The following is a 115,343-nucleotide window of genomic DNA, read 5'->3' as shown; positions in this document are numbered from 1 at the left end:
TCCCAGTCCTGATGGAGCTCTCGCATCTCGGGTTCCAGGAATGCGGCGAGTATGCCGTTGTGGCCGGGGGCGTTGAATGGCGAGAGCGCGACAGCGAGGTCGTTGGCGGCAAGTATGTCCATGTACTTGCCGTGGACGTATGCCGGCGTGAGCGGCCAGGAGTCGATGAGGGTGCGAATGCCGTCGCTGACCTTCTCGGGCCTGCGGGGCCGCTTGCGCTGCGGGCCCTTCGGTGCGGCGATCTGCAGCAGGTAGGCCGTGGCCTCCTCGTCCAGCCGCAGGGCGCGAGCGATGCTGCGCAGGACCTGCTCGGAGGGATTCTTGTCGCGGCCCTGCTCCAGGCGGTTGTAGTAGTCGGAACTGATGCCCGCGAGAAAGGCGACCTCCTCGCGGCGCAGCCCCGGGACGCGCCGGTTGCCTTGATCGGGAACGCCGGCCTCATCTGGTGAGATGAGCTCCCTGCGGGCGCGCAGGTAGCGACCCAGTGCGTTGGCGTCTTCGGTGGCTGGCATGTCTCCAGCGTACGAAGGCATTCCGGTTCCCTGGGTGGCCCTGCCGGTCCCAGTCTCAGCCCGTCCTGGTCCGCCTGGCGGCATCCGGTGCAGCCTGGCGGCACAGTCCGCGAACCAGGAGGAATGCATCGTATGTCCCAGCTCTTCACCACCTCGTTCGACCGCGACAGCACCGCCTCCGAGGTGATCGGGGGCGTCGACCTGTCCGGCAAGCGCGTGGTCGTCACGGGGGCCAATTCGGGCATCGGCGTCGAGACCGCCCGCGCTCTGGCCGCCGGGGGGGCCGAGGTCACGCTCGCGGTGCGCCGTCCCGAGGCCGGCGAGCAGGCCGCAGCGGACCTGCGCAAGGCGACCGGGAACGACGCGATCCACGTCGCCCGCCTGGATGTGTCCGACCTGGAGTCGGTACGCGCCTTCACCGCCGCCTGGCAGGGCCCGCTGCATGTCCTGATCAACAACGCCGGAATCATGATGCCGCCGGAGCTCGAGCGCGGCATCGCCGGACACGAACAGCAGTTCGCCACCAACTACCTGGGGCACTTCGCCCTGACCCTGGGGCTGCACCGCGCGCTCGCCGACGCGGACGGGGCGCGCCTGGTCTCGGTGTCCTCCGGTGGCCACCTGTTCTCCCCTGTCGTCTTCGACGACATCGACTTCCGTTTCCGCCCGTACGACGCGCTCACCGCCTACGGGCAGTCCAAGACCGCGGAGGTCCTTCTGGCCGTCGAGGCGCAGCGCCGCTGGGCCGGTGAGGGCATCACGGCCAACGCCCTGCACCCGGGTGCGATCGCGACCAACCTGCAGCGGCACACCGGCGGCCTGCGGACACCCGAGCCGTACCGCAAGACGGTCGAGCAGGGTGCCGCGACCACTGTTTTCCTCGCCGCGTCGCCCCTGGTCGAAGGGGTCGGCGGCCGCTACTTCGAGGATGTCAACCAGGCACCGGTGGTAGACGCCCGTCCCACGAAGCTCGGTGTTCCCGGCGTGGCCCGCTATGCGCTGGACCCGGCGAACGCCGAGCGTCTGTGGGAGCTCGCCGGCGACATCGTCCGCTGAGCGTGAGTCCAGATCCCATGCCTCACCCGCTCCAACGAAAGAACTCTGCGATGAAGGTGACAATCGAGAAGATCGGCTTCATCGGTCTCGGTGACCAGGGCGGCCCCATGGCGGAAGCCATCGGTGAGCACGGCTTCGAGCTGCACGTATGGGCCCGGCGCCCCGCCTCGCTGTCCGCGGTGGAGAAGGTCCCGCACACGGTTCACGGCACCGTGGCCGCACTCGGGGCGTCCGTCCAGTGATCGGGTTGTGCCTGCGCGACGACGCCGACCTCTGGGACGTTCTGGACGGCCAGGGCCTGCTGGCCGCTGTCGCTCCCGGGACGATCATCGTCAACCACGGCACCGGCGACCCCACCGAGGCCGTACGCATCGCCGAACACGTCGCCCGGGCCGGAGGGGTCTACCTCGACGCACCCGTCAGCGGCGGCAGCCCCGGCGCCCGCGCCCGCACCCTGACCACCTTCACCGGCGGGTCGCGGGACGCCTTCGAGGCGGCTCGGCCGGTGTTCGCCACCTTCAGTGACATGGTCAAGCTGATGGGGCCGGTCGGCGCGGGCCAGTTCACCAAGCTGTTCAACAACGCGCTGACCATCACCAACATGAAGAACGCCGAGGACGTCCTCGGTCTGGCCGCCCAGGTCGGTCTGGACATTCCGGCCCTCATCGACGTGGTCTCCGCCAGCAGTGGCGCCAGTGCGGCGCTCCGCGCCCTCGGCGGAGACATCACGCCGGAACTGGCCGAACACGTCCACACTCTCATGCACAAGGACATGCACCACTTCGCCGACGCCGTGCGCGCAGGTGGTGGTGACCCGTCCGAGGTGCTGGCACGCGGCCTCGCCGGCGCCGCGGGCCTGGTCGAAGCGGCCCGCATGGTGGCGCGTACCCGGGAGAAGGCCACAGCGCAGGGGGGTGACCGGTGACCGCCGAGATCCCGGCGACCAGCCGCGCGGCCGCACTGACCGCCACCGGCGAAGCACTGCAGGTACTGGACGTGGAGATCCCCGCGGTCATCGAGCGGGACGCGCTGCCGGTCCGCATGACCGCCGCGACCCTGTGCGGCACCGACGTACACGTCGCAGACGGCTCCGCGGGTGATGTCGGCGGCGCACTTCCCCTGGTCCTCGGGCATGAGATGGTGGGCCGGATCGCGGCCTTCGGCGACGGTCCGCGAACCGACTCGCTCGGCCCACCCCTCGCGGAGGGCGATCGGATCGTCTGGACCCACGGCATGTGCGGCCGCTGCCGCGCCTGCGTCATCGACGGCGAGCCGAGCCTGTGCGAGAACCGGCGCCGTTACATGACCGAGAGCGCCCACACGTACCCGTTCTTGCACGGCGGCTTCTCCGCATACAGGTACGTGTACCCGACCGCGGGCAGGGTCCGCGTCCCGGACGATGTCCCGGACGCGGTGCGCAGGCGGGAACAGAGGATCCCACGCGGTCCCGTCGCAAAGTGACACACACGCCTTGGTTCCCCTGAGACCGCCGCGAACTCAGAGGGGGGCGGTTCAGAACTCCAGGACGAGGCGACCGCGTACGCCGCCGGCCTCCAACAGGCGGTGGGCCTCGGAGGCCTGTTCGGGAAGGAAGGTACGAGCCACGCGCAGGGTCAGCTTTCCAGCTTCGGTCTGTTCACGCAGGTCATCGAGCCGGCTGCGGTCGCCCAGGTACTCCGGGACGAAGGCCATGCGCACCCGCAGAGACCGCCGCCGCATCTCGTTGGGGCTGAGGGCGCGGGTTCCTTCGCCGAGCACGGTGACGATGACGCCGCCGTCATGGACCGCCGGGGCCACCGCCGCCGAACCGATGACTGCCGCGTCGATCAGCCCTGCCACTCCCGCCGGCACGGCCCGCAGGATGTGCTGAGCAACATCGGGCCCCCGGGGTACGACGATGTCGGCGCCGAACGAGCGCACACTCTCCTCATCGGCTGCCGAGGCGTCCGCGACCACGGTGAGTCCGCCCGCTTTGGCCATCTGGGTCACGTAGCCGCCGACGGCTCCCGCTGCGCCGGTGACCGCGAGCGTCTGCCCCGGTGAGAGCCCGGTCAGGTCGAGAGCGAGCCGCGCGGTCAGCCCGTTCATGGGCAGGGTGGCCGCCTCGGCATGGGTCGTGCCCTGCGGCGCGCGGGCGACCTGCTCCGCGGGCAGGACGATGTATTGCGCGTAGGCGCCGCCCAGGGCACTGGTTGGGTCGGCCATGGCCATGACCCGGTCCCCCAGGCGCAGATCGGTCTCCGTACCGGTGCCGATCTCGTCCAGCACCCCGGCTGCTTCCATGCCAGGGACATACGGGGGTGCGGGGGATGTGGGGCCCAGCGCCCCGATACGCAGGTAGCGGTCACCGGGGTTCACTGTGGCGGCGTGGACCCGGATGCGTACCTGCCCGGGACCGGCATGAGGCTCGTGCACCTCGAAGACGCGCAGGGCTTCCGGCCCTCCGAATCGGGATACTCCCACTGTTTTCATTTTTCCTCTTCATACGGGCCGAAGTTGCGTGTGCGTAGCGGGGAGGTGTCGCGCCCGGCCGGGGCGTCCGGCCGGGTCAGCCGAAGATGTGTACAGCCCGTTCGACCGAGGCGCTCTCGACGGCGTTCATCAGGCGGTGGCGTGTGTAGGCGTAGGTGAAGTCGGAGAAGTGGGAATGGCACTTCGTCCAGACCAAGCCGGTCCATCGCGGCGCCGACGAGTCTTCCGGAAGGCGTTCATCGCCATGCGCACGACTCCTCCTTGTCGATGTCTCTGACGCATCCCACGGGGTGGAGCATACGTCCCATTTGAACGAACGATACAGATCATACTTGGTCGGACGATACAGATTCGCGCGAGGAGGTGTCCGACTTGCAGGGGGGTACGCGTCGCGAGCGATCTGCTCGGCGAACGGACCTGCGGTGTCCATGATCGTTCAGTCCTGATCTTTCATGGCTCGCGGCGCTGCATCATCCGCACCTGTTCCCCTGTCGGTCCTCGAGCTCGCCACAGTGGGATAGGGCACGTCGGCCACTCAGGCCCTCCACACCAGCGTGCGCCTCGCCCGACAGGCGGAGGCCCGCGGTTGCCAGGGGAAACTCGATGTCGGGCACGCGCGGGCCTCTGCGGCCGACAGCTGACGGGCACCTCGATGTCGGTCACCGCAGTGGGTCAGCAACGGAGAACGGCGGCTCGGTAGCCGCGCGCACCGTGTCGACAGTGGCGCCGTGGCCGAGTTCCACCAGATGCAGGCCGTCGGCGGTCACGTCGAAGACCGCCAGCTCGGTGATGATCCGGTCGACGACACCGCGGCCGGTGAGCGGCAGGGTGCATTCCTGAACGATCTTCGGGGAGCCGTCGCGGGCAGTGTGTTCCATGACCACGACAACCCTGTGGGCGCCGTGGACGAGATCCATGGCGCCGCCCATGCCTTTGACGATTTTCCCGGGAACCGTCCAGTTGGCCAGGTCTCCGCCGGCGGACACCTGCATGGCGCCGAGGATCGTCGTGTCGATGCGGCCGGAACGGACCATGCCGAAGGACGCCGCCGAGTCGAAGTAGGCGGCGCCGGGCAGGACGGTGACGGTTTCCTTCCCGGCATTGATCAGGTCCGGGTCTACCTCCTCCTCGTATGGGTAGGGGCCGACGCCGAGGATTCCGTTCTCGGCGTGCAGCACTACGTGCACGCCGGGGGGAAGGTGATTGGGGATCAGGGTGGGCAGGCCGATGCCGAGGTTCACGTACTGGCCATCGGTCAGTTCCCTGGCCGCACGTGCGGCCAGCGCGTCGCGCAGTTCGCCGCTGTGGGTCCTGGTCGTCATCACTGTTCCTCCTGCGTCGTGTTTGTGGCGGGTGTGGCGTGTCGAGGGTCGAGTCGGACGTCGCCCGGCTCGCGCACTGTGCGGCGCTCGATGCGCTTGTCCGCGACGTCGGCGGCCACCACGCGGTCGACGTAGATGCCCGGCAGGTGGACGGCGTCGGGCGGAATCTCACCGGGCTCGACGATCTGGTCGGCCTCCACCACGGTCGTCCGGCCGGCCATGGCGCACAGTGGATTGAAGTTGCGGGCGGCGGCGTGGAAGACGAGGTTGCCATGCCGGTCTGCGACCGCCGCCCGGACGAGCGCGAAGTCGGTGGTGATGGCCTCTTCCAGCAGGTACCGGCGGCCGCCGAACTCTCGCGCCTCCTTGGGCGGGGAGGCGACCGCCGTGCTGCCGTCCGGCGCGTAACGCCAAGGCAGTCCGCCCGCTTCCACGAGGGTTCCTGCGCCGGCAGGGGTGTAGAAGGCCGGGATGCCCGTGCCGCCGGCGCGCAGCCGTTCGGCGAGGGTGCCCTGGGGCACCAGCTCTACCTCGAGCTCGCCTTCCAGGTACTGGCGGGCGAACTCCTTGTTCTCGCCGACGTAGGACGAGGTCATGCGGGCGATGCGGCCGGCCCGCAGCAGAAGTCCCAGGCCGTCGTCGTCGACACCGCAGTTGTTGGACACCACGGCCAAACCGGAAGTACCTGCGGCGACGAGGGCCGAGATAAGGGTGGAGGGGATGCCCGAGAGCCCGAAGCCGCCGACCGCGAGGGTGGCGCCACCGGGGATGTCGGCCACCGCGTCGTGTGCCGAGCCGACCACCTTGTCCATCTGATTTTCCTTCACTTCGAATTGGGCGCACGCGCGGGATCACACGCCGTGTTGGCCATGGCTGGAGCGCGTCTGCTGCCGGGCACATGGCCGGCGGCAGAGGTACTGTCTAGTTGGGGGCCGTGGGAGCCATGCGCACGGGGTTGCGGAGCCGGCCCAGCCCCTCGATCTCCACGGTGACCACGTCACCGGAGCGCAGGTATCCGCCGCTCGCCAGGGCGACGCCGCCGGGCGTCCCGGTCAGCACCACGTCGCCGGGCAGCAGGGGCGTCGTGGCCGAGACGTGGGAGATGATTTCCGGAACAGAGAAGATCATCTCGCTGGTACGGGAGTCCTGGCGCACCTCGCCGTTGACATACGTGCGGATCGCCAGGTCCAGGTCGGTCCCGGTCTCGTCCACGGTGACCACTGCCGGACCCATGGGCTTGAAGTGTGGGAAGGACTTCCCCCTCCGAACTCCGTCGATGTCGGTGACGACGCCGTTGGTCATCGCCGCCAACTGCACGTCACGAGCGGAGACGTCGTTGACCGCGATCAGCCCCGCGACGTGGTCCCACGCCCGTCCCACCGGGATGTCCCGCCCCGGCCGGCTGATCACCACGGCGAGTTCTGCCTCGTAGTCGACCTGCGCGGGGGCCTCGGCGGGCAGCCAGATGGGGTCGTGCGGCCCGGTCGCACTCATGCCCGTCACAGTGATGAACGCCGGGGCGTTGGGGGTCGGCATGCCGGCCTCCGCCACGTGATCGCGGTAGTTGGCACCGGCGATCACCACCGTGCCCGGAACCGCCACCGGTGACAGGAGCACCGCGTCCTGGAACGGTATTTTGCTGCGGACACGGGCGCATCGGGCCCGTTCGATGCCGTCCGACAGCAGATCGGCGACATCGAGGTGGGGGAGGTCCAGTAGGGCGAGTTCATCGCCCTCGCAACGGGCCAGCCCCGCGGGTGTGCGGTACAGGCGCATGGTCATTCACCTCCCGCAACGATGTCGACGACTCGCCGGGCGATACGCCAGCGGCCGTCGTCGCCCTTCATGAACCGGTCCGTGAGCAGCGTCACCGCACGGGGCACCGGAGCAGTGCCCGCCCGCTGGTCGGCCTGCCGATACAGATGCAGGTACGTCTGGACCTCCGCCTCAGCCGGCGACAGCAGGTGGAAGGCGGAGGCGGCCGGAACGTGGACGCCCTGCTTTCCGCTGTCCTCCTGCCGGGCCCGCATGGCCGCGGCCAGCCCGGCTCCCGAGAAGGACGACGAGCCCATCACCAGTTCGCCGTCCGAGGTGAACAGTTCCACAGTGCGCGCGGCCTCGCCGCCGTCGACCCGTCGGAAGAACGCGTCGATCACGTCCAGGCACGCCACCCGGGCCTGCAAGGCCGCCAGGTCGGGTTCGGTACCAGGCTGCCGCTCCGCAGCGGTGGTTGGTTCAGCCATCACTGAGCCTCGTATTCGGGTAAAGGGGGGTGTGCGTCATTCAGTGAGCCTGGTCAGTGGCCACTTAGGAGGGTGACGTCCCGGGTGCGGCTGATACGCCCCGCCATCTGCCGCGTGGGGGTGCCACCCTCCTGAATGCCGGCTCACCGGATGGGTGACCGTTCCGAATGGGCTCAGTGACCGAGGGTCCAGGCGCCCTCGGTCAGGCCGAGCTTGTCCGTGTACATGTCCACGAGCAGGTGGTCGCCCTTGAGCTGCGCCACCGAGGCATCGTCGAGCAGATCCTCCTGGTGGACCAGCCAGCCGGTTCCCTTGCCGGGACCGAAGGGCACGACGAGGTGCGGGAAGGGGTCCGCGAACACGGCGTCCTCGCCCTCCTCCTCACCGACGATGTGCCGCCGGATGTTCTTTGCGGCCACCTCCGCCTGAATGTCGGCGAGGAACGCGGTCGGCAGGCCGAGATCGGCGATGTCGCCCACCGCGTACACGGTCTCGTGCCTCTCGACCCGCATGTCGTCGCCCACCCGCACGGTCCCCGAGGTGTTTCGCGCCCCGGTCAGGCTCCCGGCGAGATAATCGGAGGGCACCGACCCGCCGAAACAGCGCAGCCACAGGTCCGCCTCAATCGTTCGGCCCGTGGTGGTCTGCGCCGTGAACGGCGCCACCACCCCGGCCGGCGCCTCGGGCAGTTCCGTCAAGCCCTCGTCCAGGCGCAGGTCCACTCCGGCCTCGGTGATCATCTTCCGCAGTGCCGTCCGCAGCTTTTCCGGGTAGGTGCCGCCGAGCACGTCCGAGGAAGGATCGAGAAGAGTGACCCTCTTGCCCGGCCACTGCGCCAGGATCTCACCGACCATCTCGATACCGACCGCACCCGCACCCAGGATCACCGCGTGGTTCGCCCGCTCCAGCTCCTTGGCGGTCCTGGCGTAGTTGTCCTTGGACCTTTCGCTGCTCTCCTCCCCGTCCTTGGCCGGGAAGGGGTACCGCGATCCGGTGGCCAGCACCAGGAAGTCCGGACGCAGGACCTGACCCGAAGCCAGCTCGACGTGGCCGGGCTCGACCCGTACGGCCCGCTCGTGCACCACTTTGCCCCGGGTGAGCAGACGTTCGTAGGACATGAAGATGTTGTGCGCCCAGTCCGGCTGCACCGTCGCGCGCAGTGCACCGATGTTGTGGCGGAAGGAGTCGCGCGGCTCGACAAGGATGACGTCGGCGATGTCGTCCAGCTCCCGGGCCGCACGGGTGCCGGCATAGCCGCCTCCGATCACAACGACGCTGGGGCGGTTTTCGGATTCCTGGGGCATGAGCTGCTTCTCCAATTCGGGCATTGCGAGCAGGAGTTGGTTTCCTCGCTGCGGCAGCGGGCACGACCGAGAGCCACCGCGTGATGTCGCGTTGCACAGCTCCACGAGCTGCGGCGACAGTCGTCGACACACGACATTCCGCTGGGGCCATCGGTGACAGGGGAGGGGGAGGCTGGTGCGGCGGGCGGCTGTCCGTCCGGATCGTCCGCCACACCAGCCAGGGCCCGCGCGAGGGTCGCCGCGGGCAACCTGCCGCTCGTGTACCCGCACGAAGACGAGAGGCAGGTGCTTTCAGGAGGTCACCAGGTCGGCTTGACCAGGTCCTCGAAGGACTCGCCTGCCCGGAAGCGCTTTACCAGGCCGTCGAGGTCGATGGGGGCACCGCCGGGGCGGCGGAGCCAGACCTCGCCCTGCATGAAGTCCTCGGCCTCTTCTGCCGTGGCGAAGTTGTCGATCTGCAGTTCCACCAGGTTGTCCTCGGGGTCCCGGTAGTACATCGAGGTGGTCACGCCGTGGTTCATCGCCAGGACCGGCCAGATCTCGGCGGCGGCCAGCCGCTCGTAGGTGCCCAGCAGTTCCAGGATCGTGTCGTAGGTGAAGGCGATGTGGAACAGCCCCGTGGCAGGACCGGCGAGCGCCTGGAAGATGTCGGTGTCCGCGGTGACGGGGGCGGGTTTCTCCCGCTTCACGATGGGCCGGACCGGCTCGGCCTGATCGGGGTTCTCCAGGTCGGCCATGTTGGCCAGCGCGATTCGGTGGTGCTCGTCGTCGTAGGTGATGAAGGCCGAAGCCGGGTCCTCGTGCATGACCTTGCCGTCGAGCACGGTCACATACCATTCCCGCATTTCCTTCAGGTGCTGCGTCCGAAGGACCACATGTGCGAGCTTGGCAGGAGACGCCATCGTCTTTCCTCCTTGTGTTGGGACGGCCATGGGGCCGTACCGACGTTGACCGCATGCTTGGGCGCGGCCGCGCCCGGGATGAAACTGCCGCAGGGGCCACGATCGGGCCTTGTCAGCGACGACCGGCACCCCGGCGGTGCCACACGGCAGAAGTGCGGTGGGCACGTGAGATGGCTTGCGCAGACCGAGCCGTCACCGGGACCTGGATGCGTTCACCGTCGGCCCGTCCCCCGCCGTCATGCGGACGGCAGCCACGACGACCAGCCGTTGCGTCAGCGACGGCGGACGGGCTGTCGGCCGGTGAGGGCCGGATGTGCTCGGTCATGCGTTCCATGGTGCGGCCGTCGCCTTTGGTGGCCAAGAGGAACATTAGTCACTAATGAAAAGTAAGTAACGGACGGCTGAGGGGCTGGGCGCCGCGTATCTGCGCCGGGTCGACGACTCCTGGCGGGGCAAGCTGTGCGCCGCCGCCCTGGCGGCCGGTGACGATCCCTGCGAACAACTGGTGCAGGGCTCCCTCGCCGAGTACGCGGCGGTGGACGCCCGTCGTCTGGCCCGTAAACCTCCGGCGCTGACGAGGCGTCAGGCCGCGGCACTTCCCGTGGTGTTACACGTCCACGTCGGCCGAGGCGTACGTCGCCGAGCACACCGGCAGGCAGGGCTTCGACATCGTCTACGACACCGTCGGCGGAGAAACGCTCGACGCGTCCTTCACCGCCGCGCGCATCTACACCGGGCACGTGGTGAGCGCCCTCGGCTGGGCACCCACGGTCTCGCGCCGCTGTCGTTCCGAGGTGTCCAAGGCTTATCTTGCAGCAGTCGGCGATGACCAGCGGCTTCGCAGGACCCCCACATTTATTTGCCGATCGTTCCATCAATAGGTACGGTCGGGTATATGGCACGCACCCGCGAGTTCGACACCGAGGCCGCCGTCACCGCGGCGATGCAGGAGTTCCGGCGTTCCGGGTACGGTGGCACCTCCGTGCGTGATCTGGCGAAGGCCATGGAGATCGGCAGTGGTTCGATCTATGCGGCCTTCGGCAGCAAGGAAGGTCTCTACCTGGCTGCACTGGACTTGTACCGGCGGCGCTACGCGCTGCCGTTCATCGAGATGCTGCGCGCCGGCGGTGACGCGCGGGAGACGATCCGAGCGGCTTTCGCAGCAGTGATCGACGAAGTGACCTGCGGTCCCGGCCAGGCGTCATGCCTGATCGTGGGGGCGGCGATGGAGCGTGCGCACAGCGATGCGCAGGTGGCCGAGCGGCTTCGCGCAACGACGCAGTTGCTTGAGCTCACACTCTTCGAGGCCATTGCCGAGGCCCAGGGACGGGGCGAGATCCCGGCCGACCAGAGCGCCGCAGACCTCGCCGGATTTTTCGCCATGACCTTCCAGGGCCTGCGGGTCATGGGTGCCATAAATCCGGATCGGGCCGCGCTTACGCGGGCCGCGGAGGTCGCCCTGAACTGCCTTCGCTGAGCGCGCAGCGCCAGGTTCCGACCGGTCCTGGCGCCGCATGACAGCAAAGCTTCTTTATGGGTGCTTAATTTAACGATCGTTCGAGTTAGAATGGAGGGGGCATGACCCGGTTCGGCGGAGGGGCCCGTACCAGGCCTCCATCTACACATCCCGGCGATCAAGGCGTCGCCGGCGTTCGAACTCCGCGACGTCAGCACATCGCGACAGGGTTCGGCGCGGGCCGCCGCAGCCGCGTACAACGACCGTGAGGGCCCCTGATGCAAGTCGCCAATTGCCTCCTGGCCGGCGGCTGGGGCGCGGACACCGCTGTCCGCACCCTCCGGGTACCGGAGTCGTGCGGGGGTGACGACGTGCCCGCCGACCTCGGTCACGCCATGGGCGGCAACGGCGCCCGCCTGTCCTCCCGGCTCGCCCGGGACCTGGGCCGCTGGCGCCAGCATGGCGCCCGACGCCGTGGTCCCGGCGCGCCTGACCGACGCCATCGAGCGCGCCCGCACCACCGGCACGCGCAAACCTTCCATTGACGTAGCCCGGCCGAATAAGGCCTGGCCGACAACCGACACCTCCAAGGAATGCCAGTCATGTCCCAAGACGTCCACCATCCCGACCCCCGGCGCTGGTTGGCCCTGCTGTTCATCGCCATCGCCCAGCTGATGGTCTTCCTCGACGGGGCGATCATGAACATCGCTCTGCCGTCTGCTCAGCATGACCTGCACTTCACCGACGGCGGCCGGCAATGGGTCATCACCGCCTATGGCCTGGCTTTCGGTGGTCTGCTCATCCTGGGCGGGCGCCTGGGCGACCTCTGGGGCCGCAAGCGGGTGTTCGTCCTCGGACTGGTCGGCTTCGCCGTGGCCTCAGGCATCGGCGGCGCGGCGCAGAACCTGCCTACGCTCCTCATGGCCCGTGCTCTCCAGGGCGTATTCGGCGCGCTCCTCGCTCCCGCCGCCCTGGCGCTCATCTCGCTGGCGTTCACTGATGCCAGGGAGCGTGCCAAGGCCTTCGGCATCTACGGCGCCATTGCCACCGCGGGCGGTGCCCTCGGCCTGCTGCTCGGTGGAGTGTTCACCGAGTACACCGACTGGCGCTGGGGCTTCTACATCAACCTCCCCATCGCTGCCATCGGCATCGTCGGTGTCCTTGTCGTCGTCCGTGACTCCGGCGCGCACGCGGGCCGCGGCCGGCTGGACGCACCGGGGGCCATCCTCGCCAGCGGCGGCGCTGTCGCCCTGGTGTTCGGCTTCGCCAAAGCGGAGAGCGACGGCTGGGACGCCCGTGTGACCATCGGCATGTTCGTCCTGTCCGTCCTCCTGCTGGCGGCCTTCGTCCTGCTGGAGGCCAAGGTGAAGTCGCCGCTGCTGCCGCTGCGCGTCCTCACCGAACGCAACCGCGCGGGTTCCTATCTCTCCCTCGCCCTGTCCGTCATGTCCATGTTCGGCATGTTCCTCTTCCTCAGCTACTACTTCCAGCTGGTCAAGGGATACACGCCGGTGCAGAGCGGCGCGGCCTTCATCCCGATGGCCGCCGCGCAGGCCATCGGCTCCACGCAGATCGGCGCCCGCCTCTCGCACCGAGTGCGCCCCGGCCTGTTGATGGGCGCCGGCTACGCGGTGTCCGGTGCCGGTGTGCTGATGCTCGCCCTGCTTGACGTCGACTCCTCGTTCGGCTTCATCGCGGTTGCCGAGGTCGTCGTGGGCGTCGGCATCGGCACGGCGTTCATGCCCGCCTTCAGCCTGGGCGCCCACGGTGTCGAACCGCGCGATATCGGAGTCGCCTCCGCCATGACCAACACCGCGCAGCAGATGGGCGGCTCCATCGGCACCGCGCTGCTGAACACCATCGCCGCAAGCGCCACCACCGGATACGTCGCCTCCCACCACGGCTCCGCCTCCCTCACCAACCTGCCGCTGGTGCACGGCTATTCCGTGGCCTACTGGTGGGGCACCGGATTCCTCGCCGCCGCGGCACTGGTCGCGTTCCTCGCCGTCAATGCCGGCAATCCGAAGCACCAGTCGAAGGTCGCGGCCAGGAGCGCGGATACCTCGGAACTGCAGCACGCGGGGTGACGAGAGCTGGGCCCGGGACGCGCCGGACCCCCGGCCCTGCCGAACTGTGCGGGCGGTGTCGCGGGTTCCCGCGCCTGCGGGGATGGTCCTATCGGCGTCCCCTACGTGTGGTGAGGCGAATGCTGCTCCCGCGCCCGCGCCGGTGGTCCCTGGCTCAAGGCCGGCGCCGAGGACCGGTAGACCCGCGCCCGCGGGGATGGTCCCACCTCGGTACACAGACCCCCAGAGACTGCCGACGTCCATCGCATCGAGCAGGCCCGCCGTGAGCAGACCCGCGGAGACCGTATGAAGTGCAACTCGTGGGCCAGATACTGCGACCCGTTCATCTCGGTCAACCCGTGCCGGCGGGCCTGCACACGCTTCCGGCGGTCGGTGCCCACGCGGATCGGGCCGGGGTTCCACCAATAGGTGCGCCAGTGCACGACGCGCAGGCCGTCGCCCTCGAGGTAGGCCACCTTGACCCGGACCGCGTGCCGTCCCAGTAATGAATCTTGTGCCAGACCCACGCGGCATCCCCCTAACCGTCCACCCGCACGCGGGAGCGCCGGCCGGGCTCAAGGCTCTCCTACGGCATCTGGTGGTGTATGACGTCGTGCCAGGCGGGTAAGGGTGAGGTCACGCGACGGAACGGTCAGCCGGACTCCTGGCAGCGCTCGCCCGGCGTCCCGTGGACCGCCGTCAGACGTCCAGGCCCCCCAGGGCCGCGCGGACCAGCGGCACCAGATCGTCCAGGTCGGCGGCCGCGAGCTCGTCGAGCGTTCCCGCGCCACGGGCCAGCAGCACCCCGATGAAGGCCGCGGCCGCAACCTCGGCCCGCAGTTGGGGCCGGTCCAGTCCGTCGCGCGTGAACCGCTCGCGCAGTGGGTCGACCACGCGCAGGTACAGCTGGGCGCGGGCGGCGTCCTGCACGGCGTCGTCGTCGTGGGCGTGGACGGCCGACCGGAAGACGGGGCCGGTGCCGCGCTGGTCCCCGCGGTCGAACAGTGCGCGCAGACGCTCGGGTGCGAGCAGGTCCGGTGGGGTCGCGTCGCCCAGCTCGGCGCGCAGCACCGCGGTGTACAGGCCGCTCTTGTTGTTGAAGTACCGGGCGATCAGCGCCGGGTCGACGCCCGCCCGCTCCCCGATGTCGCGGATGGTGGTGCGGTCGAAGCCCCGCTCGCTGAAGAGCTCGCTCGCCGCCTGGAACAGCCTCTCGCGGCTGCGCGTGGAGTCGCGTTTGCGCGACGGGGTGCCCTCGTTCACCGTGTCGCCTCCTGCCGCGCCGATTCTCCACCCTGCGGCACGGCGGCCGCGCCCGGTGCGGGAACCGCGACCGCAGCGCGCCGGTGCCGCGGCGGCAGGACGGCGGTGACCAGGATCATGGCGACCCACACCCCGCAGGCCAGGAGCGCGGCCGTCCGGTAGCCGTCACCCGTGGGCAGCGCGCTGCCGGCGGCGGTGTGGGCCTGCAGGATCGTGGCGCTCAGCACGCTTCCGGTGGAGTAGCCGACGTAGCGCAGCACCTGGTTGAAGCTCATCGCACTGCCCGTCTCGTGTGCGGGTACGGAACCCACGATCATGCCGGGCATGACGGCGAACATCCAGCCGACCCCGAAGCCGGCCACCGTCATGACGACGAACAGCTCCCACAACTGTCCGCGCGCCAGGGCGAAGGCCAGCACGGCGGCCAGGGAGACCGCGCCCCCGAGCGACAGCACCACTGCGGTGGACGCCCGCCGGGCCAGCAGCGGCACCACCCGGCCGGCGGCCACGCTGGCGAGGGAGAAGGGCAGCAGTACCAGCCCGGTGACGGCCACCGAGGCGCCGAACCCGTAACCGGCCTCGCGCGGCGTCTGCACGAACCGGGTGACCAGCGACAGCAGCAGGTACATCCCGAGGCCGGCCACCAGCGCGGTCACGTTCGCGGTGAGCACCGTGCGGTCCTTGGTCAGCCGCAGGTCGACCAGCGGCCGTGCGGTCCGCAGCTCGTGCACGACCCACAGTGCGAGCAGCAGGACGCTGCCCACGACCAGGGCGAGCAGCCGCGCCGAGTCCCAGCCCCAGAGCTCGGCCTCGCTCAGGGCGAGCAGCAGTCCCGCGAGTCCGGTGCCCAGCAGCACCGCACCCGGAACGTCCAGTCTCGGGGCGGCGCGGCGCGGGGACGCGGGCAGGACGACGGCGGCCGCCACCAGCGCGGCGGCGCTGACCGCCGCCCCGAACCAGAACCCGGCGTACAGCCCGTAGGACTGCGCGATCAACCCGGTCACCGGGTATCCCAGGCCGACGCCGGCGACGGTGGTGATCGACAGCAGGGCCACCGCGGGGCGCGACCGTTCCGGCGGCAGGGCGTCGCGGGCGGTGGCGATCGCCAGCGGGGTGAGGCCCAGCCCGAGGCCCTGCAGCGCGCGCCCGGTCACCAGACAGCCGATGCCCAGCGGCAGCGCCGCCAGGACGCAGCCGGTGAGCACCGCGACCAGGGCCCCGAGGATCACCGGGCGTCGGCGTGGACCGTCCCCCAGCCGTCCCATCACCGGTGTGACCACGGCACCCACGAGCAGCGTGACGGTCAGCGACCACTGGGCGTCGTTCAGGGAGACGTGCTCCTCGGCGGCGATGGTCGGCACCAGCGGCGCCCCGAGGCTGCTGACTACGGCGACCAGCATCCCGAGCGAGACCAGCACGGGAACCAGCGCTCGCTGCCGCGCGGCCCGCGGCTCCGCTATCGCGGGATTCTCCACGACTCTCCTCGATGTCCTCATGCGATGTCTTCAGCTGAAGTCATCGCATGATGACATTATTCCCGGCACCTCCCCGGCGGCGTCCTCCCTGGCCGGGGAGGGGCGGGCCACGTCTCCGTCGAGGAGCTGCGGCGCAAGCACGCCGACGCGTGCTGCAGCCGATCTGCGACAAACCCGTCAATCAGGAATGCGTGCGGCCTGAGATTCCCCCGGATCGCCCCTGCAAGCTGATGACGGGTCAGTAAAGGGGATTGGTGGAAGCCGCCACCCAAGTTGCGGTCCGCAATTCCACCGGACGCTGGGAAGGCGGCATTGGGACGTGCCGCAGGCGGGCTCTGCGGATGCGGCGGGTCACGTCAGGACATATCCGGCGGACGAACCTATCGCGCCGACGAGTTGTCAGCGAATGGGCTGCTGACCAGTGCAAATGCCGTCCGGGAACCTTGATCCATTCTCCGGGGTGCTGGCGGCTTTCCGTCGCGTGTCGTATTCACGCCCTAGATACGTGCAGTGACCACTCACGAGTAACAGAAGCCCAACGTTCACTCAGCGAACACGCTACAACACCAATTCCCCTCCAAAACGCCCAACAATCGCAGCCATCGTGCACGTGCAGCATTCGTGCGATGACGTTCGGTCACCATCGGTGTCGATTCTTCCTTGTTGACATGAACAGAGCGGAACTCGCTAATGGGCTCCGGTGAACGCTCGGACGTTCGCCGTCGCCCGGGAGCCGTAGACGGCTCCATCCCTGCACGCACGCATGGGAGTCACGTTGCGCAGACCAGCGAGAACCTCCAACCCCCTCCGCCGGACGGTGACCAGAGGACTGGCCGTGCTCGGCGCCGCCGCCATGGCGGTGCTCGGAGTACAAGCACCGGCATTAGCCACAGGGGCCGCAGGCGCGAAGTCCGCCGCCTCGGCCTCCGACGGCCGCCCCTCCTTCGAACCCACCTGTGACGACGCCAAGCCCGGCCACTTCAGCTGCTTCGCCCTGCGCCGCACCGACGTGAAGCCGGTCAAGGGCCTGCTGCGGGCGGCCGACACCCCGGCCGGCTACGGTGCCGCCGATCTGCAGAGCGCCTACGACCTGCCCGCCGACGGGGGCGCCGGACAGACCGTCGCCATCGTGGACGCCTTCGACGACCCGACCGCCGAAGCGGACCTGGCCGTCTACCGGGCGCAGTTCGGGCTGCCGGCCTGCACCACGGACAACGGATGCTTCCGCAAGGTCGACCAGCGCGGCGGCACCGACTACCCCGTGCCGGACCCCGGCTGGGCCGGTGAGATCTCGCTCGACGTCGACATGGTCTCCGCGATCGCGCCCAACGCGCACATCCTGCTGGTCGAGGCCGACGACAACAGCTTCGAGAGCCTGTCCGCCGCCGTCGACCAGGCGGTCGCGCTCGGTGCGAAGTACGTCTCCAACTCCTACGGCACCGACTACCGTGGCGGGAACGGCGAGGACCCGTCCGAGACCACGGAGCTGGACGCCCACTACAACCACCCCGGCGTCGCGATCACCGCTTCCACCGGCGACTACGGCTACGGCGTGAGCTACCCGGCCGCCTCGCAGTACGTGACCGCGGTCGGCGGCACCACGCTGACCCGCGCGCCGTCCACCCCCCGCGGATGGACCGAGGACGCCTGGAGCCTGGCCGGTTCCGGCTGCTCGCTGTACGAGCCCAAGCCCGCCTTCCAGCACGACACCGGCTGCGACAACCGCGCCCTCGCCGACGTCTCGGCCGTCGCGGAGGACGTGGCGGTCTACCAGACCTACGGTCACAACGGCTGGGCGGTCTACGGCGGCACCAGCGTCTCGTCGCCCATCATCGCCTCGGTGTACGCCGCCGCCGGCACCCCCGTCGCCGGCTCGTACCCGAACGCGTACCCGTACGAGGCCGGCACCGGACTCAACGACATCACCACCGGTAGCAACGGCAGTTGCTCCCCGTCGTACCTGTGCAACGGAGCCACCGGCTTCGACGGCCCGACCGGCCTCGGCACGCCCGCCGGTCTGAACGCGTTCCGCACCGGCGCGCACGGCGTGATCGCCGGAACCGTGACCGACACCGCCACCGGCAAGGCGGTCAGCGGTGCCACCGTCACGGCGGGCACCGGCATCGCCCACACCGACGCCTCCGGCGCCTACTCCCTGACCGTGCCCACCGGCACCTACGACGTCTCCGTCGAGGCGTTCGGCTACGCCGACGGCTCGGCCGACGGGATCGTGGTCGACGAGGACGCCACGGTCACCAAGAACTTCAGCCTCTCCCCGGTGCCCAGCCAGACGGTCGCCGGCAAGGTCACCGACGGCTCCGGCCACGGCTGGCCGCTCTACGCCAAGATCACCGCGGACGGCGTCCCCGGCATGGTGTGGACCGATCCCGCCACCGGTGCGTACAGCCTGGACCTGCCCCAGGGGCACTCCTACACCCTGCACGTCGCGTCGGCCACGCCCGGCTACAAGACCGTCAGCAAGACGATCACCGTCGGCGACTCGGCGCAGACGGTGGGCATCGCGGTCCCGGTCGACTCCTGGACGGCGAACCCGCCCGGATACCGGGTCGACGTGACCGGCACCACCGAACCGTTCGACGCCACCGACGCCCCGCCCGCCGACTGGACGGTGGACAACGCCAAGGACACCACGGGCGGCTGGCAGTTCGACGACCCGGGCGACCGCGGCAACCACACCGGCGGTGACGGCGCGTTCGCCGTCATCGACAGCGACCACTTCGGCGGCGGCGTCACCCAGGACACCTCGCTGGTCAGCCCGGTCTACGACTTCACCGGGAAGAACGACCCCGAGGTCGCCTTCGACACCGAGTACAAGCAGTACGGCGGCCAGTCCGCGGCCGTCGAGGCGACCGCGGACGGCGGCAAGACCTGGTCCAAGATCTGGTCGCCCGGCTCGGACGTCACCGGCGACCACATCGAGGCCTCGCTGTCCGACTTCGCCGGCAAGTCCGAGGTGCAGCTGCGCTTCCACTTCACCGGGAGCTTCGGCTGGTGGTGGGCCGTCGACAACGTTTTCATCGGCAACCGGCAGCTCACCCCCGTCCCCGCCGGCCTCGTCGTGGGCACCGTGACCGACGCCAACACCGGTAGCGGCGTCGTCGGTGCCACCGTCACCAGCCAGGACAAGCCCACCGAGAAGACCACCACCGGGGCCACCCCCGACGACCCCAACCTCCCCGACGGTTACTACTCGTTCGTCTCGACCGCCTTCGGCAGCCACCCCTACACGGCGGCCAAGGCGAAGTACACCTCGCTGACCAAGACCGCCAAGGCCGGGGCCGACAGCGCCGTCCAGGCGAACTTCAAGCTCAAGGCCGGTCAGGTCGCGATCACCCCGGCCTCGGTCTCCGCCTCCGTCGCCTGGGGCGGGGCCAAGGCGCAGAAGCTGACCGTCAGGAACACCGGCGGCGCCGCCGCCACGGTCAAGCTCGGCGAACAGGCCGGCGGCTTCACCCAACAGGCCAAGGGCGCCCCGCTGCAGACCGTCAAGGGCAACTTCAACCCGCTGTCCAGCAACGCCCGGGCACCGGCCGACACGGCCAAGCCCGCCGCTGCGGCCCCGGCCGATGACACCTGGCAGACCGCCCCGGACCTGCCGACCGCCCTCATGGACAACGCGGTCGACACCCTGGACGGCAAGGTCTACTCGGCCTTCGGGTACAACGGATCGGCCGACGTCAAGGACCTGTACGTCCTCGACCCGGTCGAAGGCAGCTGGACCAAGCTGGCGAGCGCGTCCGACACCCGTGAGGACCCCGCCCACGGGTTCATCGACGGCAAGCTCTACGCCGTCGGCGGCTGGGGCCCGACCGGCACCCCGGACGCCAAACTGGAGATCTACGACCCCGCCTCGGACAGCTGGACCACCGGCGCGTCCGCGCCCAAGCCGTACGCCGGCTCCGGCACCGCCGTCCTGGACGGCAAGCTCTACATGATCGGCGGGTGCACCTCCGACTCCTGCGGCACCACGGACGCCAGCGTCTACGACGCGGGCACCGACAGCTGGTCCCAGATCGCGGCCTACCCCGAGCCCATCTCGTGGGAGGCGTGCGGCGCCATCGACGGACAGATCTACTGCGCCGGTGGTCTGGGCGCCAGCGAGAACGACGTCATCCACACCTACGCCTACGACCCGGGTGCCGACAGCTGGTCGCAGCTGGCGGACGTCCCGGCCCCGCAGTGGGGTACCCACTACTCCGCGGCCAACGGGCGCCTGCTGCTGGTCGGCGGAATCGGCAACAACGCCCTCACCAACCGGAGCCAGGCCTTCGACCCGAAGTCCGGCACCTGGGGCGCCCTCCCCAACGCGAACGTCGCCACGTACCGCGGCGGCGGCGCACCCGGCTTCTACAAGGTCGGCGGCGGCAACGCCCCGGGCAGGCCGATCAGCAAGGTCGAGCTGCTTCCCGGCTACGACCAGGGCGGGGCGAGCGACGTCGACTGGCTGAGCACCAGCGTCCAGGAGCTCACCCTGCAGCCCGGGGCCAGCACGACCGTCACCGTCTCGCTGGACGCCACGGCTCCCTCCGTGACCCAGCCCGGTGACCTCACCGCCGGCCTGAGCGTGGGCACCGACACACCGTATGCGGTGCCGCGCATCCCGGTCAGCCTGCACGTCGACCCGCCCAAGACCTGGGGGAAGATCACCGGTCTCGTCCTGGGCAACAAGGCCACCGGCGGCACCGCACCCCTGGCCGGCGCGACCGTGCAGATCGACAGCTGGGCCTCGTCCTACACGCTCACCACGTCCGCCGACGGTACGTACGGACTGTGGCTCGACGTCCGCAACAACCCGCTCACCGTCATCGTCGCCAAGGACGGCTACCAGCCGACCGTCACGACGGTGAAGCTGAAGAAGGGAGCGACGGTCACCGCCAACTTCACCCTCAAGCGCAAGTAACCGGCGGAAGCGCCGGGAACGGCGCCGACGGCCCGCGCAATGGGCCGTCGGCGCACCCCGGACGTGACCTCGGAGCACGGGCGAGGCCGGCCCCCTCCAGCGGCCGGCCTCGCCCGTGCTCCGAGGGCTCCCCGGTGGTGGGGCGCGGCGGCCCCGACTCCACCGACCGCCGGGCGCGGAACCGCGGGACGCACGAGTACGGCCCCTGCCACATGATGTGGCAGGGGCCGGATGTCGTAGCGGGGGCGGGATTTGAACCACGCGACCTCTGGGTTATGAGCCCAGCGAGCTACCGAGCTGCTCCACCCCGCGTCGGTGAGTCCACTATACGTCACTCGGGTGGGCGGGACGGACATTTACCGGCGCGGGCCCGGGAGGCGTCCGTACGGCTCGCATAATGTGGCGGCCGCGCCGACGACCGGGGGGTGGGATGGTCGCGGCGCGGCCGTACTGAGTCGGCTGCCCCGAACGGCCGCAGCCATGCATCCGTCGCCTGACCGCACCGATGGCCGGGCGCCGTGCTCGGGGATACGGCGCCCGGCCTGTCGACGGGAGGAACCCGTCGCGGCTACGGCGAGCGTCCCGCCACGGCCCTCGGGGCGATGGCGCGGCGCGCCCAAGGGATCGGACGGATCGTCCGGGTGGACCATGGCGGCGGCCGTACGCAGCCCACATTGGACTCCGTACGGCCGCCGCCGTCCCGGGGAGGCCGTGGCCGCTATACCCGTTTCAACGTGACGTCGTGGGTGACGGTGGCTCCCTTCTTGAGCCGCACGGTGGCCACGGTCGGCCGGTAGCCGTCCTTGGCGACGATGACGGTCAGTGGATTGTTACGGCTGTCGAGCCACAGCCCGAAGGTGCCGTCCGCGCGCGTCGTCAGCGTGTAGGAGCCGGCCCAGCTGTCGATCTGCACGGTCGCGCCCGCCAGGGGAGCCGTGCCTCCTGCCGGGGTCGCCCCGAGGATCGTTCCGCTGATGTCGCCCCATGTCCTGGGCGGGTCGACGTGCAGGGACACGGGGATGTCGGGCAGCGCGTAGGGGGTGTCGGTGAACAGTGCCAGCCGGGCGCCGTAGTCGCCGGGCTGCGCGACCTCCAGTTTCGCGGTGTCGAAGGTGAGCGTGAGGACCGTCTTCTGACCGGGGGACAGCGTGATCTTCTTGGCGGACTCGCCGAGCCAGGTGACCTCCGACAGTCCCGCCTGGTCGTAGCCGGGCAGGAGCTCGACGGTGGCGGTGGGGGAGAGCTCGTAGGCTTCGACGGTGCCGCCGACCTTGTAGAAGCCCGTCGCGCCGCCGCTTCTGAACGTGCTGGTGTTGGCGTTGGGCAGGACGCTCCACGTGCCGGTCGCGGGGTCGAGGGCGAAGCCCTGGTTCGTCAGCTGACTGTCGTCGGTCACTCCGCTGGAGATCAGCAGCAGTCCGTTCGCCGCGGTGTACGCCGCCCCCCACAGCGGGCTCGGCATGTCGGGCAGGTCCGACCACTTGTCGGTGGCAGGGTTGTAGACGTACGCGGAGGAGACGGCGACGGCGCCTCCGCTCTCCCCGCCGGCGCAGTAGATCCTGGTTCCGATGGCGGCGCAGGACTGCCAGGCGATGGGCTCCGGATACGGGGCGATCTCGGACCAGCGGTCGTCCTGGGGATCGTAGACGGAGGCGTCGGTCGTGCCGCAGCTCGTGGCCGCGCAACCGCCGATCGTGTACAGCTTTCCGTCCAGGACGGTGCTGCCCGATCCGGCGTAGGCCTTGGGCGCCTTCGCGCCGCTGGTCCAGGTGTTGCGGACCGGGTCGTAGATGTCCAGGCCCGGGTCGATACCGCCCGTGCTGCTGCCCCAGCCGCCCGCGGCGTAGAACTTGCCGTCGATGAAGCCGTGCGCGGGAGCGCGGCGCGGGTGCGGGGACGAGGTGAGCTTGGTCCAGGTTCTTGTGTCCGGGGTGAGACGGTACAGGTCGCCGGTGTCGTCCTCCCCGTCGTACCCGTAGGCCGAGTAGACCTTGCCGTCGTAGGTGTCGACGACGTTGTCCATGATGGCCGTGGGCAGGTCGGCGACGGGCCTCCAGGCGTCACCCGAGGGCCCGGCCGCGGTGGAGGCGGCCGCGCGCCCGGCGGTCCGCGTGGTGCGGCCGTCGATCTGCGCGGAGTGCCCGTCGGCGCCGGATGACGGGAGCAGACGCCGGTTGACGCGATGGAGGGGTGCGCCCTGGTCGGTGCCGCCGGAGCCCGCCCGTTCCGCCAGCGTCAAGGTGGCCTGCGCGCCACCGGTGTTGGTGATGGTCAGTTTGTGCGTCGCGCTCTTGCCCAGGACCGCAGTCGCCTCGATCGGGCCGGTCGTCAGGGACAGTTGACCCGCCGCGAGCTTCCACGACGAGGTGACGACGGTGTCGGCGCGTGCCGCGACCGTCTTGGTCCGCTCGGTGTAGCGCGGCGTCGATGCCGTGAGGGCGTGCTTGCCCGGCGGCGCGGTGAGCGTGAAGAAGCCGTCGCCGCGGTTCGGGTCGTCGGGTGTCGCCGCCGTGATCGCGCTCAGGCCGGGCCGGTCCCGATCGGTGACGGTGGCGGATGCCAGCCCCGTGCCGGTGTTGGCGTCGGTGACGGTTCCGGTGATCAGGCCGGACGGGGTGGGGGTGAGTTCCCGGCCGCCGATGAAGACGTTGTCCACGGCCCACCACAGGGCGTAGGAGGCGGTGTAGTGGAACCGCAGCCGGACCGAGGGCTTGCCCGCGTACGCGGCCAGGGGCACCTCGAGGTGTGTCGGGCCGGCCGCGTCGTTGGTGAGGGACCGGATGTTCTTCCAGGTCAGGCCGTTGTCGATGCTGGCGTCGAGGTCGGCGGTCTGACCGAAGAAGGGCATGAGGTCGGTGTCGAAGGCCAGCTCGGGGACCGCGACGTCGGTGAAGTCGAACCGCGGACTGACCAGGCTGGAGTCCTGGGTGGCCGGGTAGCCGTAGTGGTCGCTGTCGACCACCGCGAAACCGCCGTCGCCGCCGGTGGTGTTGGAACGCGATCCGGGATCGTCGAACGCCCAGCCGCCCTGCGTTCCCTCGGCGTTGACCACCGACCAGCCCTCGGGCGCGGAGTCCGACGAGGTGAACTCCTGCGTCGGGCCGGTCAGCTTCGGCGCATAGGCGGGGGCGCCGGCCGACCAGACGTCGGCGGGTACCGGGATGTCGAGCTTCTGCGCCGTCGTGCCTGCCGCGAGGCGCCGGGTGACTTCCTCGTAGCCGGGGAGGGAGGCCGCGATCCGCAGGGTGTGCGCACGGTTCTGGGGGAGCTTGACGCTGTACGCGCCGGTCGCGGGGTTGGTCCACACCGGGCCGCCGGGCGAGCCGTCCACCACGATCTTGGCGTAGAGCGGCCAGCCGTGACCGGAACCGTCGGTGACCCTCCCCGTGACCGTGCGGCTGGGCACCGTCTGGAGTGCGTAGTCCCTCGTCAGGGCGGCCCCGTCGTCGATCGTGACGTCAGGTGTGGACACGGTCGCGTACCCGAAGGCCTCGACGCCGATGTCGTAGGTCCCGGCCGGCAGGGACAGCGTGTAGGCCCCCGAGGCGTCGGAGTGGACCACGACGTCACCGCCCGAGATCGCCGCCCCGGCCACCGGCTTGCCGGTCCCGGAGTCGGTGACCGTCCCGGAGACCTCCCCGCGCGGCCCGCCGCGGAACGCGCCGAGGCCCCGGGGCGTGCCCAGTCCGGTGGGTCCGTCGTATCCCTGCCCCGCGGTGCACAGGTAGGCAGGGTCGCACTCGCCGTTGGACCCGCTGGTCACGTCGTTGAGGCCGCCGGCGGCGGCGTAGGGGTAGGAGTTGGGGTAGCTGTCGGCCGCCGGCGTTCCGGCGGCCGCGTAGACCCCGGCGATGATCGGCGTGGCCGCGCTGGTCCCTCCGTAGACCTGCCAGCCGGTCTGCCCGTAGGTCTGGTAGACCGCCACCCCGGTGGCGGGGTCGGCGACGGCCGAGACGTCCGCGACGGTGCGCCGCGGGCAGCCGGTGTCCTTCTGGAAGGCCGGTTTCGCCTGGTAGGCGGAGCAGCCCGAGCCGGTGCCGCTGTTGCCGTTGCTCCAGACCGACTCCGACCATCCGCGGGGACTGTTCGGGTCACGGGCCAGGGAGGTGCCGCCGACCGAGGTGACGTAGGGGGAGGCGGCGGGATAGGGGACCCCGTAGTTCAGGTCTCCCGAGGCGACGACCATGGCGACGCCGGGGTGGTCGTAGTGCGTGTCGGTGGTCTCGGCGGGGTCCTCACCGCCCCCGGGGTAACTGTCGTAGTAGGAGCCGTAGGAGTTGGAGACGAACTTGGCGCCGAGCGCGACGGCCTGGTCGACGGCTGCGCCGAGGTTTTCGCGGTCGGCGCTGTCGGCTTCGACGAGCAGGATGTGCGCGTTCGGGGCCACGGCCGAGACCATGTCCAGGTCCAGCGAGATCTCCCCGGCCCACTCGGGATCGGGCTGCGGGTAGTCGGTGCCGCCGCGCTGGTCGACCTTGCGGAAGCAGCCGTTGCCGGTGGTGCAGGCCGGCAGCCCGTACTGCTGCCGGTACACCGCTAAGTCCTGCTCGGCGGTCGGGTCGTCGTACGCGGCGACCACGGCGACGGTCTGGCCGGCGCCGCCGTTGGACGGGAGGTCGTAGGCGCCTCGCAGATCGCTGGGGCCGTACCCGGCCGGTTCCGACGACCGCCTGGCGGTCGCGAGGTCCGTGCGGCGCAGGGCGAAGCACGCGAACTCGTTCTTCTTGGGTGTGGAGCAGGAGGGCTCCATGGACAGCCCGTTGTCCTTGCCGGTGCCCGCGACCTCTCGTGTCGTACCCGTCGGCGTCTGTGCGGCGGCTGATGCCTGCGTCCCCAGCAGGGTGAGCAGCGACAGGCTCAGTACCGTCAGGCCCGCGGTGAGTCTGTGCCGTCCGAAGCGCATGAGCTTTCTTGATATGTGCAAGTAATTGATCCCATCTGGACGGTGATGCGCCATCAACTCCCGGCGATGGCGAATGAATCCATTCACTGCGGGGCCATTAGACATCGCTTCTGCTGGCCGGGTGGCTGGTTGAGCGGATCTTGGCGGAGCGGCCCCGGGGTGGTGCGCGGCCCCGGGCGCCGGCCGTCGCGCATTCGCACGCCGGTCCCGCCGTGGGTCTGGATGGGGGAGAGCGCGTGGCGGGGCCGACGTCGCGCCGCACCGGCCCGAAATCCCCCGTACAGGGCCGATTCGGTGCTTATGCCCGAATGAATCGCGTGAGAACTCGAAAAATTCTCGGCGGGATGTGCATCCCTTTGCGCCCCTCGGGAGTCCTATGGGCTGGCGGCTTCGTCATGCCGTCAACCCATAGGAACATTTGGGGTATACACTTTGAAAAACGGCATAAAGATCACATCCCGCGTGTCTGCGGTGACCATCACTGCGGGAGCAGTGTTGTCCGCCGCAGCACTCACCGTCCCGGCCCAGGCCGCGACGCTTACGGTGCCCACGATCACCGCCAAGGGCGGCTTCGTGATGAACAACGGGACGGGTAAGGCCCTCTACTCGAAGGCCGCCGACACCCGCCGTTCCACCGGCTCCACCACCAAGATCATGACCGCTCGTGTCGTGCTGGCCCAGCCGAATCTGAACCTTGACGCCAAGGTCACGATTCAGAAGGCGTACAGCGACTACATCGTCTCCAAGGGCGCCTCCTCGGCGCACCTGATCGTCGGCGACAAGGTGACGGTCCGTCAGCTTCTGTACGGGTTGATGCTCCCGTCCGGGTGCGACGCGGCCTACGCTCTCGCCGACAAGTTCGGCAGCGGCTCCACGCGGGCCGCACGGGTCAAGTCGTTCATCGGCAAGATGAACTCGACTGCCAAGAGCCTGGGTCTGAAGAACACCCACTTCGACTCGTTCGACGGCATCGGGAACGGGGGGAACTACTCGACTCCCCGCGACCTGACCAAGCTCGCCAGCAGCGCGATGAAGTACTCCACCTTCCGGTCCGTCGTGAAGACGACGTCCACCAAGCAGAAGGTGACCACGAAGAGCGGTGGCTACCGCTACATGTCGTGGACCAACACCAACACGCTGTTGAAGAGCTACTCCGGAACCATCGGTGTCAAGACCGGTTCCGGCGCGGTTGCCAAGTACTGCCTGGTCTTCGCCGCGACCCGGAACGGCAAGACGGTCATCGGGACCGTTCTCGCCTCCACCTCGGCGACCAGCCGTGCCACGGACGCGACGAAGCTGATGAACTACGGCTTCAAGAAGTAGGCAAGCCCACCATGGCGAAGGGTGTGCCCACGACCGCACGGTCGTGGGCACACCCTTCGTCGTTCCCCGGCGGAAACCTCTCCCAATGGTGATGGCCGGCCGTCAACCGGCCGCACTCTACGAGGCGTTCGACGAGACGAGGTGAGCGCGGTGCCGTCTACCAGCGGTGCCAGACCGTTTTGGGTGCGTTGTCGCGCGTGTTGGAGTGGTCGTCTCCCGAGACGAAGAACAGGGCCCAGGACACGACGCGGTCGCCGACGCGCTGGGCTCCGAGTTCGAGTTGGAAGCCGTCGCAGGAGAAGTCTCCTGTGGGGCTGTAGCGCACGCCGATGTCGTGCCTGGTCGCGTGAGCTTCCATCTCCTGCGCGAGCTGCGACGGGACACGGCCGATGAGCCGGATTCCCTCGCAGGTCACCTGCGGACCGACGCGTCCGTCGACCTGGACGTAGGCCAGCTCTCCGTCCGCGTAGAAGTAGCACTCCACCGCTGCCTGGCCCAGGGGGGCGCTTTCCTTGGCGAAGCGCACGGGGTCCCACCCCGGGCTGTATCCGTCGGACTTGGCGGTGAAGCTGTGCGCGGCCAGAGCCGCGATGACATCTTCCCGGTGCATGTCCATGCGCAGTGGCCCCAGGATCCGCCCGGGGAGGTAGTTCCACTGATCCCGTTCCGTGTCCGGGAGCACCGGCCACATGTCCGTATCTCCATCGCACGATGATCGCTCACCCGGCTCGCGCCCGCGGATCAGGGATCGGTGAGACGGCCGGCCGCAATTCCGGTCCCGTTGTGCGGGGCGGTCACCCGCAGGTGAATTAAACATCACGGGTGCAGAATTGACGCGATTTTGCCCAGCGGTAACAACCGAGCCCGGCCGCGCACGGAAACCGGGAAGGGTGGGATATTGGCGAATACCCCGGTACGTCGCGCCATTGGGGCCAGTCAGGCGCAAGCAGGGCAGACGGGCTCCGCGGCGGCATAAGGGCGGCAGACCGGGAATCGGGCGATGCGTGCGTCAACCACCCTCATGGTGCGACCTGTCACGCATGGCGCCATTGATCCACGCCCGCTCTCCGGAATCCGGACACATTCGCGTCGAGCGCACCGGAGAACGCGAAATGGCGGCCCGTTTCTGCCTTTTCGGCGTTGACACGGATACGTGATCTCTCCGCTAATGGACTCCCGGCGACCGCAGAAGTTCGCTGTCGAACCTTCATATGTCGGCGTTTCATGGGATCACTGGGGAGTCGGACGTTGCACGTAGCACACATATCCGGTCCACCGCTCCGGCGGCGGATGTCCACCTGGTCGGCGGTGATCGTCACCGCCGCGCTGGCCGTCCTGGGCATCCAGACACCGTCCCAGGCTGCGGCGCCCTCTGCCGCGACCGCCACAGCGTCCGCTGCCGCGGGCGGTGACGCGCCCTACGAAGCGGCGTGCGGCGCCGCCAAGAAGGGCGAGGCCACCTGCTACGCCCTGCGCCGCACCGATGTGAAGCCGTCCAAGGGCCTGCGGACCACCGCGGCGCCGGGCGGGTTCGGTCCGGCCGACCTGCGTTCGGCCTACAACCTCCCGGCGGGCGGCGGAGCGGGGCAGACGATCGCCATCGTCGACGCCTTCGACGACCCGACCGCCGAGGACGACCTGGCGGTCTACCGCGAGCAGTACGGCCTGCCCGCCTGCACCGCCGACAACGGCTGCTTCACGAAGGTCGACCAGCGCGGCGGCACCGACTACCCGCAGCCCGACCCGGACTGGGCCGGGGAGATCTCCCTCGACCTCGACATGGTCTCGGCGATCGCCCCCGAGGCCCACATCCTGCTCGTCGAGGCCGACACCCCGAGCTTCGAGGACCTCGGCGCCGCCGTCGACACGGCGGTCGAGCTCGGCGCCAAGTTCGTCTCCAACTCCTACGGCACCGACTACCGCTTCGGCAGCGGTGAGGACCCCTACCAAACGACGGTGCTGGACGCCCACTACAACCACCCCGGCGTCGCGATGGTCGCCTCCTCGGGCGACTTCGGTTACGGCGTCTCCTACCCGGCCGCGTCGTCCTACGTGACCGCGGTGGGCGGCACCTCCCTGACCGCCGACAGCGGGAGCAGTCGCGGCTGGTCCGAGACCGTCTGGGACGGCGCGGGGTCCGGGTGCTCGCTCTACATGCCCAAGCCCGCCTTCCAGCAGGACAGCGGCTGTGCCAACCGTGCCGTCGCCGACGTCGCCGCGGTGGCCGACCCCGCCACCCCGGTCGCGGTGTACCAGACCTACGGTGGCGGCGGCTGGGCGCAGTTCGGCGGCACCAGCGCCGGCTCGCCGATCATCGCCGCCGTCTACGCCAACGCCGGCACCCCCGTAGCGGGCACGTACCCCAACTCCTACCCCTACGCGGCGGACGCGGGGTTCCACGACGTCACCGCCGGCAGCAACGGCACCTGCTCCCCGGCTTACCTGTGCTCCGGCGCCGCCGGATACGACGGCCCGACGGGCCTCGGCACCCCCGACGGCCTGCGGGCCTTCCGCACCGGCCCGCACGGGACGCTGGCCGGCACCGTGACCGACCAGGTCACCGGCAAGCCCCTCGCCGGTGCCACCGTCAGCGCGGGAACCGACAACGTCACGCGCACCGGGGCCGACGGCGGTTACTCCCTCGGCCTCCCGGTGGGCGGTTACGACGTCACCGTCGACGCCTACGGCTACGCCGGCAGCACCGCCAAGGACGTCGACGTCACCGAAGGCGGCACCGTCACCCGGGACTTCGCGCTGAAGCCGGTCCCCAGTCAGACCGTCTCCGGCAAGGTCACCGACGGCTCCGGTCACGGCTGGCCGCTGTACGCCAAGATCACCGTGGACGGTGTCCCCGGCGGCCCGGTGTGGACCGACCCGGCCACCGGTGCCTTCACCCTCAGCCTTCCCGAGGGCCACGACTACACCCTCCACGCCGACGCTTCCCTGCCCGGCTACACGACGGCGACCAGGTCCCTCACCGTCACCGACGCGCCGCACTCCCTCGACCTGTCCCTGCGGGCCGACTCCTGGAAGGCCACCGCACCCGGCTACGCCGTGCACCTGGACGGCGCCACCGAGCACTTCGCGTCCACCGACTCCGCCCCGCAGGGCTGGCGCGTCGTCAACGCCGACGGCAGCGCGGGCGGCTGGACCTTCGACGACCCCGGCGGCCGTGGCAACCAGACCGGCGGCGACGGAGCCTTCGCCATCGCCGACAACCCCACCATCGGATCGCCCTACGACACACAGCTGATCAGCCCCGCCTACGACCTGACCGACGCGTCCGATCCCGAACTGGCCTTCGACGCGATGTACTGGGTGTCCGACGGCAGCGCGGTCTCGGTCGACGCCAGCTCCGACGACGGCGCCACATGGAAGTCCCTGTGGTCGGCGACGGCAGGCTTCGCGGACCACGCCAAGGTCGAGATCCCGCTCGACGACTTCGCCGGCAAGCGGGACGTCCGCGTGCGCTTCCACTTCGTCACCGAGTTCGCCTGGTGGTGGGGCGTCGACGACGTCTTCGTCGGCGATCGCGGTTACACGGCCACCCCCGGCGGCCTGGTCACCGGGACCGTGACGGACGCCAACACCGGCGAGGGCCTGGTCGGCGCCGGCGTCACCGTCAAGGGCGAGCCGGGGGCGACCGCGACGAGCGTGGCCACCCCCGAGGACCCCGCGCTCGGTGACGGGCTCTACCTCATGTTCTCGCCAGGCCTCGGAAAGCACGAGGTCAGCGCGGCAAGGCCGCGCTACACGGAGCTGACCAAGACCGTCAACATCGCGGCTGACAGCGCCGTCACGGCCTCCTACAAGCTCAAGGCCGGGCAACTGACCGTGACCCCGGACTCCGTCGGCGCCACCCTCGCCTGGGGCAAGTCCGCCACGCGGAACATGACGGTCAAGAACACCGGGGGCGCACCCGTCACCGTGACGGTGGGCGAACGAGCCGGCGGCTTCCAGTCCCAGGCCCTCGGCAGCGGCGCACCCCTCCAGACCGTCAAGGGGCACTTCTCCCCGCATGCGAGCAAGAAGGGTTCGGCCCCGACCGGGGCGAAGCGCGCCGCGGCGCCGTCCGGCGGCGCCTGGCAGACCGGCCCCAACCTCCCGGAGACCGTCCTCGGCAACGCGGTCGGCACCTACGAGGGCAAGGTCTACTCCGCCTTCGGCTACACCGGCTTCGACGTCACCAACGCGATGTACGTCCTGGACCCCGTCGTCGGCAGCTGGAGCCAGGTGGCCAGCGCGGCGGACCGCCGGGAGGCGCCCTCGGGGCAGTTCGTCGACGGCAAGTTCTACACCGTCGGGGGCTGGCTCCCGGACAACACCACCGACCCCAAGCTGGAGATCTACGACCCCGTCGCCGACCGCTGGAGCACCGGCGCACCGACACCCGCGGCCTACGCGGGACAGGGCAACGCGGCTCTCGACGGCAAGATCTACACCGTCGGCGGCTGCGACGACCGCTGCGGCACCGCCGAGGCGTACGCCTACGACCCCGACACCGACACCTGGTCCCGGATCGCCGACTACCCGGAGCGGGTCGCCTGGGAATCGTGCGGCGGCGTCAACGGCAAGCTCTACTGCGCCGGCGGCAACGCGGACGGCCTCGGCGAGAGCAAGCACGCCTACGTCTACGACCCGGCCGCCGACACCTGGACCTCGCTTCCCGACCTGCCGATCCCGCTGTGGAGTTCCTCGTCCACCGCGGCGAACGACCAGCTCGTGATCTCCAGCGGCATCAGCCACGAGGCCCTCACCAACCAGGGCTTCGCCTACGACCCGCAGGCCGGCGCCTGGACCGCCCTGCCCAACGCCAACGTGGCCACCTACCGCGGCGGGGCCGCCCTGGGGGTGTACAAGATCGGCGGCGGCAGCGAGCCGTACACCCCGAGCAACACCGTGGAGCTCCTGCCCGGATACGACCAGGGCGGCACGAGCGACGTCCCGTGGCTGAGGACGAGCACCCAGCACTTCACCCTGCAGCCCGGTGCGAGCACGACCGTCACCGTCACACTGGACGCCTCGGTGCCCGAGGTCGCGCAGCCGGGTGACTTCACGGCGCAGCTGGCGCTGGACAACGACAGCCCGTACGGGATGCGGAAGGTTCCGGTGTCCCTGCACGTCGACCCGCCGAAGACCTGGGGCAAGATCACCGGAACCGTCCGCGGCATCCAGAGCGACGGCACCACCAAGCCGCTGGCCGGCGCCACCGTCGAGATCGGCAGCTGGGCGGCGGACTACTCGCTCAGGACGGCCGCCGACGGCACCTACTCCCTGTGGCTGGACTCCCGCAACAACCCGCTGGAGGTCATCGTGGCCAAGGACGGCTACCGGCCGGTGGCCACCACGGTGAAGATCAAGAAGGGGGCGACGGTCACCAGCGACTTCACGCTGAAGAAGCAGTAACCGCCGATCCGGCGGAAGCGGAAGCGGGCCGGCCCCTCGGGACCGGCCCGCGCCCGTCCGGTGGGTCAGAGCCGCCAGCGGCGGATCTGGTCGGCGCAGGCGTAGACGTCCGCGCGCCCGGCACGGACCTGCTTCGCCAGGTCGCTGAGCGCCCCGTACGGTGCATCGACCGCCTGGCCGCACGCCGCCATGTAGGCCACCGCGACGAGCGCCCCGTACATGGCGTTGCGGGCGGGCAGCGGGCGGACCGAAACGATCTCGTGGAAGAGGGCTGCCGCACGCCAGGCTGCGTCCACGGTGTAGTCCAGCTTCGGGGCGTTGACCCGGTGCCGGGCGACCGCCGCGACCAGGCCGGAGAAGTCGTGGACCGACGGCTCCTTCGGCAGCACCTCGGCCTGGCGTTCCAGCAGCCAGCGGATGTCGACCTGCAGCTCCACCTCAGGCGGCCCGTCCGGTGGCGCTGTCCGGCTCCTCTTCCGGGAACGCCTCGGCGAACTCCGCGGCATGCCTGGCCAGGAACGCGGCGGCCGTGGCGGCCCCGTCGTCGAGGCGGGGGTCGCGCTCGGCAGCCTGCGTGATCAGAGCGGTCACCGTCGTGCCCTCGGCCTCGGCGCGTGCGACGAGACGGGCATGAACGGCGTCATCGAGCCGGATGTTGATCTGCTTCGCCATGCGCTCAGTGTATAGCAGACTGCTATACGCTGGGATGCCGCGCCAGGCGCTACCCCGATCGCGAGGTTCGTGAGAAGCCCGAGGCCGAAGCGACGACGAATGCTGGTGCCGACGCCGGCTCGCCCGGGTGCGCCGCACGGCGCGCGGGACTCGTTCTCAGGGGCCCAGGGCGAGGCCGACGATGTCGAGGGCGCGACGTACGGAGCGGTTCCAGACCACGGCCGCCACCGCGATGGCGGTGCACGCCATGACGATCGGCTCAGCGCCGTCGGACAACCCCAGCCGGGAGACGCCGATCACGCCACCGATCGTGAGGACGGCCCACACGACGGTACGGATCCACTCCCGGTCAGGACCCGCCACGGCGCCCTGTAACTGGCTCTCGTCCAGAAGCGCGCCCACCCGGGCTTGGCAGTAGCGATCCGCGATGGTCAAAAGGAGTCCGCCGAGCTCCTCCAGCGCCGGGCGCGGATCGCTGTCGAGACGGGCTTCGCAGGCGCGTAGCGCGGCAATCACCCGGCGCTCGTGCGCCTTGAGCGTCCTGCGGCGGTGCGAGAGCAAGGAGACGGAGCGCCGTTGCCTGTGAGCGGCGGATATGCCACGACTGACGGCTCCGATCCGGCGGGAGACCTTGCGTAGTTTCGGTGCCAGCCTTTCGCCGCCCGCCCTGTGCGCCTCCGCGCAGGCCGTGATGGCCTCGGCGATCTCCATGACCAGTGCGTACCGGCGTGCGCCGAAGACCACCCCTGCCTGTCGGAAGGACAAGCGGGCCTGCGGTGCCTCGCGTCCGCCGAGGGAACTGCGAAGGGTCATCACCGGAATCGCGACAGCACCGAAGACCAGCGCGACCACTGCCCAGGGGGTCTGTGCCATGGATACGCCGTCAGCGGTCATGTAGTCGACGGTCACGAAGACCGCGCCTGTCGCTGCGCAAAGGAGGATGCAGGTCAACAAGATGCGAAGGTGACGCCTGCGACGGATGGCAACGCGGACCCGGGCCGGAACGCGGCCAGGAATCGCCAGACGCTTCAGGGAATCCTCGAGTTCGGCCAGATTCTCGTCACCCCACACAAGCCTGGATCATGGCACGGGACGGGTCGCCCGGGAGCCCTTTTCCCGTGCCAGGTGCGGCTCGCGATGTCACCGCCCCGAGGGCCCCGAGGTCGACCGGGCCGAGTGGTTCCCACCCGGCCCGGTCGCCGACGGTCGGTCAGCGCAGGCCGGTGGCCCGGATGACCGTCTGCGTCACGGTGTTGCCCCGCGTGTCCGAGGCGTGGACCCGCAGCGATACGAACGCGGCCTTCCGCGGGGCGTCCAAGGTCACGCGCACGGCGCCGTCCCGCAGCTCCCGCGGCTTGACGCGGTGCCAGGTCCTGCCGTCGTCGTAGGACACCTCCACCTTGTCGGTGCGGACCCGGGCCGTGGAGGCGCCGCGGATGTGTGACGGCTCCACGACGAGCTCGGCGTTACGCCGGGCCGATCCGTCGGTCGAGGTCGGGATGGTGTAGTCCAGCTGCACCAGGGGGAGCAGCGGCGCCTTGCCGTTCCGCGGTGCTCCGGACGTGAAGCCCCACTCGGTGCGGGTGGAGGTGGAGTACGGGTGCCCTTCGGTGCGCTTCGTGGTGGTCACCAGCCGGTAGCGGCTCGTGGCGCTCGGAACCGGGAAGTCGAAATAGGAGCCTTCGGTGCTGCCGAGCAGCTTGTTGCTCCGGCGGAGTTCGACGGACTGCGTCGTGGTGCCGGGCCCATTGGTGCCGGCGTGATTGCGGCCGCCGTCGCCGAAGCCGGGAATCTGCCCGAGGACGGAGTCGCCCGTGCGCCGCGGGGTGTCCAGGTACTCGACGACCCGGGGTCGTTCGACCGGACCGAACCACTGGACGTTCGTGGCACGTCCTGCCGGATAGGCGACCTGGCCGGAGTATTGGTCGGAGTACTGGTTGCCGCTCTGATGGGCCTCCTCCCTCCAGATGGCGCCGGGGGCGGCGGTCACCCAGTCGGTGCGGCGCGCCCCGGAGGTCGACAGCCGGGTCGAGTCCAGCAGGAAGAGCTGGTACGGCTGGATGTCGAACCGGTTCTCGTACACCTTGTCCGTCGTGCGGAAATCGACGTCGACCCGGGCGAGTTCCCTCTTGCCCGGCGCGTAGCGCAGGGTCTTCGGGATGCCGCCGCGCCAGGTGCGCACCAGGTCGTAGAGGTACGCGGTCGTGGAGCGGCCGACGATGTGCATGGGCACCGAGCCGGCACCGCTTTGGATGCGGTCGATCAGGATCTCGCCCTCGGTTCGCGAGATGCCCGCGACGACGATCTTGCTGCGGCTGCCGCTCGGCCAGTAGCGTCCGCTGTCGCCGTTGACGATGACGAGGACCGCCACGCCGGCCTTCTCGGCCGCGGCGATCTGGTCGTGGGAGGCGGTCCGGGAATCGCCGTCATCGTCGTCGTCCGGCGGGGGTACGTAGCGGACTACCGCCACCTTGCCCCGGGCCCCGGCCGCGGCGTAGTCCTGCTCCCGGCCGTCACCGGCGAAAACGGCCGGGAGGGTGTGCGTCCGGTCGGCCGGCCGGGCCGAACCGGGCTCCAGCGCAAGGTCATCGAAGTTCTGGGAGCCCGAGGAGAGGCTGAGCAGAGGCTGCTCCATCCGTGCCCGGACGGTGTACAGCAGGTCGCCGTCGGCGGGCTTGCTCGTCGGCAGTGCCCACATGCTGTCGTGCTGGGGAGCGAGGGTCGAGGTCTCGCCGATGGCGGGAGAGCCGTCGGTGAACGACCGGAGGAAATCGGCGCGGACGACGCCGGCCGTGGTCACCTGCGGTGTGACGACCTCGGTCAGTCGCAGTTGCCTGCCGTCGACGGTCGCCGACGTGTCGGCGTCGCGGACCTTGATGCCGGTCTTGAGCAGGAGTGCCTGCCCGAGCGAGGAGGCCCCGTGGGTGCCTCGGACGTCGCCCCACGACCAGGCCGTGTAGACGCCGTTCGGCACGACCAGGTCGATGTCGCCGTGTGTGTTGGTCACCCCTTCGAAGCGGGACCCGTCACCATGGCGCTGGACCCGCACCACGTTGGCCAGCGGTTCGCCGTCCCGGCCCTGGAAGTGCAGCCGCAGATGGTGGTGCTCCTCGCGGGTGCTGACGGCGACCAGGGTGCGCGTGACCGGCTTGCCGTCCACCAGGCCCGTGAGGTGTCCGCTGAAGCGGGAACCCGCCGGCGCGCGGTCGAGGACGGTGGTGAGCGTGGTGGCGGCGGTGCCCCCGGCCGGTACGGTCACCTGACGGTCCGCCACGCTGAACAGGCCCTGCGGTGCGTCGGGCGCGTCGACCCGTAGCGTGACGGTGACCGCCTTGTCGCCGGAGTTGAGCCACTCGATCCGGCGGTCCACGGTCTGCCCGGGCTTTCCGCCCAGGGAGTGGATGCCCGCGTCGGCGGTGCCGGTGGCCACCAGGCGGGCCGCGGAGGCCGCCGCGGCGTCGACGCGCCCGTTGCCACCGTCGTCGGCCGTGTTGGCGGGCGTCTCGTGGGCCGTGCTCACGAGGGCGTCCTTGATGCGGGCCCCGGTCCACTCCGGGTGGCCGGCCGCCACGAGGGCGGCGGCGCCGGCCACGTGCGGGGTCGCCATGGACGTGCCGTTCAGGGAGGCGTAGGAGCCACTGCCGAACGTGGCGTACTGCGAGCGCGCCGCGAGGATGCCGACGCCGGGTGCGGTGATCTCGGGCTTGATCGCGTCGTCACGGAATCGGGGGCCGCGGCTGGAGAACCAGGCCACCGTGTCCGTGGGGTCGACGGCGCCGACGGTCAGGGCGGCGTCCGCGGAGCCCGGGCTCGTGACGGTGGACGGGCCGTTCTCACCGTTGTTGCCCGCCGCGATGGTGAACAGGGCGCCCGTCTCGGCACTGAGTGCGTTCACGGCCTGGCTGAGCGGGTCCGTGCCGTCGTCGGGGGCGAAACCGCCGAGGCTCATGCTGATCACGCGTGCCTTGGTCTCGCGTGCCGCCCACTCCATGCCGGCGATGACCCAGGAGTCGGATCCGGAGCCGGAGTTGTCGAGGACCTTGCCGACGTGAAGCGCGGCTCCGGGCGCGACGCCCTTCTCCTTGCCCCCGGACGCCGCGCCGTTGCCGGCGATGGTGGAGGCGACGTGTGTGCCGTGGCCGTTGCGGTCCACGACGTCCTCGTACGGGATGAAGCTCCGGGACGAGGCGACGACGCCTGCGAGATCCGGGTGCTCGGTGTCGTATCCGGTGTCGAGGACGGCCACGTCGACGCCCTTGCCGGTGTTGCCGCGCGCCCAGGCGTCGGGGGCGCCGATCTGTGCGACGCTCGACTCGAGCGTCGCCTTGACCTTGCCGTCCAGCCAGACCTTGCGGACGCCGCCGTTCAGCGCCGGCTCGCCCGCGGTGGTGCCGCGTGCCGCGGGCGTCGCCTGGGTGAGCTCGGCCCAGAAGTCCGCCGCCCGGCTGTGGCTCTGGGTGACAGCGGTGCTGTCGATGCTGGTCAACGTCCGTGCGCCGGTGGCGCCCTCCGGCAGGGACGTCAGGTCCTGCTTGCGGAGCGAGTCCGAGGAATAGCTCAGGATGAGGGGCAGCCCACGGGAGCGCGCGTCGTCGTACCCGTCGGCGACGAGTCGGGTGACGTTGAACAGGCTCTCGTCGAGGAGACCGGCGGCCACGTACCGATCCGCCGCGGCGGGCACGACGTAGACGTCCCCGGCCTTGCTGCTGACGCGTACGTCCGCCCGGTCTCCGTTCGGTGCGGCCACGGTGACGGTGGCGGGGCCGGAGCCGTCGGGGGTGACGGTGACACGGTCACCGGAGATGAGGGTGACGGTCCGCGCAGTGGATCCGAGTGAACCGCCATTGGCTATGGTGACGCCCTTGGTCGCGGCCGGGGCGTGGTCGGCGGCTGTCGCCGGGGGGACCACCGTCAGCAGCGCGGTGACCGCCGCCAGGATGGGCAGGCCCTGCCGGGCCGGAATATGTGGTCGCACACGAGTCCTTGGTCGAGTCTCCGTTGGATGTGCAACGCATGGTGTCACAACATGTGATGTGTTTGTTGTCTACCTCCCGTTCAACCACCCCGACCCACCCGACCCACCCGACCCGCCCACCAGCAGTGCCGCCCTTGACGCGGCTCCCAGCGAAGTGCGGGCGCACCAACGGAACAACGGGCTCTCGTTGTGATCGGCAGTCAGGAGCGTGGCACCGGTCTTCTCGCGATACCCCCTCGACGACGGGGACGAGCGCAGCGGTCATCGACGTGTGGAGCATCGAGGTCATCTCGTCGCACACCGGCCGGCGCGGACGCAGCGTGAGAGCGCCGGCCAGGCGGGCGCGTCGCAACCCGTCGCTGACCCCGCGCGGATGTCGGCTCCGCCCGGCACCGGCCCGGGCCGACCGCGCTGCAGGCTCGACCGGGTGTCGCGGCGGGGGGGCCGCGGTGGGGTACGGTCCGCCGACTGGGCGACGGACCGCGGAAAGGCGGGGTCAGGCGCAGGTGGCGCCGGAGATGAGCAGCGTCTCGTCCTTGCCTGGCGCCACGGCGTCAAGATCGGTCATGCGGCACCGGCGCAGTTCGGCCCGGTCGGAACGGAGACTTCGGCAGACTGATCCATACCGGGGATGGTCTCGCAGGCGAGGTGAGGCCGACACGCATCATCGGCTGCGGCAGGGCGCGTCAGCCGAGAACGCATCCGCGCAGGGCCGACTTTGGCCGCGCCGGAAATCCGGTCGCCGAAGCCCTCCGCGACGATCTCGACGCGGAGGGGGCGGGTGACCGGGTTGGTCATACGGGCACGACGTACGGGAAGCGGTCGTTCCGCAGGTGCTGGGCGACGGACGGCTTGAGTCCGGCCGGCACGGCCGTGTTGGTCACGAGTGAGAGCATCGCCTCAGGCGCGTTGTCGGCCAGGGTGCGGCCGTTGCGGGCGGCGAAGCCGTACGTGGCGGGCGTTCCGACGACGTAGGGCAGCACGTCGGGGAACAGCTGCCCGGCCACGGTCCGGCCGTAGCCCTCCGGGTCGGCGCACGTCCCGGTGGCCGCGACGACAGCCGCGACCTGGCCCGCGATGAATTCGCCGACGGCGGCACGGTCCTGAGAGGGGTGCCGGGTGTTGGCCGGGTTGCTGAAGTCGGTGTCGCCGGGCCAGAAGATCGGCCACATCATCGGGTGCCCGCCGCGGTTGATCTGCCGCCATCCGCCGGCGTCGGTGGCCAGCTTGGTCGCGCACCAGACGCCCGTGCGGGCCCCGGGGCGCAGCTGCGCGTGCTCGTGCGGAACCTCCAGCACGATCGATTCCACGGTGGTGCCGGCGAAGCTGTTCTGCGCCTCCTGTGGGCGCCAGTCCGAGAGGTCCACCGCCGTCCCCTTGGCCACCGCCCCGTTGACGACGGCCAGCAGGGACAGGTCGATGTAGAAGGAGTCGGAGATGCGCCCGGCCCAGACGCGGGTGCCATCCGCGTCGGCCGTCTCACCGGTGCGGCCTTCCAGCACCAGGTCGCCGTCAGCGGAGTCCTCGCGCGCCTCGTTTCCGGTCAGGACGTGCAGACGCAGGGCTTGCCTGCCGTCGGGGCCGGGTTCGTCGAAGGAGACCCGATAGGTCAAGGTCTCGAATTCGGCGCCGTCGAAGTGAACCTTGAATTCGTAGCGTGCTTCCGGGTGGAACCCGGGCTCGGCGTAGACGCCGGTGATGTCGGAGTTGACGTCCATGACAAACACCGTGCTGCGCTCACCGGGAAAGACGAACAGGTCGTCGATGAACAGCTGACCGTTCTGGGCCGCCAGCGGAGTGTCGAGATGGTGCGACATGGTCGGTCCTCAATTCTCTCGGCTTTTCTTCGAGGAAAGGGTGCCGGGCGTTTTTCCGGACTGTTTCATCCTCGCCGAGCGGGCGGCAGCCTGGTACCGCCACATCGGGAATGCCGTCATACACTGTGGTTATGAGCAGGTCGCCTCCCGATCTCAGCAGTCTCCTGTTGCTGACATTGGTGGCCGAGCTCGGCAGCCTGGGGCAGGCCGCCGAGCGGATGGGGATCAGCCAGCCCGCCGCGAGCAAGCGCCTGACCCAGCTCGAGCGGCGCCTGGGGCTGAGGCTGGTGAACCGCGACACCCGCGGCTCTGCCCTGACCGTCGAGGGCAAGGCGGTGTGCCAATGGGCGGGGCGGGTGCTGGCCGAAGTGGACTCTCTGATGGTGGGCGTCGCGGCGCTGCGCGGTGACCACGCCCTCGACCTGCACCTGGCGGCCAGCATGACGCTGGCCGAACACTTCGTGCCGCGGTGGATCGGCACGCTGCAGCGGGGGTCGCCCGACGTATACGTCAGCCTCAAAGTGACCAATTCCGAACAGGTCGCCACGCTCGCGGCGAATGGCCGGATCAGTCTGGGGTTCATCGAGGCGCCCACCGTTCCGTCCGGCCTCAACTCACGACAGGTGGGTACCGACCGGCTGGTCGTCGTGGTCGCGCCGCAGCATGCCTGGGCACGACGGCGAGAGCCGGTGGACCTGACCGAGCTGGCCCGAACCCGCCTGATCGTCCGCGAACCGGGTTCAGGCACGCGGGAGACCATCGAGCGTGTGCTCGCCGGCGCGGGAGCCGAGCCGGCCAGACCTCTGATGGTGCTGGACGCCAACGTCGCGGTACGAAAGGCCGTCGCCGAAGGCGCGGGCCCGGCGGTGCTCAGCGCGGTCAGTGTCCGGGACGACCTGGCCGAGGGGCGCATCGTGGAGGTCCCGGTGACTGGGGCCGACCTGCGCCGCCGGCTGCGCGCCGTGTGGCCGAAGGACCGCCCGTTGACCGGCGCGGTCGAGGAACTGCTCCGGATCGCGGCACGTACCCACCGCGAGGATCGCTGACGGCCGCCACGCGGCCATGAGTCCTGCTGCTCGATGTTGACCGTGAAAGCACAGACCTGTCCGTCAGCCGAGGTCAGCGTGACCGGTCCGAAGGTGATGATCGGAAAGGCGGTGCCATTGCCGCCGTGATGGAACCCGGTCGCACCCGTGATCCGGAGGGCCACTGCGGCGAGTGTGCCCGCGGTCTCCTCGCCGACTTCGACACGCGGGCGTGCAAGACCAGTGCGACTGCCGGCTGATGCCCAGTCACGGACCTTCTCGGAGTCCCGGCTCATTGCCCGCACGACGCGGGTGCGTGAGCACGTGGGCGCCGTCATGTGCGTTGGATGACCAGTACGGCCACGTCGTCGGCGTGGTCTACCGCGACTGCGGCGTCGAGGATGCGGTCGGCGGTCTCCTCGGTGTTCAGTCCGTCGTGGAGGGCTGCGCCGGCCAGCGTTCCGGCTCGCTCGAGTCCGGCTTCCAAGGTGAGGCCCGGTCCTTCGACCACGCCGTCGGTGACCATGATCAGCGCGCTGTCCTTGTCCAGGGTGAAGGTCTCCTCGCGGTACTCGGTGTCGGGCACGACTCCGAGGACCGGTCCGCCCGGCAGCTCGTGGGTGCTGTGGCTGCCGTCCTTGTGCGCGCACAGCAGCGGCACGTGGCCGGCGCTGGCGCCGGTGACCCGTCCGTCGTGTGGGTCGAGGTACAGCATGGTGCAGCTGGCGAATCGTGCCGCCTGCATCGTGACGAGCAGCTCGTTGGTGCGCGTCAGCACGGTTGCCGGATCCGGTTCGTGGGCGGCGATCGCGCGCATGGACAAACGGACCTGCCCCATGAGGGCGGCAGAGGCCACGTCGTGCCCTTGGGCGTCGCCGATCTCCATTGCGATGGCGCCGTCGGACATGACGAAGGCGTCGTACCAGTCCCCGCCGATGTCCAGCCCGTGTCGGCTGGGCCGGTAGCGGGCGGCGACCTCCAGGCCCGCGAGGTGCTCGGGCAGCGTGGGGAGCATGGTCTGCTGCAGAGCGGTGGCCAGCTCGACTCGTGCCTGCTGCAACCTGATGCGCCGCAGTGCCTGGCCTGCCAGGTCGGCCAGCGTACCCATGAGGGTCATCTCGTCCAAGGACGGCCGGTATCCGCTGTCGTAGAACACCATCCACGCCCCGAGTGGCTGATTGCCGGTCTCGCTGAGGGGTGTGATGGAGGCGGCGTAGTCGAAGCCGAGCCGGGCGAGCCGCGGAAATCCGGACCCGTGCGGCCAGCGGCGGATGTAATCCTCCCGGTCGGGAATGAATTGCGGCCGGCCGCTGCGGATCGCCTCGGGCAGCGGGCTCGGTTGGTCCAGCGGCAGGCCGTACAGGGCCTCGACCTCCCACATGGCCACCCGGGCATCGGTGGAGACGCGCAGGCGGCCGTCGTCAGCGAGTGCGAGCAGGGCACCGGTACCACGGAAGGTTGCGGCGAGCCGGGTCAGGACGATCTGCTGCAGTTCCTGCTCCGTGGCCGCGCTGATCAAGGCCGAGGAGAAGTCGGCGACGTCCTTGGCGCGCTGTCGCTCGGCAGTCAGTTCGGCCTGCGCCTTCTTCCTGCGCTTCGCCTGCTTGGTGTCGTCGCGGACCACCCCGAAGATGCGCTCGGGGCCGCCATACCCCAGCTGGATCCGACGGCTCTGAGCGGCCAGTTGGTGCCAGCGCCCGTGCTCGGTGAGGTACCGCACCCTCAACCAGGAGGACTGGGCGGAGGCGGAGCGTAGGAGCTGCCGCAAGGCCTCCCGGTCCTCAGGGTGCACTGCCGAGATCACATGGGAAAGCGACACAGTGGGTGCCGGGAAGAGCGCGGCCAGGGAGGGTGCGCCACCGAGCCACTCCAGCTGGCGTCCCTGGGGTGCGTACATCCACAGGCCGAGGTCGGCGGCCGTGGTGGCCAGCCGGAACGGGATCAGTAGGCTGGCCAGGTCGTTTCGCGTGTCCAATGCGTGCACCCAGACCAACTGTCCGTCACCGGCCGGATCCTTCACTTGCCGCGCCTCGATCAAGGAGGCAACGGGTGCTCCGCCTCGTCCGGGGAACTCCAGCACCTGCATCGCGACCGTCTTCGTCCTGGCGGCGTGGGCCACGAGGCTCTCGGCCGACATCCGCTGGCTCGCGGGCCACAGATCACCGAAGCGATGTCCCAGGCACTGCTCCGCCGATTTGCCCAGCGCTGTGGCCATCGCAGGGTTGAGGCTGCGGATGGCACCGTCCAGCGTCACAAGAGCCGCCGGGTCAGCCCTCTGCAGGAGTTCGTCCGAGGCGTTCATGGGTCGCTCCCTGGCACATGCCAAAACAACCGCTTCTTCATTTTCGCGCATTTTGCCACGGGATCATGGATGGAGGATGTGTTTGACCGCCTACGTGCGGTGACGATGATGGGGAGCCGGCCGGAAAGGGTGGACGGTCGCCCGTGAAGCCTTCAACGGACCCCGGACAAGGGCGTATGTTGTGGCAGTCTTTAAAGATCAACTCGTGGGGGCGCTGTGGAAAACCTGCTGACGTTCATGCTCGTACTTGCTTTTGCCGTGCTTTACATGGCGCCGTCGTACATGGCGTTTGCGCGTGGAGCAAAGGACCGGTGGTTGATTCTTGTCATCAACGTGTTCCTCGGCTCATCGCTCATCGGGTGGGGTGTGGCCCTCTACATGGCAACCCGCACGCCCAAGAAGCCCAAGGCGTCGGTGCAAGCCTCGGCGTGAATCGCTGGTGAGGTCCCCGAGAGAGTGGGGGACGGTGGCTGCCGGGGGGCCCGTACGCGCCGAATGGTTGCCTCCCGCCGGCCCCCGAGGGCGGCCCGCGCCGCAGTGATCGGTGGGCACGGGGCGCATGCCTGGGCCGCGCCTGCCGTCAGCGAGGTGCCGCGAGGACGTCCCGGAGCACGTCCTCGAGCGAGACGCGGGACAGTTCGCGTCGTACGGTCTCCTCGATGCCCTCGTAGACACCTTGCATCGCCGGCTGGATGCCGTGACCGACCACACATCCCTGGTCAGGGGTGGTCCGGTGCAGCGCGAAGAGCGGTCCGGGTTCCACGGCCTCGTACACGTCGAGCAAGGTGATCGATCCCAGCTCACGTGCCAGCGACCAGCCCGCGCCCGCGCCTCGCCGGGACTCCACCAGACCGGCTCGGCGCAGCTCGCCCAGCAGGCGTCTGATCACCACCGGATTGGTGTTCGCGCTGGTCGCGATCTGCTCGGAGGTGGCGACCTCATGGCCCTGGCGCTGGTAGAGGCCGATCCAGGCCAGCGCGTGAGCGGCGATCGTCAACCTGCTGTTGGCGCTCATGTGACCCTCCTCCCAGTGGAAACATGTTCTGTTACGACTATGCAGTCGTAACGAGTATAGTTGCGATCGTTGTCGTAACCATCATTGTTGCGACAGGCGAAGCAGAGACCGATTCAACGAGGTGGGAACTATGAGCAAGCCACTCACGGGCAAGGTCGCCCTGGTCACCGGGGGATCCCGCGGACTGGGGGCCGCCACCGTGCGGCTCCTGGCCGAGCAGGGTGCCGATGTCGCGTTCACCTACGTCAGCTCCGCAGGGCGGGCGCAGGCCGTCGTCGACGAGGTGCGCGGCAAGGGAGCGAAGGCCGTCGCCATCCAGACCGACCAGGGGGACATGAGCCGGGCGCCGGCGCTGATCGACGAGGTGGTCGCCTCCTTCGGCGGTCTGGACATCCTCGTCAACAACGCGGCGATATCGGTGGAACAAGGCCGCACGGTGGACGATCCGGACGCCGACACCGCCGCACTCGACCGCATGCACGCCACCAACTACCTCGGTGTGATCGCCGTCATCCGGGCCGCCTCCCGGGTGCTGCGTGCGGACGGCCGCATCATCACCGTGAGCTCCGGACTCGGTTCCCGCGTCGGCCTTCCCGGCCTGGCCGACTACTCGGCCACCAAATCGGGGATCGAGAGGTACACCATGGGCGTCGCGCGGGACCTCGGGCACCGGGGCATCACGGCCAACGTCGTGGAGGCCGGACTGATGGAGAGCGGCATGGAACCGCCGGACCCCGAGACCCTCAAGGCCCTGGTCAGCTCCCTTTCCCTCCAGCGCATGGGGCGCCCCGAGGAGATCGCCGCGGCGATCGCCTTCCTGGCGAGCCCCGCCGCGTCGTACGTCACAGGGGCTGTGCTGGATGCCCACGGCGGCTACAACGCCTGAGGGCGATCCTGCCGCGCCCCCGGAACTCCGCCCGCGTGATGCTGGTCCGGGCTGGTCTCAACCCGGCTGGTGCCGATCGTGTGAGCGCTGGCGGACCGCTGGTCCCCAGCCCACGAGAGCCAGGAATCCCCGTCCCTTAGGACGGGGAGTATGTCAAAGCAGCTGATTGCGTTCCAGCGAGAAGAAGCTGACCTGGCAGTAGCCCTGGATCAGCGAAGGCAGCTGACGCACATGATCGGCGCGGATCGTGTTGTAGACATCGTGCCTGGTCATCCCCGGCGCCGGTGTGTACGTACCGGAGAAGGTCATCAGATCCTGATCACGATGGCTGAAGGTGATGATGAAGCAGTACTCGACGAGGGGATCCGCGGGCTGGGTCATAGCTGCCTCTCGGGGGGGGGACTGGTCTCGTCAATGCGGACGAACGAATGATCCATCCGGTTGCGGCCGCCGCACCGCCGACATCCGGACCGCGCCGGAGTGGGAGGGAAGCGCCGGCAACTGCGCCGCGCCGCCGAGGGCGGCGCCGCATCCGGCTCCTTCGCCTGGCTGCCGGACCACCTCACCTCCCGATCCCGGATGACGTAGCCGCCGTGCACCAGTTCAAGACGGCCTCTTGCCTGCGGCAACCAGGCACGGCGCTGTCCCGCCCCGCACCGGGCGTGACAGCGCCGCATCCGCGGCAGTGATGACCTCATCCAGGATTCGGTCTTGTCTTCGGCATGAGTAAGGGGCGGGTGGAGTCCCGGGCGAGGCCGATGAGCTCGCCGTTGCCGGCCAGGAGTTGGCCACGGAGGAACGCCTGGCGCGCTCGGGACCCATGGCCGAACGCGGCGACTCCCGAGCAGTGTCCGGCGGTCCCGGCGTGGCCAGGGCGGTGAACGCCAGCGGGGCCGTGTCTCTTCCCGGCACCTGGCCCTCGCCGGTCGCGCCGCCGATCGCAGGGTGGCCGACTGGCGAACAGGTGACATGGCGTCTATGCGCCAGCCCTTACACCTGGCACGGCGTCAACTCCCGGCCCGACTGTTGCCGGGCACACGCCGGTGACGCTCGTTCATCGGGCGATCTCAGGGGAGTTGGTACAAGGTTATGCGATCCAGATCGAGGACCGCGGCCGTGGTCGCGGCCACCGCGGTGGCGCTGCTCGCCACCGGGATGCCGGCGGCAGCCGGTCCGGAGCCGGCCGCCGGCACCGGCCGCCCGGCCGTACCGCCGGCGCCGCCCGCGCAGCACACCGTCACATTGATCAGCGGCGACCGGGTCGGCTTCACCGGCAGCGGGAGCGGGCTCCAGGTCAGCGGGGTGACCCCGGGCAAGGGCCGGGGCCACATCGCGTTCACCCGGGCGAGGATCAACGACCACGAGTACGTGATCCCCGTCGACGCCACGCAGCCGCTGGCCGAAGGGCGGGTGGACCGGCAGCTCTTCGACGTCACCGCACTCGCCGCGCAAGGGCTCGACGACGCCACCCGGGCGTCCATTCCGCTGATCACGACGGCCCAGGCCGGCACCGCGCTGCGCGGGTCCAAGCAGCGAGACACCTTCCCCGAGCTGGGGATGGCGGCCCGTACGGTCGCCAAGTCCGAGGCGGCCACGGCCTGGCGGGGCTTCCTCGCCGCCGGCGCGACGTCGCGCGCCGTCGCGACCGGGAAGCTCTGGCTGGACGCCGAGGTCGAGGCGAGCCTCGACCGGTCCGTCGCCATGACCGGCGCACCCCAGGCATGGCGCAAGGGTCTCGACGGCAAGGGCGTGCGCGTCGCCGTACTGGACACCGGGTACGACCCGGCCCACCCCGACCTGAAGAACAAGGTCGTCGCGGAGAGGAACTTCACCTGGGACGAGGACGTCACCGACCTCAACGGCCACGGTACGCACGTCGCCTCGACCGTCGCCGGAAGCGGCGCCGCCTCGCAGGGCCGCTACAAGGGTGTCGCGCCGGGGGCCGATCTGCTGATCGGCAAGGTGCTCGACGGCGGCGGGTCCGGCAGTTTCAGCGGAATCCTCGAAGGCATGGAATGGGCCGCCGCCCAGGACGCCGACATCGTCTCGATGAGCCTCGGCTCCAACCTGCCGAGCGACGGCAGCGACCCGATCTCCCAGGCCGTCGAGACCCTGTCCGGGGACGGCGGACCGCTGTTCGTCGTCGCGGCCGGCAACGAGGGCACGCCGGGCACCATCGGCACACCGGCCGCGGCGCCGAGCGCGCTGACCGTCGGGTCGATCACCAAGGAGGGCGCGATGTCGTCGTTCTCCTCCCAGGGACCGGCGGTGACCGACGGAGGCGTCAAGCCCGAGATCACCGCGCCCGGCAGCGCGATCACCGCCGCCCGTGCCGCGGGCACGCTGGACGGCGCCGCGAACAGCGAGTTCTACGCGACGATCAGCGGCACCTCCATGGCGACCCCGCACGTCTCCGGGGCGGCCGCCATCCTCAAGCAGCGGCACCCGGATTGGGACGCGCAGCGGCTCAAGGCGGCGCTCGTCGGCGCCGCCGACCCGGTCGACGGCGCCGGCGTGTACGAGCAGGGCGCGGGCAGCGTGGACGTGCCCGGCGCGCTCTCGTCGACGGTCACCGCCTCCCCTTCCGCGGTCTCCGCCGAGCTGACCTGGCCGTACAGCGGCAACCCGACCCGCACGGTGACCTACCGCAACAGCGGCGGCAGGGACGTCCGGCTGGAGCTGTCCCTGACCGGTAAGGCACCGGTCTCGCTCGTCACCCGCCGGCTGACCGTCCCGGCCGGTGGCACCGCCGAGGCGACCGTGCGGATCGACACAGCCCGGGCGTCCGCCGGCGCCCACAGTGCCTGGATCACCGCACGCGGCAGCGACGGCAGCACGGCGCGCACCCCCGTCGGCGTCGACGCGGAGGGCCCGGCCGCCACGCTCACCCTCGAAGCCGCTGCCATGCGGCACGGGGTCGAGACGGCGTACACCAACCTGGTGGTGCAGAACGAGAAGACCGGCGAGGCCCAGATGGTCAGCCTCACAGAGGGGTCCGAGGAGCTCCGGCTGCCGGTCGGCGACTACCGGGTGTTCGGCGGGGTGTGGGAGTACGTCCGGTACGGCAGGGCCAGCGTGCCCGAGACGTCCGTCGCCGTGGCCCGGCGCCTCACCCTCACCGGCGACCGGACGCTGAGGACCGACCTGTCCGCCGCGAAGCCGGTCACCATGGGCATCGACGACCCGAAGATGCGGATCAACGAGTCGGGGTCGGCGACCGGACTGGTCTCGTCGGCCGGCGCGGGCGTCCCGGAGGGCCTGATCGCGCCGCTCTACTCCGGCGCGTACCGGTCCTATGCCGTGGGCAGCGCCAAGATGCCCGGACTGGCGTACTTCTCCGCCGCTTCCTGGGAACAGCCGTCCGTCCTCGCGACGACCGCCGGCAGCTCCGGCAGCCCCATGGACGTGCCGGTGTGGCTGATGACGCAGCGGCTGGAGTGGGACCTGGAGAAGCGGGTCACCGACGCCGGCGACGGCGGGGACCTGACGGGGCTTGAGATCGAGGACCGGATCGTGCTCCTGGAGTCGGACTGGAGCCTGCCCTGGGAGGAGCTGGACCGGCGCTACCAGGCGGTCAAGGCGCAGCGGCCGGCGGCGATCCTGCTGGCCGGGTCGGCGTCGATCGGCGCGGACGACCCCACTCTGGGTACCGACGACCACGGTGTGGCCCTGCTGCGCGAGCGGCTCGCCAAGGGCGAGGTGACCCTGCGGATCAAGGGGGAGCGTAACGGCGAGCGCACCTACTTCACGTTCCACGCCCACGACGACGGGGTGCCGGCGGGTGCGAACTGGCAGGACCGGCGCCGGGACCTGGCCCGCGTGGACCACAGCTTCCGCACCACCGGGTTCCCCAACGACCCCAAGGGGATCTACGGCTGGGTGACCTACCGCGGGCTCAATCTCGCCCAGCAGTCGACGCTGTTCCGCGCACCGCAGCGCATGACGGCGTACTACACGCCCGAAGTGCCGTGGACGACGGCCACGTTCGAGTACGCGCTGGACGACGGACCGCTGGGTGTGCAGTACACCAACCCGACGGTCCTCCGCCAGGGACGCACCGTCACGGACAACTGGCTCACCGCGCCGTTCAACCCGTCGCTGTCGGTGAACGGATCCGACGGCCGGGCGCAGGCCACCCGCGCGGGGGACAAGCTGCGTCTCGCGCTGCCGATGTTCTCGGACGCGGCGGGCCACCGGTCGGAGCCCCTGCGGAATCTGGAGTCCGGCGAGACGGTGCTGCGCGACGGTTCCGGCAAGGTGATCGCCCGTAACGACGAGCCGGGGCAGGGGGTCTTCGATGTGCCCGCACGCGGCCAGTGGTACGAGATGACCTCGTCCGCGCACCACGACAGCCCGGAGTGGAAGCTGGGCACGCGCATCACGGACACCTGGCGGTTCCGCTCGGAGCACACCGGTGACGAGCGCCCGCTGCCGCTGCTCGACACGCGCTACGACATGGCGGGGCTCGACGGCGACAACTCGGTCGCGGAGAACCGGGAGTTCACCTTCGGCCTGGGCATCGGCCGACAGACCGGGGTGAGTGGCGGTGCCGGCATCGAGCGGGTGTCGGTGCGGTACTCCACGGACGACGGAGCCACCTGGCGCGCGGCGGAGGTCCGGGGCCGGGACGGCGACCGGCGGGTGACCGTGCCCGCGACGGGCACCGGCTGGGTCTCGCTGCAGGTGACCGCCGCGGACCGCTCCGGCGCGTCGGTGACGGAGACGGTCACCCGGGCCTACCGTGTCGGTTGCCCGGAGCAGTGGTGCGGCTACGCCCCGGCCTGGCCGCACTGGCCGGCCGGATAGTCCGCGAGCCGACACCGCGCCGGTGCGGGCCGCCCTCGGGCCGGCCCGCACCGGCGCGCGTGGGTAGCCCTGGTACTCCAGCCGTAGATCGTGAGCTTGCTGGTGGGCGGCTGAGTGACGGGTACGGTCACTGCTGGGTCCGTAGTGGTGCACACTTCTTCGCCGTGGAGATCGTGGAGAGCGAGCTACGGCGTCTTCGGTCCGGACTCGGTGCTGAGGACGGCCGGCAGCGGCCGTTTCTCGTACGGGTCCGGTTCACCGCCGAAGATCCTGCCCAAGTCATTGCCGATGCGCGTGCGGTGCTGACGCGCGTGGTCGAGCGGATGGGCGACTGGCCTGCATTTGAGCGGTGGTCGCACCTGCTGCCGGCGTGGTTCATCCGACGGTGCGCGCCGGAGCCCATGGAGCCAGAGCCTGGCGAGCTCTTCGACGCCGAGGCATGGCTACGGGAGTGGCGGGCAATGACGCCGGAGCAGAAGGCGGCCGCCGGCCAGGGGCCGTGGACGCTGTCGGATTGGCTGCACTGCTTCGACCCGACCGAAGAAGGGGCGGGTGACGATCGCAGCTGGTGGTGGTGGCACGCCGGAGTCGATGAGTCGGGTGGCGGCTGGGTTCAGGTAGTCACCACCGGCTGGCCCTTCGGCAGCGGTTCGCTCTCCTGGCTGATCAAGGCCAGCGGCGGCACGGATCTGACCCATGGGCCGTGACTGTCACGCACCGTGTCCGGCACAACTGGGACCGTTCCTTTACCGCCAGGTTCCATTTCATCCGCGGTTCCGCTCCCGGCATTCGTCGCATTTCGTGTCCGCATACGTCACAGGTCACATTGTCGATCCTTCCATGTGACACAGGCCAAGGAGTCCCAAGGCACTACCGGTAGGGGCCCATTCGAACCGGCATTCTGTGAGGAGTTCTCACTGCGCACTCGCAAGCGCTATTCCGATATTTGTTCACAATGGTGAACCTGGTGTTGCGGCGGAGGACGATGCCCGGCTTGCGCAAGACCGTGCCCAGGAATTGCAGTCCATAAGGGATGATCACCCTAGCGTCAGGTACAAGGGAACGACTGCTGTGATCGGTGCCACCGTGGCCGTCGCTCCTGCCCGCCCAGCGGCCTGCTGCTGTACGGACCGACCTCGGTCCGGCCAGGACTACCTGTGCGTTTCGCGAGCGTTGTCTGGTGAGGCCTTCGCCGCTTGTCCCGGGTCGGGGGCGCGACCGTTCTCATTCGCGGTCCCAGCCTCAGTGCCCCGGGCCGACCGCCAGAATGCTGGCCGCCCGCGCCCGAGCCACCGCATGACTGACATGCCAGAGCTGCACAGGCGGCTCCTGGCCGACGTCATCGCCCTCGGCTCCCCTTATCCGCTGGTGCTTACCGGAGGCTATGCGGTCCGGGCCCATCGCCTCGTTGACCGGCCCAGCCAGGATCTCGACGTCGCGACGCAGAGCCCGGAGCCCATGGCTGACATTGCGGCCACGCTCCGCGCCGGCCGGCACGCGCGGGCTGGCTGGTGCAGCAGTTGGAGATCGCCCCGCTGTCCACCCGTTTCACCGTGTTCGATCAGGACACGGGGCAGGAGTGCGACGTCGACGTCCTCAAAGAGATCTTCTGGCGCCCAGTCGCCCACAGCCCCTACGGGCCCGTCCTCGCGGAGGAGGACGTCATCGGGACCAAGGTGCGCGTTCTCGGCGACCGGGGTGCGCCCCGTGACCTGATCGATGTGTTCGCCGCTTCCCGTCGCTGGTCGACCATCGATCTGGAAGAGTTCGGCCGCCGACACGCCCGGGGGCGCTTTGAGCGGGAGGACCTCCAGGCAAACCTCGCGGGGGCTGAGTGGACCGATGACGAGGCCTTTTCCGCTTATGGCCTCGACGAAGCCACCATTGCCGCGGCTGCGCTCCTGGGCTGTGGGGTGGGCCGGCGAGCTGGCGGCCCGACTTCTGGAGGAATCCGGCGACCCTGACGGCGACTGAACGCCGTGACGGTATGCACCGGCTGACTCAGGGGCTCAAAGTATCGGGCTGGGGAGCCAGGACTGGTTCCGCGAAGAATTGCCAGATGCTGATAAACGGACCGCAGCAGGCCCAAGAAGCCCAAGACGACGGTGCAGGCCTCCGCATGAATCGCCGGTGACGTCACCAAGGGTGCGAGTCCTGACCATCACACCGACCACAGGGCCACAGGACGACGCGACCCGGGAGCTGGTCGGCCGCCTCCGGGACAGCACCGTCCCAGGGGCAACGGCCGGTACCGGCGCACGCGTCCACGTCGGTGGCGCGAGCGCCCAGTCGATCGACAGCGCCACCGATCTGGCCCGGCGCATCCCGTACCTGATCACCGGAGTCATCGTGCTGTCGATGCTCCTGCTGCTCCTCGCCTTCCGCAGCATCGCCATACCGCTCAAGGCCGCGGCCATGAACCTGCTGTCGGTCGCCGCGTCCTACGGCGTCGTCGCCCTCGTCCTGCAGGGCGGCTGGGCCGGACAACTCATCGGCATCGACACGCCGACGCCCCTGCCCCCGTTCGTCACCGTCCTGATGTTCGCCGTCCTGTGCCTGTCGATGGATTACGAGGTCTTCCTGCTCAGCCGCGTGCGGGAGCCTTGGCTGCGTCACGGGGACAACGCGAAGGCGGTCACTGAGGGTCTGGCCGGCACGGGGCGCGTGATCACGGCTGCCGCGGCCATCATGATCGCCGTGTTCCTCGCGTTCGTGCCGAGCACCGAGATCATCCTCAAGCTCATCGGCGTCGGCATGGCCTCGGCCATCCTTCTCGACGCGACCGTTGTCCGGCTGGTGCTGGTGCCGGCGACCATGCACCTTCTCGGTCGGCGCACCTGGTGGATACCCCGCCGGCTCGACCGCCGTATGCCCGAACTGCACGTCGAGGGCCGGCCCGATCACGCAGGCACGGACGTGTCCCAGTCCGACACCCCGGCGGTCACGCCGCGTTGAGCGCACCAAACGCAAGGGAACAGCGAAGCAGGCGGCCGGCCGGCCTGCTTCGCTGTTGCCGCCGCAGCGTGGTGCGTGGGTTCGCGGTGGGGTGTGGTGGTGTGTGGTCAGTGTTCGGCGCGGTTCAGGCTGGTGGCTTCGTGTATGGCGTGGGCGATGGCGGGGGCGTCCTTCTTGAGGATGGCGCCGTGGTTGCTGGCGACCTTCGCACTGATGCGGATGTTGGGGTTGCGGGTGGTGACGGCCTCGAGGCTGGCGCGTATGCGTTCCTGCTCGTCCCCGCGGCTTCCCAGGGAGGTTCCGGAAGCGACGACATAGCGGACGGGGACGGTGATGGCGTCCAGGACGGGGCCGAGTTCGCGTTCGCGGGAGAGCCGGCCGAGCTCGATGTTGCTGTCGGCCATCTGGTGGGCGGTCATGCGGGGGGTCAGGCCGGTGGGGCGCAGTAGCGGGGTGATCCAGCTCATGCGGCGGAACAGGGTGCGGATGCGTTGTTCCATGGCCTCATCCAGCCAGTCGTGGGGGAATGCGCCGTCGACGAGGACCGCGCCCAGGGAGCGGTCGGGGTTGCGGTGTGCCCAGTGGGCGGCGACGACTGCTCCGTAGGACCAGCCCACCAGCAATGCCTGGTCCACGTTCCTGGCGGCGAGGACGGCGTCGACGTCACGGACGGCGGCTTCGAAGGAGTAGTCCGCCGAGCGCTTTGATCGTCTGCCGCGGGCGCGTTCGTCGTAGGTGATGTGCCGCCATCCGGAGCCGAGTTCGGTGATGACCCGGCGCCAGTAGCCCTGGGTGGCGAACTGGCCGTTGAGGTAGAGGACGGGGATGCCGGGGCCGCCGGTGTCGGTGACGGCCAGGGCGGTGTCGTCGACGGGCACCATGCCGCTCCACGGGGAGCCGGCCGGGGAAGTGCTGTTCCTGGTCATGTCGTTTCCGCCTTGGTGGTGTGAGGGCGTGGGGTGTGGCCTTTTGGGGCCCGCGACGTGGGTCGCAGGGTGCTGCGCCGCTTACAGGCTGCGGGCGGTGATGTTGCCGTGGGGGGTGGTGGCGTGGATGTCGAGGTCGGGGGTGCCGTTGTTCTTCAGGGCGTTGCTGATGCGGCCGTGGCCGGTGCCGGCGTCCAGGGTGGCCGAGACGCCGGCGGCGGCTGCGACGGTGATGTCGCCGGACTGGGTGTCCAGTTCGACGGTGCCGCGCAGGGCCGAGGCGATGCGGATGTCGCCGCGCTGGGTGCTGATCTTGGCAGGGCCGGTGAGCCGGCCGATCTCGATGTCGCCGTCGGTGGCGGTGAGGCGGACGCCGGCGGCCTCGTCGATCTTGATGTGGCGGTAGGCGCCGTCGAAGTCGATGTCGCCGAGGCGTCCGACGCCGCGCAGTTCGGCGCTTGCGGCCTTGGCCTGGATGCGGGAGCCGGCGGGCAGCTGGACGGTGACCTCCAGGGACCCGGAGGGCCCGAGGAGCCGGTTGCCGGCCTGGGGGCTGCGGATCTGCAGGACACCGTCGGTGTAGGTGACGGTGGTCTGCTCGGCGGCCTGGACGTCGCCGTTCTTGGCGGGGTTGGCGGGCAGGACCTCGACGGTGGTGTCGGTGCGGTCGGCGGCGAGGAACTGGACGCGTCCGGCGGGGATGTCCAGGACGGCGGAGATCGGGGCGGGGGTGTCGAAGGTGCGCATCGTGGTCTCCCGTGTTCGCTCATGGTTTCTGACAACGGAAACGCTACGTTGCTTTCCAATCCGTGGCAACAAGCGCGTTGCGCAAAACTCGTATAGCCACAGGTAGATGCCTGGAAACTGTTGCAACCGCCCTGCAGGGAACGCAACGCCCGCTGCTGCGATCATTGCAATGGCTGTGAAGTGAACGCTATAGTGGCGGCTGTCAGGGACCACCACGCAGGATCACCGAGGGAGACCGCGATGCCGGGCGGCAGGCTCACCCAGACCGAACGTCAGCAGATCGCGCTGGGACTGGCCGACAGCCTCCCCTACGCAGAAATCGCCCGGCGTCTGGACCGTCCGACGTCGACGGTCACGCGGGAAGTGATGCGCAACGGCGGCCCCACCGCCTACCGCGCCGACCTGGCCCACCGGGCCACCGAGCGCCGTGCCCACCGGCGCAGGCCCGCCTCGGCGCGGGGGGCGCAGCCGGGTCTTCAGCCGCACGGGCGGGATGCGGAGGCGGTGGCGGAGTATGAGGAGACGTTCACCACCGTGCTGATGGGTTCGGGCCTGAGCAAGATGTCGGCCCGGGTGCTGACGTGTCTGTTCACCACCGATGCGGGCAGCCTGACCGCGTCGGAACTCGCGCAGCGCCTGCAGGTCAGTCCGGCGTCCATCTCCAAGGCCATCGCGTTCCTGGAGAGCCAGAGCCTGGTGCGCCGGGAGCGTGACGAGCGCCGCCGGGACCGCTACGTCGTCGATGACGAGCTGTTCTACCAGGCGACGATCGCCAGCGCCCGGGCCAACGACCAGCTGGTGGCGACCGCACGTCAGGGTGTTGCCGTTCTCGGCTCTGACACGCCTGCCGCTGCCCGGCTGGAGAACATCGCCCGGTTCCTGGACTTCATCAGCGAAAGCATCACCCGTGCCGCCGAGCAGGCCCGCGAGGTCCTTCACACCAAGCCCGGCACCAGCTCGAACGACGCCGTCCCGCCGCGTCCGGACCACGGGTAGACAGCCCTCTGGGTGGTCAGCTGTGTACGGCTCCGCACCCCACACCTGCCGCTTCGAGCCAGACCCTCCGGGGGCTTGTCACGTTTGCAGTGCATCGCCGGTCTGTCCTCGAGAGGACGTGCGTGGCTGCTGCTTGTCCGGAGGGCGGTTGCGCCGCCTGTGGGCGGGGCCGCCTCCGTGACGGTAGGGGATGTGGGGAGGTGCGAGGTGGTGTCACCAGCACAGGACACGACTACGACCACGGTCGTGGGGTGGGTGGCGGGGCCGGTCCGGCCTCTGCCCGCTCCGGTGGATACGGGCACCGTGCCGGGCGGCGTCCGCCGCGGGCCGCGAGCGGCGGGTGGCATGCAAGACGAACGAGAGAACCGAGGTCGGCACTATGGCAAGTGAGAGTGTTGCGCATCCGAGCCTGATTGTCCCGGTGGGGCATGTGGAGCCGGTGCCGCGCAGGGTCCGGGGCGTGGTGGGAAGCAGCGTGGTGTTCGACACGCGTCGTGCGCTGTACGTGTGGGAGTGGCGGGCCTACCCGCAGTTCAGCATCCCGGTGGAGGACCTGGTCGACGGCGTGCTCGTCGATGAGCATCACACGGAGCATCACGGTGCCGGTCCCGCACGCCGGCATGCGCTGCGGGTGGGTTCGCAGGTCCGCGAGGGCGCGGCGTGGGTGTGGGACGAGGGTAGCCCCGGGCCGTTGCGCGGCACGGTGCGGTTCGAGTGGGAGGCGCTGGACTCCTGGTTCGAGGAGGACGAGCCGGTATTCGTCCACCCGCGGAGTCCGTATTCGCGGGTGGACGCTCTGCGTTCGTCCAGCAGTGTGCGGGTGGAGCTGGACGGGGTGGTGCTGGCCGAGGCGCCCAATTGCGTGAAGTTGTTCGAGACCGGCCTGCCGACCCGCTACTACGTGGAGCGCATGTACGTCGACTGGGCCCGGCTGCAGGCTTCGGAAACGGTATCGCGATGCCCCTACAAGGGGACCACGAGCGGCTACTGGTCCTTCGACAGCGACGGTGACCCGCAGCCGGACATCGCCTGGGCGTACGACTTCCCGACCATTCAGGCCAACCGCATCGCGGGCCTGGTCGCGTTCTACAACGAGCACGTCGACCTGTACGTCGACGGCGCCCTGCTGCCCAGGCCCGCGGCCCTCACCCCCTGAGCCTTCGGGCGGCCCGGCCGTCCGGGCCGCCCCACACGGCACGTGCCCTGTTCCCGATGCGGGCCAGGAGGGCAGGCCCTGGTCCCATCTGAAACCGGGATGGGCGCGGCGCCTGGTGTGTTGGGTGCGGCGGGGCCCCCTCCGGTGTGGAGGGGGCGTGGTGCCGCCGGCGTCCGGGGTGGGCCGTCGCCGGTTCAGATGGTGGGTGTCTCGTCGACGTGTTCCTGGTGGAGTTCGAGGACGAACTTCCAGCCGGCGCTGGCTTCCATGAACCGCACCCGGGTGGGGTAGATGTCCAGGGCGCGGCGGTCCCGGTTCTGGCCGGTCGTGCCCTTGCGCCCGCGGGCGGGCTCTTCGAACAGGTCGACCTTGACGTCCGGCACCGCGACGACTTCCTCGTTCCAGCGCTGGACGATTCCCGCGCCGAACGCCTCCCGTGCGGCGGCGTAGAGCGATTCGAGGGATGCGGTGTTGCCGCCGGGCACGAAGAGGGCGAGGTTCAGCAGGACGCCGGCACTGGCCAGGACCTCGATTTCCTCCCCTGCCTCGTCGGCAACCCATATCCCAGGCTGCTCGGCGTCGTCGGGGAGGATGTGGACTTCCTCGCCGAAAACCGTCCTTGCGGTGAAGGATCCGCCCTCGAAATTCTTGCCCGACTTCGTGAGAGATGCCGGCGCGTAGCAGCCGAGGGGGAGATCATCCATGGCTGCCGAGACGAAGATCTCGTCCTTGAGGCCCAGTTCTGAGACCTCCTCGGCCGTCAGACGCCGGGCCGTAACCTTGCTGGTGTTCACAGTCTTTCCCTTTCTTCGTATAGCTCCACCGGGAGTTCGGCAGTCTGCTGCTCGCGGCTGGGCCGCGGCCTGTCGGCTGCCCCGGTGGTGACTACGCGTCACGTAGCGTAAGTGGTGGGCGCGTCGTGTGACGTCGCCACCCCCGGAAAAGATCCCAGAAGCCTCCGGCTCCCCACGATCGGGGCATGCAGCCTGTTCAGGGACGCGTCGTCTTCCGCGGCAGCGCGGTTTGCAGGGGGAGCCACGCGCGGTGAGTGTAGTGCGGGGGACTGACAGCGCAGCGGCGTGGGCGCCAGCCGGCGTCAGCGCGACAACGGCTGCCGCCGAAGTCCCCTGCCGGTGCGGGGATAGCCGCCCCTTGTCGGCCCGGAGGTGCCGGTGCTTCAGTTTCCCTCCGCGTACCGGGTCTGCCGGCCGCGGCTGTCACCCGTGTTCACCCGGTACGTCTGCCTTATGTGGAATCAGGCGGGTCTAGTCTGCCGTCATGGCCCCCGATCCCGTGGGGCAAGTTCCCCACTGTCGCGGAGCATCAACTGGCCAACCAGTGGCCGCAGTTCACAGCAAACATCGGTCGGGCTCCCACTGACCCAGCTCATGAGCACCGTTCCTGCGCAGAAGCCGGAGCGGCACGACAAGCGAGATATCGATCGAAAACCGCCTGGCTATCAGGAGTGAAGGTCCACTGCTGCAGAGCCCGCCGCAGCTCGGACTCAGTCAGCCACCCGTGCCAGGTCACCTCTTCCGGATCAGGGGCGACGATCTGCGGAAGCACGGCGTCACAGACCGCAAGCCAGTGAGGGCTGAGCCCGCCCCGGTTGAGGAACTTGAACCGAAGGCGCGCTGTCGCCCGCACTCCCAGCTCCTCGCTGAGCTCACGGGCAGCTGCCTGCTCATAGGACTCCCCGACTCCCGCAGCACCCCCGACCCCGAGTTCATAGTGCCCTGGGAAACGGGACAGGTGCTCGGCCCGCCGATGGACGAGAAAACGGCCTTGCCCATCGTGGCACACCACCACGCCAACCCGGTGCAGCCAGCCCTCCCGAACGGCGTCCCACCGACTGACCACCCCCAGCACACGGTCCTGAACGTCAACACGTTCCACGAGTTCATCCACGACACGCACGATCGCAGAACCCACTGACACCCGCCCGGAATGACCGGACCGTCACTCAGTCAGCGAACAGTCAGACCGGCCCCACCCCACCGAACGAAGGATCACGCCCTGTCACAATTCTCAATAACTTGCCGACTGGCAGACCTGGCCGGGCCGCATCGCCACAACCTCGCCCACTGCCTCAAGGTACGCCCGGTCACCGGTCAGTTCGCGGCGGGCACCCAGGATTTTGGCGCTGAGCCCGGGCCGGTCGGCCAAGTGAGGTGGAGGCCTGCCGCATCCCGAGTGGCCGGTCGGCCCGCCGGGTTTCCAGGGCGGGCCTGCCAGGTGCTGTGCTGCGCTGGTGTACATCGACGCCCGCGAACGAGCCCGTCCGGACCGGGCTGCCTCCCCGACGGCAGGACTTCGTAGACCTGCCTCGGCGTGAGCGACGGGCTCGTTGGCCGGGTGACCGGGCCAACCCGCTGCCGCGTGGCTGCGATGGCCCCGTCGACTTAAACCGATTCATTGATCTCTCGAATCTGTCCCATCAAATCTGTCCAACCCGTTGCCATGGGGGGTGATGGCCGCCAGGGTGTGATTGAAGCGTTTCAGTACCCTTCTTGAGGAGCGCCCGTGCGTCAGCAGATCGCCGCGGTGGTCGCTGCATCAGTCCTCGTCGCGGTGGCACCCGCGACGGCGACGGCAGCGAGTCCACCCACCGCCTCCACCGCCCCCGCCGCCGCTGCAACGAGCGTCGGCGATCTGACGGTCAACGCCCTTGACGACCCGCTCGGCATCCCGTTGGCGGCGCCCACCCTCGGCTGGCAACTCGACTCCGAGCGCCGCGGCGTCACGCAGCGGGCCTACGAGATACACGTCGCCACTTCGGCCGACCGCCTCGACCACCCCGACGTCTGGAACAGCGGCAAGGTCACCTCCCGTCAGTCGGTCGACGTCCGCTACGGCGGCCCCGCGCTGAAGCCGCAGACCGACTACGTCTGGTCCGTCCGCGTATGGGACGACCGGGGCATCGCCTCCAAGTGGAGCGCGCCCGCCACGTTCGGCACCGCTCTGGGCGACCGGCCGTGGACCGCCGCGTGGATCGGTGCGGACACACCGGCGCTGGGTGCCAAGTGGACCGACTACACCATCAAGTTCACCGCCTCCGACATCAACGGGGCGCTCGGCGTCTACTTCCGCGGTCAGGACACCGAGAACGCCTACATGTGGCAGATCAGCGACGCCGATGACGCGCTGCGCCCGCACGTCAAACGCAACAGCAACTACTCCGTCCTCAAGGCGACACCGTTCCCGGCCGGGTTCGACTTCGCCGCCGAGCACGACTATGCGATCGCCGTCGACGGCGACACGATCACCACCACCGTCGACGGCAAGCAGCTCGACCAGCGCACCGATGCGACGTTCGGCGGCCCCGGCACGATGGGCTTCCGCACCAGCGGCGCGGAGCGCGGTCTGGTCCGCGACGTCACGGTCACCAGCGACGACGGCACCGTCCTGGTCGACACCGCCTTCCCGGCGGGCGACCGCACCTTCGCGTCCGGCACCGTGACCGCCGGCGGCCTGCGCGTCGACAGCGCGGGCGGCGAGGCCTGGCTGCGCCGCGACGAGCCTGTCCCGCTGCTGCGCAAGGAGTTCGATCTCGGCGCCAAGAAGGTCGCCCGGGCACGCGTCTACGCATCGGCACGCGGCGTGTACGAACTGCGGCTCAACGGCACGCGGGTGGGCAACGCCGAACTCGCACCCGGCCTGACGGCGTACGACAAACACATCGACTACCAGACCTACGACGTGACCCGGCAGGTCCGCGCCGGCGCCAACGTGCTCGGCGCCGAGGTCGCACCGGGCTGGTACAGCGGCAAGGTCGCCATGTTCGGCACCGACGTCTACGGCAAGGACAACTCGGTGATCGCCGAGATGCTGGTCGAGTTCACCGACGGCACCAGCACCACCGTCCGTACCGACGGCACCTGGACCACCACCGGCGGTCCGACCCGCGAGGCCGACCTGCTCGACGGCGAGTCCTACGACGCACGGGTGGCCAAGCAGGTCGGCGGCTGGGACAAGTCCGGCTTCGACGACGCGAACTGGGCCACGGCGCACGTCCGCGACGAGCCGACGACCGTACTCGAACCACAGACCGCGGTCGACGTACGGGTCACCCAGGAGCTCAGGACCGCGAAGCGGATCGACTCGCCGACCGACGGCGTCTACCTCTACGACCTCGGGCAGAACATGGTCGGCCACGTACGCCTCACCCTCAAGGGCAAGCCGGGCCGGACGGTGAAGATCCGGCACGGCGAGGTGCTCAACCCCGACGGCACGCTCTACACCGCGAACCTGCGCACCGCGAAGGCGACCGACTACTACACCTTCGCCACCGACCAGCCGGAGACGTTCGAGCCGTCGTTCACCTTCCACGGCTTCCGGTACGTCGAGATATCCGGCGTCGACGAGGCCCCCGCGGCCAAGGACCTGGTCGGTGTCGTCGTCGGCACCGACGGTGACCTCACCAGCAGCCTCGACACCAACTCCGACCTGGTCGACCAACTGCACAGCAACATCGTCTGGGGCATGCGCGGCAACTTCCTGTCGATCCCCACGGACACCCCGGCGCGCGACGAGCGGATGGGCTGGACCGGTGACATCAACGTCTTCGCCCGCACCGCCGTCTACAACATGGACGCACAGTCCTTCCTGACCAAGTGGCTGCAGGACCTGCGGGACACCCAGCGGCCCAACGGTTCGCTGCCCGGCGTCGCCCCCGTGGTCCCCGGCCGCTTCGACGGCGGCTACGAGTCGGCCGGCTGGATGGACTCCGGCGTGCACGTGCCGTGGACGGTGTGGCAGGCGTACGGCGACACCAACGTCATCCGCGAGAACTACGACATGATGAAGGGTTACGTCGACTTCCTCGACGCCGACTCCACCGGCCACATCCGCTCCGCAGGCGGCTACCTCGACTGGCTCAACCTCGACGACGCGACCCCGGCCGACGTGCTCGACACCGCGTTCGTCGCCAAGAGCACACGTGAGTTCGCGCAGATGGCGGCCGCCATCGGCCGAGACGGCGACGCGGCGGCGTACCAGCAGCGCTACGAGGCGATCAGGTCGGCGTACCAGTCGGCGTTCATCGGCGCCGACGGCACCGTGAAGGGCGACAGCCAGACCTCGTACATCCTGACCCTGACCAACGACCTCGCCCCCGCCGACCGGCGCGACGCGGTCGTCGCCAAGTTCGTCAAGACCCTCGAGCGCCGCGACTACCACCTGTCGACCGGCTTCCTCGGCGTCGACGGACTGCTGCCGGCGCTCACGAAGGCGGGCCGCTCCGACATCGCCTACCGGCTGCTGCAGCACAAGGACTACCCGTCCTGGGGCTACGAGATCGGGAAGGGCGCGACCACCGTCTGGGAGCGGTGGAACTCCATCAACCCCGACGGAACCTTCAACGACGTGGGGATGAACTCGTTCAACCACTACGCGTACGGCGCGGTCGGCGAGTGGATGTACGGCACCATGGCGGGCGTCTCGGCCGCTGAGCCGGGCTACCGCAAGGTACTCATCGCCCCCGAGCCCGGTGAGGGCATCGACCACGTCGACTTCGGCCACCAGACGCCGTACGGCACGGTGCGCAGCGCGTGGAGCACGACCAGCGGGACGATGAAGCTCGACGTCACCGTGCCGGCGAACACCACCGCCCAGGTGCGCATCCCGGCGGCGAACCGCTGGGCGGTCACCGAGGGCGGCACGCCGATCAGCGAGGTCGACGACGTGAGATACGTCGAGCAGGCCGACGGGGACGTGGTGCTGGAGGTCGGCTCGGGGCGCTATGCGTTCGCGGTCGACCCGGTGCTCGGGGACCTGGGGGAGGCCCGGGCGCAGGCAGCGTCGTTCTCCGACGGTGTCGACGCGCTGCAGGTGCGCGGTGCCGGCAAGATCGCCAAGGGTCACCTGCAGGTGCGCACCGCCCTGATGCGGACCGAGCTCGCAGCCGCCTGGCGCCTGCAGAGCGAGGGCGCGGACGAGCGGCTGACCGCCGCCGCGGTGCACCGTGCGCTCGCCGGTGTGGCGGACCTCGACCGATGGACGCGGACGTACGCCGAGCAGGGCACGATCGACAAGACGGCGGCCACGGCGTTGCGTGATGCGCTGACCGGCATCGAGCAAACCCTGTCGCGGGCATCGTCGCGCCTGGTCGGCGCAGTCGCCACCCTGGAGGTGCCGGCCGACGAGATCCTCCCGGGCGATGTCGTCCGCGTGACGGTGGCGTTGAAGAACACCGGCAAGCGGCCGCTGACCGGCGTCGATTCGTCCCTGCAGGCACCCAGCGGCTGGACGGTGAAGCCGGTAGGCCGGCACGCGTCCACCACGGGTGCGGGCACTACGCTCAAGCACGCCTACGACGTCACGGTGGCGACCGACGCGCAGGCGTCCATGGCTGACCTCACCGGCTCGGTGTCCTACCAGTACGCGGGAGGAACGGCGACGCTCCCGGTGTCGGCGGGCCTGCCGGTCGCCCCCGGCGTCGCCATCGACGGTGTGTCCACCACGCCTGACCCGGCCGGCCCGGGTGAGGAGGCCACCGTCGCCACCGTGCTGACCAACCGCACCGATGTGGTGCAGTCCGGCAAGCTCACGCTCGCCCTCCCTGACGGCTGGCCGACGCCGAACCCGGTCGGCTACCAACTGAACCCGGGGGAGAAGAGGACGGTCCAAGCCGTCGTGACGGTGCCGCTCACCGTCGTCGGCCAGGCGGCCACGGTCACCGTGGGGACCGGCTCGACGCCGGCGGAGCAGGCGACCGGCACGATCGCGGTCTCGCTGCCCACCCCGCCCGCGCAGTCGAGCGACCACGTCGACCTCGGTGACGGGCCGTCGGAGTCCGCCCACCGGCTGACGGCGTCGGAGCACTCGGGAACGAACATCGAGGCCGGGCTGACACGGCGCTACACCCACTCCTCCTACCCGGGCGGCTGGTTGGAGTTCGACGCCGCCGTACCCACCAGCGGTCGCTTCGTGGTCCGCATCGTCGAGACCTTCGACGGTGCCCGGCGCAAGACCTATGACGTCCAGGTAGACGGCAAGGTGGTGCACAGCGTCGACCTGAGGCGAAGCGAGGGCGGCCAGGGCACCGTCACCCACCAGTTCGTGGTCGACCCCTCCGCCGGAACGTCCGACGGCACCGTGCGGCTCCGCTTCCAGGACACCGGCGCCGACTACGACCCCTCGATCGCCGACGTGTGGGTGATGCCGGCCGACTGATGTAGCCCGCGACACCTCGTGTGCCTGAGCACCCCCGCGCCGGGGTGCTCAGGCACACGACCCGCGGCACGGGTGATCTCTGGACCTGGCCGAAATGGCTGACTGAGGGGTTTGCCGGGGCGTGGCAGGCCGCTGTCGAGGGGCGCCGTCACGACACACGCGGCCGGGCCGGGAGGGGGGTCTGCGGCGTACACGGCCGACGTAGCCACATGTTTGGAAGGCCACCCTTCCATGCGCGATCGTGGCCCTTACGCGGGACGCATTGGCGGCCCAGCTCCCGAGAGGCATGGCGTGAAGCGCATCATCGCTGGACTGTGGCGGATCATCCGGGGGCCCCTGCAGTGGCGGGTCCTGTGGCTGACGAACAGCAAATACATGGTCGGCGTGACCGGCGTTGTCCGCGACGCCGAGGGCCGCGTGCTGCTGTTGCGCCACCGCCTGTGGCCCGAAGACCGCCAATGGGGCCTGCCCACCGGCTACGCCAAAGCAGGTGAGGACTTCCGCGACACCGTCGCCCGCGAGGTACGTGAGGAGACCGGCCTGGACGTCAAGGCCGGCGAGGTGGTCCACCTCAAGAGCGGCTACAAGCTGCGCGTGGAGGTGGCGTATGCCGCCGAGCTCGTCGGCGGCTCCCTGGAGCTCGACTCGTTTGAAGTCCTGGAGGCCAAGTGGGTATCGCCGAACGACCTGCCACCAGGATTGCAGGAGTCGCATCGACTCCTGATCCAGGGCCGGCCCCACGGCTGACTCGCCCGGTCGAGCGTAGCCCGGCGATTGCTCGCCCCGTACGAACGCCTGACTGGCACCTGTGATGCGGCCCGGCTGCTCGAACCGCTGACCGTGTGACGTACGACGCCGGAAACCCTCACCGAGCATCAGCCAGCCGTCATGTTCGTCCCCTTGCCGTGCGTTCTGCGGCGGAGGAGGCGATCGGCCTTGACTTTGAGCTCGTCAGGCCGGAGTGGCGGCCCGACAGGCCGTGGTCGCGGTCGCGGCTTCGGTGTGCGCGGGCGGGGGCGGCGAGTTGGCGGATCCCCGAACGCGCTGCCGGGCGAGGGAGCTCTGGGACGATCATTACTGCCTGTGCGGCAGCTCCTCCAGCGGCGTGACGTTGCGCCCGCCGCGTGTCCCGGGCAGCCCCCGCACCAATTGGTCGATGAAGTGCTCGTAGTGCAGGCCGGCGTCCGAAAGGTGGAGGTCCTCACCGGCTGCGTGGCCGTCGGTGAGGAGGACTTCCGGTTGCCGAGCACGATCGGTGACGGGCTGCCGTGCTCCAGGTTGAGAACGTTGCCGTCGACGCGGAGGTCGCCGTCGATGACGTATCCGGTGACCGCGCCGTCGATTCCCTCGTACTCGGGCCGACCACCGGCGTTGATCCAGGGATTCTGGTGGCTGGATGCCGTCCGCGTCGGACGCGGGAGCGGCGTGAGGGTCCGGCATGGGCCCGGGGTGGGGGCTTGGAGGGCGCGTCAGCCCGAGGCGCTGTTGCGCCGGGCGTAGGCACGGGCGGCGCGGGCGCGGTCGCCGCAGCGGATGGAGCACCAGTGGCGCCGGCCGTGGGTGCGCATGAGGAACCGGTCGCAGGGGGCGGAGCCGCAGGCGGCGAGGATGCCGGCGTCGGGACCGGTGAGCAGGTCGGCGGCGTCGGCGGCCAGGGTCGCCAGTGCGTGGTTGACGGCCCGGTCGGTGGGGTGTGCCTGGATGCGGCGCAGGCCCTGGGCCCCGTCCCAGGCGAGGAGGGGAGCGGTGGGTACGGCCGTGAGTGCCTCGTTCACCGCGCGCAGGGAGTCTTCGGGCGGGGTGGTGCTGTCGACGCGGGCGGCGAACAGGGCGCGTACGTGTGCGCGAAGCGTGCGCATCCGCTGTGCGCACACCTCGTACAGCTGCACGTCCGGGGTGGCCAGGTCGTGGGCGACGAGCCAGTGCATGGCGGATCCGGGGGTGGCGAGCAGGTCGTAGCTCTGGCCTGCGGGCAGGGTCGCGGCGGTGTCGGCGAAGTCCAGGGAGCGGTACTGGTCGGCACCTGGAGCTGGGGGCAGAGCGGTCTGCGCTGTGTCGGTGGCCAGGGTGTCGTCCATGGTTCTCATGGTAGCGGTTGCATTTTTCCGTGAAGCCTGCTTAGCCTGGTGTCACGTTAAATGCAGATCTTTTGCGTGAGGAATCAGGGAGACGTGATGTCCCAGCTCAATGCCGATCAGTTCCCGGTCCGCACGTACGGCGGCCCGACCGCCCTGTTCGAGTACGGCGGCCTGCGGTTCTTGACCGACCCGACGTTCGACGGCCCCGGCGACTACGGCCGGCCCGGCCGCCCGGTCCTGACCAAGACCGCCCCCTCCACCGGCACCCCCGCCGACCTCGGCCCCATCGACGTGGTCCTGCTCTCGCACGACGAGCACCCCGACAACCTGGACACCTCCGGCCGTGCCCTGCTCGCCGACGTCCCCCTCACGCTGACCACCCCCAGCGGAGGCGAGCGCCTGGGGCAGAAGGCCAAGGGCTTGGCCGACTGGGAGACGGTCGAGTTGGAGCGCCCGGGCGGCGGCACTGTCACCGTCACCGGTGTCCCCGCCATCCACGGCCCCGGCCCGCGCGAGGAGGTCGAGCCCTTCACCGGCCAGGTCGTCGGTTTCGTCCTGACCGGAGAGGGCCTTCCCACGGTCTACGTCAGCGGCGACAACGCATCCCTTGGCGCCGTCAAGGAGATCGCCGAGCGCTTCGCCCCGGTGGACACCGCGATCCTGTTCGCCGGCGCACCTCGTTTTCCCATGCTTTTCGACGGCAATCTGATCGTCCTGGACAGCGCGCAGGCCGCCGAGGCCACCCGGATCCTCGACGCCCGCCGTGTCGTCCCGGTTCACCACGACAGCTGGGCCCACTTCACCGAGGGCCGCGAGGACCTGGAGACCGCCTTTACCGCCGCGGGCCTGGCCGACCGCCTGGACCAGGACTGGGCGCAGCGCTCCTCGGCCTGAACCGCCGCCCGGAACCGAGACTCATGCCTGTTCCGCGCGTCAGCCCTGGTCCGGGTGCGGTGCGTTCGTGTCGAGGCGGGCGAACAGGTCGGCGACCAGGGGTGCCGCGTGCTGTTCGAGGTAGAAGTGCCCGCCGGGGAAGGAGCGTGTGGCGAAGCCCGACCGGGTCACCACGGACCAGGCGTTCACCGCGTCCTCGTCGACGTGCTCGTCCTGGTCGCCGTAGTAGGCGACGACTGGAACGGCCAGAGTCGGCAGCGGGACCGAGGCCTCGTACGCGTCGAGGAGCCGGTAGTCGGCCCGGATCATCGGAAGGAACAGCTCCCGGAGCTCCGGGTTGGCGAGCACCTCCGCGTTGGTGCCGCTCATGGCGACCAGTTCCTCGACCAGTTCCTCGTCGCTCGCGTCGGCGAGATTCCGGGACCGCATCTTCTCCGGCCCGGGCCGACCCGAGACGAACAAGGCCTCGAGTCCGGTCGCGACGGGAGCCGCCGTCAGGCGTGCCGCGACTTCGAATGCCACGGAAGCGCCCATGCTGTGGCCGAAGAACACCAGCGGACTGCCGGTGAGCTTCGCGCATGCCTGAGCGATCGGCTCGGCGAGCTCCTCCATGCGCTGGGCCGGCGGTTCGGCAAAGCGGTCCTCCCGCCCCGGGTATCTGACGGCCAGCAGTTCGACATCGTCGGGAACCAGTCCGGCCCAGGAACGGAAGAAGCTGGCCGACCCTCCCGCGTGCGGGAAGCAGATGAGTCGCAGGCGTGGGGCGCGGCAGTTCCGCACCTGTCGGAACCAGGGGTGAAGCGACGTCCCACTGGCCGGGCGGTGCATCACGTCTCTTCTCTTCTCTGTTGTCGGCGTCGGGGGCTCCGATTGTCCCGAAGCAGTCAGGGACGATTCCGCGAAGGCTCCGGCGAGCGTGCCGTCGGGTGGTTCGCCGCGTCCTCATGAGCCGGAGGCCGTGGCCCATGCAGCGGGGGGCTTCGGTCCTTCCGCCACTCTTTGCGGTCGGGACGGCACCGACCAGCTGATGCGCGGTGGGTTGGGGAAGGTGCCGAGCACCGCCGGTGTGGCGCGCCGGATCTCCTTGGCCGGCCGTTCCTGCGGAGTGTGCGGACCAGTTCTGCCGTCAGATCTCACGCCGGAAGCCGATGAAGGCTAGCACGTCGTTCAGGGTGGGATCGAAGTGCGGTGCGGCCTGTCACTTGGCGTTCCGTCATGTCGCGACGTGAGACCTGAGTACCGGTGAGAGCCCCAAAGGTTGGGGCACAATAGACCTGCCGATGATCTTGCGCTCACCGGAGTGTTGCATTTGGTGAAAAGATGAACGAACCATTGAGCTTCAATTGCGACCCGGCCGCATGCCCGCCGTGATGCGCATATGCAGCGGCAGCACCTGGGCCATGCTCGCCACCGACCCCTGCACACGCGATCCCTTGCGCGCCGTGACGGTCAGTCCCAGCACGACGTCCTGCACCTGCGCCACCCGCTGCACGTACAGCCCGGCGGCTCCGATCAGCAGGGCGGGCAGAGCGACGCCCGACGCGCGGGCCACCTGTCGAAGCGACTGAGCGACCTCAGCCGACACCACGGCGGTCCGGCGGTGAGAATGATGAGACGCCGACGCCGTCCGCGAGGCCAGGGTCACGACCTCAGGCGCGTCCCCCATCCGCTCCGCCCAGTACGCCCGGTCCTGCGCGAACTGCTCGCTCCCGCGGTACGACTCATCGTCGGCCACGATCTCCTCGAGGGTCGCGAACGGCGTGAACGGGCAGTCTCGTCCCTCCTCGAGGGCGGTGTAGATCTCCGTCACCCGGTTCAGCCACACCCCGTACCCGACGGCGTCCACCGCGATGTGATGGGCCCGCAGATACACCACGGTCCTGTCCTCGCGCACCAGGAGCGCGGTGAAGGTGATGATTCCGCCGTGTTCGAGATCGGCGGGGCGGGCGGCGTCGGCACGCATCCACGCCTCAGCGGCCGCCACCGGCTCGGACTCCTCCCGCAGGTCGATCACGGGCAACCGGTAGTCAGGCAGGGGTTCGGCCACCTGCCACGGCCCATCGTCGCCCTGCCCGAACCGCCGATGCGACAACTCGGCCTCGGCCAGCGCCTGGCCGAACGCCTTCTCCAGCAAGCCGAGCTGCAGAGGGCCGGCGATGTCCAGGTATTCCACCATGTTCTGGGCCGGGCTCTCCGGATCCAGTGCCTGGGCGTACCAGATGCCCTTTTGAGCCGCGGTCAGGGCCATCTTGGCATGGTTAGGCATTTTGCATACCCCGTGTACTTGATATCCAGCGAGAAAACGGCGCAAAATCTTGTGCTGCGCGGACTCGGCATCCGTCAGCGACAGAAGTGGCCGACGCATCCTGTTTCGGCTCTCGGAGGTCCGGCCGCGAGCGCGGTGTCATGCTGGACCCACCCGGGTGGCGACCAGCGAAGCTTTAATAACCGTCTGCGAAGATGTGGTGAGTTCTCGCTGATATCAGAAGAACGAGTCTCCGCTGCCTTGAATCCGGCCTGGGTGAACAGTTCGGCGCCCGTACGGGTCACCTGTGGTCTACGTTCAGTCCCCGGGCGGCGGACCGGGGAGCCGCCTCAGAGCTCGGAGGGCGGCGAAGCTGTGAAGCGCGTGCGACGGACCCTGCCCGGGGCTGCTCGGCCCCGAGTGCGGTCCGCTGCGATTCAACGGACCGCACATCCTGGGGCGTTCAGTTGCCGCCCATGGCATCGACCAGGCTCTTGGGCCGCATGTCGGTCCAAGAGCGCTCGACGTAGTCCAGGCAGTCCTGTCGTGCAGCCTCGCCGAATGCGATATCCCAGCCCTTGGGGACATCGACAGAGCTCGGCCAAAGCGAGTGTTGCTTCTCCGCATTGACCAGCACCAGGTAAGTGGCTTCCTGGTCCTCGAACGGGTTCGTCATGTCTGGTGCTTCCTGATGCTCGTTCAAATTACCCGTGCTTTACCGAACTTTACTCAGCGGAATGTAGCGATCGCAAGCAAACATGGAGTTACCTCCGGCCAGCACCGGGATGATCTCGTGGTTGCAGGTGACAGTGGATCCGCATTGTCGTCTGGGTGCGGCGGGCCCTGACTGAGCTGCTGGCGCCGGATCGCGGACCGGCGAGTTCCGGTGCGGATTGCGGGGGTTCAGGCCGGCGGCGATGTCGGTGCGCGTGCGGGTGCCGGGCGCGCATGCCTCCGCTCATCCCAGGCACTTGATCGACGGTCACCGGGACTACGTTCTGGACCGGATCGACCGGATCGACCGGATCGACCGGATCGACCGGCTGCCGGGGGGCGCGGAGGCGGTAGTGCTGGCGCTGCGGGCGTATGCGGGGGAGTGGTATGCCGGGACGGCCTGATCTCCCTGGCGAACCGACGGGACCGGGCAGTGCTCTGACCGGGAAGGTACGCGGGTTGGCGGGTCACCATCCCCGCTCGAAGGCAGTACCGAGGTGACGGTGCCGCAGCTTCCCCAAGCTGCCTGAGGACCGATCATGACTCCGTGGTGTCAAGCATCGTCGTTCAGTCCACCGATCTGCTGCGGGCAAGTGCGCCCACGATCCGGGTCGGACGGTTGTCGTCGACCTCTTGCAGCAAGGGCCCGATCACGAGGACGGCGAGGTCATCTCCGACGACGGCAAGGTCTACAGATCCACCCTCTTCTACGACCGCGAAGCAGCGCATGGTGCGCGCACCGCCTCGCTGCGCAACTGGACCGACGTCACCGACTCGCGGCAGATCGGGTTTCTCGGCAATCGAACAGCCGGCGCCCTCGCCTGACAGTCCCGTCGTGACCGTTGAGCCGCCCGCCACCCAACGACGCTGAACGGTCAGCTTCTGCTGCACAGTCCCAGCGCCCAGCACCCGGCGACAGCAGCAGCGACGGCGACGGGCACGGAGCGCGCCAGCACGCAACGGTGCTCCTGCGCCGCAAGCGGGTACAGGTTGTCTCCCGGCCTCGCTGTCGGTGGCCAGTGCGACGATCTCCAGACGGCCACGCGAGGAGAGATATGGGCACCTGGGACATCGGCCCCTTCGACAACGACACCGCCGCCGACTTCGGGGGTGACCTTGACGAGGCAGCATGGGAAGAACGCGTATCCGTGATCCGCGGCGCACTCAAACGCGCAGCCGATCCTGCGGACTACCTGGATACCTCCGACGGCGAGCGAGCGGTGGCCGCTGCCGCCTTGGTCGTCGCACAGCACCCTGACGGCGAGCCGGCGTGTTCGAACTACGGACCATCAGAGCCGCTACCGGAGTTGCCCGCGGACCTACGAACGCTCGCCGTCGACGCTCTGGACCACGTGCTCTCCGAGCTGTCCGAACTCGCCGAGCTGTGGGCCGAAGCTGTGAACGGCTCGAAGTGGCGCCAGGACGTCACCCGTCTTCGCGACGTCCTTGACCCTCCGATCGCGCCGCAAGCGGAGGTCCTCTTCGAGGTCTAACCGGTCACCCACAGTCACGGACGGCAGAAGTTGAGTCAGAACTCGAGTTGGGCGCGGAGTGCCTTTGCTGCTGTTTCGCGCACGGTCGGATTTGTGTCGTTGGTTAGTTGGGCTAGCAGCGGACGTGCGGGCGGCCAGTGCGGCAGACTGGCGGCGAGGACATCCGCGACTGCGGCGCGTACCCACCAGTCCGGGTCGTCCGTCCTGGACCGCAGGGCATCGAGCGACACACCCAGGCTGCCAAGGCCGCGGGCGGCCCCGGCCCGCACGGACGGTTCGGAGTCGGCGAGCAGTTCACGCAGGGCGGCAGCCGCGGCCGGGGCGCGATCGGAATTCGCGGCCCTGCGGCCGACCGCCTCGCCCAGCACCGAACGGACGTACCAGGCGGGATCGGAGGTAAGTGGAACCAGGTGATCGACGGCCGCCGAAGGGGCGGACCAGGCCAGCAGAAGCACGGCATCGTGCCGGACCCAGGGGTCCGGATCCTGCAAGGCCGTGACCACAAGCTCATATGTCTGTGCGTTGTTTTTCACGCTCGGCAGTGAGTTGAGGGCGGTCCGTCGGATCGTCGGATCGGGGTCGGCCAGCGCCTCGCGCAGCAACCCCATGTCGGGCGTCTCGAACACGTCGCGGAGCGCCCACAGCGCGGCTCTGCGCAAATCGGGATCGTCACCGGCGAGCGCCGGGAGGATGACGGCCCGGCACTCGGCCCGATCGGCTCGCATGACAGCGCTCAACGCCATGCCCAGTTGTTCCCCGTCATCGTCGTCCTCGCTGCGCAGCGCGCCGGCGTAGACCCGCAGGAGCAGCGGGAACGCTTCGGCCCCGGAGAGTCCGGCCAAGACATGTGCCATCAGGTCCCGGCCGTACCAGTTGCGCTCGCGCGCGTAGCTTTCCAGCGCGGCCTGCACGGACGCTGCCGCCGAGCGATCACCGCTTACGGCCAACTCCCGCACGAGCGGCCACGGATCACCATCCAGCGTGCCGTCGGCGTACCGGAACAGTTCGGTTAGTGTCACCTGGACCCCCTACCCCGAGGTGAGGCGTGGACCAGGGACCTGTTCCCGCCGGTCCAACGCCCGCATGGCGGGGGTCAGCGTACGCCCGTCGTCACCGGCCCGCACCGCCTCGATCAGGCGCTGTCGAGGGGCGCCGTCACGGCACAGGCGGCGGGGCCGGGAAGGGGAGTGTAGAAAGACGGCCCTGAACCGCTTCGGGTCTGATGGAGGCTAGATTCGCTTAGAGGACGGGTCGGGGTCCGTCCGTCCCCCCACCTTCTGGAGCGGCCGAGGAATCCGGTCAGGTCAGCGTGCTGGGCATCAGCTTGGCGTATCTGGCCGGATGGCGGCGTTGCGCGGCGATCAGGTTGGCTGTGACGAGCCAGTGTTGCGCGCCCGGCGGGAGGTCGGCCCGTACGGGGTGGGCGGGCTCAAGGTCTACCTGCCGGGGGCGTTGGGCCTGGCGGTACTGGACGAACGTGACTACGACAACGCCGCCACGCATCTTGAGTAGGCGTTCGGCGACGCCATCCAGCACGGTGTGGGCAATCCCGGTGTGGTGCCGGTCGCCACGGATCTGGCCGAGGCGCATCTGCGGGGAGGCAACCCGCGGCAGGCTGGGAGGTGGTCGCCTGGTTACAGACCGCTGCCCCGGCACACTGGTCTGGCCTGGCCGGCGGCCGCTTCGGCCCGGTGCACGGGGATGCTGCCGAGACCGTGGATATGGCGATGTCCTGGTTCGGCTGGGCCGACGAAGAGCATCGGCGGTTGGCGATGCCATTCGAGCAGGCCTCGCACCTGGCTCAGCCGGGGCGAATCGTTGCGCCGGTTCCCGTGTCCGGCGATGGCCAGCGAGCCGCTGCCGGCTGCGTACGGGGCGTTCGAGTCGCTGGGCGCCGTCTCGTGGGCCCGGCAGGCGGCCACCGAGCTGGCCGCCACCCGGCGCCAAGTGCTTCTCGGCACGAATCAGGTGGTCGACCGGCCGTCACCGCAGGAACTGCGGGTGGCTCGGGCGGTCGGCCGCGAGATGAGCAACAAAGAGGCCGCCAGATCGCTGCTCGTGTCACGCAAGACCGTCGAGGCGCACTGGCCCCGGGTGTACCGCAAGCTCGGTGTCCGACCAGGCTTGACCCGGGTGCTGATCTCCGGCGGTTGCAAGGATTTCGGATTTGATAGGGAGTTCCCGGAAGCGTGCACCTCACGTTCGTGCACAGACTGGGCGAATTGGCGCACGGGAGAGTCGGCTCGAGAAGGGTGTACGGGCATGAGGCTGGACGAGTTGATGGGCATCGTCATCGACGATCTCTACGCTGGACTGACCGGCGGTGACGTCGAACTGCCGATCCCGCAGAACACGATCATCAACTGGTTGATGCCGGCGATGGTCCTGCACGAGTCCGAATTCGACTTCGCCGTTGCGGGCCCGTTCGCCGGTCCGTCGCCGCTGACCCTCCCCTTCTTCAAGACACTTGTCGACACGATCAAGGGAGACATGCCGGGGATGGACCAGGCGCAGGCGGTCGCGGAGGCCAAGGCCATGTACCAGGGCCACCTTCTCGGCACGTGGGAGAACTGGTCGCGCATGGTCGACTTCATCCCGCTGGACAGTCCGGGCAGCGGGTCCCGGTGGGAGCGCAAGCGCGATCCCAGTTCGAAGCACAAGCACACCCAGGTCGTCTACGCACAGGCGGGACGGACGCTGTCGCAGACCTACGCGGACACGCTGAACAACTGCGAGGTCGCCGACGACCAGCTCACCGAGAACGAACTTAAGATCATCGAGCGGATGCGCGCGCTTCTGCAGGAGGAGGTCGAGGTCGAGAACTTCCTCACAGGCGAGAAGACCAAGGAGATCCGCCCGTCCAAGGCGACCCTTGCGTACGAGGAGTACCGGACGAAGTACGAGAACGCCGTCATCGACTACGCCGCCCGGCTGGCACGTTCGCAGACCGGCAGCGCCGCCGACCGGATCGAGTGGAACCGCAGCGCAGGCGTCTACCGGGCACGGGCGAAGCAGGCCCTGCAGGAATGGGTGGGCCGGGGATTCAAGAACGACATCGAGACGGCGCACGCGACCATTGACCATATTCTCGGTACTTCGATGCTGCTTTGGTGGAACCGGCTGAAGAGCGACGTCGTTGAGATCGACAACAATGTCAGCGGCTCGTTCGGCTATCCGTTCTTCCCCGCGACGGTCGTGCCCGGCAGCTTCGCCCGCAACCCGAACTGGGCGGTCTACGAGGAGCAGCACGTCGAGTCGCGCACCACGTCGACCAGTTCCACCCGGCAGGGCAGCGCCACGGTCGGTTTCTCTCTCGGCCTCTTCAACGTTGGCGCGGCCGGCGGCGGCGGCCGCGAAGACTTCGAGGTCGACATGACCGGTAAGTCATTCGGGATCAAGTTCGACTACACCCAAGTGCAGATCGTACGGCCGGCCTTCAACGCGAACTGGTTCTGGGCGCGTGGTTGGAGGCCCAAGTCAGGCTTCGAGCTGCTCGGCTACCCGCCGTTGCACTCCAACGGCGCGGAGCATCCGGAAGGCGCGATGATCGCCTACCCGACCGCGGCGCTGTTCACCCGGAACGTGACCGTCTACAGCCGCGAGGTCGCCGCGCATGTCAAGCAGCACGCCGACCACATCGAAGGCGGCGGGTTCGTCGGCATCGGGCCGTTCTGCGTCGGCGGCAAGTACGGGCAGACGAACAACGCGAGCGAGCAGTCGTTCACGTTCGACGGCTCCTCGGTGACGATGAACGGCATCCAGCTGATGGCATTCATCAGCACCAAGATCCCGAAGGCCGCCGACCCGTCGCCCGACATCAAGAAGTGGGTCGGTGAGTGACGTGGAACCGCTCGGTGTGCACGTGGCCCTCGCGGCGTGGATAGACCAGCGGCGGTCGTACGACGGCTTCGCCGTGGTCCCGGCCGCACCGGTACAGTTCACGCCGACCGCGATCCTGCCGCTCTTCGCCACCCTCGAGGCGAGCCCTGAGGCGGAACTCGTGCGGATGGCGAACCTGGTCCCCCGCAAAGGGACGGTGGCCGAGCCGTTCGGGCCGGGTGCCCCGCTATGGGAGCAGATGTCGGCGGTGCTCGATCGGATGGACTTCGCCCGCCGGGCGCTGACCGACGCGGAAGCCGCCGAACTCGACGCCGCCCGCCGGGTTCTGTACGTGACCGACAAGGACGGGCTGCACACTTCCGCGCAGTACAACGCGTACCTGGAGATGAGTTCGGTGGTCCAGTCGTTGCAAGACGCCGGGGCTGCTGTGGAGGTGCAACAGGCCGCGCTCGGCGACTGGCTGGTGCTCGGCTTCAAGAACGAGGTGGAGCAGGCGCTCGCCGATCTGGCCCGGCTGGCCTCGCGGTCCTCGGTCGTCGAGGCGATGTCGTGCCGGGCGCAGCTCGACGAGACCGCGCTGCTCAGCGCTGGGGACATCAGCTACGCGCCCACTTCCTTCTATCCGTTGTCCGCGGCGAACTGCGCCACCTGGACCATCGCCGAGGCCACCTTCGCCGAACTCGCTGATTGCTCGGCGAAGGCCTTCCCCGGGGCGCCGGTCACGGTCGCCTCGGCCAGCGCCGCCAAGTGCCGCTTCGCCTACGCGATGATCGAGACCCTGCGACCATGGCCATTCGCCCAGTTGCTCAAGCGCGACGACTGGCGACTGCCCGGCGGCGAGCTCGTCTCCGGCGGCGACGGGATCAACGGCTCGATCCCGGCGTACGTCCAGACGGTCTATGCCGCGACCGTCATCGGTCTGACGGCCGCACCGCCACCGCGACCCCGCCGGCAGCTGGGGCCGTTCCCGCCCGTCAAGCCGCCGTTCCGCAGCAGCCCGTCCCGCCTCGTCCCGCCGGCCCGAAACGCCGTGCTCGGTGCGGGCAACGCCGTCGGGGTGGTCGCCGGGCGGACCGCCCAGCTCGTGCCCGCCGGGACCGCGGCCTTCGGCGGGATCACCATGCGGCACCGGGACCCGGCCCTGATCCAGCGCTTCCAGATACCCCTGGACCGCTCGGAATGGCTGGCCCGGCTCGACATCGCCCAGACGGTCACCGCGGGCGCACCCACTCCCGTACCGACACCTGCCGAACCCGCAGTGACGGATCTCGCCGCGGGGGCGAGCGTGGTCGGTTTCGGCTGCGTCACCGTGCCGGTCTCGCCCCGGCCCAACGAGCAGTATCAATGGCAATGAGAGGTGGAGGACCATGTTGACTGCGAGGCGATTCACAAGCCGTACGACCGCAAGCACCCGTGAGCGCCTTGAGGCGGCGATGTCGAACGTCCGGCCCATCGGTCTGCGCGAGACGCACCGCGGCGCTGTCCGCACGATCCAGAGCGCGCTGGCCGACCTCAGTGACGCATACCTGTTGCAGGCCCAAGTGGACGGCATGTTCGGCGCCCGGACTACGACCGCCGTCGAGACGTTCCAGCGCGACTACGGCCTGTACGCCGACGGTTTCGTCGGCAAGCAGACGATGACCCAGATCGACACGATCTTCTCCGGTGACGTCCTGCGGACACCGTCCGGGATGAGCCTGCATGTCGGTGTGAACAAACTGGACCCGGCCCACTACGGCGACGCGGTCGCCGTGCTGGCGTCCTGCGTAAACGACGCCAAGGCTATGCAGCGGATGGCAGAGAACCTCGGCTACAGCGCGTCCGTGCTCGCCGACGAGGACGCGACGGTGGTCAACGTTGCAGCGGCGATCCGCGCGGCCACCGAGACGCTGTTCACCGGTGACGCGTTCCTGCTGTCGTTCTCCGGCCACGGCAGCCAGATCCCGAACAGCGGCGCAGACGACGAACCCGACGGCATGGACGAGACCCTCTGCCTGTACGACCGGATGCTCGTCGACGACGAACTGCACCAGCTGCTGGGCGAATTCCGCGCCGGAGTGCGGGTGTTCTTGGTCTTCGACAGCTGCCACAGCGCCACAGCAGCCAAAGCGAAGGATCAGATCACCATCGGCCGCAAGGCGATCAAGGATGTCCGGATCAAAGATCTCGGCAGTTCTTTCAAGCAACTGGAAGTCGCACTCGCCACGGTGCCGGTCACCCGACAAGAGCTCGACAGCGACGAAGTGCCCGCGGCCCGCAGTGCCGAGCCCCTGACCGACGAGCAGCTGAGCAGGGTGTTCGCCGACGAGCTCGACCCGGACGAGTTGCGGCTGGCCGAGCCGGCGGAGCCGAGCATCCAGTCGAAGGACATCATCCAGCTGTTCGCCGACCTCGAGGCGGACGCCGCGCAAGCGCCGGGCAAGCTGCTGCAGCCCTGGGAGGGGCCGTACAAGGGAGCCAACCGTGCCGTGTACGACAGCGTGCGCAACCTCGTCGGCCCGAAGGAGATGACGGTCGTCGAGGCGAAGGTAGTCAGCTTCGCGGCCTGCCTCGACGCGCAGACGACCCTCGCCGGCAGCGTTCTCAGCGAATTCACATCGCACCTGGTCACGGTGTGGGGTGACGGCAACTACGCGGGCGACGGCGAACAGCTCATCGCCCGGCTCAAGCAGCTCGGCAGCCAGAACGGTGCGGTCCCCACCCTGATGACGTACGGTGCCGGCGGTTCTGCGATCGCCTACGAACGCCCGTTCGCGATCTGAGTCGGCCATGAGTCTCGCATCGCTCGCGGAAGACAGCACTCTACGGATCACGGGCACGCCGGGCGCCTCACCGCATACGGCGGCCAGGACGGCCGCGGCGCCGCCGGGACCGGGGCGCCCCGGTTCGGTCCGGAGCCGGGTTGGGTGCGGTGCTTGGTGTGGTGGGGGCGTGCCGAGTGGGTTGTCGCCGGCTCAGATGGTGGGTGTCTGGTCGATGTGTTCCTGGTGGAGTTCGAGGACGAATTTCCAGCCAGCGCTGGCCTCCATGAACCGCACCCGGGTGGGGTAGATGTCCAGGGCGCGGCGGTCGCGGTTCTGGCCGGTGGTGTTTTTGCGTCCGCGGGCGGGCTCTTCGAAGAGGTTGATTTTGACGTCGGGCACGGCGATGACCTCCTCGTTCCAGCTCTGGACGATTCCCGCGCCGAAGGCTTCCCGCGCGGACGGCGAGTGGCTATGAGCCCCCAGACAGCTATACGTCGTAACCGTCCCATGGGGAGTCAAACCTGTCTATCGTCAGTCTTGGGTCGCTGACGGGTGTGAGGGGACGGGGGACTGCCGATGCGCGATGCGGGCACAAGGCTGCCGGATAGCGAAGCAGGTCTCATTGCCCTACGGCACGCGGTGCTGTCCGTGGGGATTTCCCTAACTCGAACGCAAGACGGCGACTCTCCCAGGGCAGGCTTGGATGTCCTGGAGCATGCACCTGACCACGCCCGAGAGCTTGCGCAAGTCCTTGAGGCAGACTTTCGCTATGTTCCATATCAGCGGCCGGGGCCGGACGAGGCTACGGGGCACGCGGCACTGGTCGCGTCCGCGATTGAGGCTGAGCATATCGATGTGCTGATTGTCCATATCGTAGGGCACGGAGAGTTGGCCGAAGGGAGCAGTGAGAAGCTATACATCCTTGATCATGATGGAGAACGGCTGACGCCAGCCGTAGGCGGCTGGATTGATCTGATCGAGGATTACCCGAGGAAGCACAGACCGGTGACGCTCTTCGTCCTCGATGTCTGCTACGCCGGGCATGCGGCCGTGGAATCCTGGCATGCGCGGATGGACGTAGGCCAACGAAGGGCCTGGGTCCTAGCGGCGACAGGCCCAGGCCAAAAGGCATTCGGTTATCGGCTGAGCCGAGCATTGGTGCAGGTTTTGAACACATATCGCGCCCTGGACGTCCGGTTCGACCCCTCTCTTCAATACATCCCTTCGCGAACCGTCTGGCGAGATGTCGAACGCAGAGTCGAAGAACTGTCGGTCCAAGCTCACGGTCTGCCACAAAAGATACTCACGAGCCTGGTACCCGGCCACACGGACCTGGCACACTTGCCGTTCTTCCCCAATCCGTCCTATCGGCCTGGACGCGGCCATCCCGCTGCTACCAGGAGCCTGCCGCCAGAAGTGGCTCGCTTGGCTGACTGGGCCGTGGACCCCATGCATTTCATGCGACGTGCTGGCGCGGCAGAGGCGGTCCACCGTGACTGGACCGACGGCTACTTCAGCGGCCGTGCCCCGCAGCTCCGCACCTTCTCCTGTTGGCTCGATGACACTACGACCGGCCCCGGAGTGCGGGTAATCACGGGCAAGCCCGGCGTGGGGAAGTCGGCGGTATTGGGCATCCTGGTATGCGCAGCGCATCCGGCACTGCGCCGTCACACGAGGCCGCTTTGGTCTGGCTTGGGTAGCGCCGCACCAGGGGAGAACGAGCGGATCGCCGTGATCCACGCTCGTCGGCTTACCCTAGACGACATTGTCGCTTCCCTTGCCCGTCAACTGAGGGACATGAGCGCCCCAGACGTCGACAGCGGCATCGGAACCGAGATCAGGGACATAACCGAAAATCCGGCGGACTATCTGATGGCCCGTCTACCCGGGGACCGAGGACACGTCACGGTGGTGCTCGATGCCCTGGACGAAGCACAACGGCCCGGGGACATCAGCGCGGCGCTGCTGGAACCCCTCGCCCGCTACGCGCTCTCGCCAGGAAGCCGGTTGCGGTTGCTGGTCGGCACGCGTGACGACGAGCGGGTTCACAACTTGCTGGCCCTGGCCCAGGGTGCCAATGGTCATACTGACCTGAGCGCGATCCCACCAGATCAGGTCTGCGAGGATCTGGTGGCGTATGTGGAACGGCTACTCGAGGCCAGTAACTCCTACGCAGCCGGGACTCTCCGGACGGTCCGGAAAGCCCTAGCCGTAGCGATTGCCGAAACGCTCACCCAACGCGGCGCGACCGGCGACGCTGTTGCTTTGGAGTGGGGTGAGTTTTTGACCGCTGGGCTCTACGTCCACTACCTCCTCAATCTGTCACAGCCTCCCACCTCCCCCGAGAAGGCTGCCCGGCTGGGCCGAGCCGTGCCTCGGAGTCTGCCGGCGCTACTTGAACTCGACCTTGAACGTAATGCCGGCCAGCTGCTGCTTCGTCCGGTACTTACTGCACTAGCTTTTGCCCAAGGGCGGGGCATGCCTGAGGGCGTCCTGGCGCACGCAGCCAGCGCGTTCACCACCGCTGACGATAGCCCCCTCCCTCTGCTGGATCTCTATGCGTTGCTAGGCGGCGAAGCACGTTTTTATCTGCATCGCGACATCGACGAAGATGGCACCACGCTATACAGGCTCTTTCATGAAGAGCTCGCGTCATGGCTGCGTACCTCAAGAATTCAGCCACAGCATCAAGACTCTCATACGACAGTGGCGCAATCGCCGGATTCTGCCGAGCGTCTGTACCAGCGCCTCATGAGTTGCGTGCCCCGGGACGTTGCCGGCCGTACACAATGGCATCTGGTAGCTCCCTACCTGCTGCGCCACATGGCCCAGCACGCCCTCGACGCTGGCTGTGTAGACGCGCTCCTTGAGGACGCCAGCTGTCTCCAATACTGCGACCCCCACTCCTTGGCCAACGTCCTCACGCACGTTCGATCTGACCAAGCCCGTCTTAACGCCGCGATCTACCGCGTGTCCTCGGGTGTCCACCACAGGCTGTCGCCCACGGAGCGAGGCCAGATTCTGGCCCTGGATGCGGCGAGGTTCGGCGAGGAACCGCTGCGGAGGAAGCTACTCAGCGGCTCTGGCTGGCGGGTGCTATGGGCAACCGGCAACCAAGTGTCTACGGCACTGATCCGCACTATCATGACGGACGCCTCCAGTGTGGTGATGGCCAAGGTGCACGGCCGACCGCATGCGGTGGCCCCTAGTAACAACCACTCCGTGGGGGTATGGGACCTGGCCACTGGCGCGCAGACACATACCCTTACAGGCCATACCGATGTGGTGATCGGCGTAGCGGTGGTCGAGTTGAAAGGTCGACCACACGCTGTTACCGCAAGCTACGACGAGTCGGTACGGGTGTGGGACCTGGCGACTGGCAACCAGGCTGCCACGCTGACTGGCCACACGGATGGAATCCGATCGATGAAAGTGGCCGAGCTGAACGGCCGACCCCACGCAGTCACTTCGAGCCATGATGACTCGATTCGCGTGTGGGACTTGACCGCCGGTACACACATCCGCACGCTGGTCGGCGCGACCCAGGAGGCTCTCGTGTTGGCGGTGGTCGAGCTGGACGGCCGACCCTACGCCATTACAACCAGCCTCAACGGGCCAGTGCGGCTTTGGGACCTGACGGCTGGCACCGAGACCAGCACACTGTTCGACCAAACTTGTGGAGTGCATTCGCTGGAGGTGGCCGAGCTGAACGGTCGACCCTACGCTGTCACTGCAAGCCACGGCGAGCCGGTACAAGTGTGGGACCTGAATACAGGCGCTCATTTCCGTACGCTGGCCAGTGAGGGTCGCACTGGTGAGAGCGTGGTGGCAGTGGCCGAGATAGACGCCCGACCCCTTGTTATCACTACAGGTGACGACAACGCGGCGCGGATCTGGGACCTGACGACCGGCACCCTGACCCACACGCTGACCGGTCATACCCACGTAGTAGGTGCGGCGGCGGTAACCGACCTGGACGGCCGGCCTCACGCCGTGACTGCAAGCTACGACGGGTCCGTTCGGGTTTGGGACCTGGCCCCTGGTTCCGAGAAGCAAACGAGCTATGGACGGATTCTTTCGATGGGGCTGCTGTCGGTTGCCGAACTCGAAGGGAAGCCCCACGTTGTCACCGCTGGAAGAAGCGGCTCGGTGCGGGTGTGGAATATGGTTACCGGCACCGAATCCTTCCAGCTGACCGGCCACAGCGACGAGGTGCGTGCGGTGGCGGTGACCGAGTTGGATGGCCGACCGCATGCCATCACCGGCAGCGCCGACGGCTCGGTGCGGGTGTGGAATATGGTTACCGGCACCGAATCCTTCCAGCTGACCGGCCACAGCGACGAGGTGCGTGCGGTGGCGGTGACCGAGTTGGATGGCCGACCGCATGCCATCACCGGCAGCGCCGACGGCTCGGTGCGGGTGTGGAATATGGTTACCGGCACCGAATCCTTCCAGCTGACCGGCCACACCGGGATGATTCATTCCCTGGCGGTGATCGAACTCAGTGAGCGACCTCACGTCGTCTCGACCAGCCGCGACGAATCCATACGGGTATGGGACCTGGCCACCGGAACTCAGGCCTACGAGCTGGCTGGCCGAGTGAACTGGATACATGCGGTAGCAGTCGCCGAGGTAGGGGGTGAACCTCACGCCGTCATCGCCAGCGTTGACAAGACGGTACGCGTGTGGGGCCTGACGACCGGGGCATACTTCTACTCGCTCACTGGCCACACAGACAGGGTGACAGCTGTAGCCACTGCCCGGGTAGACGGCCACGTGCACGTCGTTACGGGCAGCGCAGACGGGTCAATACGGGTCTGGGATCTGACGGCCCACACCCACCTGGCAAAATATCGGCTACCTGCCATGGTATCGGCCGTGTCCGTCACATCTGACGCCACCGTAATCGTGGCCTTCAGTCGAGAAGTGGTCGTGCTCAACTATCGGCGCGATTGAAAGGCGGGTCCCCTTGATAGGCCTCACCATCGAACCGTTACGGATCGTTGCGGTGCACGGCGTCGGAAATGGTTTCGGCACAGATATTTCCGCTGCTCGTGTCGAAGAGCTCCGTGTGCTGAAAGCTGCAGCTTGGGCACGACAGCTGTGCACCGGCCTCGGCGTCCCGACGAAGCGGATTGATCTTGACTTCGCATACTACGCGGACAAGCTCCAAACGGGCCCCGTCGCCCAGGGTGCGGCCGACGGTGACGCCCTGCACGACCCACTCGCGCAGGAGATCCTGGCAGCGTGGGCGCGCCAGCTGGGCGTTCCCGAGGAGGTGTCGCAGGGTCACGCCACCGTGCCACTACGTGCGTTGTCAGCCTGGGTTGCGCGGAAGTTCGATCTTGCTGAGGGGCCCTTGCGCGTATTTCTGCGAATGTTGTTTCCCGAGGTCGCTGCCTATATGCGAGCCGAGGACGCAACGGAGCGGGTGGCGGCACGTGAGGAGGTGGCAACGCGGATTGCCCGGCATCAACCGCGGATCGTCATCGCCCACTCGTTGGGTTCGGTGGTCGCCTACGAAGCTCTGCAAGCTCACCCCGAGCTGCAACCGGAATTGCTGTTGACTCTGGGTTCGCCGCTGGCACTCCCGCGGGTGGTCTACGACCGGCTAATCCCCGCGCCCCGAGCATCAGGTGCTGTACTTCAGGGGATACGGCTGCCGGGCCAGACGCGGTGGGTCAACATCGCCGACCCCGGCGATCCCGTCGCTGTCCCACCTCAACTGAGCAAACACTTTGCGGGGATCGCGCTGGACCATACCAGTGTCATCAGCGCGCACTACCGCTTCCACCACGCCACGAATTACCTGGAGTCCGCCACATCGGCGGCCACCATCGCCCCCTACCTCGAGATCTGACGCTCTTCGCCTCCCCAAATGAACGGCACCTCTTTGTGTCAAGCAGGTGGTGATCGGAGAAATATCCCGGTGGCTGAACAGCGTGTGGTAGACGACATCGGCCAGGCGGCGCTTGAAGCAGCGTGAACCGTTCCGGGTTCGATAAGGAATCGATCCCCTCAAGTGATCGATTCCTTATCGAACCCGGAACGGTTCACATTCAGCGTCCCATCCAGCCCGGTCGTCGGCAGCAGTCGGGACTCACGGTCCAGCAGCGGGGGATGTACAGTGCACGGCCCATCGAGGTGTGCCCGTGAGTTGCGGCGTAGTCGAGGCAGACCCGACCTTGTACGCGCCTGATATTGCATCTGGTCACGGCCCTGAGCCAGAGTCAGTCGAGTGTCGCTGACGTGTCAACCTATTGCCCGGGCTGGGAGCCCTTGGAGCGGGCCAGCTGCGAGGATGGTCGACCGTGCTGTTGCGACTCCCGTACTTCGCCATGTCCACCGCCTTCCGCCTAAGACTGTGTCCTATGTGGTGAGGCGGACGAGTCGTTTGTAGCAGCAGAGGGCCGCGGCGAGGCCGAGGAAGGCCAGGTAGTTGCGGGGGTCGCGTTCGTATCGGTGGTTGAGCCGGCGGTAGCCGGTCAGCCAGGACAAGGTGCGTTCGATGACCCGCCTTCGGCGGCCGAGTCGCTGGCTGGAGTCGATTCCCTTGCGGGCGATACGCACGCCGATCCGTTGTCCGCGTAACCATTTCCACAGGTGGGGAATGTCGTAGGCCTTGTCGGCGTGCAGACGCTGGGGCTTGAAGTGACGGCCGTGTTCGGGTTCGTGTCTCGCTTCCTCGGTCCGCCGCCGACCAATGGCGGCAGTACTACCGAGAGGATGGCGATGGTGTTGGACTTTCACCAGCCCCTGGATGCCGGTGGGCCGGCCTGCGGAATCCCGTTTCACGGATCTGTCCCCGGACTCCAGGCCGAGATGCTCGAACCTCGCCGTCGATGCGTTCCGTAAGTCCGGGGTCCGGTTGGCCCGAGGCCCCGGAGATCGGCCTGGGTACGGTGGCACCAGGGGTGCGTTCGTGACGCTGTGTGTCAATGCGCGTGACCTCGAACTGGAGGAGCCCGCGACGGATCACACGGTTTTCGTCCACGTCAAGCAGATCGAGGCCGAGCGCGCGCCGTGGCTCGCGGCGCAGGTCGGGCTGCAGGTGATCGGTGATCTGGTGATGACGCCCTACTGAGGACACCTCGTGCACAGGCGGTGGGCCACCGCCGGATTCGTCCGGCGGTGGCCCGCTGTGGAGCTCGGATGTCTCAGGCGCAGTTCCCCGCATTCGGTCGCGGATGCCGCCGGCGTCCTTGGGGGGCTCCACCAGTTTATCGAATCCGAAGGGATCGATCGCGTCCTTGCTCATATCCCGCAGGGCGCCCCAGAAGCCGAAACTCCGGACGTAGCTGTTGGCCTGGGCGAAGGGCATCAGGTATCCCGCCATGCCGAAGACACGGCCACGGATCCCCGGGCTGATGCGTGGGGCGTTCGCCCTGTCGCAGCGGCGTGGCGGACGCCTGGCGCCGGCGCTTGCGGCGGCTCGCACGAGCCGCTGTCACCGCCGCTGCGCCCGCAGCGCAACGTCCCCGGCGGCGGGGTCGCGGGGTGTGCTTCACGTCAGCTGCCAGCGGGATCCCAGACCACGGCTCCGCTTTGAGTGCCCTTGTACGAGGTGCTCCAGACGGCAGGTTGTGTGTGAGTGCCGTCCTCGGCAGTCACGGCAGCTGCCCATTGGCCGGGCCCTGGAGGGGTGATGCCTCGGAGGGAGCATGCTTTCGTTTCGCCGACACTTTTGAAATTGATCGGGCAGGCTCGCATCTGTTTGCGGATGGGCGCGCCGGTACCGTCGATGAGCCAGATGAAGAGGGTGACCGGACCTGTCTTCTGGGCGGTGAAGTTGTCGTAGATGTAGATCGTGTTGTTGCTCTCGATTCTGATGCAGGGGTTCGCGGTGGCGATGTCTCCGATGTTCGTCGGAGTGTGGCTTCGGCATTGCGTGATGGAGCGGTCCGCAGTGGGAGCAGCGCCGGCTGCGCTAACGGAGGGACGGGCCTGAGCCGGCTCCGAGGATTGTTGTGCCGCGGGTGCAGCGAGGGACGCTGCCGGGGTGCTGGGGGAGGGGGGCAGCGAGCTCGGCGGGGGTGAGGCACTGGTGGAGGCGGTCGGGGACTTTGACGCGTCTGCCGCAGTCGGTGCGGAACCACCTGCCGGTCCCGAACCGGCGATGGTGAAGCCAAGGAAGGTCAGTCCGACAACGCCGGCGAAAGCGATGAGGGTAATCCCCGTCGAACGTGCACCGAAGTGCATGTTCTTGGCCTGGTAGGCGTTGCCGCTGACCTGTGAACCATCGCTGATGGCGTTGCTGGTGCGGTCGGGCGAGGAGGAGGAATCAATGCTCACTTACCTGCTACTCCCCCCGGCCATGGAGGCCACGAAAACTGAAGCGGCCTTTGATGTCCCGGCCCTGGATGACGTGGCCATGGACGGTGCCGGAAATCGTGTTCTGCGTGCTGTGCCGCAGCGTGGCAGCGGGCACAGCACCCTGATCTGCTTCGGCGTCCCTGAGCCAGTCGCGCAGATCCTCGGCGAAGTCCGGGTCACGCTCGATGTGCAGCGACAGCGCCGCGATCAGGGGTTCTGGGTCCGTTGTAGCCGTGTCGAGCGCGGACAGTGCTTCGCCGTCGCGGCGGAACCTTTGCCGGATCATGTCGAGCAGGGCCTCCAGGGCGCGGGAACTCGCAGCTCCGAGGGCGCCCTCGGCGACTTTGGCCGCCACCGTTTGGGCAAGTGTTAAGTCCATGCGTTCCTCCGTGGTGACGTCAACGGGGCGTGCGCGGCCCGGCTAGCGCTACGCCCTGAGCCGACGTGGGGTCAGATCATGCCAGAGGCTGGTTCGTCACGCGAAACGGAACGCTTTGATACTGGTTCTGTCGCTCACTTGCTGGTTGCATTGATGCCCGGCCTGTCTTTCACTTTCAGGCTGGTCCTTGTAGTCCGGGCTTGGTTGTTCTGCTGTCCCGTCCGATCCAGGACACCTCCACGGCCGCCGCGATCTCTGAACGAGCCAGCCGGCTACCAGTTCGGCGTCCGTGCCTGGCAACCGGTCCGACTGGTGTCCGCCGGACACGGCGAACAGCGCCCCCCGGCAGCCGCCTCACGGTCTACAGCCTGTTTGTGCGGTGGTCCGCTGGGTGAGTGTGGCACTGGTCCTGTTTGTGTTGGTGTGCGTTTGACGTTGTCCGCTGCCGCGGGTTCGGCCTGGTTGCCTGGTGCCGTGACGCCGTGACGCCGTGACGCCGTGACGCCGTGACGCGTGGACCGCGCGCCACGGCGTCTCAACGAGCTGGCGGATCGGCCGTACCAGGCCTTGCGACCAGGGAGCATCGCTCCCACCGGCCCGGCCTGGGGCCCTTCATCGTTCACGAGCTTGAAGGCCGCGGAGTCCTGCGCGCACGTCTCCCCGGTGGCGTCCTCACTGGGTAGCGCCATGTGGGTTGACCTGTAGGGATGACTTTCCAAGCCCCGCACCGTGACTGCCCTCGGGTGCGCTGCCCTCAAGGCCGAGTCGCGCACATGATCCCAATCCGGTCATACTTGCACATAAACCCCTAGTCGGGTCACGATTACCCTACGTAACCGAGGCGCGATCTCGTATGAACGCCAAGACCAAGTACACGCTCGCCGCCGCTGCCGTCGGCTGGACGTTCCTGGCGTCCCAGTGGTCCGGCAAGGGCTGCGACTTCGTCCCGCAGTCCTACGCCCTCGTGCTCTCCCACGGCATGCCCGCGGGCGGCGAGGGGTGCAAGGCCGAGGCGGACGGGCCGCAGTACACCGACCAGTACGACCGGTGACACCCGTGTGAGGTCCGGCGTGGGTGTCACCGATTGAGTCCTGCCCTGGCTCTGCCTGCGCAGGGGCGGCCTGGCCCGGGGTGCCGGCCGGGAGTCGGTGGTTGTCGATGAGGTTGCCGTGCAAGCGGTAGTCGCCACGGCGAGCCGGTTCCACTGCTCGGCCTGCTGTACGGACACGCGATCCCAGTCGGGCGCGAAAGGCTGCAACGGCATGCAACCAGCCTTCCACCGCCAAAGCGGCAGGCCATCGGCGACGGTGAAGTAACAGCCACCCGCGCATGCGGAGCACTTCTCAACGGCGCTCTGGGCCGTAGAGCGAGCTGGAGTGCTGTCACCACGGGGCCGCCGGCCCGCCGAGACCAGGCAGTGCGCCTGCGAACACGCAGAAGACCGGAGTCCCGCCATGCCTCGCGCCCGCAACGGTGCCGGGGACGGGCCGCTGCCACCACGAGTTGGGTGCCGGCGTCGATGATGGCCAGCCGGGGGGTAGCAGACCCGCTCCAGGACGGGTCGAGGTCGGGGTCCCAGCGGCAGCGCTCGAGCACGAGGCGGCAGTCATCGGCTGGGGTCCACCCGGTACTCCCTGGATCCGACGGCATAGTGCAAGGCCACGCGAATTTAGTCGTGCACAATATAGCGCAAGTCGCAATATAGGGCACTGGTGGCTGTACCGTGGGACACCTACCTGGCAACGCCCGCCCACGGTCGGTTTGGAAGAGAGCTCACATGGCAATTCGGTTCGACGTGAAGTCACTGGCGCCCGGTGACCGTGCTGAAGCCATTCGTGAACTCTCGCGGTCAGTGAACGGCCGGATCGAGGTGGACCTTCATGTGGATCCGGCTCACCTGAGGGCAGTTGCGGACATCAACACGATGGGTGCAGTGGAAGTCTCGGGAATCGACTGGAATGTGTCGGGCCTCCGGCGTGGAACCGCCTCCGTGGAAGAGGACGTGGTGCCGCACGTGTTCCTCGTTCTGCAGGAAACTGGGGTCACCCGGTTCGGCCAGGGAGGCAAACAGGGAGTGATCCGGGCGGGAGATCTCACGGTGATCGAGAATGCGAAGCCCTATGAGATATTTTTTGACGGCACCGTGCGTGCGGTCGTCGTTCGCGTTCCCACGCACGTCTTGGGGCTGCGCCCGTCCCTGCTCGGTCAGGTCACAGCCGCACGAATCGGTTCGGAGCGCCCGCTCGTGGGCGCCGCAGCAGCGTTCTTCGCCCGGTTGGGCCGTAACCGGGCCGCTGTCGGTGAGGCCGAGGCCTCCTTGTTCGCGCAGCCCTGCGTCGACCTGATCAGGGCGGTGGCCACTACGAGCCTCGACCGCGACGACCTGGCCAGAGGGCCTCTGCACAACACACTTCTTCAGCGTGTCAAGGAATACGTCCGTTTCCATCTGGCAGACTCCGACCTGACTGCCGCACGTATCGCCGCCGAGCATCATGTTTCGGTACGCCAGCTCTACCTGACTCTGTCCCGAGCGGGAATCACACTCGGCGACTGGATAAGGAATCAGCGCCTCGAAGAGTGCAGGAGAGAACTGGCATCGCCTGTGCATCGATTCATGACGATCGAGGCGATTGCTCACCGGTGGGGGTTCGCCAGCGCACCCCATTTCAGTCGCGTATTCAAAGCGGCGTACGGCATGAGCCCCCGCGAGTGGCGGTCGGAACAAGCGGCGGACTGAACGGACTCCTCATCGGCAACGGCGCGGCCCCGCCCGAATCCCTGGTCGTTGTCAGTGCATGGAGAAGGAGCGGTCGTGACTGAACGCTTCAACGTTCGACTCCTTTGTCAACGGGTGACCGGAGCGCAACTTCTCCGATGTTTCCAAGGTAAGCGGCACACTGGTCGTCGTATTGCCTTTGCGTGCACGGATCCACCTGCCGGCTTGCCTTGCCGTGCAAGGATTCGGGTCCGAGGCCTGGCCCTGAGGGGTCGGCTGCCTGAGTGCCAAGCCCTTGAGCAGCGTGACGTGCTGGTGACCCCACGCACCCCCGTCGGAGGGCTGATACGGCGGATGAAGGCGACCGACGGGCGGCTCGCGAGCGGCTGACTCCGGCGGTAGCGCCAGCCCGCAACTCGCGCCCATCGCTGGATAGATCGGGCATTTCATCCTGGTTGCCCTTCTCGGTTACCTCGTCCTACTGTCCCGGCCGACGACGTCGTTGGCGCCGAGCCCGCGCGCTACTCGAGGAGGGGGAGGCCTCAGGAGGGTCACCTCGCGTGCGCTCTCCTTGGGGGGCGGGTTCACCCAGCTCCCGGTCACCCTCTCGGCGGACTCCATTCCGGAACCGCGGCGGGGCTTGCGACGCGCGTCATATCCCGGCGCCCGGCACCACTCCGGTGTCCGACGTGCGCCGTACCGACGAAAGGCACGACATGACCAAGATCGCGATCATCCTCGGTAGCACTCGTCCGGGGCGCAACGGCGCCGCCGTGGCGGACTGGGTTCTCGGTATCGCCAAGCAACGTTCCGATGCGGAGTTCGAGCTCGTGGACCTGGCGGACTATCCGTTGCCGCTTCTCGACGAGGTGCTTCCCCCGTCGTTCGGGCAGTACCAGAACGATCACACCAAGGCGTGGGCGTCGAGGATCGCCGAGTTCGACGGCTTCGTCTTCGTCACCCCTGAGTACAACCACTCCACCACGGGCGCCCTGAAGAACGCGCTCGACTACCTGTACGCGGAGTGGAACAACAAGGCCGCGGGATTTGTGGGCTACGGCTCCGGCGGTGGCACCCGCGCCGTGGAGCACCTCCGCCTCATCGCGAGTGAGCTGCAGATCGCCACGGTCCGTGCCCAGGTCGCGCTGTCCCTCCTGGCCGACTTCGAGAACTACAGTGTCTTCATGCCGGGCCCGCACCACCAGCCCACCGTGAATGCCATGCTCGACCAGGTCGTCAGCTGGTCGAAGGCCCTGCAGCCGCTGCGCGCCGGCGCCTGATCAATCGGTGTCCGAGTGCCCCGTCTCCCTGGGCCGCCCTGCTGAAGTCGGACGGGCGTTGCGCGCATACCCGGCGAGACGGGGTCTCGGCCGACAGGACGGTCGAGCCAAGTGCGGATGGCCGGTGCCCGGTCGCGCTCTGCCGTCCGGGTGCCGAGGGGGAGTACCAGGAACGCCGGGGCACGATCCACCGAAGCAACCCGCGGGTGTCGGGCTGATGCCTGGCTACGACGATGCGGTGCTCGGCGTCCACCATGACGACGGCATCCGGGCACGGGCAGTTGTGCAGCAACGACGTGGTGCTGGGATTCTCCCACCGAGAAAGTTAGATAGTGGGTGTAATGTAAGGGCCTGGTGTCTGCCGCCAGAAATATGGCCCCTCCCTTGCATCCGTGCAGCTCCGGTTCGCACACGCGGGACGGCCCAACGCACGGCTGCCCGCTCATCTTGCGGCACGATTTCACGAGGGATCCCACGACACCCTCGGGGGTGGACTCAGTCCGGTCTTCGGCCGGAGCCGGGGATACGCGGCGGACCATGTTCGCTCGCTGGAAGTGGTGACCGCTGACGGCGAGTTGCAGCATGTCACGGCGGACAGCGATACCGAATTCTTCTGGTCTCTGCTCGGAGGAAAGGGCAATTTCGGCGTCGTCACCGCGCTGGAGTTCGGCCTGTTCCCGTTGACCCATTTCTACGGCGGCGGCATCTACTTCCCCGGCGAACGACTCGCCGATGTCCTGCACACCTGGCGCACCTGGCAGTCGGACATGCCGGAGGAGATGTCCTCCTCGGTGGCCGTGCAACGGCTCCCTCCGCTGCCCGAGTTGCCGGAGCCCCTCCGGGGGGCGTTCGTGGTACACGTGCGGATCGCCTACCTCGCGACCAGCGGACCAAGCCGACTGCAGAGGCATCCAGTTGCAGTGCACAGGTCGCAGCGAGATAGACGGCGAGCAGTGCGCTCGGGTGCCGGAACAGGAGGAGCCTGGGTGTGGCCATCCTCGTCACCGTCCCTTCTGATGTGGTGTGCAGTGCCTACGAGACGGTGCGCATGGTTGTGGCGCAAGGGTCGTGGTCTTTGCGCGGCGTGCGGGTTTTCGGACTGTGGATGTTCACGGTGGCGCTTGTCCGGCATGGACGGGGTGCGTTGGATGATGGACAGCGACAAGGGCCAGGTCGTCCTGGAGGTTCTTGCCTGCGTGTCGGTCCACATCGACGCTGACATGCTGTACGAGGCGGCTGGGGCAGTCCCAGGTCCATGTACCGGCACGGTCGAGGACGGGGAAGAACTCGCCGGCGGAATCGCGGGCCTCGGCCGGGCCGTCGGTGTAGAGAAGCAGGGTGTCTCCGGGGCCGAAGGCAACAGTGTCGAGGCAGAAGGCGTTGGGCGTGTCTGCTGCCAGCCCGAGCGGCGGGGCGGGCCGGGTGACGGGCGACAGGGTGACCTGGTTGCCCTGGCGCAGCAGAGGTGCCGGGTGCCCGCAGCTGACCACTCTGGCGATGTCTTCATCGTCGGGGAGTTCGATCAGCAGGGCGGTGATGAATCGCTCGTTGCTGTCGGGGGCGATACGGGTGAGCTCGCCCAGGTGCCTGCGGACGCTGCGTTCCAGGGAGGCCGCAAGTTCTGGGAGTGTGCGGTGCTGCTGGGCCGCCTCACGGAAAGCACCCAGGACGGCGGAGGCGTCGTCGATGGCCGGGAGGCCTTTTCCGCGGACGTCTCCGATGAGGACGCGTGTGGTGTGGCCGGTGCGGGCGGCTGCGTACAGATCACCGCCCACCGGCGCGTGTGCCGCCGCTGCGCGGTACATCGAGGCGACGTGGAAAGGGCCCAGTTCCGGGGGGATCGGCCGTAGCAGCACTCGTTGGGCTGCTTCGGAGACAGCCCGTACCTGGGCCAGTTCCCGCAAGTCGCGGTCATGCAGGGCCCGTCAACGGCCGCGCGCTTGGTGACGGGAATGCGCGGGAAGAGGTGCATCACGAGTCGGGGGAGTGACCTGATTTTCCTGGAAGGGCTGCGTCGTATCAACATGGCGCGGCTTTCGTGCCATCGCGGCGTGGAGGGGTGAGTTGAGGCCCAGTGAGTTCGCCGGCGGTGCGCCCCCGGCGAACGGTCCCGTTTTGGCGGGGCGGCGGTTAAACCGGTGATAGTCCGGCCGGCAGGACAGCCCGGGCAGCGGCTCCCCGGTGCGTCGGCCGCTCACTACGACTCGCAGCGCGCAAGAGGTCGGGCTGGTGTGTGTCCCAGACAGGCAGGCAGACGGTGTGAGGGTCCACGCCGGTGCTGTGACGTCTTCGGTATTTGTGCGGTCTGTTTGGATCACAGTTCAGCCGCCCTTCGTCTTTCGACCCGATGGGTGGTCAGGTTCTGTGTCCGGCCTGCGAGTGTGACGGCGGCTGTGACGGTGCCGTCCGCGTCGAATACGGGGGCGGCCAGGGTGCTCATGCCGGGGGCCGCACTTCGTCGCTGAGAGTCCAGCCGCGTCGGCGGGCCTGCTCCAGACGGCCTTCCAGGGTTTCATGTCCGATGCCGTCCGATGTGAAGGCGATGTCCGATACGTGCAGGTATGGCGTTTCTACCGAGAAGCAGTCGAGTACGCGTGATGATTCCTGGAGCACCTGCCCGGCAGCGTTTGCGGACGGCGTTCCGAATGTCGTCGTAGTTGCCTCCTGTGCGTCCCTCTCAGGGCATCTCGCGGGTCTCGCCTGACCGGCCCGGCGGCTTGGATCACTCCCCGTCGGAGGGTGACTCGATTTGGGTTCCTGCTGAGGGGACCGCCCTGACGGACAGTGCGGCTCACACGGGAACGGGCTTCGGTTCTTCCTCGCTCTTCGGTTGCCGTGACGCAAGGGTGCTTGAGCGGGTGGGTGACCACTTCGGTCACCCAGGGCGGCAACGCGAATGTTAGATTGTGATGACCATCTTACATGCAGGCCGACGTCCGTGCTCTCTGGAGCGTGGACGCTTTGCTGACTCGCCGGTGCGGCGAGCGGTGGGTGTCGGCCGATCGGCTGCCGCCCGCGGGACCCGGTAGGGCGTGCCGGCCGGGATTGCGGCCGGCGGGCGGCTGTGGCAGGCGATAGACAGCAGGCATAATCTTAGAGTCGGGGTGCCAGCCCGCTGGTCGTCGTAACAGCCCGCTACGGGGCAGATGGCCAGTCGGCATTACGGAGGGTGACAAATGAGTCGCGTCTCGCAAGCGGAAGCGAAGGTCAACCGGGAGCGAACGGTGGCCGCGGCCTCTCGGCTGTTCCGTGAGGACGGTGTCGCCAAGGTCGGCATCGCGGATGTGATGAAGACGATCGGACTCACTCAAGGCGGCTTCTACAAGCAATTCGCCTCCAAAGCCGCGCTCGTCGACGAGGCGGCCGCCAAGGCGTTCGCCGACAATTTGCAAGACCTTGTGACTCTCGACCACGAGGCTGGGGGGCACCAGGCGGCGTGGCAGTCGCTGCTTGAGTCCTACTTCTCCGTCGAGCATCGCGACAACCCTGGCACTGGTTGTCCCGCAGCCGGTTTCGCGGGCGACATTGCGCGTGAGCCCGAGCACAGGGAGACGTACGCCAGGGGCGTCCAGGAACTCGCGGAGTGGATCGCGCCTGGCGACGCCGGCCTGGCCGCCTATGCCACGCTTGTCGGCGGCATACTTCTTGCCCGTGCCACCGCAGGCACGCCTTTGTCGGAGCAGATCCTGCAGGCGGCACATGCAGCGGTGGCGAGGGCTGCCGACAGTGGTTAGCCGGCAACCGGCTGACGTGTACGCCACCCCAGTGTCCTGAACTGCTTGACGCCCCGCAGGGGTGCGTGCGCCGTATGCGCAGCGCCCCGCGCCGCCTGCCCCGCGCCGCCTGCCCCGCGCCGCCTGCATCCGACCTGGCAGGTTGAGCCGAATACGGCTACTGCGCCAGCCACAGCCGCTTCTTCTGGGGCCTGCGCCTGCACCTGGTCCGCACCCTTCAGGGCCTGCCCATCGCCTTCGCCCTGACCGGGGCCAAGGCCGACGAATGCGAGACCCTCCTTGACCTCCTGGCAGCCGAATGCGAGCTTCTGCGAGAGCGCCCCCGACAGACTCTCATCGGCGACAAGAACTACTTCGGCCGTGGTTTCGAACGCGAACTGGTCGAGCATGGAGTCCAGTTGCTGCGGCCTGCCCGTAAATGAACGGGAACGGCCTGGCGCAGCCCTGTTCAAGCCGCTGCGACAGGTCATCGAATCGATCAACGAGACCTTCAAGGGACAGCTTGACCTCGAACGGCACCGAGGGCGCACACCCGGAGGTGTTATAGCCCGCGTCATGCAACGCATCCTCGCGCTGACCGCCGCGATCTGGCACAACGACGCCACCGGACAAACCGTCCTACGATCACTGATCGCCTACGATCACTGACCCCTTGGACCAGATCATCTAGCGTGATCTGCCACGTGTACGGAGTGAGGACCCGGAGCGTGTCGCCGAGGCCGGGACGCTCGAGCAGTGCATCGACTGCAGCCGGGCAGTGAAAGAGGCCGCCGTGCACGGACCGCCCTTCGAAGAACGCACCGACATGATGGCCCGGTTCGTTGAGGGAGTATCCGCGGCTGACCATCCGTGAACCCGAGTCGTACGACGGCGCCGCGTCGACGGACGTATCGCGGTGAACCACGCGTCGAGGCCGGGACCATGGCCCACCAGGCCATGTGGGTCACGGTCGGCGGCGGTTGCCATCACGGTGATCCCGTGCCTGAACGTGACGATGTAGCAGGCCAGTTCGCCACGGCTGGCGGCGCCGCAGTACCAGGCGGCCAACTCGTCGGGTCGCGCCGCCTTCCCGGGAGGTGGGTCAGTCGGTGGGGGTGATGTGGCCGTCGCGGAGTTCCAGGACGCGGTCGGCGAGGGCGAGGAGTTGGGGGTCGTGGGTGGCGACGAGGGCGGTGACGCCTTCGCTGTGGACGACGGCGCGCAGGAGTTCCATGACGGCGCGGCCGGTGTCGGCGTCGAGCTGGCCGGTGGGTTCGTCGGCGATGATCAGGGCGGGGCGGTTGGCCAGGGCGCGGGCGATGGCGACGCGTTGCTGCTGGCCGCCGGACATCTCGCCGGGGCGCTGGCCGGCGTGGCCTTGGAGGCCGACCAGGGAGAGCAGGAGGGCGACGCGGTCCTCGCGTTCGCGGCGGGGGGTGTTGCGCAGCCGCAGGGGGACGCCGACGTTCTCGGCGGCGGTGAGGATGGGCAGCAGGCCGAAGGACTGGAAGACGAAGCCCATGCGGTCGCGGCGCAGGGCGAGCAGCTCGCGTTCGCCCAGGCCGTTCAGGACGGTGCCGTCGACGGTGACGCGGCCGGCGTCGGCGCGGTCCAGGCCGCCGATGATGTTCAGCAGGGTCGTCTTGCCCGAGCCCGAGCGGCCCTTGAGCGCGACCAGTTCACCCCGGGCCACGGAGAAGGACACCCCGCCCAGGGCGTGCACCGCGGTGTCCCCGGTGCCGAAGGTGCGCACCAGGTCCTCGACCACGACCATCGCCTCGGAGGCCGCCCCGTCGCCCGCCGGGCCCTCACGCCGTTCCAGCAGTCCCTCGCTCATGCCCGCCAGCATAAGGGCCACCAAGCGGTGCCTCTGTTCACACGGTGGAAACAAACGCAAGCTTAAGATTGCGATGAACATCCGATCGGCTGCCACCCACTTCCGAGTGGTCATGGGGCAGCTGGGCCACGTCGTGGCGTGGGCGCAATGTGTGTCGCTGCCCCAGCCCGGCGGTGATCTGGTCGACCACTCGCAACACACTGTTGCAGGCTTTGAGAACGGGGGGCATGGTGCCGGGCTTCGTCTTGCTGCGCCTGCGCGCGCACCGGTTGCTGCTTGCCGCCGCACTGCTGTCTGTCGTCCTGACCACGTGCGCCGTGGCGGCGTTGGCCGCGTTCAGCGACGCGGTCGGGGACGCCGGGCTCCGGCGCGCGCTTCAGGGGCCGTCGGCCGCCAGGACTCGGCTGGACGTGACGTCCGAGGTGACGGATCAGGACGCCGGGCGGCTGGACTCCCGCGTGCGCAAGACCCTCGCGGGGGCCTACGACGGGCTGCCGGCGCGGGTCTCGTCCAGCACCCGCTCCGGTGCGTACGGACTGCCGACGCAGCTGCGCCCCGCCGGTGCGCCACGGTCGGACAACCCGGACCTCACGCTGCTCGCCACGTTCGACCGCTCCCGGGTGACCATGGTCGAGGGCACCTTCCCGGACGCCCCGGAGGCCGAAGGCCCGGTGCCCGTCGCGCTGCCCGATACGGCCGCGAAGGCCCTCGGCGTGACGCCGGGAGACGTGATCACGCTCGCCGACCGCCGCGGCGGGCCGCCGCTGCGCGTCCGGCTGACCGGCCTGTACCAGCCCGTGGACCCGTCCGCGCTGTACTGGCGGCTCGACCCGCTTGCCGGGCGCGGCGTGCGGACGCTGTCGTTCACCACCTACGGCCCGATGCTCACCGATCCCCGGGCTTTTGCTTCGGGCGCGGTCCCGGCCGCCGAGGTCCAGTGGACGGCGGGGGCAGACTTCTCGGCCGTGACCACCGCCCGCCTCGACCGCGTCGGCCAGGACGTCCACCGGACGGTGGGGCAGCTGGACGACACGGTGTTGAAGGGGGAGACGACGGCGAGCAGCGAGCTGCCCGCGCTGGCGGCCGACCTGAACCGCAATCTGCTGGTGAGCCGTTCGACGCTGCTCATCAGCGCGTTGCAGCTGATCGTCCTCGCGGGTCTGGCGCTGATGCTCGTCGCCGGCCTGCTCGCCAGCGAACGCTCCGAGGAGACCGCCCAGCTGCGGGCCCGCGGCGGTTCCCGCTCCCGCGTCGCCGGGCTGGCGGCCACCGAGGCACTGCTGCTGGCGCTGCCCGCGGCACTGCTCGCACCGCTCCTGACTGGGCCGCTGGTACGGCTGCTCGCCGGGCACGGGGCCCTGGCGCGGGCGGACGTCCGGCTGGAGGTACCGACCGCCACGGCCTGGTGGGCGGGCGTGCTGGCCGCGCTCGCCTGCGCCGTGGCGGTGGCCTCACCGGCGCTGCGCCGCACCGGCACCTACTCCATCGAGCGGCAGGCACGGACCCGCAAGGGCGCGCTGCCGGGTGCCGTGCAGGCGGGCACCGACCTGGCGTTGCTTCTCGTGGCAGGCCTGGGCTACTGGCAGCTGTCCCGGCGCGACGGCGGGTCCGGCGCGCTGACGACGGACACCACCGGGGCTCTGGGGGTGGACCCGGTGCTGGTGGTGGCGCCCGCGTTGTGCCTGCTGGCGGGCGCCGTGCTGGCGCTGCGTCTGCTGCCGCTGGTGGCCCGGCTCGGGGAGCGGCGCGCCGCCCGGTCGGCCGGTCTGCCCACGGCGCTGGCCGGGTGGCAGCTGGCGCGGCGGACCGGGCGCGGCGCGGGCCCCGCCCTGCTCCTGGTCTTCGCGGTGTCGATCAGCATGTTCGCGATCGGCGAGAACGCCACGTGGGAGCGGTCCCAGAGCGACCAGGCGGACTTCTCGGTGGGAGCCGACGTTCGCGTGACCGGCACTTCGACACCGCCGTTCGGACAGGGCGGGGTCTACGACCACATACCCGGCGTCGCCGCGGCGGCCCCGGCGAGCCGCAGCACCGTGCCGCTGCCCCAGGGCCGCGAGGCGACGGTGCTGACGCTGGACACCACCACCGCCTCCCGCGTGACCGGTCTGCGCGACGACCTCACTGACCGGCCGTTCCCGGACCTGCTGCGCTCCCTGCGACCTCAGGACACCGCCCCTCGGGACAGCGGGTTCACCCTGCCGCGCGACACCGCGCGCCTTCTGCTGAGCGTTCGCACGCAAGCCTCGGACTCCGGCGGCCGACCGAGCGGGAGCAACGTCACGGCCCGCCTGTCGGCGACGTTCACGGACCGCTTCGGCGTCCCCTATGCCATCGCCCTGGGCGAGGTCCCCGCCGACGGCGGACGGCACGTCGTGGTGGCGGACTTCGCCGCCGAGGCTGGCCGGGCCCCCGGGGCCGGCCCGGCCGGGCCGCTGCGCCTGACCAGGATCAAGGCCGAGTACACGCTGCCGCAGCGGACCGAGCACCACCGGCTCTCCGTCACCGCTCTGCGGGCGGAGTCCGGCGACGGCACCACGCGGACCGTCCCGGTACCGGAGGGCTCGTCGTGGAAGGCGAGCGCCACCATGGGCAACCCCGACTACATGAACTACGACGGCTACGTCGCCGCCTGGACGGACGCCCCAGACTCCAGCGGGCGTACGCCGCTCGCCGTCGAGTTCGACACAGGGGAGATGCCCCTCGGGGCGGCCTGGCAGAGCGGCTATGACACGGCCTCCGTAACCCTCACCTCCGAGCCCAGGGCTCCGGCCGCGCTGTCGGCGGTCGCCACGGACACCTTCCTGCGGGCGGTCGGCGCGAAGGTCGGGGACTCGGTGCGGATCCCCGTGGCCGGCATCACGGTGCCGGTCCGCGTCTCCGCGGCCGTAGGCGCCCTGCCCACCGTCACGCCCAAGACCGACGGAACCGACGGCGGGGCGTTGCTGATCGACCTGCACTCGGTCAACACGTTGCTGCATGGCACCGACCAGGGCTCCCTGGTCCCCGGCGAGTGGTGGCTGGCGGCCGAGCCGGGCGCGACCGGCCGCGTCGCCGCCGCCTTGCGGGCCCGCGGCGACATCACCTCGCTCCTGGTGCGCGACGAGCAGCGGGCCGAGCTGCAACGTGATCCGCTCGGCGCCGGGCCGGTGTCCGCGCTGCCCGCCGCCGTGGTGACCGCCGTGGTGCTGGCCGCGGTCGGCTACAGCGTGGCGGCGGCCGGAGCGCTGCGCGAACGCTCCCAGGAGTTCGCGATGTTGCGGGCGCTGGGCACCCCGCGCCGCTGGCTCGCCCGGGTGATCGCCGCCGAACAGGGCCTGCTGGTCCTGGTCGCGGTGGGTGTGGGCGCCGTACTCGGCGGACTGCTGACCCGCCTGGTCGTCCCCTTGATCGTCCTGACGGCCCGCGCGCAGAGCCCGGTCCCCGAGGTCCGGGTGGAACTGCCGTCCGGCCCGCTGGCCGTGCTGCTGATCGCCGTCACCGTGCTGCCCCTGCTCGGCGTCATGCTCACCGCGTGGCGGTCCGCCGACCCGGCCCAGGCGCTGCGGCGCCAAGGAGGTGAATGACGTGGCCGAGCCCCGTACCCAGCGGAGCGGTGACGTCTCCTGGATCCGCGCCCGGTTGCGCGCCGCCCCCGGCGGGACGCTGGCCCTGGCCGCGCTGGTGTTCGTCACGGCGTTCCTGGCGGCCGCACTGCCGCGGGCCGTCGAGGGCTACGAGAACACCGCGCTGCGTGACACCGTGTCACAAGCGTCGTTGCCGGGCCGCAGCGTCACCATGTCGCTCCAGGTGTCACGGCTGTCCGCCCCCCTCAACGCCGAGGGGTTGCTCACGCCCCCGTCGCTGACGGAGACCGAGACCCGGTTCCAGCGCCTCGTGAAGCCCCCGCTGACGCTCGAACGTGACCAGATTGTGTACGGGGTGCGCTCTGCCGACACGGGCGTCACCGACCCCGGACTGCCCCGGCCTTCGGGCCTCGATCCGGAGAGCGCCCTGGTGGCACAGCCGGACCTCGCGGCGAGCACCCGGCTCCTCGAGGGACGTCTGCCGCACCCGGGCACCGACGACCGGCGCGTCGAGGCGGTGATCACCGACCGCACCGCCAAGGCCATGCAATTGCACACCGGTTCGGCCTTCCACCTTGAGGACGCGGTCGGATCCGTCATGACCGTGCGGGTCACCGGGATCGTCACGCCCCGCTCACCCGGCGCCGCCTGGTGGAACGCGGAGTCCGACCTGCGCAGGCCCAGCCTGCGCTCGCTGCCCATCCCGGGTGGCGACCCCGTCAGCTACTGGCACTTCACCGCACTGATCGACGACAGCGCCACGAACGTCCTGCTCGGCCTGCAGGACGGCGCGCTGGCCTACTGGCACCACCCTGCCGACGTCGACGCGCTCACCGCGCACGACGTCCCGGCCCTGCGTGACCGGCTTGCCGCGCTGACCTCGGGACCCGACGGGGCACATCTCCAGGCCAAGCAGCGTGGTCTCCACGTCGAGGAGCAGGGACTGGGCGAACTCCTCGGGCCCTTCGTCGCCGAGCGCACCGCCGCGCAGCCGCTGGTCCTGGTCGCCGCCGTCGGCGTGGGTACCGTCGGCGCCGTCGTGCTGCTGATGGCGGCGGGCCTGTCGGCGGCCCGGCGCAGGGCCGAGTTCACCTTGCTGCGGGCCCGCGGGATCAGCCTGGCCGCGCTGACCGGCCGGCTGCTGGCGGAGAGCGCCGTGGTGGCGGTGCCGTCAGCTGCGGCGGGGCTGGCCGTGGCGCTGTTCCTGCTGCCGGCCGAACGCGCCTCGCTCGCCGTGTGGTCGGCCGCTGCGGTGGCCGTGCTGGCCGTGGTGAGCCTGCCGCTGCGGGCGGCTGCGACGGCACGCCGGCCGCGCCCCGAGCAGCGTGAGGACATCGTCGCCAGGCGTCCCTCCCGACGCCGTACGGTCGCCGAACTCGCCGTCGTGGTCGTCGTCGCCGGCGCCGTGGTGGCACTGCGGCAGCGCGGCACGGCGGACGGCGGCGCGGACGTACTGACCGCCGCGGCCCCGGTGCTGCTGGCGGTGGTCGCCGCGCTGGTGCTGCTGCGGCTGTACCCCTGGCCGGTGCGGCTGCTGGCACGGCCCTTCGCACGGCTCAACGGAGCGGTGCTGCACCTGGGCCTGGCCCGCGCCGGACGCGCCCCCTCCACCACGGCGCTGCCACTGCTGGCCGTGCTCGTTGCCCTCACGGTCACCTCCTTCGGCGGATCCGTACTCGCCGGCGTCGAGTCGGGACGCGACCACGCCGCGGTGACCGCGGTCGGCGCGGACGCCCGCGTGCAGAGCTACGGCGCCCTGCCGCAGGGCCTGACCGCACAGATCCGCAAGGTCACGGGGGTGCGGGAGGTCACCGGCGTCCGGATCGAATCCGGGCAGAAACTGATCAACGACAGGGACCGGTTCGACCTGCTGGTCGTCGATCCGAAGCCGTATGCCCGGCTCGTGGCGGCCACCGGCCTGGGCGCCGACTTCCCCGCCGGCAAGCTCGACTCGGGCGCGAAGGAGCCCATTCCCGCCATCGCCTCCCCGGCGATCGCGCGAAAGTTCGGGAATGGCGTCGGCGACCCCGAGAGCGTCAGGTCGTCCGTTGGGCGGGTCATGGTGCGCGTCGTGGGCACGCAGGACGCCACACCGGCGGCCCCCAACCACGAGTTCCTGATCGTGTCGCGGGCCGCCCTGGCGAAGGTCGCGCCCGGGACGAAGGAACCGGCGCACGGTCCCTCCACGCTCTATGCGACGGGCACCGGCATCGACGCGAAGGCGCTGCGCGCCCTCGTCACCAAGGCCGCGCCCAAGGCGCAGGTCACGCTGCGAACCGAGCAACGCGCGTCCTACGGGACGACGTCGGCGTTGCAGTCGGGTGCACGGCACGTGTACCTGGCGGCGGTGGCGGCGGGCGCCGGCTACAGCGTGCTGGCCCTGCTGCTGTCGTTGCTCCACAACGCGCCGCAACGCAAGGCGCTCCTGGCGCGGTTGCGGACCATGGGGATGGCGGGCGGTCAGCGGCAGTGGCTGGCGGTGCTGGAGATGCTGCCGCAGGTCCTGCTGGGCGCCCTGGGCGGTGTTGTGGTGAGCGTGGCCACCGTGCCGCTGGTACGTCCGGGCGTGGACCTGGTGGCGCTCGCCTTCACGGTCCGCACGCCCGCCACGGATCTGTCGGGGGCGGTGTTGCGCACCGACGTGGCGTCGCTGCTGGTGCCTGCGGCCGCGCTGGTGCTGCTGGCGTGTGTGGTGCTGGCCGTACAGGCCTGGCTGACAGGGCGACGGGGAGAAGGAACCGAACTCCGGATGGGTGAACGATCATGACTCAGAACACGTCCGGCACCGCCGAGCGCGGCAACGTCACGCTGGCGGACCTGGAACGGCGCGTCACCGAGAGCCGGGAGCAGCCCGCCTACGGGCATGACGCGTTGATCGTCTGCGACCGGCTGGTGCGGATCTTCACCGCCCAGGGCGTGGAGGTCCAGGCGCTGCAGGGACTGGACCTGCTGGTGCAGCAAGGCGAACTGATGGCGCTGGTCGGCGCGTCCGGCAGCGGCAAGTCCACCCTGCTGAACATCCTGGCCGGGCTGGACACCCCCACCGCGGGCGCTGCCTCGGTCGCCGGCTTCGACCTGCTCGCGCTCGACGCAGGCGCCCGCCTGCGCTACCAACGCGAGGTCGTCGGCTTCGTGTGGCAGCAGACCTCACGCAACCTTCTGCCCTACCTGACCGCCCTGCAGAACGTCGTGCTGCCCATGCGCCTTTCCGGCCGCGTCAAGAGCCGCACCGAACGCGCCAAGCGCGCCGCCGAACTGCTGGACCTGATGGGCGTCGGCTACGCCGCCGACCGCCGACCCCAGCAGATGTCCGGCGGCGAACAGCAGCGCACCGCCATCGCCGTCGCCCTGGCCAACCACCCCTCCCTGGTGCTGGCCGACGAACCCACCGGCCAGCTGGACTCCGCCACCGGCGAGCAGGTCTTCGGCGCCTTCCGCACCGCCAACAAGGAGCTCGGCACGACCATCGTCGTCGTCACCCACGACCAGGCGGTGGCCACCGCGGTCGACCGCACCGTCGCCATCCGCGACGGCCGCACCGCCTCCGAAGTCCTGCGCCGCACCAGCGTCGACGACGAAGGCCGCACCACCGTCCACGCCAGCGAATACGCCACCGTCGACCGCTCCGGCCGCCTCCAGCTCCCCCGCGACTACACCCACGCCCTCGACATCCGCAACCGCGTCATGCTCGAACTCGAACCCGACCACATTGCCGTCCGCCCCGACCATCCTGCGGGGGGACAGTCCTAGCACTTCGGCTGGACGTCATGATCTGTCGGTTGGTTGTGCGACGAGTGCGCCCGATGGCGGTAGTCGTGCTGGTGGGCGCCGACTTGGTGGCGTCGGCGCTGCAGCTTTCCCTGCCGCCAGATCTCCCGCCTTACCGTGGCCGCACGGGCTACTTGGTTGCAGCGTTCGCCGTTGCGGCGTTGCGTCGCGGAGCAGAGACCGAGCAGTTCCTCGGTCCAGACGAGCGCAACCCTCTCGGGGAGCCACGCACCTGGGTTGGGATCTGACGGCGTGAGCGAGTCCTGGATGAGCTCGTACTCCCGTCGTCCTCGGCAGTGACACCACCAAGGACGCGGTCTCCTCGGTCAAGCTCGAGGTGTCCCATGACGACGGGGCGTCCTGGCAGCCGCAGGACCTGAAAGCGGCCGACGGTACATGGCAAGCGCACCTCCACGCCCCTGCCTGGGCGGGTTACGTGTCCATCCGTGTCACCGCCGAACAGCACAACGGCGGCGGCATCACCCAGACCGTCACCCGGGCCTTCGGCCTGAAGCAGCCCACGTGAGCGGCCGGTGCGCTGTATCCCGTGAGGGCCCACCGGCCGGATGGAATGCGGCCCACCGCACCGTGCCGGAAGGCCGTGCGGGGCGAGCGTATGCACGCCCCGCACGGCCGGATGGCCGACGACAGGTCACGTTGGGTGTTCTGGTCCTCTCGTGCGCCCGCCGTCGGAGTCCGCGAACCGCCGTCCTGCCGGCGCGCTCCGGAACACCTCACCGGGCCTGTCGTCGACCCACCGCGAGCGGCACCTACGGCATCATCGCGGTCGTGAAGGAGCCGGAGTCGAACTGGTTGATCGCTGACTGCGTGACGTCGTGGGACGTGGAGAAGATGCCCGCGTCCTGCTTCGCTGCCGCCGAGGCCAACGTCACGGGCTGACCGATCGGTACGTAGTTGGCGCCGTCGTAGGAGTACGAGGCGCTGAACGAGGTGCCCGATCGGGTGAGCTTCACCCAGATGGGGCGATAGATGTCGACGCCGGCGCGGGCGTCGGTGTCCAGGTACCCGTCGCCGTTGGCGTCCCACTCGAACACGACGCCGTTGCGGGCGGTGACCGCGACGACGGCGTACCCGGCCGAACTTCCCGCCTTGGTCATGTCGTTGCGGACCATCACCCCGGACTTGGCCCAGGCGTTGGCGTCGTTGACCGACACGACCCGGGTGGACACGCTCGAGTCGGCCGCGAACGAGTCGTCCCGGTAGATCGAGCCGAACTGGTCGTCGTGCTGACCGCCGGCGCCCCACACGTCGGCGCCCGCCGCCGCGATCCCGAAGCCGCCGAGGCTCTGGCCGAAGTACGAGCTGACGGCCGAAGCTCCGGCAGTGCGGAGGCCGGGTGCGACCGGTCCACCGGACGGGCACCCGGTGAAGCCGAACTGGTTCGCGTTGAGCGACGTCCGGTACTGCGGTGCGACACCCGCCTGGCAGATCACGTCCCGCGCGGCCGCGGGCCAGTTGGCGCCGGTGACCTTCACGTTGTTGATCAGCTGGTTGTTGTGTGCCGCGGCGTTCGGCGTCGAGGCGCCGCCCGAGTTGTACCAGTTGTTCTGGATGACGTTGTCACTGGTGTTGTTGCGGAGGCTGTACGCGTTGGTGAAGAGGAAGGAACCGCCCTGGACCACGTTGTTCTCGTAGGTCATCGAGCGCGAGCCCTCGTCGAGGTATAGGCCGACTCCCGAGATGTTGAACAGGTAGTTCTTGGCGACGACGCTTCCCGGGCTCGCGGAGAGGTTGTAGACCGATCCGCCGTCGGCGAAGCGCGCCTTCGTGTTGTGCACGAGGTTGCCCTCGACGCGGTTGTCCTTCAGCGTCGTCGGCGTCGTGTATTGCGTGTTCCACTTGTAGTAGCCGCGGTCGACGTAGTCGTTCGAGCCCCCGGCGTCGTTGATGCCCCAGCCGTAGCCGGTGTCGATGCCGTCGTAGGGGACGTTGGAGACCTCGTTGTGCAGGATGCGGGCACCTGTGACGTAGGTGCTGAGGATGCCGCTGTTGTCCTTGTAGTCGACCGCCACGCGATTGATCGTGTTGTCGGAGACCAGGATGTCGTGGTTGGTCATCCGCGGGTCGCTCGGGTGGTGCGCGTCGGGCAGTACGCCACCGACCGCGACGCCGTGGCCGCTGTTCTCCGTGAACCGGTTGCCGACCACCTCGATGTCGCCGGCGCCCAGCCCGACACCGGTCACCGTGGCGTTGGCGTCGTTCCCGATGCCCAGCGCCGACTGGCCGAGGTTGGTGAACGTGTTGCCGGTGAACGAGATGCGGCTGGCGGCGGAGACCTGCACGGCGGCGGGCTCCTGGTACCAGCTGGTGCGCGCCCGTTCGAACATCTCACAGCCGCGCGAGCAGCTGGTGAAGGCGTCGGCGGGGCGGTAGTCGTAGGCGCCCTTGATGAAGAGGCCGTTCTGCTGGTCCGCGTACCCGTCGGTCGACGGGCCGAGCCAGGAGGTTCCGGAGAACTGGATGCCCTTGAAGGCAAGTCCGGTCACCGGCTTGTCGTACGTCCCACCGATGCTGATCAGCGACTCCATGCGGGGCAACTCGACGTCGAGCCGGTTGGGGTCGACCCCGTCCGCCGGCTTGTAGTAGAGCTTCCCGGCACTCGGATCTATGTACCACTGGCCGACCTGGGTCAGGAAGCTCAGCGAGTTGTCGAGGTACCAGCTCGGACCGGCCAGGAACGAGTTCTGGACGGTGTCCCAGCCCCACGTGTTGTTGTCCCACGCCGGCTGGGCCATCGTGATCTCGGTGGCACTGATGCTCTTGACCGGCGAGTAGCGGTTCGTGAAGTCGCCGAGGGACTCGAACTCGATGCGCCCCTGGTCGGGGAGCGTGGCGAGGTAGCTCAGGGCCGGGTTCTTGATGGTGAGACCGGTCGCGGTGGGAGTGACGTCCGCGTTGGCCAGACGGATGGCGGCGCGAGGGGCGATCACGCCGTTCACGTAGAGCTGGCGGGTGTCGAGGCCGCTGGGGGTGTCCGCCTCCCAGATGCCCGCCCCCGCCTCGGACTTGGACCAGCCGGTGACCTTCGAGGCGCCTGTGATGACGGGGTGGGCGCCCGGGGCGGCGGTCCACTGGACCGTGTGGTCGCCGCCGTCCTCCCCGGGTCCGAACCGGAGGGGCTCGGAGAGGCGGTAGGTGCCGTCGGCGAGCTGAACGGTCACGTCACCGTGCTTGGTGGCGGGACCGACAACGTGCTGAGCCCGCTCGAGCGAGCATGGCTGCGCCTGGCTGCAGTGTCCTGAGTCCTTGCCGTCCGGGGCTGCGAAGTACTCCGCCCGGGGCGCGGCTTGCGCCTGGAGGGGAATGAGCGCTGATGCGATGACGGCGCAGGCGCCGAGCGCCGCAAGGGCGCCGGCCCTGCGCCTCCATCGTCTGCTCACCGAGCGCGTCGAGTCTGACGTCGATGTCATGTTCGATCGCTTCCTGTGATAGGGGCGTTGATGCCCGACACAGAGTTAGCATACGTATGATGTTTGCGACAAGATTCATGTGACGTATGATCTGGAATCCCGGAGGACTAGCTTGTCCGGACCGGGTCCGGGACGAGCCCTGTGACGTGCAGTTCCTCCCACAGCGCCTCCGGGATCTCCGCCCGGTATCGCGCGACATTGCTTCGCACGTGCTCCTCGGTGCGCATCCCCGTCACCACCGAGGCGACCGCGGGATGGCGCAACGGGTATCGGATGGCGGCCGCGGGAAGCTCCACGCCGTGCCGCTCGCAGACGGCGGCGATGCGGACGGCACGTTCGACGACGGCCCGCGGCGGCGCCCCGTAGTCGTAGGTCGCCGAGTCGTCCACGAACTTGGTGCTGAGCAGTCCGGAGTTGTAGACCGCCGCGGCGACGACGCCGACACCGCGGGCGGCGGCGACGGGCAGCAGGTCGTCCAGCGCCGATTGATCGAGAAGGGTGAACCGCCCCGCGACCATCACCACATCGACGTCGGTCCGCCTCACGAACTCGGCGAGCATCGCCGCCTGGTTCATGCCGGCGCCGATGGCACCGACGACACCCTGGTCCCGAAGCTCGGCCAGGGCGGCGATCCCGCTCGACGACGCCGGCCCCCAGTGGTCGTCCGGATCGTGCAGATAGGCGATGTCGAGCCGGTCCGTCCCGAGCCGCGTCAGTGACTCCTCCACGGAACGCAGGATCCCGTCGCGGCTGAAGTCCCAGACCCGCCTCTTCGTGGCCGGCACGACGAACCCGTCGTCGTCGAGCAGGTGACTCGTGTCCGGGCTGTCCACGAGCAGGCGCCCGACCTTCGAAGAGATGACCACACCTCGCCGAGTGGCCGCATGGAGGGCGTCTCCCAAGCGGCGTTCGGACAGCCCGAGGCCGTAGTGCGGCGCGGTGTCGAAGTAGCGGATCCCTTCCTCGGCCGCGGCTGCGACGGCGCGATGCGACTCGTCGTCGGTCGTCTCGGTGAACAGGTTGCCGAACTGGGCTGCACCCAGGCCCAATTCCGTGAGCTGATGCCCGGTGCGCAGTCCTCGGGTCGGGAGGGTCTGCTCCAGGGATGTGTGGTCGCGCTGCGGCGGATTGCTGGTCACGAGGCTGAATGTAGCAGCGACAGCATACGTATGATGTTTCCTGTTAGGCTGCGCAGGGCTGTGGGCCGCTGCGGCCCGCGACATAGCGAGGAGGAGCCGATCGGTATGTTGGCGGCAAGTTACGTAGGCGCGCGCACGATGACGGTCGAGGAGCGGGAACCGGCTGAGCCGCGTGCGGGGGAGGTCCGTGTCGCCGTGGCGTACGTCGGAATCTGCGGCACGGACCTCCACGTGTTCCACGGGGACATGGACGGCCGGGTCAGCAAGCCGGCGACGATCGGACACGAGATGTCGGGCACGATCGTCGCCCTCGGCGCCGGCGTGGAGGGCTGGTCGGTGGGCGATGCGGTGACCGTCATGCCGCTGGCCTGGGACGGCACTTGTCCGGCCTGCCGTGCGGGGAACCAGCACATCTGCCAGAACCTGGACTTCATCGGCATAGACAGCCCCGGAGCCCTTCAGGAGTACTGGAACGTACCGGCGTCGACACTCGTGCGGCTGCCTTCGCAGATCTCGCTGCGGGACGCCGCGCTGGTGGAGCCGGTCGCGGTGGCGGTTCACGACGTACGCCGTTCCGAACTTGCCGCAGGCGACAAGGCGGTCGTCATCGGTGCGGGCCCGATCGGCGTTCTGATCGCGACCGTCGCTGCCGCGTTCGGTGCCGAAGTCGCGATCGCCGAGATCGACCCGACCCGGCGGGCCGCTGCCGAGGAGATGGGGCTGACGACGCTGGACCCCTCGTCGGTCGATCAGGTCGCCTGGGTGGAGGAGTGGACGGACGGCGCCGGAGCGGACGTCGTGTTCGAAGTCTCCGGCTCGGCCGCCGCCGTGCTCGCCGCCACCAGCCTGGCGAAGGTCCGCGGCACGCTCGTGGTGGTGGCCATCCACTCGCAACCGCGGCCGATCGACCTGCACCGCGTGTTCTGGCGGGAGCTGAGGTTGCTCGGTGCACGGGTCTACCGGCGCCACGACTTCGAGCGTGCCATCGAGCTCTTGGCCGAGGGCGCGATACCGGCCGAGAAGCTCATCACGGGCATCGTGCCCCTGAGCGACGTGGAATCGGCGTTCGGTGTCCTCGAGGCCGGGCAGGCGATGAAGCTGCTCGTCGAGGTGAGCGCGTCATGAACCTGTTCGACCTGACCGGGCGCCTCGCTGTCGTGACGGGGGCCAAGCGTGGAATAGGGTTCGCCGTTGCCGAGGCCCTGGCTGCTGCCGGTGCCGACATCGTCGGAGTCTCCGCCACCCTCGATCCCGAGTCATCGGCGATCGGCGACCGCGTGCGCCGGCTCGGCCGTGAGTTCTCGGGACACCGCGTCGACTTCGCGGACCGGCAGCAGGTGACCCGGTTCGCGGAAGAACTCGCTGCAGGCGAGCGCCCGGTGGACATCCTGGTCAACAACGCCGGGACCATCCGCCGTGCTCCCGCCGCCGAGCACCCCCTGGAATGGTTCGACGAGGTGCTCGAAGTCGATCTCACCAGCACGTTCGTGCTCAGCCAGGTTCTCGGGCGGAGGATGCTGGAGGCGCGGCACGGGCGCATCGTCTTCACCGCCTCCCTGCTCTCGTTCCAGGGCGGGATCAACGTGCCGGGCTATGCGGCGGCCAAGTCCGGCGTGGCGGGACTGATCCGGGCGCTCTCGAACGAGTGGGCCGGACACGGTGTGACCGTCAACGGCATCGCCCCGGGCTACATCGCGACCGACAACACCCAAGCGCTTCAGGACGATCCTGACCGGTCTCGCGCGATCCTCGAGCGGATACCGGCGGGGCGGTGGGGAACGGCGGAGGACATCGCAGGCGCTGCCGTGTTCTTGGCGTCGGACGCCGCGCGCTACGTCTCCGGGACGGTCCTGCCGGTCGACGGTGGCTGGCTGGGCCGATGAGGCTCTGCGAACGCCCGTCGGTGGTGACGACGCTCCGGCGGGAAACGGCGCGGGCAGCCTGACGGGCGATCACGTGCTGACCTCCGCCTCAACGATGGGGCTGTTCCGCGCCGCCGACGCCGGCGACCTCCTCGAGGTGGTCGATGACCGCACCGCGACCGGCGTGCGCGGACAGCAACGTTGCCCTGGTCCGCGGCCCCCTCGGCAATGAGGCGGTCCGGGCAGGGCGAGTTCGGAAGCCCCGGCCGCTGTCCGGCCGTGGACGACTTCGACTCCCACTGGTGGATCACGTCACCGGGATCACCGTATCGATCTCCGACTCGGCACGCGAGAGCGGACCCTGCGGAACTCGTCCCCGCGCTTGAGCATCCCGGTCCGTCGACGGCGCTGGTCAAGCGGGGTGCCGCCGGCAGCAGCGGCTTCCACGGCGGAGCTGTACTCGAGCGTGCCGCCCTCGCGGTCCCGGTCGTGGACTCGGTGGGCGCGGGCGCGGCTTCGCCGCCGACTTCCTTGCCGGCTACACCGAGGCGGCCGACATGGCGGCCTGCCTCTACCGGCGGACGTCCCGGACGTGCCGGCTGCGGGCGGGCCGTCGGTGCCCTGGGTTTCGGCGAAGCCAAAAGGCGCAGGTGCCGGTGTGGCGTTGAGGGGCTGGCCTGGCCGGCGCTGCCAGGGTCCCTTGGATGTCGGTTGGCTTCGCGACCCCGAACTGCCAAGAAGCCAGGCTCTCATGCCCGCAGCCGACGGCAACCACCCCAACCCGGCCACCGTTCGATGCGCACCCTCAAGATCGGAACGACAACAGCCACCCAAAGTAATGACAAACATCATACGTATGCCCTACAGTCCAGGCGCGGAGTCGTCAACGAAGTCGACAAGACAAGGACATCCCATGGCCGGAATCCACACTTTGGTGCGTTCGCGCCGCAAGGCGTCGACCGTCGCCGTAATGTGCGCCGCAACGGCACTCCTGACCCTCGCTGGTTGCGGCGGCCAAGGCAGCTCGGCGAACGGGTCGTACGGCTTTCCCGAAGCCAAGCAGGAGGCCTCCTCGACGATCACCGTCTGGGTGGACGCGGACCGGCAGGCTGCCGCGAAGGCGTTCCAGACGGCGAACCCGGACACCAAGATCAAGGTCGTCACCTATGACGGGTCGGCCAACGGGTCCAACTCCTTCCGGACGAAGATGCAGCTCTTCGACCGCGCCGGCAGTGGCTGGCCCGATGTCGTCTTCTCCAGCCAGAACAACGACGCGGCATGGGCCAGCCAGAAGAGCGCCGGCAAGCAGGCGTTCGCGGCCGTGCTGGACAAGGGCCTCGTCCCGAAGGACACGCTCAGCAACTTCACCGAGGGCTCGCTCAACCCCTGCACGGTGGACGGCCGCGTGTACTGCCTGCGCAACGACCTCGCCCAGGCGGTGCTCTGGTACAACAAGTCCCTGCTGGATCAGTTCGGCTACGCCCTCCCGACCACGTGGGAGGAGTACCAGGCGCTCGGGGAGAAGGTCGCCAAGGAGCACCCCGGCTACATCGTCGGGACGGCCGGGGACGCCTGGACGCCCGAGGTGTTCATGTGGGGGAGCAAGTGCCAGGCCAATGACGTGCCCGGCCCCAAGTCCCTCACCGTGAAGACCGACTCGACCGAGTGCAAGCGGGCGGCCTCGATGCTCGACGTCCTCCGCGACAACGGGACCGTGCCGGTGGTCAGCGTGTTCACGCCCGAGTTCCTGAAGAAGTACTCGGGCAAGGTGCTGATGATGCCGGGTCCGGCCTGGTACGCCGGCGCGATCTTCAACAACCCCCAGTCGCTCAAGGTGCCGGCCGGGCAGCTCGGTGTCGCCGCGCCGTTGCCGTGGAAGGGCGAGAGCGCGGCCGTGACGGGCAACGTTGGTGGCGGAACCTGGTTCGTCTCCAGCCATTCGAAGAACCTGAAGGCCGCCGAGAAGTTCGTCCGGTTCGTCACCACGGCCGACGAGTACCAGGTGAATGTCGCACCGGGTTACCCGGCGTACGCGCCCGCCGCACAGAAGTGGATCGCCAAGCAGGAGGCGAGCAAGTACTACGCCACCCCGCTGCAGCCGGTGGTGACCGCGGCGTCGCAGGTCTGGGACGGCTGGGGTTACCCCATGTTCAGCCAGGAGGCGATATGGGCGAAGACGATGACCCCGGGGATCACGGGCGGCAAGTCGATCGTGGACCTGCTGCCGACCTGGCAGACGGCCATCGAGAACCAGGCCGAGGTCAACGGATACAAGGTGAACTGAAATGACCCTGGCTCCTCCGAGTGGCCGGCCGGCCGTTGACGCCTCGGGGCGTCGGCGGTCGGGCCGGGGCAGCGGCCGGCCGGCCGGCCGCGCCTTCGCTCGTAGTCCGATCGGCTATCTCTTCGTCTCGCCCTACGCGTTGCTCGCCGTCGTGTTCGGGATCGTCCCCTCGCTCTACGCAGTAGTCCTGGCCTTCACGAACGCCGACGGTGGATTCGCAGGCTTCGACAACTTCACCAAGGTCGTCGGCGACTTCCGGTTCTGGCCGGCCGTGTTCCACGTGACCACCTATCTCCTCATCTGGCTCCTCGGGCTGGTCCTCTTCGTCGTCGGCCTGGCGCTGGTGGTCCACGCCGTCGGTGTGCGGTGGGTCAGCACGACCCTGCGCTTCGTCTACTACCTGCCCGGCGCGCTGGCGGGCGCGTCCAGCGTCCTGTTGTGGCTCTTCGTCCTCGATCCGACCGCGAGCCCGGTCAGCGGTCTGCTCACGGCGATGGGGTTCGAGAGCTTCGTGCAGGTGATCCAACCCGGCCACCTTCCGGCGATCTTCGCGATCATCGCGTTCTGGACCGGAGCCGGCGGCTGGATCCTCATCATGTACGGCGCCCTCAACAACATCAGCACCGAAGTGATCGAGGCCGCCCGCATCGACGGTGCGAACGCCGTCCAGATCGCGCTTCGGATCCAGCTGCCGATGCTGCGCAAGTGGGTCGCGTACATGGGCGTCATGTCGCTCGCGGCCGGCACCCAGCTGTTCGTCGAACCGCAGTTGCTCAGCCAGGCCAGCAACGCGGTGGTGCCCAACGACTACTCGCTCAACCAGCTGGCCTACCAGTACGCCTTCCAGCAGAACGACTTCAACGGCGCGGCCGCGATCTCGCTGATCCTGCTGGTCGTCGCGCTCCTGCTGTCCTGGGTGTTCGTGACCCGCGGCGGCCTCTTCGAGAAGGAATGACCATGGCAGCACTCTCTGCCGAACGCCGTCGGCCGAGCCTCAGCGGGTGGAGCGGGCGGTCCATCATCGGCGTCCTGCTCGTCGTCTTCGTCCTGTTCTTCGCCGTCCCGATCGTCTGGCTGCTCCTCGCGGTCACGAAGTCCTCGAAGACGCTCGTCGTCGCCGACCCGTTCTCGCTCGGGTCGTGGTCGGACTTCGTCGCCAACTGGCACCAGCTGTTCGACTTCCAGGACGGTGCGGTGACGACCTGGATCGGGAACTCCGCGCTGTACGCGATCGGCGCTCTGGTGATCACGCTCCTCGTGAGCATCCCCGCCGGCTACGCGCTCGCGCTCACGGAGTTCAGGCTTCGGCAGGCGCTGCTCGTGCTGACGCTCGTCGTCATGCTGATCCCCAACACCGCACTGGTGCTGCCCATCTTCCTCGAGCTGAACGGCGTCGGGCTGATCGGGAGCCCGCTGTCGGTGATCCTGCCCATGTCGTTCTTCCCGTTCGGCGTCTATCTCACCTACATCTACTTCTCGACCAGCATCCCTCGGGACATCCTCGCGGCCGCGCGCATCGACGGCTGCAACGGCTTCCAGGTCTTCACCCGGGTCGCCCTTCCGCTGGCCGCCCCGATCGTCGCCCTGGTGGCGTTCTTCAGCTTCGTACAGAACTGGAACAACTTCTTCCTCCCGTTCGTGATGCTGCCCTCGAGCGACGGCTATCCGATCCAGGTCGGGCTCACCTCGCTCCTGGCGTCGACCCCGGCTTTCAATCCCAGCTCCGCGGGATCCGACTCCGTCCAGCTGCCCACCTTGGCGCTGGGGACGATCGTGTCGATCCTGCCCGTCCTGGTCGTCTTCCTGTTTTCCCAGCGATTCCTGGTCGCAGGCATGACAGCTGGAGGAACCAAGGAATGACCACTCGCACTTGCAAGGAGAACCACCGCCGATGAAGATCACCGGGTACCGCAGTCTGAGCACCGTTCACGACTGGGGCAGAATCACCGGGGACGTCAACGGTGTCCAGCCCGGCCACGCCACGCCGGTCCCCGTCCTCATCATCGAGACCGACAGCGGAATCGAGGGAGTGGGCCTCGGGGCCCACGCCGACATCGCCCGTGTCTTCCCCGCGATCGAGGGCGACGACCCGCGCTCGGTCATGGCGCTCTACGACCGCATGCTCGACTGGGTGTTCAAGGCCGGTCACTCAGGATCCACCTTCGGCACCATCGGGGCGGTCGACATGGCCCTCTGGGACATCAAGGCCAAGGCCGCCGACGAGCCGCTCTGGCGGACCCTCGGGGCCCGCGAGCGCTTCGTCCCCGGCTATGCGTCCGGTCTCGAGTACGGCCTGACCGAGGACGAACTCGTCGACCTCTACGGCCGGTTCGCGGACCGCGGGTTCAAGGCCGGCAAGCTCAAGGGCGGCCGCGACCTCGACCGCGACCTGCCCCGGCTGGAGATCATGCGCGACGTCCTCAGCCGCAACTCCCGTCGGCCGGCGCTCATGTTCGACGCCAACGAGTCGTGGAACCACGCCCAGGCGGCCCGGTATGTCGCGGCCATCGAAGAGCGCATGGACCTCACTTGGGTGGAGGAACCGCTGCGCCGATGGGATGCGGCCGGCATGGCCTCGCTGCGCGGGAAGGTACGCGCGGCGATCGCCAGCGGCGAGAACCTGACCGGGCTGGAGCAGTACCGCCCTCTGCTCGACGCCAACGCGGTGGACATCGTGCAGGTCGGCAACGTGTGGGGGATCACCCATTTCCTCCGCGTCGCAACGCTCGCGCTCGCCCACGACCTGCCGGTGAGTCCCGTCGCGTACAACGCGAACCCGGTGGCGCACGCCGCCGCCGCCGTACCGAACCTGCTGACCTTCGAAGTCCAGGACCTTCACTTCCCCGTCGGTCTCGATGTCGACCAGCAGTTCGACGACGGAGGCATCGTCCTGGGCGATCGCCCGGGCATCGGGATCGTCGTCGACGAGTCCCGGATGTCACCGGCCGACGCCGCTCCGCCCCGGCCCGCGGCGA

Annotated in this window: 79 protein-coding genes, 1 tRNA gene and 6 pseudogenes (2 of these 86 running past the window's edge); 46 read left to right on the top strand and 40 right to left on the bottom strand. The window is 69.1% G+C overall.

Features of this window, described 5'->3' with window-relative positions:
- Positions 1–512 carry the 5' portion of a helix-turn-helix transcriptional regulator gene (locus OG937_03160; GenBank protein WUD70748.1) on the bottom strand. Its footprint begins 376 nt before the window's first position, so only the first 512 of its 888 coding nucleotides appear in the window; it begins with the start codon at positions 510–512; the stop codon falls past the left edge of the window.
- 132 nt (positions 513–644) lie between these two features.
- Here OG937_03160 and OG937_03155 point away from each other — a divergent pair, with 132 nt between their 5' ends.
- The 4 genes from OG937_03155 to OG937_03140 are packed head-to-tail and all read left to right on the top strand — an operon-like array spanning position 645 to position 3,029.
- Positions 645–1,568, top strand: coding sequence for an SDR family NAD(P)-dependent oxidoreductase (locus tag OG937_03155; GenBank protein ID WUD70747.1), 924 nt, complete (start codon positions 645–647; stop codon positions 1,566–1,568).
- Between the two features lie 50 nt (positions 1,569–1,618).
- Entirely contained in the window at positions 1,619–1,810 is a 192-nt protein-coding gene (locus OG937_03150) for an NAD(P)-binding domain-containing protein (GenBank protein ID WUD70746.1), read from the top strand.
- Entirely contained in the window at positions 1,807–2,493 is a 687-nt protein-coding gene (locus OG937_03145) for an NAD(P)-binding domain-containing protein (GenBank protein WUD70745.1), read from the top strand. Before OG937_03150 ends, OG937_03145 begins: the two co-directional genes overlap by 4 nt.
- Positions 2,490–3,029 (top strand): alcohol dehydrogenase catalytic domain-containing protein, encoded by a 540-nt coding sequence (locus tag OG937_03140; protein WUD70744.1) that lies wholly within the window; start codon positions 2,490–2,492, stop codon positions 3,027–3,029. Before OG937_03145 ends, OG937_03140 begins: the two co-directional genes overlap by 4 nt.
- Before the next feature lie 51 nt (positions 3,030–3,080).
- On the opposite strand, the gene OG937_03135 is transcribed toward OG937_03140, so the two are convergent.
- The 7 genes from OG937_03135 to OG937_03105 all read right to left on the bottom strand — a co-directional run bounded on the left by OG937_03135 (position 3,081) and on the right by OG937_03105 (position 9,811).
- Positions 3,081–4,040: an NADP-dependent oxidoreductase gene (locus OG937_03135; GenBank protein WUD70743.1), complete on the bottom strand. Its 960-nt coding sequence runs from the start codon at positions 4,038–4,040 to the stop codon at positions 3,081–3,083.
- Positions 4,041–4,699: 659 nt separating this feature from the next.
- Positions 4,700–5,362 (bottom strand): 3-oxoacid CoA-transferase subunit B, encoded by a 663-nt coding sequence (locus tag OG937_03130; protein ID WUD70742.1) that lies wholly within the window; start codon positions 5,360–5,362, stop codon positions 4,700–4,702.
- Positions 5,362–6,174, bottom strand: coding sequence for a CoA transferase subunit A (locus OG937_03125; protein ID WUD70741.1), 813 nt, complete (start codon positions 6,172–6,174; stop codon positions 5,362–5,364). Before OG937_03125 ends, OG937_03130 begins: the two co-directional genes overlap by 1 nt.
- Positions 6,175–6,283: 109 nt before the next feature.
- Complete coding sequence (locus OG937_03120; GenBank protein WUD70740.1) at positions 6,284–7,138, bottom strand: fumarylacetoacetate hydrolase family protein; 855 nt, start codon at positions 7,136–7,138, stop codon at positions 6,284–6,286.
- Between the two features lie 2 nt (positions 7,139–7,140).
- Positions 7,141–7,605 (bottom strand): nuclear transport factor 2 family protein, encoded by a 465-nt coding sequence (locus OG937_03115; protein WUD70739.1) that lies wholly within the window; start codon positions 7,603–7,605, stop codon positions 7,141–7,143.
- 173 nt (positions 7,606–7,778) lie between these two features.
- Positions 7,779–8,909: an NAD(P)/FAD-dependent oxidoreductase gene (locus OG937_03110; GenBank protein ID WUD70738.1), complete on the bottom strand. Its 1,131-nt coding sequence runs from the start codon at positions 8,907–8,909 to the stop codon at positions 7,779–7,781.
- Positions 8,910–9,208: 299 nt separating this feature from the next.
- The gene (locus OG937_03105; protein ID WUD70737.1) at positions 9,209–9,811 is read right to left on the bottom strand and encodes a VOC family protein; all 603 of its coding nucleotides are present in this window, start codon (positions 9,809–9,811) and stop codon (positions 9,209–9,211) included.
- 895 nt (positions 9,812–10,706) lie between these two features.
- Between OG937_03105 and OG937_03100 the strand changes: the two genes are divergently transcribed.
- Both OG937_03100 and OG937_03095 read left to right on the top strand, forming a co-directional pair.
- Positions 10,707–11,288: a TetR/AcrR family transcriptional regulator gene (locus OG937_03100; GenBank protein ID WUD70736.1), complete on the top strand. Its 582-nt coding sequence runs from the start codon at positions 10,707–10,709 to the stop codon at positions 11,286–11,288.
- Positions 11,289–11,869: 581 nt separating this feature from the next.
- Entirely contained in the window at positions 11,870–13,354 is a 1,485-nt protein-coding gene (locus OG937_03095) for an MFS transporter (GenBank protein WUD70735.1), read from the top strand.
- A gap of 678 nt (positions 13,355–14,032) precedes the next feature.
- On the opposite strand, the gene OG937_03090 is transcribed toward OG937_03095, so the two are convergent.
- Together OG937_03090 and OG937_03085 are read right to left on the bottom strand one after the other, a co-directional pair.
- Positions 14,033–14,596 carry a TetR family transcriptional regulator gene (locus OG937_03090; GenBank protein ID WUD70734.1) on the bottom strand — a complete coding sequence of 188 codons (564 nt, stop codon included), beginning with the start codon at positions 14,594–14,596 and terminating at the stop codon, positions 14,033–14,035.
- Positions 14,593–16,071 (bottom strand): MFS transporter, encoded by a 1,479-nt coding sequence (locus tag OG937_03085; protein ID WUD70733.1) that lies wholly within the window; start codon positions 16,069–16,071, stop codon positions 14,593–14,595. Before OG937_03085 ends, OG937_03090 begins: the two co-directional genes overlap by 4 nt.
- 817 nt (positions 16,072–16,888) lie before the next feature.
- Between OG937_03085 and OG937_03080 the strand changes: the two genes are divergently transcribed.
- Positions 16,889–20,992: a carboxypeptidase regulatory-like domain-containing protein gene (locus tag OG937_03080; protein WUD70732.1), complete on the top strand. Its 4,104-nt coding sequence runs from the start codon at positions 16,889–16,891 to the stop codon at positions 20,990–20,992.
- A 237-nt stretch (positions 20,993–21,229) separates the two neighbouring features.
- Here the strand turns inward: OG937_03080 and OG937_03075 are convergent.
- Positions 21,230–21,304: transfer RNA gene (locus tag OG937_03075), tRNA-Met, on the bottom strand.
- Between the two features lie 406 nt (positions 21,305–21,710).
- Entirely contained in the window at positions 21,711–25,742 is a 4,032-nt protein-coding gene (locus OG937_03070) for a carboxypeptidase regulatory-like domain-containing protein (GenBank protein WUD78612.1), read from the bottom strand.
- A gap of 585 nt (positions 25,743–26,327) precedes the next feature.
- Between OG937_03070 and OG937_03065 the strand changes: the two genes are divergently transcribed.
- Positions 26,328–27,218 carry a D-alanyl-D-alanine carboxypeptidase gene (locus OG937_03065; GenBank protein ID WUD70731.1) on the top strand — a complete coding sequence of 297 codons (891 nt, stop codon included), beginning with the start codon at positions 26,328–26,330 and terminating at the stop codon, positions 27,216–27,218.
- 157 nt (positions 27,219–27,375) lie between these two features.
- Here the strand turns inward: OG937_03065 and OG937_03060 are convergent, their stop codons facing one another.
- Positions 27,376–27,909, bottom strand: a complete 534-nt coding sequence (locus tag OG937_03060; GenBank protein ID WUD70730.1) for a hypothetical protein — start codon at positions 27,907–27,909, stop codon at positions 27,376–27,378.
- Between the two features lie 599 nt (positions 27,910–28,508).
- Between OG937_03060 and OG937_03055 the strand changes: the two genes are divergently transcribed.
- Positions 28,509–32,624: a carboxypeptidase regulatory-like domain-containing protein gene (locus tag OG937_03055; protein WUD70729.1), complete on the top strand. Its 4,116-nt coding sequence runs from the start codon at positions 28,509–28,511 to the stop codon at positions 32,622–32,624.
- 65 nt (positions 32,625–32,689) lie between these two features.
- On the opposite strand, the gene OG937_03050 is transcribed toward OG937_03055, so the two are convergent.
- The 6 genes and pseudogenes from OG937_03050 to OG937_03025 all read right to left on the bottom strand — a co-directional run bounded on the left by OG937_03050 (position 32,690) and on the right by OG937_03025 (position 40,088).
- Positions 32,690–33,061, bottom strand: coding sequence for a toxin Doc (locus OG937_03050; protein ID WUD70728.1), 372 nt, complete (start codon positions 33,059–33,061; stop codon positions 32,690–32,692).
- Position 33,062: 1 nt separating this feature from the next.
- Positions 33,063–33,296, bottom strand: coding sequence for a type II toxin-antitoxin system HicB family antitoxin (locus OG937_03045; GenBank protein WUD70727.1), 234 nt, complete (start codon positions 33,294–33,296; stop codon positions 33,063–33,065).
- A 156-nt stretch (positions 33,297–33,452) separates the two neighbouring features.
- Complete coding sequence (locus OG937_03040; GenBank protein ID WUD70726.1) at positions 33,453–34,367, bottom strand: hypothetical protein; 915 nt, start codon at positions 34,365–34,367, stop codon at positions 33,453–33,455.
- A 139-nt stretch (positions 34,368–34,506) separates the two neighbouring features.
- A complete protein-coding gene (locus OG937_03035; protein ID WUD70725.1) occupies positions 34,507–38,271 on the bottom strand; it encodes a S8 family serine peptidase in 3,765 nt (1,254 codons plus the stop codon).
- Between the two features lie 69 nt (positions 38,272–38,340).
- Positions 38,341–38,635, bottom strand: a pseudogene (locus OG937_03030) (hypothetical protein).
- Positions 38,636–39,065: 430 nt separating this feature from the next.
- The gene (locus OG937_03025) at positions 39,066–40,088 is read right to left on the bottom strand and encodes a DUF4331 domain-containing protein (GenBank protein WUD70724.1); all 1,023 of its coding nucleotides are present in this window, start codon (positions 40,086–40,088) and stop codon (positions 39,066–39,068) included.
- Positions 40,089–40,219: 131 nt separating this feature from the next.
- Here OG937_03025 and OG937_03020 point away from each other — a divergent pair, with 131 nt between their 5' ends.
- Positions 40,220–41,134 (top strand): LysR family transcriptional regulator, encoded by a 915-nt coding sequence (locus tag OG937_03020; protein ID WUD70723.1) that lies wholly within the window; start codon positions 40,220–40,222, stop codon positions 41,132–41,134.
- A gap of 313 nt (positions 41,135–41,447) precedes the next feature.
- On the opposite strand, the gene OG937_03015 is transcribed toward OG937_03020, so the two are convergent.
- Positions 41,448–43,415, bottom strand: a complete 1,968-nt coding sequence (locus OG937_03015; protein WUD70722.1) for a SpoIIE family protein phosphatase — start codon at positions 43,413–43,415, stop codon at positions 41,448–41,450.
- Positions 43,416–43,631: 216 nt separating this feature from the next.
- On the opposite strand from OG937_03015, the gene OG937_03010 reads away from it, so the two are divergent.
- A complete protein-coding gene (locus tag OG937_03010) occupies positions 43,632–43,847 on the top strand; it encodes a superinfection immunity protein (protein ID WUD70721.1) in 216 nt (71 codons plus the stop codon).
- Positions 43,848–43,995: 148 nt separating this feature from the next.
- Here the strand turns inward: OG937_03010 and OG937_03005 are convergent, their stop codons facing one another.
- Positions 43,996–44,430 (bottom strand): Rrf2 family transcriptional regulator, encoded by a 435-nt coding sequence (locus tag OG937_03005; protein WUD70720.1) that lies wholly within the window; start codon positions 44,428–44,430, stop codon positions 43,996–43,998.
- Between the two features lie 130 nt (positions 44,431–44,560).
- On the opposite strand from OG937_03005, the gene OG937_03000 reads away from it, so the two are divergent.
- Together OG937_03000 and OG937_02995 are read left to right on the top strand one after the other, a co-directional pair.
- Complete coding sequence (locus OG937_03000) at positions 44,561–45,316, top strand: SDR family oxidoreductase (GenBank protein WUD70719.1); 756 nt, start codon at positions 44,561–44,563, stop codon at positions 45,314–45,316.
- Between the two features lie 2 nt (positions 45,317–45,318).
- Positions 45,319–45,456 (top strand): annotated as a pseudogene (locus tag OG937_02995) (transposase).
- Positions 45,457–45,469: 13 nt separating this feature from the next.
- Here OG937_02995 and OG937_02990 read toward each other — a convergent pair.
- Positions 45,470–45,697, bottom strand: a complete 228-nt coding sequence (locus tag OG937_02990; protein ID WUD70718.1) for a hypothetical protein — start codon at positions 45,695–45,697, stop codon at positions 45,470–45,472.
- 735 nt (positions 45,698–46,432) lie between these two features.
- Here OG937_02990 and OG937_02985 point away from each other — a divergent pair.
- The 4 genes and pseudogenes from OG937_02985 to OG937_02970 all read left to right on the top strand — a co-directional run bounded on the left by OG937_02985 (position 46,433) and on the right by OG937_02970 (position 53,077).
- A complete protein-coding gene (locus OG937_02985; GenBank protein WUD70717.1) occupies positions 46,433–50,122 on the top strand; it encodes a S8 family serine peptidase in 3,690 nt (1,229 codons plus the stop codon).
- Positions 50,123–50,286: 164 nt separating this feature from the next.
- Entirely contained in the window at positions 50,287–50,829 is a 543-nt protein-coding gene (locus tag OG937_02980; protein WUD70716.1) for a hypothetical protein, read from the top strand.
- A 589-nt stretch (positions 50,830–51,418) separates the two neighbouring features.
- Positions 51,419–52,096: pseudogene (locus OG937_02975) on the top strand (nucleotidyl transferase AbiEii/AbiGii toxin family protein).
- A 156-nt stretch (positions 52,097–52,252) separates the two neighbouring features.
- Entirely contained in the window at positions 52,253–53,077 is an 825-nt protein-coding gene (locus OG937_02970) for an MMPL family transporter (protein ID WUD70715.1), read from the top strand.
- Positions 53,078–53,184: 107 nt separating this feature from the next.
- On the opposite strand, the gene OG937_02965 is transcribed toward OG937_02970, so the two are convergent.
- Positions 53,185–54,003: an alpha/beta hydrolase gene (locus tag OG937_02965; protein WUD70714.1), complete on the bottom strand. Its 819-nt coding sequence runs from the start codon at positions 54,001–54,003 to the stop codon at positions 53,185–53,187.
- An 81-nt stretch (positions 54,004–54,084) separates the two neighbouring features.
- Complete coding sequence (locus tag OG937_02960; protein WUD70713.1) at positions 54,085–54,750, bottom strand: DUF4097 domain-containing protein; 666 nt, start codon at positions 54,748–54,750, stop codon at positions 54,085–54,087.
- A gap of 240 nt (positions 54,751–54,990) precedes the next feature.
- Between OG937_02960 and OG937_02955 the strand changes: the two genes are divergently transcribed.
- Positions 54,991–55,746, top strand: a complete 756-nt coding sequence (locus tag OG937_02955) for a helix-turn-helix domain-containing protein (protein ID WUD70712.1) — start codon at positions 54,991–54,993, stop codon at positions 55,744–55,746.
- Between the two features lie 379 nt (positions 55,747–56,125).
- The gene (locus tag OG937_02950; GenBank protein WUD70711.1) at positions 56,126–56,902 is read left to right on the top strand and encodes a DUF427 domain-containing protein; all 777 of its coding nucleotides are present in this window, start codon (positions 56,126–56,128) and stop codon (positions 56,900–56,902) included.
- 194 nt (positions 56,903–57,096) lie between these two features.
- On the opposite strand, the gene OG937_02945 is transcribed toward OG937_02950, so the two are convergent.
- Together OG937_02945 and OG937_02940 are read right to left on the bottom strand one after the other, a co-directional pair.
- The gene (locus tag OG937_02945; protein ID WUD70710.1) at positions 57,097–57,696 is read right to left on the bottom strand and encodes a hypothetical protein; all 600 of its coding nucleotides are present in this window, start codon (positions 57,694–57,696) and stop codon (positions 57,097–57,099) included.
- A 592-nt stretch (positions 57,697–58,288) separates the two neighbouring features.
- Positions 58,289–58,798 carry an NUDIX domain-containing protein gene (locus tag OG937_02940; GenBank protein ID WUD78611.1) on the bottom strand — a complete coding sequence of 170 codons (510 nt, stop codon included), beginning with the start codon at positions 58,796–58,798 and terminating at the stop codon, positions 58,289–58,291.
- Between the two features lie 627 nt (positions 58,799–59,425).
- On the opposite strand from OG937_02940, the gene OG937_02935 reads away from it, so the two are divergent.
- Both OG937_02935 and OG937_02930 read left to right on the top strand, forming a co-directional pair.
- A complete protein-coding gene (locus OG937_02935; protein WUD70709.1) occupies positions 59,426–64,075 on the top strand; it encodes a family 78 glycoside hydrolase catalytic domain in 4,650 nt (1,549 codons plus the stop codon).
- Between the two features lie 291 nt (positions 64,076–64,366).
- Positions 64,367–64,822 carry an NUDIX domain-containing protein gene (locus tag OG937_02930; GenBank protein ID WUD70708.1) on the top strand — a complete coding sequence of 152 codons (456 nt, stop codon included), beginning with the start codon at positions 64,367–64,369 and terminating at the stop codon, positions 64,820–64,822.
- A gap of 722 nt (positions 64,823–65,544) precedes the next feature.
- Here the strand turns inward: OG937_02930 and OG937_02925 are convergent.
- Entirely contained in the window at positions 65,545–66,153 is a 609-nt protein-coding gene (locus OG937_02925; protein ID WUD70707.1) for an ABATE domain-containing protein, read from the bottom strand.
- Between the two features lie 96 nt (positions 66,154–66,249).
- On the opposite strand from OG937_02925, the gene OG937_02920 reads away from it, so the two are divergent.
- Positions 66,250–67,047: an MBL fold metallo-hydrolase gene (locus OG937_02920; protein WUD70706.1), complete on the top strand. Its 798-nt coding sequence runs from the start codon at positions 66,250–66,252 to the stop codon at positions 67,045–67,047.
- Positions 67,048–67,086: 39 nt separating this feature from the next.
- Here OG937_02920 and OG937_02915 read toward each other — a convergent pair whose 3' ends face one another.
- The 3 genes from OG937_02915 to OG937_02905 form a co-directional block, all read right to left on the bottom strand.
- Entirely contained in the window at positions 67,087–67,827 is a 741-nt protein-coding gene (locus OG937_02915; GenBank protein WUD70705.1) for an alpha/beta fold hydrolase, read from the bottom strand.
- Positions 67,828–68,386: 559 nt separating this feature from the next.
- Positions 68,387–69,295 carry a condensation domain-containing protein gene (locus OG937_02910; protein ID WUD70704.1) on the bottom strand — a complete coding sequence of 303 codons (909 nt, stop codon included), beginning with the start codon at positions 69,293–69,295 and terminating at the stop codon, positions 68,387–68,389.
- Positions 69,296–69,755: 460 nt separating this feature from the next.
- Complete coding sequence (locus OG937_02905) at positions 69,756–69,968, bottom strand: MbtH family protein (GenBank protein WUD70703.1); 213 nt, start codon at positions 69,966–69,968, stop codon at positions 69,756–69,758.
- 241 nt (positions 69,969–70,209) lie between these two features.
- On the opposite strand from OG937_02905, the gene OG937_02900 reads away from it, so the two are divergent.
- From OG937_02900 to OG937_02890, 3 genes are all read left to right on the top strand, one after another.
- Positions 70,210–70,410: a hypothetical protein gene (locus tag OG937_02900; protein WUD70702.1), complete on the top strand. Its 201-nt coding sequence runs from the start codon at positions 70,210–70,212 to the stop codon at positions 70,408–70,410.
- A 229-nt stretch (positions 70,411–70,639) separates the two neighbouring features.
- Positions 70,640–70,831 (top strand): hypothetical protein, encoded by a 192-nt coding sequence (locus tag OG937_02895; GenBank protein WUD70701.1) that lies wholly within the window; start codon positions 70,640–70,642, stop codon positions 70,829–70,831.
- Positions 70,832–71,061: 230 nt separating this feature from the next.
- Complete coding sequence (locus OG937_02890) at positions 71,062–71,499, top strand: DUF4259 domain-containing protein (GenBank protein ID WUD70700.1); 438 nt, start codon at positions 71,062–71,064, stop codon at positions 71,497–71,499.
- A gap of 35 nt (positions 71,500–71,534) precedes the next feature.
- Here OG937_02890 and OG937_02885 read toward each other — a convergent pair whose 3' ends face one another.
- Positions 71,535–72,518 carry a HEAT repeat domain-containing protein gene (locus tag OG937_02885; GenBank protein ID WUD70699.1) on the bottom strand — a complete coding sequence of 328 codons (984 nt, stop codon included), beginning with the start codon at positions 72,516–72,518 and terminating at the stop codon, positions 71,535–71,537.
- Between the two features lie 280 nt (positions 72,519–72,798).
- Complete coding sequence (locus OG937_02880) at positions 72,799–73,089, bottom strand: hypothetical protein (protein ID WUD70698.1); 291 nt, start codon at positions 73,087–73,089, stop codon at positions 72,799–72,801.
- A 252-nt stretch (positions 73,090–73,341) separates the two neighbouring features.
- Here OG937_02880 and OG937_02875 point away from each other — a divergent pair, with 252 nt between their 5' ends.
- From OG937_02875 to OG937_02865, 3 genes are read left to right on the top strand one after another with little or no spacing between them, the layout of a single operon-like run.
- Positions 73,342–75,339, top strand: coding sequence for a helix-turn-helix transcriptional regulator (locus OG937_02875; protein ID WUD70697.1), 1,998 nt, complete (start codon positions 73,342–73,344; stop codon positions 75,337–75,339).
- Positions 75,332–76,693: a hypothetical protein gene (locus OG937_02870; GenBank protein WUD70696.1), complete on the top strand. Its 1,362-nt coding sequence runs from the start codon at positions 75,332–75,334 to the stop codon at positions 76,691–76,693. Before OG937_02875 ends, OG937_02870 begins: the two co-directional genes overlap by 8 nt.
- A 13-nt stretch (positions 76,694–76,706) precedes the next feature.
- Complete coding sequence (locus OG937_02865; GenBank protein WUD70695.1) at positions 76,707–78,101, top strand: caspase family protein; 1,395 nt, start codon at positions 76,707–76,709, stop codon at positions 78,099–78,101.
- A gap of 192 nt (positions 78,102–78,293) precedes the next feature.
- On the opposite strand, the pseudogene OG937_02860 reads toward OG937_02865, so the two are convergent.
- Positions 78,294–78,542 (bottom strand): annotated as a pseudogene (locus OG937_02860) (hypothetical protein).
- A gap of 396 nt (positions 78,543–78,938) precedes the next feature.
- Here OG937_02860 and OG937_02855 point away from each other — a divergent pair.
- Together OG937_02855 and OG937_02850 are read left to right on the top strand one after the other, a co-directional pair.
- Positions 78,939–83,039: a hypothetical protein gene (locus OG937_02855; protein ID WUD70694.1), complete on the top strand. Its 4,101-nt coding sequence runs from the start codon at positions 78,939–78,941 to the stop codon at positions 83,037–83,039.
- A 13-nt stretch (positions 83,040–83,052) separates the two neighbouring features.
- Positions 83,053–83,943 (top strand): hypothetical protein, encoded by an 891-nt coding sequence (locus OG937_02850; protein WUD70693.1) that lies wholly within the window; start codon positions 83,053–83,055, stop codon positions 83,941–83,943.
- A gap of 509 nt (positions 83,944–84,452) precedes the next feature.
- Here OG937_02850 and OG937_02845 read toward each other — a convergent pair.
- Positions 84,453–84,767 (bottom strand): annotated as a pseudogene (locus OG937_02845) (transposase).
- 238 nt (positions 84,768–85,005) lie between these two features.
- Here OG937_02845 and OG937_02840 point away from each other — a divergent pair.
- Positions 85,006–85,167 carry a hypothetical protein gene (locus OG937_02840; protein WUD70692.1) on the top strand — a complete coding sequence of 54 codons (162 nt, stop codon included), beginning with the start codon at positions 85,006–85,008 and terminating at the stop codon, positions 85,165–85,167.
- Positions 85,168–85,592: 425 nt separating this feature from the next.
- On the opposite strand, the gene OG937_02835 is transcribed toward OG937_02840, so the two are convergent.
- Both OG937_02835 and OG937_02830 read right to left on the bottom strand, forming a co-directional pair.
- Entirely contained in the window at positions 85,593–86,375 is a 783-nt protein-coding gene (locus OG937_02835; GenBank protein ID WUD70691.1) for a hypothetical protein, read from the bottom strand.
- Between the two features lie 7 nt (positions 86,376–86,382).
- Positions 86,383–86,775 carry a hypothetical protein gene (locus OG937_02830; GenBank protein ID WUD70690.1) on the bottom strand — a complete coding sequence of 131 codons (393 nt, stop codon included), beginning with the start codon at positions 86,773–86,775 and terminating at the stop codon, positions 86,383–86,385.
- An 853-nt stretch (positions 86,776–87,628) separates the two neighbouring features.
- Between OG937_02830 and OG937_02825 the strand changes: the two genes are divergently transcribed.
- The 3 genes from OG937_02825 (at position 87,629) to OG937_02815 (ending at position 90,771) form a co-directional block, all read left to right on the top strand.
- Entirely contained in the window at positions 87,629–87,826 is a 198-nt protein-coding gene (locus tag OG937_02825) for a hypothetical protein (GenBank protein WUD70689.1), read from the top strand.
- Positions 87,827–88,552: 726 nt separating this feature from the next.
- Positions 88,553–89,512, top strand: a complete 960-nt coding sequence (locus OG937_02820; protein ID WUD70688.1) for a helix-turn-helix domain-containing protein — start codon at positions 88,553–88,555, stop codon at positions 89,510–89,512.
- A 695-nt stretch (positions 89,513–90,207) separates the two neighbouring features.
- Positions 90,208–90,771, top strand: coding sequence for an NAD(P)H-dependent oxidoreductase (locus tag OG937_02815; protein ID WUD70687.1), 564 nt, complete (start codon positions 90,208–90,210; stop codon positions 90,769–90,771).
- 1,109 nt (positions 90,772–91,880) lie between these two features.
- On the opposite strand, the gene OG937_02810 is transcribed toward OG937_02815, so the two are convergent.
- Positions 91,881–92,576, bottom strand: coding sequence for a serine/threonine-protein phosphatase (locus OG937_02810; protein WUD70686.1), 696 nt, complete (start codon positions 92,574–92,576; stop codon positions 91,881–91,883).
- Between the two features lie 1,371 nt (positions 92,577–93,947).
- Here OG937_02810 and OG937_02805 point away from each other — a divergent pair.
- Both OG937_02805 and OG937_02800 read left to right on the top strand, forming a co-directional pair.
- Positions 93,948–94,505 (top strand): TetR/AcrR family transcriptional regulator, encoded by a 558-nt coding sequence (locus OG937_02805; protein ID WUD70685.1) that lies wholly within the window; start codon positions 93,948–93,950, stop codon positions 94,503–94,505.
- Between the two features lie 128 nt (positions 94,506–94,633).
- A pseudogene (locus tag OG937_02800) lies at positions 94,634–95,153 on the top strand (transposase).
- Between the two features lie 433 nt (positions 95,154–95,586).
- Here the strand turns inward: OG937_02800 and OG937_02795 are convergent.
- The gene (locus OG937_02795) at positions 95,587–96,258 is read right to left on the bottom strand and encodes an ABC transporter ATP-binding protein (protein ID WUD78610.1); all 672 of its coding nucleotides are present in this window, start codon (positions 96,256–96,258) and stop codon (positions 95,587–95,589) included.
- Positions 96,259–96,548: 290 nt separating this feature from the next.
- Here OG937_02795 and OG937_02790 point away from each other — a divergent pair, with 290 nt between their 5' ends.
- The 3 genes from OG937_02790 to OG937_02780 are packed head-to-tail and all read left to right on the top strand — an operon-like array spanning position 96,549 to position 103,634.
- Positions 96,549–99,884: an ABC transporter permease gene (locus OG937_02790; GenBank protein ID WUD70684.1), complete on the top strand. Its 3,336-nt coding sequence runs from the start codon at positions 96,549–96,551 to the stop codon at positions 99,882–99,884.
- Between the two features lies 1 nt (position 99,885).
- Positions 99,886–102,651, top strand: coding sequence for a hypothetical protein (locus tag OG937_02785; GenBank protein ID WUD70683.1), 2,766 nt, complete (start codon positions 99,886–99,888; stop codon positions 102,649–102,651).
- Positions 102,648–103,634 (top strand): ABC transporter ATP-binding protein, encoded by a 987-nt coding sequence (locus OG937_02780; protein WUD70682.1) that lies wholly within the window; start codon positions 102,648–102,650, stop codon positions 103,632–103,634. Before OG937_02785 ends, OG937_02780 begins: the two co-directional genes overlap by 4 nt.
- 788 nt (positions 103,635–104,422) lie before the next feature.
- On the opposite strand, the gene OG937_02775 is transcribed toward OG937_02780, so the two are convergent.
- Positions 104,423–106,834, bottom strand: coding sequence for a right-handed parallel beta-helix repeat-containing protein (locus OG937_02775; GenBank protein ID WUD70681.1), 2,412 nt, complete (start codon positions 106,832–106,834; stop codon positions 104,423–104,425).
- Positions 106,835–106,976: 142 nt separating this feature from the next.
- On the opposite strand from OG937_02775, the gene OG937_02770 reads away from it, so the two are divergent.
- Entirely contained in the window at positions 106,977–107,102 is a 126-nt protein-coding gene (locus OG937_02770; protein ID WUD70680.1) for a hypothetical protein, read from the top strand.
- A gap of 88 nt (positions 107,103–107,190) precedes the next feature.
- On the opposite strand, the gene OG937_02765 is transcribed toward OG937_02770, so the two are convergent.
- Complete coding sequence (locus OG937_02765; GenBank protein ID WUD78609.1) at positions 107,191–108,159, bottom strand: aldo/keto reductase; 969 nt, start codon at positions 108,157–108,159, stop codon at positions 107,191–107,193.
- Between the two features lie 201 nt (positions 108,160–108,360).
- Here OG937_02765 and OG937_02760 point away from each other — a divergent pair, with 201 nt between their 5' ends.
- From OG937_02760 to OG937_02735, 6 genes are all read left to right on the top strand, one after another.
- Positions 108,361–109,347, top strand: coding sequence for an alcohol dehydrogenase catalytic domain-containing protein (locus OG937_02760; protein WUD78608.1), 987 nt, complete (start codon positions 108,361–108,363; stop codon positions 109,345–109,347).
- Complete coding sequence (locus OG937_02755) at positions 109,344–110,105, top strand: SDR family oxidoreductase (GenBank protein ID WUD70679.1); 762 nt, start codon at positions 109,344–109,346, stop codon at positions 110,103–110,105. Before OG937_02760 ends, OG937_02755 begins: the two co-directional genes overlap by 4 nt.
- 892 nt (positions 110,106–110,997) lie before the next feature.
- On the top strand, positions 110,998–112,368 hold the full coding sequence (locus OG937_02750) for an ABC transporter substrate-binding protein (protein WUD70678.1): 1,371 nt from the start codon (positions 110,998–111,000) through the stop codon (positions 112,366–112,368).
- Position 112,369: 1 nt separating this feature from the next.
- Positions 112,370–113,323, top strand: a complete 954-nt coding sequence (locus OG937_02745) for a sugar ABC transporter permease (protein ID WUD70677.1) — start codon at positions 112,370–112,372, stop codon at positions 113,321–113,323.
- Positions 113,324–113,325: 2 nt separating this feature from the next.
- Positions 113,326–114,228: a carbohydrate ABC transporter permease gene (locus tag OG937_02740; GenBank protein ID WUD70676.1), complete on the top strand. Its 903-nt coding sequence runs from the start codon at positions 113,326–113,328 to the stop codon at positions 114,226–114,228.
- Positions 114,229–114,259: 31 nt separating this feature from the next.
- Positions 114,260–115,343, top strand: the 5' portion of a protein-coding gene (locus tag OG937_02735) for a mandelate racemase/muconate lactonizing enzyme family protein (protein ID WUD70675.1). 98 nt of this gene lie beyond the right edge of the window; 1,084 of the gene's 1,182 nt are visible here — the first part of the coding sequence; the start codon lies at positions 114,260–114,262; its stop codon lies beyond the right edge, outside the window.

The sequence above is a fragment of the Streptomyces sp. NBC_00510 genome (genome assembly GCA_036013505.1).
Taxonomy (GTDB): domain Bacteria; phylum Actinomycetota; class Actinomycetes; order Streptomycetales; family Streptomycetaceae; genus Actinacidiphila.
This window is presented reverse-complemented; position numbering and strand designations above follow the sequence as displayed.

Bases quoted from the DNA above. Each gene is read 5' to 3' on its own strand.
- OG937_03020 (WUD70723.1), top strand. From the start codon at position 40,220: ATGAGCAGGTCGCCTCCCGATCTCAGCAGTCTCCTGTTGCTGACATTG.
- OG937_03055 (WUD70729.1), top strand. From the start codon at position 28,509: ATGTCCACCTGGTCGGCGGTGATCGTCACCGCCGCGCTGGCCGTCCTG.
- OG937_02890 (WUD70700.1), top strand. From the start codon at position 71,062: ATGGGCACCTGGGACATCGGCCCCTTCGACAACGACACCGCCGCCGAC.
- OG937_03105 (WUD70737.1), bottom strand. From the start codon at position 9,811: ATGGCGTCTCCTGCCAAGCTCGCACATGTGGTCCTTCGGACGCAGCAC.
- OG937_03100 (WUD70736.1), top strand. From the start codon at position 10,707: ATGGCACGCACCCGCGAGTTCGACACCGAGGCCGCCGTCACCGCGGCG.
- OG937_02865 (WUD70695.1), top strand. From the start codon at position 76,707: ATGTTGACTGCGAGGCGATTCACAAGCCGTACGACCGCAAGCACCCGT.
- OG937_03110 (WUD70738.1), bottom strand. From the start codon at position 8,909: ATGCCCCAGGAATCCGAAAACCGCCCCAGCGTCGTTGTGATCGGAGGC.
- OG937_02755 (WUD70679.1), top strand. From the start codon at position 109,344: ATGAACCTGTTCGACCTGACCGGGCGCCTCGCTGTCGTGACGGGGGCC.
- OG937_02955 (WUD70712.1), top strand. From the start codon at position 54,991: ATGCCGGGCGGCAGGCTCACCCAGACCGAACGTCAGCAGATCGCGCTG.
- OG937_02905 (WUD70703.1), bottom strand. From the start codon at position 69,968: ATGACGAACCCGTTCGAGGACCAGGAAGCCACTTACCTGGTGCTGGTC.
- OG937_02770 (WUD70680.1), top strand. From the start codon at position 106,977: ATGAGCGCTGATGCGATGACGGCGCAGGCGCCGAGCGCCGCAAGGGCG.
- OG937_03130 (WUD70742.1), bottom strand. From the start codon at position 5,362: ATGACGACCAGGACCCACAGCGGCGAACTGCGCGACGCGCTGGCCGCA.
- OG937_02760 (WUD78608.1), top strand. From the start codon at position 108,361: ATGACGGTCGAGGAGCGGGAACCGGCTGAGCCGCGTGCGGGGGAGGTC.
- OG937_03155 (WUD70747.1), top strand. From the start codon at position 645: ATGTCCCAGCTCTTCACCACCTCGTTCGACCGCGACAGCACCGCCTCC.
- OG937_03150 (WUD70746.1), top strand. From the start codon at position 1,619: ATGAAGGTGACAATCGAGAAGATCGGCTTCATCGGTCTCGGTGACCAG.
- OG937_02830 (WUD70690.1), bottom strand. From the start codon at position 86,775: ATGGACTTAACACTTGCCCAAACGGTGGCGGCCAAAGTCGCCGAGGGC.
- OG937_03005 (WUD70720.1), bottom strand. From the start codon at position 44,430: ATGAGCGCCAACAGCAGGTTGACGATCGCCGCTCACGCGCTGGCCTGG.
- OG937_03015 (WUD70722.1), bottom strand. From the start codon at position 43,415: ATGAACGCCTCGGACGAACTCCTGCAGAGGGCTGACCCGGCGGCTCTT.
- OG937_03060 (WUD70730.1), bottom strand. From the start codon at position 27,909: ATGTGGCCGGTGCTCCCGGACACGGAACGGGATCAGTGGAACTACCTC.
- OG937_02795 (WUD78610.1), bottom strand. From the start codon at position 96,258: ATGGTCGTGGTCGAGGACCTGGTGCGCACCTTCGGCACCGGGGACACC.
- OG937_02875 (WUD70697.1), top strand. From the start codon at position 73,342: ATGGCCAGCGAGCCGCTGCCGGCTGCGTACGGGGCGTTCGAGTCGCTG.
- OG937_02740 (WUD70676.1), top strand. From the start codon at position 113,326: ATGGCAGCACTCTCTGCCGAACGCCGTCGGCCGAGCCTCAGCGGGTGG.
- OG937_03120 (WUD70740.1), bottom strand. From the start codon at position 7,138: ATGCGCCTGTACCGCACACCCGCGGGGCTGGCCCGTTGCGAGGGCGAT.
- OG937_03115 (WUD70739.1), bottom strand. From the start codon at position 7,605: ATGGCTGAACCAACCACCGCTGCGGAGCGGCAGCCTGGTACCGAACCC.
- OG937_02965 (WUD70714.1), bottom strand. From the start codon at position 54,003: ATGACCAGGAACAGCACTTCCCCGGCCGGCTCCCCGTGGAGCGGCATG.
- OG937_03025 (WUD70724.1), bottom strand. From the start codon at position 40,088: ATGTCGCACCATCTCGACACTCCGCTGGCGGCCCAGAACGGTCAGCTG.
- OG937_02990 (WUD70718.1), bottom strand. From the start codon at position 45,697: ATGACCCAGCCCGCGGATCCCCTCGTCGAGTACTGCTTCATCATCACC.
- OG937_03070 (WUD78612.1), bottom strand. From the start codon at position 25,742: ATGGAGCCCTCCTGCTCCACACCCAAGAAGAACGAGTTCGCGTGCTTC.
- OG937_02910 (WUD70704.1), bottom strand. From the start codon at position 69,295: ATGGCCCTGACCGCGGCTCAAAAGGGCATCTGGTACGCCCAGGCACTG.
- OG937_02805 (WUD70685.1), top strand. From the start codon at position 93,948: ATGAGTCGCGTCTCGCAAGCGGAAGCGAAGGTCAACCGGGAGCGAACG.
- OG937_02900 (WUD70702.1), top strand. From the start codon at position 70,210: ATGTCGGTGCGCGTGCGGGTGCCGGGCGCGCATGCCTCCGCTCATCCC.
- OG937_03045 (WUD70727.1), bottom strand. From the start codon at position 33,296: ATGGCGAAGCAGATCAACATCCGGCTCGATGACGCCGTTCATGCCCGT.
- OG937_02950 (WUD70711.1), top strand. From the start codon at position 56,126: ATGGCAAGTGAGAGTGTTGCGCATCCGAGCCTGATTGTCCCGGTGGGG.
- OG937_02820 (WUD70688.1), top strand. From the start codon at position 88,553: ATGGCAATTCGGTTCGACGTGAAGTCACTGGCGCCCGGTGACCGTGCT.
- OG937_02960 (WUD70713.1), bottom strand. From the start codon at position 54,750: ATGCGCACCTTCGACACCCCCGCCCCGATCTCCGCCGTCCTGGACATC.
- OG937_03000 (WUD70719.1), top strand. From the start codon at position 44,561: ATGAGCAAGCCACTCACGGGCAAGGTCGCCCTGGTCACCGGGGGATCC.
- OG937_02745 (WUD70677.1), top strand. From the start codon at position 112,370: ATGACCCTGGCTCCTCCGAGTGGCCGGCCGGCCGTTGACGCCTCGGGG.
- OG937_02810 (WUD70686.1), bottom strand. From the start codon at position 92,576: ATGTACCGCGCAGCGGCGGCACACGCGCCGGTGGGCGGTGATCTGTAC.
- OG937_03135 (WUD70743.1), bottom strand. From the start codon at position 4,040: ATGAAAACAGTGGGAGTATCCCGATTCGGAGGGCCGGAAGCCCTGCGC.
- OG937_02880 (WUD70698.1), bottom strand. From the start codon at position 73,089: ATGCGCCTCGGCCAGATCCGTGGCGACCGGCACCACACCGGGATTGCC.
- OG937_03095 (WUD70735.1), top strand. From the start codon at position 11,870: ATGTCCCAAGACGTCCACCATCCCGACCCCCGGCGCTGGTTGGCCCTG.
- OG937_03125 (WUD70741.1), bottom strand. From the start codon at position 6,174: ATGGACAAGGTGGTCGGCTCGGCACACGACGCGGTGGCCGACATCCCC.
- OG937_02825 (WUD70689.1), top strand. From the start codon at position 87,629: ATGAACGCCAAGACCAAGTACACGCTCGCCGCCGCTGCCGTCGGCTGG.
- OG937_02750 (WUD70678.1), top strand. From the start codon at position 110,998: ATGGCCGGAATCCACACTTTGGTGCGTTCGCGCCGCAAGGCGTCGACC.
- OG937_02780 (WUD70682.1), top strand. From the start codon at position 102,648: ATGACTCAGAACACGTCCGGCACCGCCGAGCGCGGCAACGTCACGCTG.
- OG937_02790 (WUD70684.1), top strand. From the start codon at position 96,549: ATGGTGCCGGGCTTCGTCTTGCTGCGCCTGCGCGCGCACCGGTTGCTG.
- OG937_02920 (WUD70706.1), top strand. From the start codon at position 66,250: ATGTCCCAGCTCAATGCCGATCAGTTCCCGGTCCGCACGTACGGCGGC.
- OG937_02815 (WUD70687.1), top strand. From the start codon at position 90,208: ATGACCAAGATCGCGATCATCCTCGGTAGCACTCGTCCGGGGCGCAAC.
- OG937_02925 (WUD70707.1), bottom strand. From the start codon at position 66,153: ATGGACGACACCCTGGCCACCGACACAGCGCAGACCGCTCTGCCCCCA.